The organism is Vibrio penaeicida, from assembly GCF_030689305.1.
Classification (GTDB): Bacteria; Pseudomonadota; Gammaproteobacteria; order Enterobacterales; family Vibrionaceae; genus Vibrio; species Vibrio penaeicida_B.
The window spans coordinates 57672-145320 of the sequence record NZ_JAUYVM010000016.1 but is presented as its reverse complement, the minus strand read 5'-3'; the positions used below and the strand labels follow the sequence as shown (position 1 = coordinate 145320).

Here is an 87649-nt window from a genome sequence, read left to right as displayed (position 1 = left end):
GGTAGACGCACCAGATTTAGGTTCTGGCGCCGCAAGGTGTGAGAGTTCAAGTCTCTCCTTCCGCACCATTATTTAGAAACCCACCTTTTGGTGGGTTTTCTATTTTCTGCATGATCATTTCTGACTCACATCATCAAATCTTTGTTCTGATTCTCATTCTTTCTCTATGAATTCCGCTTTCAGTTGCGTTTCATCCCCAATCATACTGATCATGGCTGCATAAATTAAAGCAGCGAAGGCAACTCAAAATGGCAAATCATCAAAAGATTCTTATCGGTAGCTACACTCAATCCATTGGAGCCATGACGGGGGAAGGAAAAGGTATTTCCTCTGTCCATATGAATTTAGAAACAGGCGCTTTCGACAAACTTGCGCTGATATCTGATGAGCAAAATCCCGCTTATTTGACCTCTCAGGATGGGCGAGTTTTCGCAATTAATGAGTTTGCCAATGGAAAAGGGGCTGGCTTGTCAGTGCACAATATAAAAAACCACCAGCTGAGCCTACTCGATAGTAATCCGGTTGATGGTGATTACCCTTGCCACGTTGCAGTAAACTCAGATCAAACATTGGCGGTGACGTCTAATTATGGCACTGGCAATTTCAGTGTATTCTCGCTCAGCAGTGATCGGCTAGAACACATACACACCATCCAACATGCTGGGAATGGTCCAAATACTGATAGGCAGGAAGGACCTCACGCTCACTTTGCATGTTTTTTTAAACAAACCAATGAATTAGTCACGGTAGACCTCGGTACCGACCGAGTGAGCTTTTATCCTATATCCAATACCCTCATCAACGAATCTGAAGTTCAGCACGTTCAAACACTACCAGGTAGTGGCCCTCGCCACTTGGTTTTCTCACAAGATGAGCTCAAAGCTTATGTACTTTGCGAGTTGTCTGAAGAAGTTTTGGTTCTTAAAAAGAATGAAAACGACATTTGGGAAATAGCATCAACCATTTCCCCATTTGTAAAACACAATGAAGGTGGTGCTGCTGCAGCGATACGTTTATCTCCCGATGAGAAGTTTGTCTATGTTTCAGGCAGACAGCAATCTTCTATCGCCTGCTTAAAGGTGGAAGTCTCCGGTGATTTGACCGTTGTTCAAACCATATCATCAGGTGGGTTAAACCCTCGGGATTTTAACCTGACGCCAAACGGAAAATGGTTAGTTGTCGCAAACCAAGATACGAACAATTTGGTGTCTTATCGCCGCAATGAAGAAAACGGGACATTACAAGAAACGGGGTACAGCATCTCGACTGGTAACCCCGTATGTGTGCAGTTCTTTTAGCCTACGTTTAAGCGTGTGAACATTGCGCTATAAACCGAGTGCATAGCGCAGAACTTGTTGCTTAATAGGACCGGAGTGCTCTGCGAGTTTCAATGCTGCGTTTCGTGCAAATGCGATGGGGGGGAATGTGTCCTTAAAGACTTTGTAAAATACATCCATCCCCGTTTGCATTAGAAGGTTGTCGCGCTTGCGAATCGATTGGTATTGCTCCAAAGCTTGTTCCGTCAAGCCCATAGAATCACTTTGTTCTAGCAGCGCTTTTACATCTTTGAATCCTAAATTAACGCCCTGTCCCGCTAAAGGATTAATAGTGTGGGCAGCGTCTCCCACTAACACACAGCCTTTTTGATGGTAGCGCTGTGCATGACGTCTCGTAAGCGGAAAAGCGCCGGCTTGCCCTACCGTTATTTCGCCGAGTTCAGCTGGGAATTCATCCATGATGGTCGTTGCCAGCTGAGTATGATTCATCGCAAGTAGAGAGCGTATTTTTTGTGGTGAGTCATACCAAACGACCGAACCCTGATGCCCCGGTAGAGGCAAGAACGAACGAGGTCCAGACGAGGTAAATTGCTGCCAAGTAATATCTTGCTGAGGCTTATCTGTTGCGACATTAACCAACATGCAATGCTGGCGGTAATCCCAAGCGGTAACACCTATCTGAGCTATATCTCTCACCTTCGAATTCGCTCCATCGGCTCCAATCACCCATGTCGCTTGATACTCTTCCCCACTGGCTAAACGAATGAACCTAGAATCCAAATTATCTTCTATCGTCTCTAACGTATCTGGGCACTTTAACGTGATGTTACTTAGTTTAGCCATCGCATCCCACAACCCCAACTGCACCATACGGTTCTCTATAATGAAGCCCAGTTGCTCAAGGTTGAGTTCGTCGGAATGAAATCGTGTGCGGCATTCTGGCATATCCCATGTTTCAAGGCGTTTGTATGGGCATACACGTGTGCTTTCGATAGCATTCCAAGCACCAAGTTCTTCGAGAAAGTTCACTGAGGATTGAGAAATTGCAGATACGCGCAAATCCATTGGCTGGTTAGAGTCGTAAGCTTCGGGCTGATGATGTTCAACAACCAATACCTCTTTCCCTTGTTTGGCAAACCCCACCGCCACAGCAGCACCAACCATTCCCCCACCAATCACGGCAATATCAAACTTTTTCATACCTTTCCCAAATAGCCACTTTGTGCCAGAAGCGCTTAGTTTACTGCTCTATTGGACAAGCCGTCCACGATAAGAACAAGTATCAGGTCACTCTTTAAGATCAATTAAGAGCACAAATGATCATTTATGATAATTTTGTAATTTATAGGTGAATAATTTGATCATTTGGATTGATTTATACAGATAATGGTGAATATTGTTAATCCAGTGGATCACTCATTATGAACCAAAGGCTCCGTGAACAAGCTATATTGAACGTGCTAGAGAACCGTAGAAACGTCTCTATTGCGCAGCTTGCTCAGGAGTTTCCACAAGTAGCCAACGTCACTATTCGAAGAGACGTCGCACGGCTGGCAAAAAGTGGAAAACTGGAACGCTCTCATGGCGCTGTTCATGCCGTTAAAAACATAGCGCCTCCTCCACTCCCCCAAGAAAATATCGGGCTTGATGAAGTCGATGCACTGATCCTTCCTCCTATCCATGAACCATGGGGCGATTTGCTCAAGCAACGAGCATTAGCAAACGGGCTTCCTGTCTTGTCTGAATCGGCTCCCGATTCTCAATGCACTTATATTGGTCCGGATAATTTAGAAGCCGGTTATCAACTAGGAAAATTTGCCGCTAGTCAGCTCAATCGTGATGAGGTGAAGTGCGCAAATGTTCTACTCATTAATCATGCACAACTCCCTAACGCACAACAAAGAACAAAAGGGTTTTTACGGGGTTTTAACCAATTTTACTTAGGTGAACTCCAGATGCTATCGATTGATGGGTTTGGGCATTACAGAACCGCACTGCGACAAATACAAGATGCGCTCACAACGCATCCGGATATCAATGTTTTGTTCGGCGTGAATGACCACTCGATTCTTGCAGGGTTAGAAGCCACAAAAGGTCGGCATGATATTTACGCCTATTCGATCGGATTAGAAGGTGATGATTTACTGGACGAACTCACTTACGGCAACCGACTTCACGCATGTGTCGCTTTATATCCAGAATTGGTTGGCTACATGGCGGCACACACGGTTGCCAAGTTGGTTAGCGGCGTTGTTCCCCAGCCAGTATTGACCCCTTTTGATATTTTGACAAGGCAAGATGTGCATACTCATTTTACGCGGCAAAATGATCACTGGGTTTTAAAGCAAAGCCTATCCGAGTTGGCCGGTAGCGACTTTTCTGTAGACAAAAGCAGCTTAACCTCAGCAAGAATCATGTTTGTGCCGCACTTTATCGATCACAACTGGTACCGAAAGCTGGCGAAAAGCTTGGAATCAGAATGCCAATGCTTAGGGCTACAATGTGAAATCCAACCCCCTGAGATCCAATTTCACAAAGAAGTGAATCATGCTCGAGAACGCATTGCCCAAATGGCAGTGAAGGTACTCAAGCGTGAAAGCAAAATATTCATTAATCACGGTGTTTTCGCCATGCCTTTGGCTTCAGCTTTGATTGAGGCAGCTGGCAAACACACCATTGTGACCAACTCTCTGGATGCCTTTGAATTTTTCCAACAATACAAACACGACTTTCGGATCATCTTAACAGGTGGAGAGCTTTTGTCTGGTCAGCGCGCACTGACAGGCTCTGCTTGCTTTTCAACATTAGAACAAATTCGAGTCGACAAAACCTTTCTTTCCGTGGATGGCATTTCATCAAAGTTTGGCATCAGCATGAACGACGAAGCATGCTCAGTTGTAGCCAAAACCGCCATTGCCCGTTCGCATCAAACGCTGGTTTTAGGCGAAGCCAGCCAGATGGGTGCGGAAGAAAATTACCTGATTGCTCCATTGCATGACATTACTGATGTCATGACAGATTTAGGCACCATTCCCGCACAGCGGCTTGAGCTGTCGGCAAATGGTATACGCGTTCACCTTGCCGAAGACTACTTAAAGTCTGAAGACAAGACACAAGCAGTGATGCACAAAAATAAACAAGGAGATAGTTTATGAAGCGTCTCAGTACACGTTTGCGCCGTTTATGCGCCTCTATCAGCTTAGTGCTGATGGTGTCTGCACCCACAGTTCAAGCAGAAGACATAACCATCCGCTTTTGGGATAACCAACAGACTGAATCTGGTTTGAGTGACTACCAAAAAGCGTCTGTCGCTCTATTTGAAAAAGAAAACCCAGGGATCAAAGTGGATGTAACAACCGTGCCCTACCCTGAATATCAACAAAGGCTTCTGACTGCAGTAAGAAGCGGTAATGCCCCCGATATTTCAACGGTCGACCAGATCTGGCTGGCCGCATTTGCAGAAGCGGGAGCGATTATCCCACTCGATAAGAAAATGAATGTGGCTTCAATGAACGCGGGGCAATTCTTTCCTGGCGCTTGGTCTTCAGTTCGATACAAAGACAAAACTTGGGGTGTCCCGTTCAATGTAGACGTGTGGCAATTCAGTTACGTCAACAACGCTTTATTCAAAAAGGCAGGTATCGCGCCCAACTCAATCGTCACTTGGAGTGGGCTAAAGTCCGCCGCAAAAGCACTAACAGACACTTCCAAAGGACAATATGGCGTTGGTTTGTTTGGTCATAAAGGCGAAGATACCGTCGTAGTCGTCAACTCCTTTATCTTCTCCAATGGCGGTCAAGTCTTAGATAGCAGTGGGCAATGTAAGTTAAACGAAAAACCGGCGGTTGAAGCATTAGCGTATCTTCAAGATCTGTCGCAATACGCCCCTAAAGGCATTCTAAATGCTTCCAGTGGAGACATGCGAGAGCTATTCCTTAATGGGTCATTAGCCATTGAATTTTGGCCCGCTTTAGAACAGCCCACATTGAAGAAATCTAGTATTGATTGGGACTTTGTAAACGGTCACGCCCCTGCTGGTAAAACCCCGGTTGGTACTTACGGCGGCTGGAATTTAGTCGTGTACAAAGGTTCCAAACACCAAGAAGCGGCGTGGAAATTTGCCCAATTCCTCACAAGACAAGACATCAATGGAAAAGTCGTCGACCTTCTTCCTGCTAACGTTAACGCAGCGCAAGAGTTTGTTGATGCTAATCGCCACAAACCAGATGCAATCATTGAGCACTTGAATAACGCATCACCTCGACCGTTGTCTTCGCGGTATTTGGAAATTGCCGATATTCAAATGGCAATGATCCAAGATCTCTTTGATGGCTCAGATGCACAAAAAGCAGCGGATTCGGCTTGCATCAAGATCAATCAGTTGTAATTGGAAGTGCTGGTAGCCACATCAGGCTATCAGCGCGAACTAAGAATGGGGGTGGTAATGAAGTACCAGAATAATTTTGGATTTCCTCTGATGATGATCGCGCCTGCCGTCGCGCTTATCGGAATGTTGATGTATTACCCAATGTTTGGCACGTTCATCGAAAGTTTATACGCCACATCATTTATCAACCCCGAGCCAGAATTTGTGGGATTTCAGCTATACAGCAAACTGTTATCACAGGAGCAGTTCTGGCAAATCATTCAAAACTCCGTTGCATGGACGTTTGGTGTGATCGTTTTGCAAAACCTGTTTGGTTTTTTAACGGCACTTTTATTGAATGAGAAAATACCCGGACAAGGGTTAATGCGCTCTCTAGTGTTACTTCCTTGGGTGTTACCGGGAATAGTGGCAGCCATAGTATGGCGATTCATGTATGACCCTCAATTAGGGCTCATCAATTCTATGTTTCTGTCTGGCTCTTTGATTGACGAAGCCATTGCATGGTTGGCCACTCCCGACACCGCCATGTTTGCAGTTGTGATAGCCGCCGTTTGGAAGGGCTTCCCATTTTCAACGGTTGTGTATCTCGCCGCATTACAAAGTGTCGATAAGGAACAAATAGAGGCGGCCATCGTGGATGGGGCAGGGCCATTTCGTCGCCTGATAGAAATCATCATTCCAGCCGTTCGACATGTGGTGGCGATCAACTTACTGCTTACCGCTATTCTAACCTTCAACTACTTCGACATGGTTTGGGTACTTACCCGTGGTGGTCCTAAAGACAGCACTCATATTTTCCCCACAAAGATCTTTGAATTGGGTTTCGGTCAGTTTCGATTCGGAGAAGCGGCAACTTACGGCGTGATGTCGATTCTTATCTTAGTGGTTTTACTCTCGGTTTACTTCTGGTTACAAAAAAGGGAGAGCCGATGAGCCCCAATATGAAAATAAAGCTCAATATGAAGCAGCTAGCGCTACTGACAGGTCAATTACTGCTAGCGTTGATCATTTTGCTGCCAATTTTTTGGATGGTGTCAGTTTCTCTAAAACCGTCCACCGAAGCTTTCGCCATTCCGGCAAAGCTGTGGCCGGACAGCCCAACCTTTGAAAACTACAGTAACGCCTTCCGCCCTGAATTTAGGCAGTATTTCTTCAACAGCGTCATCGTTTCTTTAAGCACTTTGGTCATATCCACTAGCCTCGCTTTAATGGCTGCTTATGCCTTTACACGATTTCAGATAAAAATCATGGCGATTTTCCTTGGCCTGATTCTGGTGTCACAAATGTTTCCTTCCAGTGCCATCATCATTCCCATTTACAAAATGATGGACGACGCCGGTTTACTCAATACAAAGCTTTCTCTCATTATTGCTTACATCACCATAACCCTTCCCGTGGCAACTTGGATGCTTAAAGGGTTTATGGAAAATATCCCTGCCGTGCTCGACGAAGCTGCAGCGATGGATGGCGCCAAGCCAATGCGGATATTTTTCGAAATTGTGCTCCCACTCTGCCGCCCCGGTGTCATCGCCACCAGCGTGTACATTTTAATTGTCACATGGCAGGAGTTCCTATTTGCTCTGTCGTTTACTACCACTCAAGAGATGCGAACGTTGCCTGTCGGGATGAATGACTTTATTGGTCAGTATGGCATTCGATATGGTGAACTCATGGCGAGCTCCGTCATGATTTCATTACCTATTGTGGTGGTGTTTTTCTTCCTACAAAAACACTTTGTTGCAGGTCTCACTGCTGGCTCTGTAAAAGGATGATTCCATGAAACATGATCACTTTACTTTTATCCAACTGACCTACCCAGCCAAACACGTTGCGCTGATCACCTTTAACCGACCGGAAAAGCTCAACGCACTCTCTGAAGACATGCAAAACGAGTTGATTCTGGCGTTAGACAATGTCAATCAAGACGACAATGTTCGAGTTGTGATGTTTACAGGTAGCGACGACAAAGCCTTTGTCGCGGGGGCAGACATTAATGAATACCGCGGTTTGCAAATCAAAAAATTCAACGATTATCAAATCCAAGGAAGAAAAGCATTTGAAACTATAGAGCAATTGCCAAAACCGACCATTGCGCTGGTTAACGGCTATGCGATGGGCGGTGGATTCGAGATAGCCCTAGCCTGCGATTTGATGATAGTGGCGAGCAACGCCCAAATGGGATTACCCGAAGGTTTATTGGGATTGTGCCCCGGAGGTGGAGGCACGCAACGGCTATTAAGAGCGGTAGGAAAAGCCGTCACTCTTGATGTCCTCCTATCGGCTAAACGAATTAAAGCTGATGAAGCGTTGCGTCTTGGTCTCGCATCTCAAATTTGTTCTCTAAACAATCTCATGTCGGAAGGATTGAAAAAAGCCAGTTACTTACTGAAAGTCAGTCCTACGGCTCAGGCCGCGATGAAAAAGTTGGTTCGAAATGGGTTAGATACGCCGCTGGAATCAGGGTTAAGTTGGGAACAAGCCGAACTTTTACAGCTCTATTGCTCCGCCGATGGGCAAGAAGGGGTCTCCGCCTTTTTAGATAAACGAACAGCCTCTTTTGATATGAGCTCTAAAATCATCGCCTCAACAGGAGCTAACAATGAATAAAAACGAGCACATTGGGGGAAATCAGCTAGTGAACCAAGTTGCCGTGGTGACAGGCGGAGCAGAAGGTATTGGGTTAGCGTGCGTTGAAATTTTAGCGACGCATGGCGCAACGGTCATCATTGCAGACATCAATCAGACCCAAGGGGAAGAGATAGCTAATCAACTCAATTTGGATGGGTTGGATGTTCACTATTATTTTACCGATGTTTCCTCCCCTGATTCGGTAAACCAGTTATTCCAGTGGGTGCACCAACAAGATTGGCTGGTCAGTATCATGATCAACAATGCGGCGGTGGCGTTATCCGGTGACGCTGTTGAGATATCAGAAGAGCGGTGGAATCAGGTAATAAACACCAACTTATCTGGTGTATGGCGCGGCATAAAACATTCCGTACCGGACATGAAAAAGCTGGGGAAAGGAGCGATAGTCAATATCAGTTCAGCGCAGGCCTTTGCTGGGTTTCACGGCTGGAGTGCTTATGCTGCCGCAAAGGGAGGCATTAACGCTCTCACTCGTCAGAGCGCCATTGAGTTTGCACCAGATGGCATCCGAGTCAACGCTGTCGCGCCCGGCACCATAATGACCCCCATGAACGAGAAGATTTTTGATGAAGTCGATAATCCAGAAGAACTTCGCCAACGGTGGAATGACAACCACCCCATAGGTCGATTTGGTCAACCGAATGAAGTGGCGCAGGCCGTGCTCTTTCTTGCCACAGAGCAATCGAGCTTCATCACCGGGCAAATACTCATCACCGATGGCGGCATGCTGGTGAAAGGAGATTGAAATGGCAGTGTCACTTCGCAATGAAAATGTGAAATGTGAATTTAAAACCAAAGGTGGGCATTTAGATCACATTCGATTCACCGATGGCAATGCTCGGTTTTCGCCAATGCATCGTGCGCCTTGGGTCGATGAACACCACCCAGATTACCCTGTTATTTTGCAGCAATTGTCGGGGGACTTCTTCTGTGCACCATTCGGCGAAAGCGACATAGAACCCGCTCCACCTCATGGATGGAGTAGTAATGGAAACTGGTTGGTATTAGAGAGTAAAGAAAATCAGCTGGTTGCAGAATTAGATCGCCACATTTATGGAGCAAAACTCACCAAAACAATCACATTACAAAGCGGCTCACCCTTTATCTATCACCTACATGAATTCTCTGGAGGTATTGGGGCGATTCCGATCAGCTACCATGCGATGCTCAAATGCCAATCTCAAGTTCGGTTATCCTTTTCGCATAAAGCTTTCGGTTACACCACTAATGAAGCATTGGAACCAGACCCGACACGCGGACGCTCGCTTCTTGCCTACCCTCAACAGTTCACAAGTATCCAATCCGTCAGACTTGCAGACGGAAACCAAGCGGATCTTTCTGTTTACCCATGGAACGAACGTCATGAAGATATACTTCACCTCGTTTCTCCTACGCAACAAAAATGGGGCTGGACTGCCGCGCTGTGCAAAGAAGAGGGCTGGGTCTACCTTGCCATTAAACCTGAAAAGGTATTGCCACTCACAACGCTTTGGCAAAGTCATGGAGGTCGAAACTACGACCCATTTAACGGTTCACACACGCACGTGCTGGGACTGGAAGAAGGCTGCGCGTATTCCCACTTAGGGCACAAAGCATCAGCTTCCTGTAACCCTATCAATCAACAAGGATATCCCACCGCCCTAGACCTGAATACCAATGGGAAAACGCAAGTGGGGTATGCCTTTGCTGTATTTCGTGCCAACCCAAATTGGCAGAACATTCAACATATGGAAGTTGAACGGTACAAAATCCGCGTGACGGGAGACGATGGAACACATCGTGATATTGCCTTTGACTCCTCTCTTCTCAATTTCTCTGCTTCGAGTAGTGTATAAGGACGGTTTATGGCCTCTGTTGGACTAAAACAACTCTCCAAATCTTGGTCGACAGTGACCAGCGTTGATAACTTAAACTTGAATATTCGAGACCGAGAATTTCTGGTGTTGCTTGGCCCATCTGGTTGTGGAAAAAGCACCACAATGAGAATGATCGCTGGCTTAGAAAAACCCTCACAAGGCGATATCTTGATCGATGGAAAGCGCGTGAACGAATTGCCCCCAAACGAGCGAGATTTGGCCATGGTGTTTCAGAGCTATGCGCTTTATCCACATAAGACCGTGCGCAACAACATCGACTTTCCGCTGAAAGTACAAGGGCTAAGTAAGTCCCAACGCAATAAAATGATCGACGAAGTCGCCAAACGTGTTGAGCTCGACAGCTTACTTGACCGTAAACCAGCACAGTTGTCCGGTGGGCAAAGGCAGCGCGTCGCCTTAGCCCGTGCCATTGTAAGACAACCCAAGTTATTTCTTCTTGATGAACCCCTATCAAACTTAGACGCCAAGCTACGATCCAGTATGCGCGCGGAGTTGAAGAAACTGCAACATGAATTGGCAGTTACCACAATATACGTCACCCATGATCAGGTCGAAGCGATGACCCTTGCTGATCGTATCGTAGTGATCAATCAAGGAAGAATTCAGCAAGTCGGTACACCTGAAGAGATCTACGACAAACCTCAAAATACCTTCGTCGCGACGTTTTTAGGCAATCCACCCATGAATATCATCCCTTGCGACCACATCAATCTTTGCCGTTCACTCGCCGTGCCCGAGGGGGCGGTCACACTTGGAATACGACCTGAAAACATCCAGCTGGTTAACGATCCCAACTCCATCATCCAAGCCACCGTGACGCTAACGGAGTTATTGGGTGACAGCTACTTGTATACCTTATCGCTAAAAAATAGGGTATTGATGGTGAAAACATCGCGGCAAATGCAAGTTAATACTGGCGAAACAATTGGGCTGGGGTTTTCTTCCGAGCACACTCACTGGTTTGATAGTGCTGGAGAGCGCATAGAACCGATATCTATGCGGTTACAATGAGCAGAGGTTGCAATGAATTTGAAAGGGCTAACGTGGGATCACCCAAGAGGCTACCAAGCTCTACAAACCAGCTTAGCGTGGGAACATTGCCCCATAGAGAAATGGGATGTTCAGCCTTTATCTGGATTTGAGGAAACACCTCTGCATGAACTCGCCAGTCATTATGATTTGCTCGTTATAGACCATCCTCATTTAGGGCAAGCCATTGCCTCCGATTGTTTACAACCCCTTGACGCGCTGCTTTCACCCATGTGGCTGGAAGAGTTGAAAGCCCGTTGTATTGGTCAAGCTACCCACAGTTATTGGCTCGACAATCACTGCTGGGCACTGCCTTTGGACGCGTCTTCTCAAATCATGGCGTATCGCTCTGAGAAAAGAGACACCGCATTAGCCATTAATGGTTGGCTCGACCTTTTACGAACTCGATGTCGCTTTCAGCTTTGTTTAGCAGGTCCTCACTCCACATTACAGCTTCTAGCTCTTTCTCTTGCAGTAGGTTCAAGCGGTCCTAGTGAACATCAGTTCATGAGCGTTCATGATGGCGTTGAAGCAGTCGATTTATTGAAATCTTTGTACTTTGCGAGTGTCGCTCCATCTGCCTTCCTCAACCCTATTGAGATATTGGATACGCTGAATGACTCAAGCAAGTTTGACCTGTGCCCGTTTGTCTATGGGTACGTTAACTACAGTCAAGCACCCTCAAGGATCGAAGTATGTGCCCCACCAAGCAACATATCGATATTGGGCGGAACGGGCATAGCTATAACGAAAAAGTGTCCAGTCACCAATGAGTTGCTGCTGTATCTTAAAAAGCTGCTCAGTTCTGATATTCAGAACACCTTCATTCCTGCATACAACGGGCAGCCGAGTTTCAAATCTGCATGGAAAAACACCGATGTAAATCAACGTGTGAATCATTTTTATCACCACGCATATACCACTGTAGATAACGCTTATTTACGCCCTAGATATGCAGGTTACATAGATTTTCAAGATGAAGCCGCACAGCTCATTCGAGAGGGGCTCACTAACCGAACCTCCTCAAAACAATTGGTAAAAGAAATAAATCTTTTGTATTCAAAAACAAGGAGAAATGAGCATGGAACACGCTCTAAGTGATGTCACGATATTGGATTTTTCACAGCTTCTACAAGGACCTTTTGCTACTCAGTTGCTAGGCGATATGGGGGCTAATGTCATCAAGGTGGAAAGACCCGGTGCTGGGGATCTATTCCGCTCTCTCACCTTTAAAAATCAGTGGGTCGGCGGAAAAGAGAGCCCCAACTTCCTTGCGTGGAACCGAAACAAGCGCTCCATTGCTGCCAACCTAAAATCAGAAGAAGCCAAAGCCATTCTCTATCGATTGGTCGAAAGCGCTGATATCGTCATCGAAAATTTTCGACCAGGCGTCATGGATAGACTGGGTTATGGCTACGACGACCTTAAGGCTATCAACCCCAGAATCATTTACTGCTCGGGAACGGGCTACGGAGAATCAGGGCCCTACGTTTCTCGCCCCGGTCAAGATATGTTAGTTCAAGGGCTAACAGGGTTAATGGCCGCGACAGGGCAAGCCGACCACCCACCGACACCTGCGGGTTCTGGCTTTTCAGATCAAGTGGGTGCGATGAATATTGTCTACTCCGTCCTTTCTGCACTTTATTGGCGAGAGCGTTCAGGCAAGGGGCAAAAGATCGTCGTGAACTTACTGGCTGGTATGCTTGCACATCAGGGTCAAGAAATGCTGATGGCGATGAATTTCAATCAGGATTTCCAACGACCAAACTCCGGTATTGGCCATCCTGGGATGGATGCGCCCTTTGGTACTTATCCGAGCTCTGATGGCTGGGTCACTATTGCCATGAGCCCATTTAAGACTCTGGTAAAAGTACTTGGGGATGACAGCCTTTTGCAATTTGACGACCCCGCTATTTTGTTTGATGAACGAGATATGGTTTGGAATGAAATCGCCAAACGAACACAAGCCTTTGATACAAAAACTTTAATGCAAATGATGCTCGAAGAAGACATTTGGTGTGGTGAAGTTAAAACGCACTTAGAAGCTGCTGCTGACCCACAAGTTGAGCACCTTGGGTTAATCCAAAACTACGAACACCCACTCGCTGGGAATGTGAAATGTGTCGGACCTGCTGTCACTATGTCTGAAACACCGCCAAATATTCACAGACCGGCTCCGTTGGTGGGTCAGCACACTCGCGAAGTTTTGCTGGAATTTGGCTTTACAGATGAAGAAATATCCACCGCAATAGATTCTGGGCAAATAGCTTAAAGCTCAAGTGCTAAACGATCTCTGGTCAGTTGGTTTTTAAAGCAGTACAATACGCCGCTCACTACAACAGTGGTGGCTATAATTTGAACAAATACGAACAAAATGACGAGCGTGAGTGCGATGAGTAAGAAACTGCTAATTAAAACTTGGGGCTGCCAGATGAACGAATATGATTCGTCAAAAATGGCCGACCTGCTTAATGCCGCCAACGGATACGAGCTAACAGAGGAACCTGAAGAAGCAGACGTTCTATTACTTAACACCTGTTCAATCCGAGAAAAAGCGCAAGAGAAAGTCTTCCACCAGCTTGGTCGCTGGAAAACACTGAAAGACAAAAAACCCGGCGTAGTTATCGGTGTTGGCGGCTGTGTCGCCACGCAAGAAGGCGACCATATTCGACAACGTGCCCCGTTTGTTGACGTTATTTTTGGTCCACAAACCCTTCACCGTCTACCGGAGATGATCAAATCATCTCACGACAATTCAGCGCCCGTTATGGATATTTCTTTCCCAGAAATAGAGAAATTCGATAACTTACCGGAGCCTCGAGCTGAAGGAGCAACCGCTTTTGTTTCTATTATGGAAGGGTGCTCTAAATACTGTACTTTTTGTGTAGTACCGTATACCCGTGGTGAAGAAGTCAGCCGCCCAATGGACGATGTGTTATTTGAAATCGCCCAATTAGCCGAGCAAGGGGTACGTGAAGTTAACCTGCTGGGTCAAAACGTAAACGCCTACCGTGGTGCAACTTTTGATGATGATATCTGCAGCTTCGCGGAATTATTGCGCCTTGTTGCGTCTATCGATGGGATTGACCGAATTCGATTTACGACCAGCCACCCGCTTGAATTTACTGACGATATCATTGCCGTTTATGAAGATACGCCGGAGTTGGTGAGCTTCCTTCACCTGCCTGTACAAAGTGGTTCCGATCGCATATTGACGATGATGAAGCGTCCGCATACCGCTATCGAATACAAATCCATTATTCGTAAGCTGAGAAAAGCGCGTCCAGAAATTCAAATCAGCTCCGACTTTATCGTGGCGTTTCCTGGAGAATCGAACAAAGATTTCCAAGACACAATGAAGCTGATTAAGCAGGTCGACTTCGACATGAGCTTTAGCTTCATATACTCAGCTCGACCGGGAACACCAGCTGCAGACTATCCGTGTGACGTCAGCAAGCAAACTAAAAAAGAACGCCTTTACGAATTGCAGCAACAAATCAATACTCAAGCAATGCGATACTCTCGTTTGATGATGGGCACTGAACAGCGTATTCTTGTCGAAGGTGTATCTAAGAAAAACATGATGGAACTTCGTGGTCGTACGGAGAACAACCGAGTGGTTAACTTCGAAGGTCCTGCAGAACTCATCGGTCAGTTTGTCGACGTCAATATCGTCGATGTATTCGCGAATTCACTTCGCGGCGAACTGATTCGAACTGAAAAAGAAATGAACCTTCGCGTGGTGACCTCTCCATCGGCAATGATGGAAAAAACCCGCAAGGAAGATGAGCTAGGTGTAGCAACCTTTACACCATAAGCTTACAGATTAAATAACCATGTAGAGCCCGGTCGAAGTCGGGCTTTATTGTCATGGTTTAATGTGAGGCAGCATTGAGTAATAAAATCGTCACTCTAGAAATCGATCTAGAACCTTCAGACAACCGTCGCTTGTCCAGTCTTTGTGGTCCTTTCGACGACAATATCAAACATTTAGAACGCCGACTTGGCGTAGAAATAAACCATCGTAGCAACTTCTTTTCCGTTGTGGGTAAACCCCATACCGCCTCGGCTGCACTGGATATCATCAAATCTTTATATGTTGAGACCGCGCCAGTTAAAGGCCAAGTTACCGACATCGAACCTGAATTGATTCACCTTGCCATCAAAGAATCAGGCGTATTGGAGCAATCCACTGAATCCGCTATCGAGCATGGTAAAGAAGTCTTTATCAAAACCAAAAAAGGCGTGATCAAGCCGCGCACACCCAACCAAGGACAGTACTTGGTTAATATGGTGACTCACGACATCAGCTTCGGCATCGGACCAGCAGGTACGGGTAAAACCTATCTAGCCGTTGCAGCCGCTGTTGATGCTTTGGAGCGACAAGAGATTCGACGAATCCTCCTTACTCGCCCTGCGGTAGAAGCTGGTGAAAAGTTAGGATTTTTGCCCGGTGACTTGAGCCAAAAAGTCGACCCTTACTTACGCCCTCTATACGATGCTTTGTTTGAAATGCTTGGTTTTGAACGCGTTGAAAAACTCATAGAGCGTAACGTTATTGAAGTCGCACCACTTGCCTACATGCGTGGTCGCACACTCAATGATGCCTTTATCATTCTCGATGAAAGCCAAAATACGACTGTTGAACAGATGAAAATGTTCCTGACGCGTATCGGCTTTAACTCACGAGCGGTGATTACGGGTGACGTAACCCAAATTGATTTACCTCGTGGTGCAAAGTCCGGCCTTCGTCATGCTATCGAAGTATTGAGTGAAGTCGATGAAATAAGCTTCAACTTCTTCCTGTCTGATGATGTTGTGCGACACCCAGTTGTTGCTCGTATTGTTAACGCGTATGAGAAGTGGGAAGCCAAAGATCAAAAAGAACGAAAAGAATACGAAAAGCGCAAGCGTGAAGAGCGAGAAGCAAAATTGCTTGAAACCCAAAGCGCCGAGCTTTTGCCACAATCGATTAGCACAGCACAATCGGTAAGCAAATAATGACCATCGAACTTGATCTTCAACTCGCGGTCGAAAATGAAGGTGGACTTCCTTCACAAGAAGACTTTCAAATGTGGCTAGATAAGACCATCCCTCTTTTCCAGCCCCAAGCCGAAGTAACCATTCGCATTGTGGACGTAGAAGAAAGCCAACAGCTTAACCACGAATACCGAGGCAAAGATAAACCAACAAACGTACTTTCATTCCCATTTGAAGTTCCTCCGGGTATCGAGATGGATTTGCTTGGCGACTTGATAATATGCCGACAAGTGGTTGAACTGGAAGCAAAAGAACAAGATAAAAACGCGACCGCACACTGGGCGCATATGGTTGTACATGGTAGCTTGCATCTGTTAGGTTATGATCATATCGAAGACGAGGAAGCGGAAGAAATGGAAGCCCTCGAAACCGAAATTATGCAATCTATGGGCTTCGAAGACCCATATTTAGTAGAAAAGCAGTAGCCTTCAAACTGAACGACAAATAAGGCTGCTTTAAGTGTGCTATCACACATCTGATAGCGTTAACGATTGAGAAATCATGAACGAAGACAATTCGACCTCTTCTACGGAAGGGAAGAAAGAAAAAACTGAAGGTCCGAGTAGAAAGTCCTTCTTTGAACGCCTTGGTCAGCTATTTCAAGGTGAACCGAAAGATCGTCAGGAGCTAGTTGATGTCATTCGGGACTCTGAAATAAACGAACTGATTGACCATGACACGCGAGACATGCTCGAAGGTGTTATGGAAATCGCCGAAACGCGAGTGAGGGACATCATGCTCCCACGTTCGCAAATGGTTACTGTCGAGCGAACTCATGTACTCGATGATTTAGTCGCTCTGATCACTGATGCACAGCACTCCCGCTACCCAGTTATCAGTGAAGACAAAGACCATGTGGAAGGTATTCTGTTAGCGAAGGACTTATTAAAATACTTAGGTTCGGACAGTGCTCCATTCGATATAGAGCAGGTAATACGCCCTGCTGTCGTCGTTCCAGAAAGCAAACGCGTCGATCGACTGCTAAAAGAGTTCCGAGAGGAACGTTATCACATGGCAATTGTCGTAGATGAGTTCGGTGGGGTTTCTGGGCTGGTCACCATTGAAGATATCTTGGAAGAGATCGTTGGCGAAATCGAAGATGAATTCGATGACGAAGAAGAAACCGATATCAAGAAATTGAGTAAACACACCTACGCCGTTAAAGCTTTGACCACCATCGAAGACTTTAATGAAACGTTCGGCACCACCTTCAGCGATGAAGAAGTGGATACGGTCGGCGGCATGGTGATGACCAGCTTCGGACACCTACCTACACGCGGAGAAGTGGTCGAAATTGAGCATTATTTGTTTAAGGTTACCGCTGCAGACAACCGCCGCGTCGTTCAACTTCAGGTTACCGTCCCTGATGAGGAGCCTCTTCCTGCTGAAGAGGATTTAAGTAGCTAACCTGAATTTAGGTTAACCAAGTAGCCAAATGCTACAACGATAATAAGACGAAGATGATAACAATACTAAATCATCGCCTCGTGCGGCCGCTTGCGGCCGCTTTTGTTGGGGCACTGACTACGCTTGCTTTTGCACCTTACCAACTCTGGCCCTTGGCTATTCTTAGCCCACTCCTACTTCTTCTGCTTTTAGAAAAACAAACGACCAAACAAGCGTTAGCTATCGGATTTAGCTGGGGAATTGGGCAGTTTGCCATTGGCATTAGCTGGGTTCACATCAGTATCGATACATTTGGTGGGTTACCCAAATTCGCCAGTTTAGCGTTGATGTTTTTGCTGGTCAGTTACCTCTCGATTTACCCTGCTCTATTTGCTGCCGTACTCAACCGGTGGTTTCCAAACGCTAACCTCGTCCGCTTTTTACTCGCGGCTCCATCTCTATGGCTCATTAATGAATGGCTGAGAGGTTGGGTTATGACTGGTTTTCCGTGGCTATGGCTTGGGTACAGCCAAGTAGACTCCCCACTCAGTGTCTTTGCCCCTATAGGTGGCGTAGACAGCATAAGCTATATAATCTGGCTAATCGCAGGAGCTATCACTCTCGCGCTCACACAGAAACAATGGCATTTCTTAGCCCTTCCTGTTGGGATTTTTGCACTTGCTGGCGCTCTTAGCTTGGTTCAATGGGTGGAAGAAGACAAAGAAAGCACCACCAAGTTTGCATTGATACAAGGGAACATTTCTCAGGAACTCAAATGGCTGCCCAGTCAGCGCTGGCCCACCATTATGAAATACATGGATCTGACTCGTGAAAACTGGGATGCAGATGTCGTCATTTGGCCAGAAGCCGCTATACCCGCATTTGAAAATGAATTGCCTTCTTTCCTTAGCAATTTAGACAGCGCAGGGCGCTTAAACCAAAGTGGCATCATAACGGGTATCGTAACCTCAACCAGCCGAGAAAATTTCTACAATAGCGTGATAGCTATTGGGCAGAATGAGCAAGAACAATACAACCCTAAATCTCAGCCCAAATACCACAAACATCACCTACTTCCTTTTGGTGAATTTGTGCCTTTTGGTGACATTCTTCGCCCTATTGCACCATTTTTTAATTTACCAATGTCGTCATTCAGCCGAGGTGATTTCGTACAGGAAAACATCGAAGCCAATGGTCGTCACTTCGCGCCGGCGCTCTGTTATGAGATCATTTTCAACGAACAAGTTCGTCAGAACATCACGGAAGACACCGACTACATACTCACCCTTTCAAACGACGCTTGGTTTGGTGATTCTATTGGACCTCACCAACATATGGAAATCGCTCAGATGCGAGCGCTCGAACTAGGTCGACCTGTCGTCAGAGCAACCAACAACGGCGTAACAGCGATTACCGATTACAAAGGCAAGATCATTCACCAAGTGCCGCAATTTAAAACACAAGTGTTAACGGCGGAAGTGAGTTCAGCAACTGGCATGACTCCGTATAGAATATTGGGCATTTGGCCACTGTATTTAATTGTGTTGCTTTCTTTGTCAATACCGTACGTACATGCAAGACGTAGCATGAGACGAACATAATCTAGATTGTTGCGAGTACTAAGGCTTCAACGATTGTCGTGTGAAGCCTGTATTACCGCACTTCTTACAAGGTGGAATTAATGTGGCGTGATTAAAGTACGATTTATCACCGCATTCATCGCAAACAAGATACCCAAGCCCGATCACTTCACCTGTTTGATATAACCCTTTGTGGTCCAAATCTAAAAACAATTCTTGCCACTCGACTTTGGTTCTATCGGTAATGTCTAACAGCCCCTCCCAAACGGAATCGGCAATTAATCGGTAAAAAGGGCTTTCGGGGAAGGTTTCTCTACTTTGTTGATAATTTTGAGCAAATTCACTGAGATCCGAACGGACATAAGCGGAGACAAGAGAAAGTTCATCTTTAGTCATATCGCTAGCAGCAGCAACGACATGAGACGATGTTTCCAAGACACGTTCCAACTCATCAGGGCTATGTTTTAACGTATCAGTAACCTCTTCTAGGAACGCTTCATAACGGGCTTTACGCTCAGGCATAAACAACCTCCGTGCATTGACTATTGTTGACTGTCTTTCCTTTATGTATTCTATGCTGATCTATCACCGTCTGATCTAACCGATCTCACAAATTCCAAGATAACCGGATATCATCGATGCAAGAGCAATATAACCCGCAAGATATTGAACAGAAAGTTCAAAAGCACTGGGACGACAACAAGACGTTTGTTGTGAGCGAAGACCCGAATAAAGAAAAGTTTTACTGTCTCTCCATGTTCCCATACCCAAGTGGTCGTCTCCACATGGGTCACGTGCGTAACTACACCATCGGTGATGTGGTTTCTCGTTTTCAGCGCCTCCAAGGTAAAAACGTTATGCAACCAATTGGTTGGGATGCATTTGGTCTACCTGCTGAAAACGCTGCGGTTAAGAACAACACGGCTCCGGCTCCGTGGACATACGAAAACATCGAGTACATGAAAAACCAGCTTAAGCTATTGGGCTTTGGCTACGATTGGAATCGTGAATTCGCAACATGTACTCCTGAATACTACCGTTGGGAACAAGAGTTCTTCACTAAGCTTTACGAAAAAGGACTGGTTTACAAAAAGACCTCTTCTGTTAACTGGTGCCCTAACGACCAAACTGTTTTGGCAAATGAGCAAGTCGAAGACGGCTGTTGCTGGCGTTGTGACACACCTGTTGAGCAAAAAGAAATTCCTCAGTGGTTCATTAAGATCACTGAATACGCACAAGAGCTTCTCGACGACCTAGATAATTTAGACGGTTGGCCTGAAATGGTTAAGACCATGCAGCGTAACTGGATTGGTCGCTCTGAAGGTGTTGAACTTCGCTTCTCACTCAAAGGCAACGAAGATTTGGAAGTGTACACAACACGTCCAGATACGTTAATGGGTGTGACATACGTTGGTATTGCCGCTGGTCACCCTCTTGCCGCGAAAGCAGCAGAAAGCAACGCTGAGCTCGCTGCATTCATTGAAGAATGTAAAAACAACAAAGTTGCCGAAGCTGAAATGGCAACGATGGAAAAGAAAGGCATGGCGACAGGTCTCACCGCCATCCACCCACTGAACGGTCGTGAAGTGCCCATTTACGTCGCTAACTTCGTATTAATGGATTACGGTACAGGTGCCGTCATGGCGGTTCCAGCTCACGACCAACGTGATTATGAGTTCGCAACAAAATACGGTTTGGACATTGTTCCAGTCATTAAGCCCGCTGATGGCAGTGAACTGGATATCTCTGAAGAGGCCTACACAGAGAAAGGCATGCTGTTCGATTCAGGTGAATTTGACGGTCTCGAATTCCAAGCAGCATTCGATGCAATCGCTGCGAAGCTAGAAGCGGAAGGCAAAGGCAACAAAACCGTTAATTTCCGTTTGCGTGACTGGGGCGTATCTCGTCAACGTTACTGGGGAGCACCAATCCCGATGGTCACCACTGAAGACGGTGAAGTTCACCCAGTACCCGCAGACCAACTGCCCGTGATCCTTCCAGAAGAAGTGGTCATGGACGGCGTTACTAGCCCAATCAAAGCAGATAAAGAGTGGGCAAAAACCACGTTTAACGGTGAACCCGCTCTGCGCGAGACAGATACATTCGATACGTTTATGGAATCTTCTTGGTACTACGCACGGTACTGTTCTCCACAAGCTGACGATATCCTCGATCCAGAAAAAGCAAACTACTGGTTGCCTGTGGATCAATACGTCGGTGGTATTGAACATGCGTGTATGCACCTTCTTTACTCTCGTTTCTTCCACAAGTTGCTTCGTGATGCTGGTTATGTCACATCAGATGAACCATTCAAGCAGCTTCTTTGTCAGGGTATGGTACTAGCGGATGCGTTCTACCATACGAATGAGAAAGGCACGAAAGAATGGATTGCGCCGACGGAAGTGAAAGTTGAGCGTGACGGTAAAGGTCGAATCGACTCTGCAACCGATAGCCAAGGTCGTAACGTTGAGCACTCAGGCATGATCAAAATGTCCAAGTCGAAAAACAACGGTATCGATCCACAAGAAATGGTGGATAAATACGGCGCGGACACCGTTCGCTTGTTCATGATGTTCGCCTCTCCAGCCGACATGACTCTCGAATGGCAAGAGTCTGGCGTTGAAGGTGCAAACCGCTTCCTGAAGCGAGTTTGGAAGCTAGTAAACGAGCATACATCAAAAGGCGCTGCTGAAGCCGTTGATGTAAGTGCGTTCAACGCCGATCAAAAAGCACTTCGCCGTGACGTTCATAAAACGATTCAAAAAGTGACTGATGACGTATCTCGTCGCCAGACATTCAACACCGCAATCGCTGCAATCATGGAACTGATGAACAAGCTTGCGAAGGCTCCACAAGAGTCCGTACAAGATCGTGCTATTCTGGATGAAGCGTTGAAAGCAGTCGTTACAATGCTATACCCAATCACTCCACACATCAGTTATGAAATGTGGGAAGCGCTAGGGGAATCTGACGTTGATAGCGCGACTTGGCCGACTTTCGATGAAAAAGCACTGGTTGAAGACGAGAAACTTATCGTTGTTCAAGTTAACGGTAAACTGCGTGCGAAAATGACGGTTGCTGCTGACGCGTCGAAAGAGCAAGTGGAAGAGCTTGGTTTGAACGATGAGAACGTTACTAAGTTCACAGAAGGAAAAACGATCCGTAAAGTCATTTATGTACCGGGTAAACTTCTGAACATTGTGGCAAACTGATTGTCATAAAACCCAACCCATAAAAATACGTAAACAGGGTGAATCATCACCCTGTTTGTTTTTATCGGCGTATTTTGATGAGTACATTGTGCGCATACGCAAACAGTGTTGTCATCAAAGTTAATCCGAATACTAGGAAACGATTTGTGAAGCGTGTTTCTTTTTCTCGCACCTTGCGTGCCTCTATTGTTCTTGTTCTTGCATCGGTTTTGTCTGCTTGCGGTTTTCATTTCCGAGATACGTACTTTCTTCCAGAAGAACTTTCCGAAATATCATTTACCAGCTTTGATTCTTATGGCTCATTAACGCGGTACGTCCGTGCTGAGTTGGATTTGAACGGTGTACAAGCTGTCGCCCCCAGAGAAGACATCCCAAACCTGCATTTAACCAGCGAATCCAATGGTGAGCGTACTCTCTCTTTGTATCAGAACAGCCGTGCAGCAGAATATGAACTTACTTACGCGGCTTCGTACCGAGTGACAGTTCCGGGTGTTGGTAGCCAATCATTTACAACAACAGTCAACCGCAGCTTCTTGGATAACCCATTAACAGCCCTCGCTAAATCGACTGAAAAAGAAATGATCATTGATGAAATGCGTAAACAAGCCGCGAGACAAATCCTTCGTCAAATGGCGCGATTAAAAGCACAGCTTGATAAAAGCCAAAATGACATCAATAGCGAGAACCAAGAAGAAAGTGTGACATTAGATCTCGGTGTGACCCAAACCACGACTACAGAAAAAGCCTCGGCAGAGAACCAGTAATGCGTATTTTTGCCGACAAACTTGCGGACCACTTACCTCGATCTCAGCATGGTATTTTTTTGGTCTTTGGCAATGAACCATTGTTATTGCAAGAAAGCCGAGAAGCGATACAGCGACATGCGCAAAGCCAAGGATTTGAAGAACGCCACCGTTTTGCGGTCGATACTCAACTTGATTGGAACTTGGTGTACGACTGTTGTCAGGCATTGAGCCTCTTCTCAGCTCGTCAGATCATTGAATTAGAGATTCCTGAAACAGGTGTAAATGCGGCAATAGGGAAAGAGCTTATTGGTTTAGCTGATAGGCTTCACCCTGACATTATGCTGGTACTCATTGGGCACAAGCTGACCAAACAACAAGAAAATGCTAAATGGTTTAAAGCACTTTCTGCCAATGGTTGTGTTGTGACCTGCCTAACCCCAGACACCCAACGACTACCTCAATTTGTGCAACAACGCTGTCGTAAACTGAACCTCGTTCCTGATAGCCAAGCGATACAAATGTTGGCACAGTGGCACGAAGGCAATCTATTGGCCCTTTCACAAAGTTTGGAAAAGTTAGCACTTCTCTATCCTGATGGTCAGTTAACGTTGCTGAGAGTCGAAGAAGCATTGAGTCGGCACAATCACTTTACGCCATTCCAATGGAGTGATGCATTGCTTGCCGGTCAGAGTAAACGAGCACAACGGATATTAAGGCAGCTTGAAGCGGAAGGTACCGAAGCCATCATTTTACTTCGTACTCTTCAGAAAGAATTGCTACTGATATTGGAAATGCATAAAGAATCCGCCTCTTTACCATTGGGGAAAGTCTTCGATGCCCGTAGAATTTGGCAAACTAAGCGCCCAATGTATTCCGCCGCACTGCAAAGGCTAGCGCCAACTGATATTCAAAAATTGCTCTCTTTGACAGCTCAAGCCGAGATAAATGCAAAAACACGCTATGACCGCCCAGTTTGGCTACTTCTGGCTCAAATTTCACTTCAATTTTGTGAGCCAAAGGCTACATTCAATATAGCGCTTTAACAACTCAATACCCTAGTTCCACAACACCAAGAACTATTTCATTCAGATGCGAGCATCTTGGAATAACTTGAGTATAATGACGGTTAAATTTTTTCTAAGGTAAAAGACATTGCAAGTACAAGATCTACGTGATTTTTTAGCGGATAAAGCAGACGATATGAAAGCAGAAGACATCGTTACCATTGATGTTCAAGGCAAATCCAGTGTTACAGACTTTATGGTTATCTGCACAGGAAACTCTAAGCGTCACGTAGCCTCTATAGCCGATCACGTCGCCAGTGAAGCTAAAAAAGCAGGGCTAGAACCGTTAGGTGTCGATGGCGAGCAAGAAGGTGAATGGGTCGTTGTCGATATGGGCTCTACAATGGTTCACGTAATGCAAGAAGACCAGCGAGAGCTGTACCAGCTTGAGAAACTCTGGAGCTAATCGTTGAAGATTCAACTTATTGCCGTTGGCACGAAAATGCCAAAGTGGGTGGAAGAAGGGTTTAAAGAATATAAACGTAGATTCCCCCACGACATGCCTTTGGAATTGATTGAAATCTCAGCAGGTAAGCGTGGGAAAAATGCTGATATTGCAAGAATTCTGCAAAAAGAAGGCGAAGCGATGTTGGCGGCAGTGCCAAAAGGCAATCGAATTGTTACTCTGGATATTCCGGGTAAGCGCTGGGATACAGAGCAACTTGCAGGACAATTGGAAGCCTGGAAACTTGATGCACGAGATGTATCGATTCTAATTGGAGGTCCTGAAGGTTTAGCGCCAGCTTGCAAAGCGGCAGCCGAACAAAGCTGGTCTTTATCTCCTCTTACGCTGCCTCACCCATTGGTTCGTGTTGTTATGGCAGAAAGCCTATACCGAGCTTGGAGCATTACCGCTAACCACCCATATCATCGAGAATAACGCTAGATGAGACGTCAGCGCACCCAAATCCGAGATTACACCGCCGAGTCCGCCCTATTCTCGCGACGCGCCTTAGTCGCCTTTATGGGCATTGTGGCGCTTATGGGTGTGCTTCTCGTCAACTTATACAACATTCAAGTCAATCAGTTTCAAGACTACAAAACCCGCTCTAATGACAACCGTATAAAAGTGGTGCCTATCGCCCCTAACCGCGGATTGATCTACGATCGAAACGGTATTCTACTCGCTGAAAACCGCCCCATCTTTAGCCTTGAACTTACGCCTGAAAAAATCAAAGACATTGATGAAACCATTATTCAGTTGAGTACTTTTCTAGAGATCTCTGACGAGCGTATTACTCGCTTCCACAAGGAACGTAAGCGTACTAGGCGCTTTAAATCCGTCCCACTGTTAAACCAGTTAACGGAAGAACAAGTCGCTCTATTTTCTGTGAATCAGCATCGCTTTCCCGGTGTCGAAGTGAACGCTACGCTAAAACGCTATTATCCATACGGAAAGGTACTGACTCATGTATTGGGCTATGTATCTCGAATTAATGACCGTGATTTACAACGCTTAGAGCGCGAAGATAAAGTAGCCAATTATCAAGCAACCCGAGATATTGGTAAGCTTGGTATCGAACGTTTTTATGAAGATTTACTTCACGGTACGGCTGGTTACCAAGAAGTTGAAGTGAACAACCGTGGTCGTATCATTCGCACTTTAAAATACGTACCACCTATTCCCGGGCAAGACATTGTCCTCAACTTAGACATTAAACTTCAGCAGTACTTATATGATTTGCTGGATGGTCGAAGAGGTTCGGCCATTTTGCTCGACCCAACAGATAACGGTGTTTTAGCTATGCTTTCTAGCCCAAGCTACGATCCGAATTCTTTCGTACACGGGATTTCCGGCAAAGACTATCGCGCCTTGCTAGAAGACAAAGACAGGCCTTTAGTTAACCGCGCAACGCTTGGAATTTATCCACCTGCATCTACGGTGAAGCCATTTATCGCCGTCGCAGCACTTCAAGAAAAAGTTATTACGACAAAAACCACACGTAATGATCCGGGGTACTGGCGTATTCCTAACTCGAAAACTCGCCCATTTCGAGATTGGTTACGTTGGGGGCATGGGCGTGTCGATATACTGAAATCTATCGAAGAGTCAGTCGATACTTTTTATTATCAAATTGCCTACGACATGGGTATTGATCGCATCTCCACTTGGATGATGCTATTTGGATTTGGCGACTTTACGGGTATCGATATTCATGAAGAAAGTAAAGCCAACATGCCAACCCGAGAATGGAAAATGGCGCGTCATCGCCAACCTTGGTACCAAGGTGATACGATCCCTGTGGGCATCGGACAAGGCTACTGGACAGCAACCCCCATGCAATTAGCAAAAGCTACCTCAGTATTGGTGAATAAAGGTGAAGTCATCGCTCCTCACTTGCTTAGAGCGACCATTGATAAAACTCAAGAGCCTCATGTGACAACAGCTGCGCCTATTGAATCCTACCCGCCAGTTGAAGGCGTATCTAAACGCTATTGGACTGTTGCCTTAGAAGGAATGCGCTTAGCAAACCACGGTAAAAAAGGAACGGCTCGACGAGCCTTCGCAAAAGCAGAATACATGACTGGTGGTAAATCCGGAACAGCACAGGTGTTTGGGCTCAAAGAAGATGAAGAATACAACGCCGACGAACTCGCTGAACACTTGAGAGACCACGCTTTGTATACGGGTTTTGCTCCGTTCGACGATCCAGAAGTGATTGTGACCGTTGTATTAGAAAACGCCGGGGGCGGCTCTTCAAACGGTGCACCTGTTGCACGAGAGATCTTCGACCACGTTTTAATTGACAGCAAAGATGGGAATAAATAATGCGGTTTGACCCTTCTACCGGAAGAAATCGTTCCTTTTTCGATAAACTCCATATCGACTTACCCATGTTGCTTGGGTTGCTGCTGCTTATGTGCTTTGGGCTAGTGGTTATGTACAGTGCCAGTGGACAAAGCCTCGCGATGATGGACAGGCAAGCGATGAGAATGGGGCTATCTCTTGTCGTAATGTTACTTCTCGCACAGATCCCCCCACGCACCTATGAAACTGCGGCACCATTGCTGTTTGTTGTTGGGATATTTTTATTGTTAGGGGTTTTATTCTTCGGTGAGGCCTCCAAAGGGGCCCAGCGATGGTTAAATCTTGGCTTTGTGCGCTTCCAGCCTTCTGAGTTATTGAAGCTCGCCGTACCACTCATGGTGGCTAGGTATATTGGTAAACGCTCGCTCCCCCCTACATTTAAAACACTGATCGCCTCACTATTGATGGTTTTCATTCCAACAATACTTATTGCCAAGCAACCCGACTTAGGAACTTCTATCCTCATCGCTGCGTCAGGGATTTTTGTTATTTTCCTTGCAGGAATAAGCTGGAAGATCATCACGGCTGCCGCCGTTGCACTCGGTGCGTTCATCCCAATTCTTTGGTTCTTCTTGATGAGAGAGTATCAAAAGGTTCGCGTAAGAACCTTATTTGACCCTGAATCCGATCCATTGGGTGCAGGCTATCACATTATTCAAAGTAAGATTGCCATTGGTTCTGGCGGTTTATCCGGAAAAGGCTGGTTGCAAGGCACTCAGTCGCAACTTGAATTCTTACCAGAGCGTCATACTGACTTCATCTTTGCCGTTGTTGCGGAAGAATGGGGCATGATTGGTGTGGTCGCGCTACTTTGCATCTACCTGTTTATTATTGGGCGAGGTTTGTTTTTAGCTAGTAAAGCGCAAACCGCTTTTGGTCGAATGATGGCAGGCAGCGTTGTTCTTAGCTTTTTTGTTTACGTTTTTGTAAACATAGGTATGGTGAGTGGCATTCTTCCCGTTGTAGGCGTACCACTGCCTTTGATTAGCTATGGAGGCACATCCATGGTAACGCTAATGGCCGGGTTTGGCATTCTGATGTCGATTCACACTCACCGTAAAATGCTCTCTAAGGCGAACTGATGGCTTTTAGAATTTACTCTCTTATCATGATTTTAATACTGGCTTTAACCGGCTGTACAAGCCCAGACAAAGGCAGATACACCATAGATGACGATGTCGCCCCTGAAGTGCCTCTTTCTGTTGAACATATTGAAGATGCTCATCCTGTTTATGAACCCATCAGTTTGGGCGGCAACAAAGACTACAGCTTACTGGGCGGCTCATACAAAATTGTTAAAGAGCCTGAAGGATTTATTCAAGAAGGTAAAGCATCTTGGTATGGTAAAAAGTTTCATGGTCACCTAACGTCTAACGGTGAAATATACGACATGTACTCTATGTCGGCAGCGCATAAAACTTTACCTCTTCCTAGTTACGTCAAGGTACTGAACAAAGACAACGGAAAAACGGCAATTGTCCGCATTAACGACCGAGGCCCATTTCATGAAGGGCGTATTATTGATTTAAGCTACGCAGCGGCATACAAATTAGGCGTCGTTCAGACGGGTACCGCGAATGTAAAAATTGAGTACATATCTGTAAGCCGCGAAAACACATCGCTCGTTGCGCAGAAGAAATTGCCAAGGTTTGTTATTCAAGTTGCCGCGTCAAAAGATGAAGACAAAGCCCGAACTTTAGCGAAATCTTTGGGTCAAAGCCTATCAGTACGCAGTTATACAGAAGGGTCAAAAAAGCTACATCGTATTTTTTTAGGCCCATTTAATGACCAAGAATTAACGCAAAAAACGTTATCTCAAGTACACTCACAAGGCTACCCCACTGCGTTCATTAAACAAGTGAAACAGAATCCTTAGGGACAAACGGGTTAATTTGTGCAACAGTAAGCTTCTGACTTATCAGAATGATTCTGCTAAGATACGAACGTTCAGCATTAAACATTCAGACTAACAACTAATACCAATGAAAAAATCTGTGAAATCTATTAAATCTTTGTTTGTCACTTCAGCAATCGTGTCAGCAACTTTCGCTTCTCCAGCATTCTCGGCTCCTATTGTTGTCCCAGATGCACCTGAAATCGCCGCTAAAGGTTTCGTGCTCATGGACTACCATTCCGGTAAAGTTCTGGCAGAAAAAGAGGCGAACACGCGTTTGTCCCCAGCAAGTCTTACCAAGATGATGACCAGCTATGTCATTGGTCAAGAGCTTGAACGCGGTAACATTTCGCTGTCTGACAAAGTGGTCATTAGTAAGAATGCGTGGGCGAAAAATTTCCCTGATTCTTCAAAAATGTTCATTGAGGTAGGCACTACGGTAACTGTTGATGACCTAAACCGAGGCATCATCATTCAGTCAGGTAACGACGCCTGTGTCGCCATGGCTGAGCATGTTGCAGGGTCTGAAGACGCATTTGTAGACCTTATGAATGCGTGGGCGAAGTCGATTGGTATGGAGAATACCAACTTTGCCAATGTACATGGTTTGGATAACCCAGACCTTTTCTCAACGCCTTACGATATGGCGCTGCTTGGTCAGGCTCTTATTCGTGATGTGCCAGATGAATACCGCATCTACGCCGAAAAGCAATTTACTTACAATGGTATAACCCAATACAACCGTAACGGTTTGCTTTGGGATAAAAGCATGAACGTTGACGGCATCAAAACCGGACACACAAGCAAAGCTGGCTACAGCTTGGTGAGCTCTGCAACCGAAGGCAAAATGCGCCTAGTCGCCGTTGTAATGGGAACGAAAAGTGCTAACGCTCGTAAGGCGGAAAGCAAGAAGCTGCTTAACTACGGATTCCGTTTTTTTGAAACGGTTTCCCCACACAAATCAGGTGAAACTTTCGTTAGCGAAAAAATCTGGATGGGTGACAAAGACTCAGTTGCTCTCGGTGTTGCCGAAGACACCTATGTTACCCTTCCTCGTGGTCAGGCGAAAAACATGACTGCCAACTTTGTATTAGAAAAAGAACTTCAAGCACCAATTCGCAAAGGCGATGTGGTTGGGCGTTTGTTCTACCAAGTTGAAGGCGACGACATTGCTGAATACCCACTTCTAGCGCTAGAAGATGTAGAAGAAGGCGGCTTATTTAGCCGACTAATTGATTACATTGTCTTACTGTTCAAGAGCTGGTTTAGCTAAACTCAGCGTATCTTAGACTTAATTATTGAAAGCCGCGTTAGCGGCTTTTTTGCATCATAATGTGAGGGAGCGCTGATGTAACTTGAGATCCGTTACATTTGGCAGTACTATTTCGCACCGCAATATCGAATACTAAATCGGAGTTCTCGCAATGTTGAATATCAACTCAGACGCAAAACTAAAAGACCTGCTTGAGTTCCCTTGTCAGTTTACTTACAAGGTAATGGGCTATGCAAAACCAGAACTGCCAGAGCTTGTGTTAGAAGTCATTCAACGTCACGCTCCTGGCGACTACAGCCCTACCGTTAAGCCGAGTGGAAAAGGGACATATAACTCCGTCTCTATTACCATCACAGCGACTTCTATCGAGCAAGTAGAGTCACTCTACAAAGAGCTAGGCGATATCGACATCGTACGCATGGTACTTTAGGTAAGCATAGTACTTTAGCCTCTAACTATTTAGCTCGAATTGAAACAGCGACTTATTAGTCGCTGTTTTTCTAGGGCTTATTGCCCTATCCATAGCACCAACTCTCTAATTTCCAGCATGGAATTCTAGCTGAGATGTAAAATCCATGTCGCTTATGTGTAGTTAGATTGGTTAAAGAAGTTTATAATCCGTTTACTTTTATCGTTCTTATTTCAAAGGATCTTTTAGTTTGCTTGAAGTCAAAGACCAGTTAGTCGTTAAAAAGCTAGGTCGACAAGATTACCTACCCGTTTGGCAAGCCATGCATGATTTTACGGATACTCGTGATGAAGAAACGGGCGACCAAGTTTGGCTTGTAGAACACAACCCAGTTTTTACCCAAGGTCAAGCAGGCAAAACAGAGCATCTAATTGATACTGGCGATATCCCAGTGGTACAGAGCGATCGTGGTGGTCAAGTTACCTATCATGGTCCTGGTCAGGTTGTGGCTTATTTCCTATTAAACCTGCGCCGGCGCTCATTGGGAGTAAGAGACTTAGTCACTCATATCGAAAATCTGGTTATAAATACACTGAAGCAATATGATATAGAGTCCGAAGCAAAACCAGATGCTCCGGGCGTTTATGTGAGTGATAAAAAGATTTGTTCGCTGGGGCTACGCATTCGAAAAGGTTGTTCTTTTCACGGACTCGCCTTAAATGTAAATATGGATCTCTCGCCATTTCTGCGTATTAACCCATGTGGCTACCAGGGAATGGAAATGGTCCAAATCAGCGATTTTAACAGTGATACTGAAGTGAGCAGCGTTGAAACAACGCTTATTGAAGAGCTTGTTGCACTGCTGGGCTACAAGCAAGTCGAAATTATTACAGAAAGCAAATCATCATGAGTAAACCAATCCAGATGGAAAAAGGCGTTAAATACCGCGACGCTGACAAAATGGCACTGATTCCAGTTAAGAACATGCCAATTGAACAGAAAGAAGTGTTACGCAAACCTGATTGGATGAAAATCAAGTTACCTTCTGATAGCAAACGTATCCAAGAAATCAAATCCGCTATGCGTAAGAATAATCTTCACTCTGTATGTGAAGAAGCCTCTTGCCCTAACTTAGCGGAATGCTTTAACCACGGTACGGCTACATTCATGATTTTAGGTGCAATCTGTACCCGTCGCTGTCCTTTCTGTGACGTAGCCCATGGTCGTCCAATTACACCGGACAACAACGAGCCACAGCATCTTGCTCAAACAATTAAAGACATGAAGCTCAAGTATGTCGTTATTACTTCTGTTGACCGAGATGATTTACGCGACGGTGGAGCACAGCATTTTGCCGACTGTAACCGTGAAATTCGCGCCATGAACCCAAACATACGCATTGAAACATTGGTTCCTGATTTCCGTGGTCGTATGGATACAGCGTTAGAGCTGCTAAAAGATAACCCGCCAGATGTGTTCAACCATAACCTAGAAACAGCGCCTCGCCTCTACCGTAAGGTTAGACCAGGTGCAAACTACAAGTGGTCACTTGATTTGCTTCGCAAGTTTAAAGAACAACACCCTGATGTTCCAACCAAGTCTGGTGTGATGATGGGCTTAGGCGAAACAAAAGAAGAAATTGTAGAAGTTCTGAAAGATTTACGTGCTCACGGTGTAACAATGCTAACGCTTGGTCAGTACTTAGCACCAAGTCGTCACCACTTAGCGGTTGAACGCTATGTGCCACCTTCAGAGTTTGATGAGCTAAAAGAGATCGCACTAGAGCTGGGGTTCACCCACGCAGCATGTGGTCCATTTGTACGTTCTTCTTACCATGCTGATCTTCAAGCTAAAGGGGTTGAGATTAAGTAGAACTAACTCTTAACCTTCTATTACTATTAAGTTTTTTATAATTCGCCCCGATTTCGAGAAATCGGGGCGTTTTTTATACCGGAATTTTACTCACATCTGGCTTTACGCTAAGATGCTTAAATATTTTTACTTTAAAATCTGTTGTATAGCAGCTAAGCGATTAAATGGCGACGAGCCCAAACACTTCAGCTTGTTATTCAGCATAAAATTAACATCAACCAGTTGGAAACTTCAGATGAAATTATTTGCAGTAGCAGGTCTAATGGCTTTGACGCTGGTAGGTTGTAGCTCTACACCTACCCAACAAGATAACTACATGGACGCATCGTTCGAGCTTTGTAATACCGAAGTAAAAGTATACTCAGTCAGCGATGATGGTCGTGTTCGCATTGTATGTGCAGATGGCTCCAAGTTTGCACTTCGCTCTGAAGTGACACTAGAGACAATGCGCAACATTAACGCTGATTACTGCAGCGGTGAAGGCTTGTCTAAATTTAACGAAAGCCAGCGTTACTACCAGTTCCGTTGTAAGTCTGGTGAAACCATCAGTATCAACAAGTAATCACTCATTTGTTTCAGATATAAAAAAACGACAGCACTGGCTGTCGTTTTTTATGTATCGATTTTACGTTGTTAGCTTGTTAGGTCATCAAAGAACTTCTTAACGCCGTTAAAGAAACCTTCTGACTTAGGGCTATGCTTATTCGCCGCATCTCCGCCACACGTTTCTTCGAAATCACGCAGCAGTTCTTTTTGACGGGAACTCAATTTAACAGGTGTTTCAACAACCAATTTCACGATTAAATCGCCAACACCGCCACCGCGAACACCTTTCACACCTTTACCGCGCATACGGAACATACGACCCGTTTGTGTTTCTTCTGGCACTTTCAGGTTTACACGACCGTCAAGAGTTGGAACTTCAACTTCACCACCCAGCGCAGCCATTGCAAAGCTTACCGGTACTTCACAGTACAAGTTGTTTCCGTCACGCTCGAAGATATTGTGTTCACGAACATGTACTTGTACATACAAATCGCCAGCAGGTGCGCCCATTTCTCCAGCTTCACCTTCACCAGAAAGACGAATGCGATCGCCCGTATCTACACCAGCAGGGATCTTAACATTCAGTGTTTTCGTTTTCTGCTTACGACCCTGACCATGACAAGAGTTACATGGGTCTTTAATGATCTTACCTTTACCGTGACAGGTAGGACATGTTTGCTGAACAGCAAAGAAGCCTTGTCGCATTTGAACTTGGCCATGACCATGACATGTTCCACATGTTTGAGCACCAGAACCTTTCTTAGCACCGCTGCCATCACAGACATCACATTCAACTAGAGTAGGAACTTCAATTTCTTTTTCAACACCGCGAACAGCCTCTTCTAGAGAAAGCTCCATGTTGTAGCGAAGGTCTGCACCGCGTTGGGCACGTGACTGACCACCGCCGCCACGGCGACCACCGCCAAAGATGTCGCCAAAAACGTCACCAAAGATATCGCCAAAGTCAGCGCCGCCTCCACCGAAGCCACCGCCGCCGCCCATTCCACCTTGTTCAAAGGCTGCGTGACCGTATTGGTCATACGCGGCTTTCTTCTGTGGGTCTAAAAGAATTTCGTACGCTTCTTTTACTTCTTTAAACTTTTCCGCAGCCGATTCGTCACCCTGATTCCGATCTGGGTGAAATTTCATAGCAAGGCGCTTATACGCCTTTTTTACATCGCGTTCTGATGCATCACGGCCAACGCCTAATACTTCGTAAAAATCACGTTTTGACATGTTCTTCGTCACCAATTATTTACTGCAAACGGATGGTTCCGCTTGGTGGTTTGTATCAATCTAGATAAGGAGGCTGATCCTAAGGTTATGAAAAAAGCATATGTATGAATAGCGCCACAAGCCAGTGTGCTGAACACCTTAACTATCACAAACTCTTTATCTGGATTGATTCCTTACTTACAAACTTGCGGGCGTAAGAGATAACTCGAACGCCCGCAGCATAGAAGATTTAGACGCTATATCACCCGAAACATTAAGATTTCGAGTGATAACAGCTTAGAGATTATTTCTTCTCGTCTTTCACTTCTTCGAACTCAGCATCAACAACATCGTCGTCTTGCTTAGGTTGTTCGCCAGCTTCCGCGCCTGCTGCTTGTTCAGCTTGAGCTTTCTGCTGTGCAATTTCCATTAGCTTTTGAGATGCCGCCATTAGAGCCTGAACTTTCGCGTCGATAGCTTCTTTATCTTCGCCTTTCTTCGCTTCTTCTAGCTCAGCAATTGCTGCTTCGATCTTTTCTTTGTCTTCAGCAGGAAGAGCGTCACCCGCTTCTTCAATTTGCTTCTGAGTACCGTGGATCATTTGGTCAGCTTGGTTACGAACAGAGGCCAATTCTTCGAACTTCTTGTCCGCTTCTTTGTTTGCTTCTGCTTCTTGTACCATTTTCTCAATTTCGTCGTCGCTTAGACCACCAGATGCTTGGATGGTGATCTTCTGCTCTTTACCTGTCGACTTGTCTTTCGCAGATACGTGCAAGATACCATCCGCATCAAGGTCGAAAGTTACTTCGATTTGAGGCATACCACGAGGTGCAGGCTGAATGCCTTCTAGGTTAAATTGACCTAGAGATTTGTTATGCATCGCTTGCTTGCGCTCACCCTGAAGAACGTGGATAGTTACCGCGTTTTGGTTGTCTTCAGCTGTAGAGAATACTTGGTTTGCTTTCGTCGGTACTGTTGTGTTTTTCTCAACTAGAGCAGTCATTACACCACCCATCGTTTCGATACCTAGAGAAAGAGGCGTTACGTCTAAAAGCAGTACGTCTTTCACTTCACCAGCAAGTACGCCACCTTGAACTGCAGCACCCATTGCTACTGCTTCATCAGGGTTCACGTCTTTACGAGCTTCTTTACCGAAGAACTCAGCAACTTTCGCCTGAACCATAGGCATACGCGTTTGACCACCAACAAGAATTACGTCTGTAATTTCGCTTACTGATAGATCTGAATCTGCTAGAGCAACTTTAAGTGGCTCAAGAGAACGTTGAACTAGGTCTTCAACTAGCGCTTCTAGTTTCGCACGAGTCACTTTAACGTTCATGTGCTTAGGACCAGTTGCATCAGCGGTAACGTAAGGTAGGTTCACGTCAGTTTGTTGTGCAGAAGACAGTTCAATTTTCGCTTTTTCTGCCGCTTCTTTAACACGCTGCATTGCTAGAGGATCAACTTTAAGGTCGATGCCTTGCTCTTTCTTAAACTCGTCTACTAGGTAGTTGATTAGACGGTTATCGAAATCTTCACCACCAAGGTGTGTGTCACCGTTAGTTGCTAGTACTTCGAAAGTTTGCTCGCCATCAACGTTGTCGATTTCGATGATAGAGATATCGAACGTACCACCACCAAGGTCGTATACCGCAATAGTGCGATCGCCTTCTTGCTTGTCTAGACCGTATGCTAGAGCAGCGGCTGTTGGTTCGTTGATAATACGCTTAACATCAAGACCAGCGATACGGCCAGCATCTTTAGTTGCTTGACGCTGAGCATCGTTGAAGTATGCAGGAACAGTCACTACAGCGCCTGTTACTTCTTCACCTAGGAAGTCTTCTGCCGTTTTCTTCATTTTCTTTAGAACTTCAGCAGAAACCTGAGGAGCAGCCATTTTTTGGCCTTTCGCTTCTACCCACGCATCGCCGTTGTCAGCCTTAACAATTTTGTAAGGCATGATTTCGATGTCGCGTTGAACTTCATCATCTTCGAAACGACGACCGATCAAACGCTTGATTGCAAATAGCGTGTTTTCCGGGTTTGTAACTGCTTGACGTTTCGCAGGTTGACCTACCAGCGTTTCACCGTCTGTATAAGCAATAACAGATGCAGTTGTGCGCTCACCCTCAGCGTTCTCGATTACGCGTGGTGCATCGCCGTCCAACACAGCAACACAAGAGTTAGTAGTACCTAAGTCAATACCAATGATTTTACCCATCAGGCTATCTCCGATTAAATCAATTATCTTTTTGCTATATCCCCATAAGTGGGGATGAGGAATGGGGATTCAACCCCTACTCACAAAATATGTGTGCGAACTACTTTGCTTTGTCTATGCCCAATAGATAAGGGCATGGAATACCTTTTCAAGGGGATTCATTAAAAAAAGTAACGTTTTTTTTCTTTTTTCGCTGAACCCTTGTCGTTACAACAAAAAACGGAGCCAAAAGGCTCCGCTTATATAAGCCAATTTTCGTCGTAATTAGCTCACTTGAACAGGTTCAGATTTTTCTTCAACACCTATTTCGTTTTCAGATTTAGCTACGATGGTGTTCACCGCAGTATCACCTACAACGTTTGAAGAGGTACAGAACATATCATTGATACGGTCTACAGCCGCAATAATAGCCAAACCTTCAGGTGGAAGCCCCAATTGGTGCAGTAATACACCAACCATAACTACGCCGCCACCAGGAACACCACCCGCACCGATAGATAGAAGCAGAATCGTTAGGCCAAGAGTAAAGATATCTGCAGAGTTGATCGGCTGACCAAACGCATTGGCTACAAAGATTGTCGCAAGGGCAATATAGATGGATACACCAGACATGTTCATTGTCGCACCAAGTGGTACACCAAAACCGGCAACAGATCGAGAGACGTTTAACTTCTCGGTAAGTGTGCGCATGGTAACTGGGATGGTCGCATTAGAGCTTGCCGTCGAAAGCGAGAACAGAACTTGCTCACGCGTTGCACGCATAAACTGTTTTGGAGAAATACCTGTCGCCAGACCCACCACGGTTGGGTAGAAGAAGAAAATCCAGAACACCAACATAGCGACAACAAGGGCAACATATCCAGCCACTGACGCCAGTGTATTTCCATCTAGAGTCGCGCCGAGTTGAATCATCAACGCGAATACACCGTATGGTGCAAGGCTCATGACCAAACCCACCAACTTCATCATGATCTCGTTTGCCATTTTGAAGGTGCGAATTGCAGGACCACCACGTGAATCCAGAGCTTGAATAGCAAGACCTGTTAGGATTGCCATAAAGATGATTTGTAGCATGTCACCGTTTGCAAACGCCTGTACAGGGTTGCTTGGCACGATGTTCACAACCAGAGAAAAGATGTCTGGCGTTTCTGTTGTCGTTAATTTCACCGCTTCAGAAACCGTACCAGCCAAATTGGCGTCAGCACCCGGCTGAACAATCATTCCGATAGTCAGTGCCGCAGTAATCGCAATGATGGTATTGAAAATGTACAAGGCAAAAGTTTTACCACCAAGACGTCCAAAAGAAGTAATGTCTTTTAACTCAACAATACCGCAGACGATCGACACGTAGACCAATGGCACGACCAAAAGCTTGATAAGTGAAACGAACATTCCACCTGCGCCCTCAGCCGCTCCCAAAACATAAGTATCCATAATGGTGATGCCATTGAATAAGTACTGAATGGCGGTACCTATCATTAGGCCGGCAAATAGACCTATAAAAATTTTTGTTGAAAGCGATTTATTCATCGTTTCACTCCAGTTGTTTATGCTTGCATATAGTATTTTGATAGTTATTTACTGCACTAATAAATGCAGAGGGCAGGAATAATACACACTGAATTCACAAATAAAAGGCACTATTAACAAAAATATCACAATGAACCTCACAAAATTTAATCTGATATTTTCCTTAAAAACCGAAACAAAAAACCAAATACAAACCAGGTCAGTAGGTTAACCCTATTCTCGCTCAAGAAACAAACAACCTGTTTTTCAATAGAAATAAAGTCAATTAACCTTACGATGGAAAGGTCTTTTATATCTTTTCAGGATGAAACACCGAATCATAACTAAAGCCAACCAGAACAATTCACAGCAGAATATAAAATTCGCAAAAATAGATAACTGGCGAGAGTTAAGTTGTTCAAGCATTCTTTGATTTCAAAAAAAAAGCGCAGCCTAATGGCTGCGCTTTTCTATTTCTATGTCTATCGATTAGAGACACACTATGGATATATCTCTGAAAACCAATAGAACGAATTAAAGGGTACTATGCGTAAACAGGTAGACGCTTACAAATCTCAAGCACCTTCGCTTTAGTCGCTTCAACTACGGCTTCATCACCCATGTTGTCTAAGATGTCACACATCCAGCCAGCTAGGTTTTTCGCGTCTTCTTCAGTAAAGCCACGACGAGTAATTGAAGGCGTACCTACACGAACACCAGACGTAACGAACGGGCTACGTGGATCGTTTGGTACTGAGTTTTTATTTACTGTAATGTTTGCCGCGCCAAGTGCAGCATCGGCATCTTTACCCGTGATGTCTTTGTTGATGAGATCAACTAGGAACAAATGGTTTTCTGTTGAGCCCGAAACGATGTCGTAACCGCGCTCTAGAAATTCTGCCACCATTGCTTTTGCATTCGCAACAACGCGTGCTTGGTACTCTTTGAACTCTGGCTCTAGTGCTTCTTTGAACGCTACCGCTTTACCCGCAATAACGTGCATTAGAGGACCACCTTGACCACCAGGGAATACTGCTGAGTTCAGCTTCTTGTAGAAATCTTCACCTTCATTAGAAAGGATAAGACCACCACGTGGACCAGCCAATGTTTTGTGCGTTGTTGTAGTAACAACGTGAGCGTGTGGCACCGGGTTAGGGTAAACACCCGCTGCAATTAGACCAGCAACGTGAGCCATATCAACAAAGAAGTAAGCACCTACTTTGTCTGCGATTTCACGCATTCGCGCCCAATCACAAACTTGGGAATAAGCAGAGAAGCCACCGATGATCATTTTCGGTTTGTGCTCTACTGCTAATGCTTCCATTTCGTCGTAGTTTATCTGACCAGCTTCATCGATACCGTAAGGGATAACGTTGTAGTGTTTACCTGAGAAGTTAACTGGAGATCCGTGAGTTAGGTGACCACCGTGCGCCAGGCTCATACCTAGAACCGTATCGCCTGGGTTAAGAAGCGCCATGTACACAGCACTGTTTGCTTGAGAACCTGAGTGAGGCTGTACATTTGCGTAATCAGCACCAAATAGTTCGCATGCGCGATCAATAGCTAATGCTTCAACTTTGTCTACGAACTCACAACCACCATAGTAACGCTTGCCTGGGTAGCCTTCAGCGTACTTGTTTGTTAGCTGAGAACCTTGCGCTTCCATTACACGTGGGCTGGTGTAGTTTTCTGAAGCGATAAGCTCGATGTGCTCTTCCTGGCGAAGAGTCTCTTCTTGGATTGCTGTAAAAAGGTCCGCATCGTAATCAGCGATGTTCATATCACGCTTAAGCATCTGTATCTCCTGACTCAGATTTACTGAAAGTTTCAAAAAAACCACACAACGACCAAAAGCAAACGTTTTCGTCACCGTATTTGATGGGGTGCATTCTACATAATTTGATCTGCGTCATAAAGTGACTTTTGCAACTTTCTTTATGTAGATATTTCATGTTCCGTTTGAGTGTTCATCATAGTGGTGGTCTATATCGTTTCCCTAAACTATATCACTGTCAACTTAAAGGTTTACACCCTGTAAAATCAAAGATACATAAGTTAGAGGTAGAATTACCATTCAAGCTATCGAAAGTAGCAGTTTTTCACTAGTATTCCGCTCAATTTCGGTAAGTTAACATGTAATTTAATGGAAAAACACACAAGAAAAGAAGATTGGATCGCAATACTGACAGGCACATTTTTAGTCGCGCAGGGCGTATTCTTCTTACAGAATGCGACTTTACTGACGGGTGGAACCACAGGGTTAGCGCTTTTAATTAGCCAATTTGTGCCTTTTAGTTTCGGCGTTCTCTATTTCGCATCAAATATCCCATTCTATATTTTAGGCTGGAAACGCTTTGGCAAAAGATTCGCGCTGACCAGTTTAATTTCTGGTGCGCTTGTGTCTATATTCGCAGATAACCTGCACTGGCTGATTCAGATTGATAGCATTAACCCACTTTACTGCGCGATATCGGGCGGATTATTGATGGGACTGGGCATGCTGATCTTATTCCGACATCACACCAGCCTTGGTGGTTTTAATGTGCTTTGCTTGATTATTCAAGATAAGACTGGGTTCTCAGTTGGAAAAAGCCAGATGATCATTGATTGTGCGATTCTAATTGCATCATTCTTTTTCGTTTCGCTTGAAGTCATCGGCTTGTCTATTCTAGGGGCAATCGCGCTGAACTTAGTATTGGCTATGAACCATAAACCAACGCGATACAGTGTAAGTAAGCGATCAGTTCAACACTAATAAAAAAAACAACGTCAGCAACAAAAAACCGGGCAATCCAATTGCCCGGCTTTTTTTATGCCTTTACTTTAGTGCGAAACACTCTCAATAATAAAAACACGGCTTTCATAGGGTTCAAGAGATTGATTCGAACTCTGAACCAAACTCAACTGCTCAACGGTTTGATAGTTTCCAAGAACACCTTTTGCTTCTTTCATGTTGTACCGACTCGGTAAGCTGATTTCGACCTGTTCTGCGTAGAAGTTATTAATACAAATCAGTGTCTGATAGCCGTTGCTACGAGCGTAGGCAAAAACAGACGGATGATCTGGCATTAAATCTTGGTAATCCCCATCCGTTATCACGGGTAGTTCTTTGCGTAGATGAATGAGTGACTGATAAAAATAGAAGACTGAGCCTTTATCTTCGAACGCTGTCATTGCATTCACATCACGGTAATTTCTAGCAACATCAATCCAAGGAGTCCCTTGTGTAAACCCCGCATTTTCAGAATCATCCCACTGCATAGGCGTTCTAGAGTTATCACGTGACTTGCTCGCTAAAATACGAAGCATGTCGTCGGAGCTCCCCCCTTTCTGATTCACCATGATGTCATACATATTCGTGCTTTCGACATCTCGGTATTGGTCTATTGAATCAAAATGAGGGTTTGTCATACCGATTTCTTCACCTTGATAAATATATGGCGTGCCTTGCATGAAGTGTACGGAAGCGGCGAGCATTTTGGCTGACTCGACTCGGTATTGCTCATCATTACCCAACCGACTCACTATGCGGGGTTGATCGTGATTACACCAAAATAGAGCGCCCCACCCCTTTCCGTTTAGGCCTTGCTGCCAGTGGTTAAATATGGATTTCAATTGAAGAAAATCAAACGGAGCAAGCCCCCACTTCTCACCGTTCGGATAATCCACCTTAAGGTGATGGAAGTTAAACACCATGGATAATTCTTTTCCATCCATCGAAGAGTATTTCTGGCAATGCTCTAGCGTAGTTGAAGACATTTCCCCTACGGTGACGCTGCCATATTTTTGAAATACCGTCTGGCTGATTTCTTGTAGGTATTCATGTACGCGAGGTCCGTCAGTGTAAAATCGACGACCATCTCCCACATCATCAGATGGGAAATCTTGCTGTTTAGAAATGAGATTAATGACATCCAAACGGAACCCATCAACGCCTTTTTCTGCCCAATACTCAATCACCGCGTTGACTTCTTCACGGACTTGAGGGTTTTCCCAATTCAGATCAGCCTGCTCTTTAGCAAATAAATGCAGATAATATTGGTTGGTGGATTCATCAAGCTCCCACGCTGAACCACCAAATTTAGATTCCCAGTTATTAGGAACATCACCATTGAGCGGATCTCGCCAAATATAGTAGTCGCGGTATGGGCTATTATTGTCACCCAAAGCCGATTGGAACCAAGCATGCTCTGTCGACGTATGGTTAACGACGATATCCATGATAAGACGAATCCCTTGGCGATGTGCCGCGGCAATCAATTCATCAAAATCAGTCATAGTGCCGAAATCAGGGTTAATGGCAAAGTAATCCGAAATGTCATAACCATTGTCGACCATCGGAGAACAGTAAACAGGGGTTAACCAGATAGCGTCAATGCCCAGAGCTTTCAAATACTCTAACTTTGAAATAATCCCCTGAATGTCTCCAGTGCCAGAACTTCCACTGTCACAAAAACTTTTAGGATAGATTTGGTAAATAGACGCTTTGCGCCACCAGTCGTTATGAATAGTCATTATTTCGATCTCAGAGTAAAGCGCAGGCAGCCAACAAGGGGGAAGAGAGCAGGCTGCCTGCTGTATGTTATGCGGCTGCTGTTTCTAAATTGCCTTTATGTTGAGCGCGCTTATAGAAGAAGAGAGTCAACATCGCAGGTACAAAAATCGCAACTAGCATGGCGATGCTGAATATAGTCCAGTATTGAGGCTGGATAGAGAGAATACCTGGCAGACCACCGACACCAATACCGTTTGCCATCACCCCCGCACTACCACATATTGCCGCCGCAATAGCGGAACCAGCCATAGCACTTAGCATTGGGAATTTGTATTTGAGGTTGATACCGTACATCGCTGGCTCCGTTACACCAAGGTAGGCGGAAATGGCAGCAGGAACAGAGACATCTCGCTCACCTTCTTTACGGCTGATAATGATGATACCGACGACAGCAGAAGCCTGTGCAATATTAGACAATGCGATTAGTGGCCAAATTGGCGTACCACCCAACTCTTGCATTAACTGTAAATCAACAGCATTGGTTGTGTGGTGAACACCGGTGATCACTAACGGTGCGTAAAGGAATCCAAACACGGTGGCACCAATAATGGCGAAGTCACCCGTCATTGCTGCTTTAGCAGCAAACGCAACACCGTCGCCCAGTAAACGCCCGAAAGGACCGATCAACGAATGGGCAAGGATCACAGACAACAGAATAGACACAAATGGCACCACAACGAGGTACAGGTATCCCGGTACAATTCGCTTGAGGTTTGTCTCTATAAATGCCAGTGCTACACCCGCCAACATTGCAGGTATCACTTGTGCCTGATAACCCACTTTTTCAATCACAAACAATCCAAAGTCCCACACTTCGGGCACTTCTTTACCAATTAAATAAGCGTTCATAAGTTGGGGTGAAACTAATGTCACACCTAATGTAATACCCAGTATTGGCGTACCACCCAGCTTCTTCACCGTAGCCCAACATACGCCGACGGGTAGGAAGAAGAAAATCGCTTCACCAATTAGCCATAGAAACGAATGGACGGTCGCCCAAAACTGACTGATTTGCGTCAGTGTTTGACCATCAAACATCTTGATATCGCCAATAACGTTGCGAAAGCCAAGAATCAAACCACCCGTAATGATCGCCGGTAGAAGGGGAACAAAAATTTCGGCTAGGTGGGAGATGCTGCGCTCTAAAATATTCATGTTCTGACGAGCCGCCAATTTCGAATCGTCTTTGCTAGCGCTGCTTTTCCCTGAAAGTTCAAGTAAAAGCTTATAGACATCGTCCACTTCATTGCCAATCACAACTTGAAATTGACCAGCATTTGTAAAACAACCACGAACAATAGAAATGCTCTCTAGCCCTTTCACATCCGCTGCATCGGTATCATTTAGTACAAAGCGCAATCGAGTTAAACAATGGCTTACACTCGCAATGTTATCGCTTCCCCCTACAAGTTCGAGGATTTTGGCGACATCTTTCTTCGCTACCTTACTCATAACTGTTCACCCTATTTGAATTCACGTTCTATTTTATTTTTTATGGGACCGTTCCCAATTATTATCATTCATATTGACATCACTAATAATAAATCAAAATGGGAACAGTCCCATTAATTGAACATGATCACATTAAAAATGTAGTGATAAATAGAAAAAGAAGTACTGAATTTTTATTCTTATAAAATTACAACGAGTTGGAAAATTGTACGCTAACTGGGAAGAGAAGGGGTTAGAGTGACGTGAGTCACCTCCGATTGATTCTGCAGTTGGTCGACGAGCAGGTTAGCGGCTTTTCTTCCAGCTTCCGCATACCCCGGGTCAATACTCTGTGTGTTTGGAAACAAAAACGAAAGTAAAGCGTTCCCACCGACACCAAATACAGTTACGTCGGTTTTACCGAGCTCTTGAAGCCTTTTATTGACGCCTAATGCAATTGAATCACTGGCACACACAATGGCATCCGTTTTTGTACCCAATACCGTATCGACTAAGTGATAACCGCTTTCATGACTCAGTGCACCCGTCGTGTAATTAGGCGTTAACGCATGGCTTTCACACCACCGAATGTAAGCTTGCGTACGCAAACGGCCCGTTGTCACATCCGTATCATCCACACCAATAAAGGCAATGTGTGTTTTGTTCTGTTGGCTAAGTTGATTCAAGGCCATCTCGATGACGGATTGATTGTTGTAATTCACGGAAGATATTTCAGAAGAATCCGACGCAATGACTACCGCTCTGTGCCCCCAAGATTCCAGCTCGTACATATCGCAATCTGAAAAACCAAACACAATTACACCATCAACATTTCGACGCTTTAAAACAGCAAGGTGCTCATTGGTCTTTTCGCAGTCGAATTGGCTTTCCATGATCACGACATCGTACCCAGCGGCATACAACGTTTTTAAAAGCGGGCTGACGACAAGGTTCTCTGAGGGAGAATCCAAACGAGAAATAATCACTCCGATGACTTTCTGACTGCCTCCTCTCATTGATTGAGCGGACTTAGACGGGACATAACCAGATTCAGAAATGATTTGCTCTACCTTTTTACGGGTATCTGGTTTTACTTTTGGATCGTTCGTTAAAACACGAGAAACCGTCGATTTACCGACCCCTGCTAATCGAGCGATATCCAAAATAGTGAGCTTCTTACTCATAGGGTTTCAAATTTACTTGTCGTAGTGATAAAGGAATATTGCCGAAGTTTGGCATCGAATTGCAATATTCCCTCAAAGAAAGAGTGAGATAAATACTTAAAACAAGGTATTTTTAGACGATAGCGATGTCTTTTTAGGCGTAATTTGATTGCACATTTGCATCGGAACATTAGGCAAAGACAGACTGGCTTGGGTCCCTTTCATCCAGAAAACATACCCCATACGACGATTCTCAAATTTCTCACCAGAAGCACTCGGCACGCGATCCATTAGAAAGCGCTCATTGTTTATTTCCAATTGCAACTCATACTCATTAATGTGGTGTGTCCATATTTCTAAGTCTTCACCACATATATATGCGTTATTAACCGGAGTGCTTGAACTGCAGCCAGTGACCATAAACCCCGTGCTCACCAACAGTGCGCTAACCATTATTAATGTTTTCAACATGGAACAGGCTAGCTCTTAAGGTAGGCAGGGACATCTTTGATACTGTCTAATACGACTGACGCCAAAGATTCTCCTTTCTCGGTTACAGGTTTCCCAGTACGGACAAGCACTCGTGTTCCAACACCCGCTGATTGAGCGGCCATCATATCTTCCGCTTTGTCACCCACCATAACGGAATTTTTCATGTCTATTTTTAAGAAATCACGGGCAGAAATAAACATACCGGGCTTGGGTTTTCGGCATTCACAATCTTGCTTGTAATCCCCGACACCATGTTCAGAGTGATGCGGACAATAATAAAAACCATCAAAATCAACACCATTGTCAACGAAGTTCCAATCCATCCACTGAGTAAGAGAAAGAAAGCGATCTTCGCTAAACATCCCTCGCGCTATTCCAGATTGATTCGTAACAAGTACCAGTAGGTACCCCATGTCTTGAAGTTGCTTTGTTGCTTCAAATACACCATCTATGTATTCAAAACTATGTTCATCATGCACGTAACCGTGGTCTACGTTGATCACACCATCACGGTCAAGAAAAACGGCAGGTTTAGCCAAAATTGAATCCTCAATACACCCTTAATCAGAACAAATTATTACATGCTTTATAGCACTTCGCACTATGCAATTACTTTTTAGCCTCGATGGGGGAATAAGCGGCAAAAATGCTCGCGAGCGTATGCATATCCTTGCTTTAAGTAAAAATCACCCATTATTTGCAAAGCTATATAGACGTCTAGACGTAAAAATATCTATTGACTTAAAAAACAGAAAGCCATAGCATCGACTGAAAATTTAGAGCAAGTTCAAAATATTATTCTGTTCACTCTATTCGCTTTTCAGTTTATTCCGCACGGTTGTTTATATGATTGAAATTAATCAAGTAAATAAGGTTTTCTATCAAGGCAGTAAAGAGATTAACGCCTTAATAGACATCAACCTATCTATTCCCCAAGGCGCAATCTTTGGCGTCATTGGATCTTCCGGTGCAGGGAAAAGCACACTGATTCGTTGCGTTAACATGTTAGAAGCACCAACGTCTGGCGAAGTTATCGTAGATGGTGTCGACTTAACAAAGCTTTCTAAGTCCGAGCTTGGAAAAGCGCGCCGTAACATCGGCATGATATTTCAGCACTTTAATCTACTATCTTCACGTACGGTATTTGAAAATGTCGCTCTTCCACTAGAGCTTGCGAACGCAGACAAATCAAAAATCGAAAGTAAGATAACCGAACTTTTGGCGCTGGTTGGGCTAAGCGACAAACGTGACACCTACCCAGCGAACCTAAGCGGTGGACAAAAGCAGCGTGTTGCGATTGCTCGTGCATTGGCATCGGATCCAAAGGTTTTATTATGTGATGAGGCGACCAGCGCACTAGACCCAGCGACAACTCAGTCGATTCTTGAGCTGCTGAAAAAAATCAACCGACAGCTCAATATCACCATTCTACTGATTACGCATGAAATGGATGTGGTTAAAAGCATCTGTCATGAAGTTGCCATCATTGGAGATGGAAAACTGGTTGAGAAAGGCACCGTTGGCGAAATATTTGCTCACCCTAAAACTGAACTAGCACACAATTTCATTCGCTCCACTTTGGATCTTTCCATTCCTGAAGATTACCAAGTTCGTTTGCAGTCAGAACGTGTTGAAGGTAGCTACCCGTTGGTTCGCTTAGAGTTTACGGGCGCGAGCACCGACGCACCACTGATGACGCAAATCGCTCGAAACTACGGTATTGATGTGAGCATTTTAAGCTCCGACTTGGATTACGCTGGCGGCGTGAAATTCGGAATGATGGTCGCAGAGCTCTTTGGCGACGAAGAAAGCGAAAAAGCAGCGCTCGATTTTATCCGCGAACACAAAGTAAAAGTAGAGGTACTTGGTTATGTCCTTTAAGTCAGTAACAGAGTGGCTAAGCCTAAATGGCGATCTTTTGCTGGGTGCAACGTGGGAAACCCTATACATGGTAGCGGTTGCAGGCATCGTTGGGTTCGCTGTGGGTATCCCCTTAGGTGTTATTTTACACACCACTAAGAAAGGTGGCTTACTGGAAAATATCGCTTTAAATAATGTTCTAGGTGCGATTGTGAACATCGGGCGCTCTGTACCATTTTTGGTTCTAATGGTTGCCATTATCCCTGTCACCAAATTACTTGTTGGCACATTTATCGGCACCACGGCAGCAATTGTGCCGTTAACCATTGGTGCTATCCCATTTGTTGCTCGCCTGATTGAAGGTGCGCTACTCGAAGTACCAAATGGGCTTGTTGAAGCCGCGCAATCTATGGGCGCAACGCCAACTCAAATCATTACGAAAGTACTGCTTCCTGAAGCACTACCTACCATCGTGAACTCTGTAACCATCACTATGGTTACATTAGTGAGCTATTCGGCAATGGCTGGCACAGTTGGAGGCGGCGGTTTAGGGGATGTCGCGATTCGCTACGGCTTCCACCGATACGATGTTGTGATTATGGCCGTTACCGTGGTGATGCTTATCGTACTGGTACAAATCATTCAATCAATCGGTGACGCGCTTGTACGTCGCGTTGACCACAGATAACTCAAGTTTTAACGTTAATAGTTAATAAATAAAGAATTTTTGGATTTAGAATTAAGGAGAATACAATGAAATATAACCTTAAAAGCCTTTTGGCAATCGCAGCAGCAGCGTCTGCATTAGTACTGACTGGCTGTGGCGAGAAAGAAGTCGACACAAGCAAAATCAAAGTTGGCGTAATGGCAGGTGCAGAAGCACAAGTTGCTGAAGTGGCTGCAAAAGTAGCGAAAGAGAAATACAACCTAGATGTAGAGTTAGTGACGTTTACCGATTACGTAACACCAAACGCAGCACTCGATGACCAATCTATCGACATTAACGCATTCCAGCACAAGCCATATCTTGATCAGCAAGTAACGGATCGTGGTTACAAACTGACTATCGCTGGTAACACGTTTGTTTACCCTATCGCAGGTTACTCTAAGCAAGTGACGTCGGTTGATCAGATTCAAGAAGGCGCTCGTATTGCTGTTCCTAATGACCCAACAAACCTTGGTCGCTCTCTACTTCTTCTAGAGCAACAAGGTCTTCTTACTCTACGTGAGGGTGTTGGTCTACTAGCAACTGTACGCGATATCGTTGCTAACCCGAAAAACATCACTATCGTTGAACTGGATGCCGCTCAACTTCCACGCTCTTTGGACGACGTAGCGCTGTCTATCATCAACACAACTTACGCAAGCAGCATCGACCTAACGCCTGAAAAAGACGGTGTATTCGTTGAAGACAAAGACTCTCCATACGTAAACCTGATTGTTGCACGCGAAGAAAACCTAGCTGCAGAAAACGTACAAAACTTTGTTAAAGCATACCAAACAGACGAAGTTTACAACGCGGCAATGGACATCTTCAAAGGTGGTGTAGTGAAAGGCTGGTAATTATACCGTTTCACACATTTCTTTAGATTTATCTCGTTCATTAAAAAGGCTAACTTCGGTTAGCCTTTTTTATTTCCTGATTTTCAGAACATCCAGTTCTTAACCTTAGATACTATCGGACCATAAGTGAACCGGACTATAAGAGAATCAGATCATCAGAGGCATCACCACCTCGGCTGTATCAACAACCGATTCCGCGTATTCTGGGTATTGTTCCAGCAAGGTGTTAACCAAAACATCAACCAACAATAACGCCCCTACTTTAGAAGCAAAGGCTCCACCCGTTAGCGGCCCTTCTGGTCTTGCTGCAATAAGCGATTCTGTCGATATAGATGACAGCGCACTATGCGTAATGTTGGTAAGAGAAATAACGGGCGTATCACGTTGATGTGCTTGCCTAACCGCATGGACAACTTCTTTGGTTGATCCCGAACTCGAAATCGCAAACCAGAGATCGCCTTGAGTACTTCGAACAGCGTTCATTGCCGCTAAATGTGTATCTTCAAACATGGTGACTTTCTTGCCAATTCGCAATAATCTGAACGCCAAATAGCGCCCCACAATGCTTGATGCTCCAACCCCAACGCAACTGATGTATTGGGATTCATGAACCAGATTACACACTCTTTTTAGCGCTTTTCGGTCAATAATTTGGGCGGTATCTTGCAAGCTTGCCACTGCGCTTTGGGCTGAGATATGGCAAATATCGCCTTCCATCTCAACCTGTTTTTCTCGCGGGTTTTGGCTAAGATCGACCGCCAACGCCATCCTAAAGTCTGAATAGCCTTTGTAACCCATATCACGACATAACCTCACCACTGTCGCTTCACTGGTTTGAGAATTACGCGCTAAATCTGTGATGGTTTGAAACTGGACATCATGAGCATTATCCAAAACATAATCGGCTACTAAACGTAGTTTCTTACTCAATGGTTCAGTGTTCGCTCGAAGACGAACGAGTAAATTTTTGGGTAGGCTCACAATACTCTCTTTTTCGTTGGTAACGGCGTGGATAAAGGTATCAGACTCATCTCGTCAAATACAGTAATAGCAGGTCTATACTCGAACAACCTCAATACGAACGCGCCAAACATTCCATAACTCGCGTTTTACGCGCTTTGGATAGAGGTAAAAATGGTTCTCGACACTGACCATAGTCGATTCCCAACTCTCCCATAGCAAACTTGACACTCTGATATAACCCAGCCTCTAACAGCACTTCAGTAACCCGATTAACTTGATGCTGTAAATCCATGGCTTTTTCCGTGTCTCCTTGCTTCATCGCTTCAAAAATCGCCACATACTTCGCGACCATCAAATTATACGTCGTTCCTATGCCACCACTAGCCCCCATTTGTAGACCATTAACCAACATAGAATCTTCACCATGAAAGATGAGGCTATTCGGCTGAAGTTGCCTTAGCCTTTCGATGAAAAACATATCGTGCGTGGTGTGCTTTATGCCAATCACGTTATCCATTGCCGATAGATTCAAAAGCGTCTGATGGGTAAATGTTACCCCAGTGGTTCCCGGGATGTTGTACAGCAATAACGGGACATCTGTGTAATCGAGAATAGATTGATAGTAATAGGTCACTTCTTGGGGGGTGAAGCCGTAATAAAAAGGCGGCGTTGCTGAGATCACTTGATACCCTTCATTTTGCGCGGTATCGATCAGTAAACGTACATCGATTAACGCAATCGCCCCAACATGAGCAATCAACGGCACTCGATTATTGACAATATGTGCTACCGTTTTCAACACTCTTTGTCGTTCTAAAATACTCATCATAAAACACTCAGAAGAACTGCCACCAATGTAAAAACCGTGTACCCCCTGCGAGATATGATGCTCAACCATGCCTTCAAGCTTGTCGTATTCCAATTCCCCTATTGGGCTAAAGGGTGTCATGAGTGGAATAAAGATGCCTTCCATACGTTTGTCCTTCGTCATCTGTTCGCCGTCATTCATACCGCATCCAAAAAGCCAGCATGGCGTAGCTTGAATAGCACATCCTGCTTCTGTGCTTCCGTTAGCGCTCTGATCGGCGAGCGCGGGTTCCCAACATCAATCCCGTGCAGTTGCATGGCAACTTTTCCTGCCGCTACGCCCCCGTATTCCACCAGAACACGAATAACCGCAATCACAGCATCCATTAACCGAGCCACCTCTTGATGATCGCCTTTGTGGAAGGATTCAATGATCTTCAGGTATAACGGCGCCGCATAGTTGTAGGTGCTGCCGACCGCTCCCACCGCACCGACTGCCAACCCCGCCGGTAAAAATTCATCGATGCAAAAAGGCACATCAAACTTCCCATCCGCAACCCGAATGCATCTCTGGTAGTCATAGAGATCGGAATGATTGAATTTTGCACCGGATAGATTGGGGATTCGCTTATTCCCTTCAATGAGAAACTGCTCTAAGTCGACATTCACACCGGACATTCCCGAATGGTAATAATAAAACCCTTTTGATGGTGAAGCGCTCGCCACTTGAGCGCAGTAGTCAACCAACTCATCAACGTTGGCTGGCTTGAAAAAACACGGACCAATCGCAGAAGTGGCGAGCACATCTAACGTGTCGGCATGACGAGTTAGATCAAGTGTATCGACGATGCTCAGCGCACCTGTATGGACAATAATGTCCAATTTGCCGCGGCAAGCCTCAACCCAGCGCTCAGCAATTAGCTTGCGTTCTTCTACTGAACAATGAACCCCTTCTCCTGTTGTGCCGCAGATATATGCCCCTGACACACCTTGCTCTATAAGCAGTTCAGCAATTTGATCGATAACCTCTAGGTTCACCTGATTGTTTAGGTCGAAAGGTGTATGGGGTGCAGCAATCAACCCTGTTAATTTTTTCATTTTGAATGTGTCCTAATTATTGTCCGTAGTTGAGAAACAGTTCTGGAAGGAACAGAGTGATTTGAGGAAAGACCGCCACGAGAATCAGCACAATAAAGAGCGGTACCAGCAAGGGAATAACCCCTCGGGTTAAGGTGTGGAATGGGATATCTCCCACTCGAGATACAACATAAAGCGCCATTCCCATTGGTGGCGTTAATATCCCGATCATCAAATTGAGGATCGCCATTACGCCAAAATGAACGGGATCAATTCCTACCGCACTGGCCACAGGTACCAAAAACGGAACCAGTAGCAGAAGAAGGGCTAACGATTCAATAAACGTACCGAGGAAAAGCAGAAGCAGATTAATCAGAAGCAGCAGAACCAAAGGATTTTCGCTGATGGTAAGGAAGTATTCAGCCAGCATTTGAGGCAATTGCTCCCGCGCCACAATCCAACCAAATACCGTTACCCCCATGACCATCAAAGCAACCACCGCCGTTGTGTTTATGGTGTCTTTTAGTACATCAATAAACCCACTAATGGTGAGCTGCTTGTACACAACCGTACCTAAAAACAGAGCGTATAACGACGAAACAACAGCCGCTTCTGTTGGCGTGAACTTACCGGAAAAAATGCCCCCAATGATGATCACTGGCGTCAGCAAAGACAAAAATGCCTCTTTGAATGAGGTGAGCTGAGCTTTGCGCGAGGCTTTGGGTAACGTCATGTAACCACGCTTTTTACAGATGAAGTAGCTCATCACCATCAGCGCGATACAGCAAAGAAGGCCTGGAATGGCACCAGCCAAAAACAGCGCACCAATTGACGTGTTAGAGACGACACCGTAAATCACTAATGGGATAGAAGGAGGAACTAAAGGACCAATAATGCACGAAGCCGCCGTTAACCCACCAGCAAAGTCATCATCATACTTGGCGTCTCGCATTGACTTTATCTCGAGCTGACCAAGCCCTCCGGCATCAGCAAGCGCAGAACCCGACATGCCTGAGAACAACAAGCTCGCCATAATATTCACATGCCCAAGACTACCCGTTACGTGCCCGACCATGGATTTTGCAAAGTTAAAAATGCGTTCGGTAATGCCTGCGCTGTTCATTAAATGCCCTGTTAGAACAAAAAAAGGCACCGCTAAAAGTGTGAAATTATTAATGCCACCCAGCATTTGCTGCGCCGCAAAATTGATACCTGGGCTACTGGTGACAACCAGAAAAACCAAAGCAACAAAAATGAGTGAAAAACCCACTGGCATCCCTGCAAATAACAGCGCTAACCAGCCAAAAATTGAAGTTGCCATGCTATCTCCTTATATGCTTTCAGTGCTTGCTGAACGGTGAGTGTGGCGAAAATCCGCCACTAGACAGACCATCTTTTGCAGTTGGCGAACGACCATAAACAGTCCCCCTAGGGGCAAGCTGTAATTCATCCATTTGCTTGAGATCTCCAGCGTGATCAATTCAAAAAACGCCGTTCGCTGAACGTGTTGATAACCAAGGTAGATGATGGCAAAAATGGAAAGGAGTACCGCCAACTCAAGAGAAAGCACCAAAATCAAGCGAACCTTCTCGGGCAGTTTGTCTGAAAAGAACGTGATGTTAACGTGGGTGCTGCTTTTAATGGCGATGGCGCAACCAATCAGCGCCATGTACATAAACAGCACTCTCGCCAGTTCTTCGCTCCACAAAGAAGGATCATCCAATAACCAACGCGTCCCGATTTGCCAAGTGAGCACAACCAGTAAAACGAGCATCAGTGGTACCGTGATGATTTCTTCAATATTTCTTGTGATCTTTTGTAGCATTTGAGGCTCCATGGCTGGCAGATACAACGTGCCAGCCAGACTGTCTAAAAACACTTACATCGCAGCAAGTTGCTTCACAATAGGTTGACCTACTTTCTCTTCAAACTCGGCGTACAAAGGTTGCATCGCCTCGCGGAACGGTGAAAGCTCAGGGTAAGTCACGTTCACGCCTTTTGATTCAAAGAAAGAAACCAATTCAGACTCTTGCTTTTTCACGGAAGCGGTATGCGCTTCTCCAGCTTTAGCAACGGCATCCGAAACGATTTTTTGCTGATCGCTAGACAGCTTCTGCCACGTATTTTCAGAAATGATGACCATTTGGTCGTTCACGATATGGTTAGTGAGGGCTAAATTTTCTTGTACCTCATAAAACTTCATCGTCTTAATGGTTGGTAACGGGTTTTCTTGCCCGTCTACTGCGTTGGTTTGCAACGCAAGGTACACTTCGGAAAACGCCATTGGTGTTGGGGAAGCGCCAGACAACTTAGCGTAATTCAGGTTAGGTTTGGCATTCGGCACACGCAGCTTTAAACCTTTGAAATCACTGATCGATTTTAGCGGTCGATTAGAGGTTGTTTGTCGAGTGCCGTTGTACCATGTATCCAGCGCTCGCCATTGGAACTTCGTCAGCATTTCTTGTCGAATTCCCTGACCAAACTCCGAATCAAACATACGACGAAGGTGCTCATAATCTTTTGCTACGTACGGGAGTGTTACTGCTTCCGCTCTTGGTATCCAAAGCCCCATACGGCCAAATTCTGCATAGGTGATGTCCAAGTCACCGAGTGACAATTGCTGTAACATCGCGCGGTCGTCGCCAAGTTGTGCACTTGGGTACAACGTAATCTTCAACTCGCCTTTACTCATTTCTTCGACTGTATCGGCTAAAAGCTTGGCCGATGTGTATTCAACAGACCCAACAGATGCCTGCATTCCCATTTTCAATGTAGTCGCCGCTTGGGCTGATAGAGCACATCCAAGTGCCAGCATTGCCAATGTCAATTTATTGATGGCTTTCATCGCTTTTCCCTTTTGTTTGTGCCGCTGCATTTTCATGCTCACGACATTTTGAAAAAAATCTCTTTTTTAGTTGAAAAAAATATTCACCAAGAATTATTATAACAATGAAGATTATTTTCAAAATGTCATTTATCAAAATGTGAGAGCGAGCAAAATTTCATCAAATCTACTCGTTTCTAACCAAGTTGAATGAATAAGCAACAAGTCACGTTTGAGTATCGCTTCTCAGTTTCATAGCGGCTTTTAACTTGATTTCATGGCAAATTTTATTGAGGTCATTGTGAAGAACATTGAAAAAAGCAATCGCATTCGAGCGCTACTGCAAGGGCAAACCGTCGTCTCTATACAACCTGTGGTGGGAAGCCCAATGGACAATTCCCACATTATTTCCACTATGGCTTTGTCTGTACAACAAGCTGGAGCTAAAGCGCTTCGCATCGAAGGGATAGAGAACGTTGAAGCCGTATCCAAAGTTGTGAGCATTCCTATAATTGGAATAGTGAAAAGAGATTTAACGGATAGCCAGGTGCGTATTACACCATTTTTGTCAGACGTAGAATCATTAGCAGATGCAGGCGCTACCGTCATTGCATTCGATGCGACAAACCGACCTCGCCCCGAAAGCCGGGAAAAGATCTTCGAAGCCATAAAAAATGCGGGCTGTATTGCCATGGCAGATTGCTCATGCTTTGAGGATGGTCTTTGGGCACACAACCACCATGTTGATATCGTGGGAACCACCTTATCGGGGTACGTAGAAGGCGAAGTGCCTAATGAGCCAGATTTGCAACTCGTAAAACAGTTTTCGAAAGCGGGATTCTTTACGATGGCAGAAGGGCGCTATAACACTCCCGAACTTGCCGCAAAGGCGATAGAACACGGTGCAGTCGCCGTAACAGTGGGATCCGCTTTAACCCGATTAGAGGTAGTGACGGGCTGGTTTAATTCCGCCACTCAAGCAGTAGGAGCACAATCATGAAAGTACTGGCCATCGATATTGGAGGAACAAAGATAGCGCTCGGATTGGTCGACCTTTCTACGTCATCCCTGATTGAACGGATACAGATTCCAACACCAGAAGCACAATCCGCAGAACAGTTTGCCCAACATATTCTTCAGCACTGTCAGGGTTGGCTTCCTCAAGTAAAGAAAATAGGTATTTCAACAACAGGGTGGGTAAGCCATGCGGGGATAACCTCAATCAATCCAGATACCCTATCTTTTCCTGCTCCATTTCCTTTGCATCGCGCTCTAGAAGCTTTATGCAATAAACCTGTCTCGATGCTAAATGATGCTCAGGCAGCAGCATGGTACGAGTACTTGCAGTTGGATACTCCCATTCAGAATATTGCTTACGTTACCGTTTCAACAGGGGTGGGCGGAGGCTTGGTCTTGAATGGTAAGCTCCATAAAGGTGCCAACAACTTTGCAGGGCATATCGGTCACACCGTGGTCGACATCAATGGTGCACCTTGCGGGTGTGGTCAAACCGGGTGTGTCGAAGCCATCGCCTCAGGAAAAGCGATTCAGCGCCAAGTAAAAAAAAGCATTCAGCCAGAGCTGGGCAAAGACATCAGTAACGTTGAACTCTTCGAAATCGCACCACAGAACCCACATGCACAAGCCATCATTAACAAAAGTGCGAAAGCAGTGGCGGCTTTGTGTCTCAATCTAAAAGCAAGCTTGGATTTGGATGCCATTGTTATTGGCGGCGGTATTGGGCTCGCGAGTGGTTATCTCGCTGCCGTTGAAAAATATGTTCAACAATCCCCTCCTCCATTTCACGTTCCCCTTTATAGCGCCAAGGGTGATTACGATGCTTGTTTACTGGGTGCTGCATTTCAATTTATGAAGTAAGGATACTTTATGACTCTACAAGCCATTTCAGCAAAACGGATTTTTGATGGTGAACGCTTCCATTTGAACTCAGCCATCCTTTGGCAAAACAATGAAATATTAGGTGTTGTCTCCCAAGAATTCATTCCTAAAGATGCTCAAATCCATGACTATCACAATTGTACACTCACCCCAGGTTTTGTAGATATACAAGTCAATGGTGGGGGTGGTGTCATGTTCAACCAAGATACCGATATAGAAGGCATACAAACCATTTGCCGGGCACACCGAAAACACGGTACCGCCTATCTTCTCCCTACTTTGATCAGTGATAGCAAGGAGAAAATGGAACACGCTCTTATTGCAGCCGAAGCCGCGATTCGAGACAAAATTGCAGGCGTTCTGGGGGTTCACTTAGAGGGTCCTTGGCTCAACCCAGAAAAAAAAGGCGCACACGACGACAAACACTTTTATGCTCCATCGGTCACGGAGCTTGAAGCCATGCCTTGGCTCAGCTCTGGTGCTACCTTGGTTACGCTCGCCCCTGAGATGGTGACCACTGAAGTATTGAGTTGGCTCTCTGAAAAGAAAGTCATCGTTTCTTGTGGTCATAGCAATGCTATTCAAGCCCAGCTACATAGTGAAAAAATTCGCTACGTAAATGGGTTTACGCATTTGTACAACGCCATGTCCCCATTGGAAGGTAGAGAGCCTGGTGTTGTTGGAACGGCACTTCTTAATGACGACACTTGGTGCTCTATTATCACTGATGGTATCCATGTTTCAGAAAACAGCGCGCTATTGGCTCACCGTAGTAAACCAGCTGGAAAGCTCTTTATCGTTACAGATGCCATGGCAACAGTAGGCAGCCAAAAGGACACCTTTGTTCTAAATGATGAAACAGTACGAGTCGTTGATGGAAAACTGGTGAATACTCAAGGCAGTTTAGCGGGCGCGCACATTGGCATGGATCAGTCGGTCGCCAATGTCATCCAATGGGGAATTCAGGAAGAAGAAGCGCTAAAAATGGCATCGACATACCCAGCCAAAGCGATGCATCAAGATACACTTGGATATCTTGCAAAAGGGTTTCGTGCCGCCATCACTATTTTGGATGATGAGTATGCTTGCCAAGGGGTCGTCGTTGACGGAAAACTGTATCCAAAGTAAACCTTGTGTTTCATTAAGCCCCACTATTCCCGAAGACTCTCAAAGGCGCGAATATTGTACTTTTCGCGCCTTTTATATTCGAAATCACGCCATATCGCTACTTAGTGATTACCTTCTTTATAAAAAAGCGATACTATTCTCCTGCGTTGAAACACAAAGACGCATCCCCAAGTAATCTCCAGATTCGACTATCTGTGAGGAAACTAGGGCGTAACAACATTATTCTCAGGGCGGGGCGAAATTCCCCACCGGCGGTATACCAGACATTCTGGTGAGCCCGCGAGCGCTTGCAGTCGCTTGATTGCAAGGTCAGCAGATCTGGTGAAAACCCAGAGCCGACGGTCATAGTCCGGATGGGAGAGGATGATAAAAGCACAGTGAAACCACTTCCTATTGGAGCTGGTGAATACTCTGTGGGTTTTACTTTGGCTTGCATTTAGATCATGGGTAGCTTTTTGCCTACCATGATCCACAAGCCCCCTTCATATATGCCCTGATTCTGGTAAATTTTTTACGGAGTACTACCATGAATCAGAACCAAACTTCATTGCTAGAACAATTTGGCACACCCATTGAGCGTGTAGAAAACGCCCTTGAAGCATTGCGACAAGGACGCGGCATTCTGTTGCTTGATGACGAAGATCGTGAAAACGAAGGCGATCTCATCTATTCAACCGATCATTTAACAAATGAACAAATGGCGCTCATGATTCGCGAATGCAGCGGAATCGTTTGTTTGTGTGTGTCAGATGAACATGCCAATCAATTAGAACTGCCTCCAATGGTGGAAGCTAACGACAGCAAAAACCAAACAGCCTTTACGGTCTCTATTGAAGCAAAAGAAGGCGTAACCACTGGCGTCTCTGCTGCCGACCGCGTCACCACCATAAAAACCGCCGCTCGTTTAAATGCAAAAGCCAGCGATCTTGCAAGACCTGGGCATGTTTTTCCATTACGTGCACGTCAAGGTGGTGTTATGACTCGTCGCGGTCATACAGAAGGTACGATCGATCTGATGCAAATGGCGGGGCTTTCCCCTTTTGGAATTTTGTGTGAAGTCGCAAACCCTGATGGCTCAATGGCAAAAACACCTGAAATCGTGGCGTTTGGTAAATTGCACAATATGCCTGTCCTGACTATTGAAGATATGGTCAGCTATCGCATTATGATGGAAGAAAAATCCGCATAAGAGCTTTTTTTTATAAAAACCTCAATCACAAAAGCTTTGGTTATAAAACCCATAATCATAAGAGCTGTGGTCATAAACCTATGATCTTAAAAAAGGAGCCGAGGCTCCTTTTTCATTTGATCGATGACGAATTAACCTTCAGCCGATTGCTGCGCTTTCATCTCATTCAGCTGCTTTTCAAGCTCAATAATACTTAATTCTGCTTCCAGCTCTGCCGCCCTTCTTTCAGCGTCAGAACGCGTGTCTTGCGATACACCATCTGCCATTACTTGGTTGCGATCAGCACTGCGTGAGTCTTCTAAATCTTTCATCGAACCACTTACACCACCCGCAACGCCACCCGCAATTGCACCTTTTGCCGCTAACTCAGGCGATCCAAGAAGTAAACCGGCCGTTGCACCAAGTAACGCACCGCCAACGGTACCGCGATTACGTGCTGCATTTTCATCGTCGGCACTAAATTCTGGTGACGCACATCCTGTAAGACCAACCAATGTTATTCCGATCAACACAGTTTTTAACGCTTTGATAGATTTCAGTGATGTTTTCATAGGTAAGGCTCTGTAATAACTAAGTCTGGAGACATGATACCTTTACGTTATATTTATGACCTAATACAAGGTTCTTATTTTGTTCATAAGCAATAATTATTATCAGAATTGTTTGCAAATTGAACAAGATCACAAATTCAGCGATTGAAGAAAATCACAGAACAATAACTAATCATTTGATTTTATTTATCTAAATGTAAATCCCCTCGTTTCTCATCTTATCCATGTTTCTTTTTTGTTAATTTTAATCTTGTCAATTACTGGTCTAGTGGTAATGTTTCCATACCAGTAGACCAAGAATTATACAGAACCTAACCGTAAGGAAACTTTATGCCTAGCTCTTTGCCCACTGTTGCTATTTCTTTAGGCGATCCCTCTGGCATTGGTGCTGAACTGATTGCCAAATTATTCAGCCAAAGTGGTGTTACATCACAAGCCAATATCGTACTCATTGGCGATCAATGGCTATGGGATCATGGACAAGAGATCGCTCAAACCGATATCGAGCTAAAAACGATTGAGTCTCTATCAGACGCTCGTCAGTACAGTGGATCAGGTGAGATTCTTTTCGTTCCGGTGCATTCCGTCAGTCAGCAAGAAGTGAAGGTAGGCTTTGCAAGTGCCGCAGGAGGCAGTTCGGTATTAAACATATTAGATCAATGCCTAGAAGCGGTGGTCGCACACCATATTGATGCTATTTGTTTTGCGCCCCTGAATAAACAAGCGATGATTCTCTCTGGAATGCCTTTTGAAGATGAACTCCACTACTTTGCCGACAAGCTAGGTGTCGATTCCTTTTTCTGTGAATTCAATACGCTTGGAAATCTGTGGACTTCAAGAATCTCATCTCATGTGCCACTGAAAGACGTGGTCAGCATTCTGAGTGAAGAACGAATCATCGAGGCCAGCAAGCTCATCTATAAGGCATTAAAAGCCGCAGATATTGAATCCCCCAGAGTCGCGGTTGCAGCACTTAACCCACATGCTGGTGATGGTGGCGTTTGCGGTACAGAAGAAATCGACATCATTCAACCGGCCGTAAACAAACTCAACAGCTTAGGTTACCCCGTTTTAGGTCCTTACCCTGCCGACACCATTTTTCTCAAAGCTCGAGATGGCGAACTTGATGCCATTGTCACCATGTATCACGACCAAGGGCAGATCGCCATCAAGCTTCTCGGGTTTGAAAAAGGCGTAACGGTTCAAGGAGGTTTACCAGTCCCGATCACTACTCCTGCTCATGGCACTGCTTATGACATTGCAGGATCTAACCAAGCCAATGTGAGCGCCACGATTCAAGCCTTCAATATTGCTTGCCGTATGGGCACCAACTATCGCAAACAAGCTCAATAACAGGAGACGTTTCAATGAAAATAACCAAAGTTCAAGCCCGTGTATTTGAGTGGAATGGACACACCGTAGAGCCCCAAAACAACTTTTGCTCCAATGCAATGGGTGAGTTATGGAATCGCGGCGATTCGATGGGGACATTTCGCTTTCACGGATGGACTGTCGTTGAAGTGTTTACTGATGATGGATTGGTAGGTATTGGAAACGTTGCGTTAGCACCAAGAATTGCCAAGCAAATCATCGACCAATATTTAGCACCACTCGTGATAGGGCAAGACCCATTTGATTATGAATATCTCTGGCAAAGAATGTATCGCTCGACACTGGCATGGGGACGTAAAGGCATTGGCATGGCGGCGATTTCAGCCATTGATATCGCGCTTTGGGATTTGATGGGAAAAGCCACAAACAAGCCTGTATTCAAACTGCTTGGTGGGCGCACAAAAGAAACGATCCCTTGTTATGCCTCTAAGCTTTATCGCACGGATCTGGATGAAATGCAGCGCGAAGCGCAATCCTATCTAGACCAAGGATTTTCAGCCATGAAAATGCGATTTGGTTATGGTCCTAAAGATGGACCACAGGGCGTAAGAAAAAACCTCGACAGTGTCGCGGCAATCAGAGAAGTCATCGGTGAAGACATCGACTTAATGCTGGAATGCTACATGGGTTGGAACTTGGAATACGCCAAGCGTATTTTACCTAAATTGGAACAGTACCAGCCACGTTGGCTAGAAGAACCGGTAATCGCCGACGATATTGATGGCTATGCTGAACTCAATCAACTCACCAGTATTCCTATCTCCGGTGGCGAGCACGAGTTTACCAGTTACGGCTTTCGTCAATTACTCGAGAAACGCGCGGTGTCAGTCATTCAATATGATACCAACCGAGTGGGTGGCATCACCGCGGCTCATAAAATCAACGCAATAGCAGAGTCTTTTGGTGTTCCAGTGATCCCTCATGCTGGGCAAATGCATAACTACCACCTCACGATGTCAACCCTTGCCTCTCCAATGTCGGAGTATTTCCCCGTTCATGACGTAGAGATAGGTAACGAGTTGTTTTACTACATCTTTGAAGGGGACCCGTCACCCGTTAATGGTCATATCGATCTTGATGAAAACACACCGGGGTTAGGGCTGAGTATCAGCGAAAAACACCTCAAACAATTCAACGTGATTGAGTGAGGACGCCATGAGAATCATACAGTTTGTACAAAATAGCCAGCTAAAAGTGGCACTCGTCGAATCCTACGATCAGGTTCGTGTATTAAATGTGACCGGCGGTACATACCAACTGGCGATGGAAGCGATTAACACAGGGAAATCTTTAGCTCAGGTTATCGGTGAAAAATACACCAGTGAACAGTTGGAATACCAAACCATCATTGATAACCAAATGCTGCTTCCTCCGATTACCCACGATGATCCTTCTCGTTGGTTAGTCACAGGAACGGGGTTAACCCATCTCGGCAGTGCAGATGCTAGAGCGGAAATGCACGCCAAACTCGCGGGTGACGAAGAGCTCTCAGATTCAATGAAAATGTTTCAACTGGGCGTAGAAGGCGGGAAACCAAACATTGGTGAAGTAGGTGCGCAACCGGAATGGTTTTATAAAGGTGACGGCCAATGTGTCGTTGCCCCTGAACAGCCTATCTCTATGCCGAATTTTGCTGAAGATGGCGGGGAAGAACCAGAGCTCACGGCGTTATATGTCATAGGCAGCGATGGCACCCCTTATCGCGTGGGTTTTGCTATCGGTAACGAGTTTTCTGACCACGTAACCGAGCACTTCAATTATTTATGGCTGGCGCATTCCAAATTGCGTTCGTGCAGTTATGGACCAGAGCTTCTGATAGGCGACTTACCGGAGCACTTAGAAGGCACGAGCGCTATTCGACGTGAAGACAAATTACTGTGGAGTAAGTCTTTCTTAACGGGCGAAGCCAACATGGCACATACCATCAGTAACTTAGAGCACCATCACTTCAAATATGACCAATTCAGGCGTCCTGGAGATTTGCACGTGCACTACATGGGCACAGCCACACTCAGTTTTGCGGATAAGGTGAAAACACAAGTAGGCGATCGATTTGACATAACGATCCCCGCCTTTGGTCGCTCCCTGCGAAATACGTTGGTTCAAGCCTCTCCAGAATCGGTTCAAGTTAAAGCGCTATAGGAATAAATATCATGATATTGACGGGTAAAATGACTATTGGGAGTAAAAAGATCATGGGTGACCAAAAAGTCATTCATGGCATCAACCCAAACACAAACGAAGCGTTAGAACCGCCTTATTTAGGTGCGAACGAAACCCAACTGTCTCAAGCGTGTGAACTCGCAAATCATGCGTTTGCTATTTATCGAAAAACCAGCGCCGAGCGTAAAGCCGATTTTCTGCAGACCATCGGTGAAGAAGTCATGGCGCTGGAACACAGTTTGATTGAACGCGCAATGCAAGAGACCGGGCTACCTCAAGCAAGAATTGAAGGTGAAAGAGGAAGAACAGTCGGTCAATTAAATTTATTTGCTGACAACCTCAGAAAGGGGCTCACTTTCGTACCGAAAATTGACTCAGCTATCCCAGACAGAGCCCCGCTGCCTCGCCCAGATATGCGATTGACGTATTTGCCACTGGGTCCTGTCGCGGTATTTGGCGCTAGCAACTTTCCTCTCGCATTTTCAGTGGTCGGCGGTGATACCGCTTCCGCCTTAGCGGCAGGCTGTCCGGTGATAGTCAAAGCGCATTCAGCTCACCCCGGTACATCCGAGTTGGTCGCCAGCGCGGTGACTCGCGCAGCCAAACGCTGTGATATGCCTGAAGGTGTGTTCTCTATGTTGTTCGGATCCGGTCATTTAATCGGTCAAGGGTTAGTCTCTCACCCTGCAATAAAAGCAGTGGGATTTACTGGCTCAAGAACGGGGGGAATGGCGCTAATGGCTACTGCTCAACAGCGCCCAGAGCCGATTCCTGTGTACGCCGAAATGAGCAGTATTAACCCCGTTATTCTGATGCCAAGTGCACTTCAAAGTAGTAGCGATGCACTCGCCCAAGGTTTTTGCGCCTCTTTGCAAATGGGCGCTGGTCAGTTTTGTACCAACCCCGGTTTAATCCTTGCGATTGATGGTCCTGAACTGGATCAATTCATCGCCAAAAGCGCGGAAATCATCAATAACGCCATCAGCCAAACCATGCTGACTCTAGGAATTCACGCTGCGTATCAGAACGGTGTGGGAACGCTGGTTGAAAACGCGACCATCACTATGGTGAGTGAAGGAGATGTGTCGGGTAATCACAATCAATGCGTTCCATATTTATTCAGTACGCGTGCAGAAGCCTTTCTTCAGCAAGAACAAGCACGAGACGAAGTCTTTGGCAGCAGTTCATTGGTTGTTCGCTGCAAAAGCCTTGATCAACTCCTTGCGGTCATTGATGCACTTGAAGGTCAGCTAACTGGCACCATCCACACGGGTTCCAACGATTCAAACCAAGACCTTCAAGAGGTATTGGATCATCTAGAGCTCAAAGTGGGTCGAGTACTTTTCAATGGATTTCCAACGGGGGTTGAAGTCTCTCATGCCATGGTACACGGCGGTCCTTTCCCCGCAACTTCAGATTCAAGAAGCACGTCGGTGGGTTCCAACGCTATTGAGCGATTCCTTCGTCCTGTTTGCTATCAAAATGTGCCGGAGCCTTTGCTGCCTGAGCCCATTAATGGAGATTGCGCTGGATTAGCGCTAATCGACGGGCACTACCAAAGCAATTGAATGGAATATCAATAAGTTAACTGAAATACCAATAAGTTAACGGGAACGTCGTTAAGTAAACATGGCTCGATGAGGGAATATCATGGCAGCGAATGTATTTGCGTTTGAAAAGCAGCTAAAAAATCAAACTAAGAAAGACATCCTTGCAAGCAAGTTACTGGAAATGATTTTTTCCGGCTTGCTAAGAGATGGCGACACGTTGCCGAGCGAGCGAGAGCTGTGTGCCATGTTTGGCGTAAGCCGAGAAACCGTTAGGGGCGCAATCGGGATGATCGCCGCTTATGGACTGATTAGTGTTTCACACGGCGCAAAAAGCCGAGTCAATCGTAATGATGAGTTGTTGAAACGTTGTATCGAGCTTCTTCCTCAGCTCTCCAATCTCACCATCAACAATTACGACATTGAAGCCGTTTTTCAAAGCAGAAAAGTGGTCGAAGCCGCTATTGCACACGGCGTTGCTATTCACATTGACCAACAAGGCTTGAGTGAACTCAAGGCATTATTAGAACAACAAGAATCGCTTTTTGAAAAGCCAGCTCATTTCCAGATATCGGATCAACGCTTTCACAAGCTGATTTCTGACTACAGCGACAACGCGATTCTGGCGGGCTATGCCGACGAACTCTACGCCTATGGGCTTAACTTTCGACGCAGCGTTTTGGAGCAAGACGGTGCCATTCAAAAAAGTTTTATTGAGCACTACGAAATATACAAAGCACTAGAACAAGGCAATCCAAAATTAGCAGAAAAAGCCATGCTGGATCACCTCAACAGCGTGTACTACACCACGATCTCTGCCATGAGGAATTAGCCAATTAATCAAATAACCATACACGTGCAAACCACAGATTGGTGGGCATGAATTTAGGACACCAACGGTCATTGACGACCATTGAAATTAACGGAGAAACGCAGAAATGAACATCACGACCATGCGCAAAATGTTAATTAGTACCACTGTAGCATCACTGGCATTTGTCGCTCCACACACCTTAGCGAAAGAGCTGATATTTGCCATTGGTGCCGCACAGGGATCGTTACAGTACAAAACCGCAGAAAAATTTGCGAACAATGCAAATGCCGCGTTGAAATCCGCCGGTTCCGACTACTCGATAAGCCTTTTTGGTGATGGACAGTTGGGCAAAGATAAGGAATTGATGCAAAAGCTAAAGCTTGGAACGGTTCATCTTAGCCAACCCTCTTCCATCATGGCGAAAGTCACACCACAGTTTGCTCTCTTTGATATGCCGTTTTTGGTGAAAGACCGAGCGCACCTAGCAAAAATCGAATCCGAAGTTTTCTGGCCAAGCATTGCACCAACAGCCGATAAGAAAGGCTACAAGGTACTCAGCATGTGGGAAAACGGGTTCCGCCATATCACAAACAACGTCAAACCCATCAATACACCAGCTGATTTGAAAGGCATTAAACTGCGAACGCCGAATAGCACGTGGCGTGTGAGTATGTTCCGTAACTGGGGAGGCAATCCAACACCGATGTCTTTCTCTGAAGTGTTTGTTGCATTGCAAACCGGCGTCATCGATGGACAGGAAAACCCGCTCACCAATATTTATGCGGCGAAGTTCAATGAAGTACAGAAATACTTGTCTTTAACCAATCACGTTTACAGTCCTTCCTACCTTGTTGCTGGCAAACGAACTTGGGACAAAATTCCTGCTGATGTTCAAACGATCATCAAAGATTCTGCCAACGCAATCAAACCTTGGATGTATGAACTGTCAGACAGCCAAGAACAAGAACTGCTAGGGAAATTAAAAGAAGGCGGAATACAGGTAAACAAAGCCAGCTATCAAGCTTTTGTCGATGCCAGTAAGCCGATTTATGAACAATTTGCTAAGAAAGTAGATGGCGGTAAAGGCATGCTGGATAAAGTGTTGTCGCTCGCGAACTAACCAACACTGGATATCAATGAGGGCAGTCATGCCCTCTCTCAGGAGGAATCATGATTGCAAGATTGGCATATAGATTAGAGAAAGTACTCGAAGGAATGTCTGTATTTCTCGTGCTGTCGATGACGTTTGTAATTGTGTTTGGCGTCATTATGCGTAAAACCGGTTCATCTCTAATCTGGTATGACGAAGTCGCCTCTTTGCTGCTGGTATGGATAACCTATTACGGTGCCGCGACCGCAGCAATTAAACGAAGTCATCTAGGGTTTAGTGGCTTGTTATACAGTGCAAAAGGCACGCTTCAATCCACCCTATTTTGGGTATCCGAAATCATCGTGATCGGGTTCTTTGCCCTAGTCGCTTTTTATGGCTGGACGGTACTTGAGTATTTTGAAGGTGAGACCCTAATCAGCCTACCTTGGGTTTCGGTACCTTTCGTGCAGTCCGTTATTCCTATTGGTGCCATTTTGTTTATTTTTGCCGAGCTTCTTTCTATTCCACAAGCATTGCAAGACATGTGTGAAGGTCGAGATCACGACCGCGCCGAACTCGAAGAGTACGCAGAGGAATGTGGCATCGATACAGAAGATCTATTCCCCAGCGGTGAGAAAACACATGCACACAAAAAGATGGAGGCTAAATCATGATCTACCTGCTGTTGTTTGGTGGTTTACTTGCATTGGTAATGATCAATGTGCCTATCGCTGTTTCCATTGGCGTGGTTGCCATTAGTGGCATGTTGCTTACCTCTGGTTCTGACGCCATGCTCAATGTGCCACTTACCTTGTATGAAGGTGCGACCAAATTCCCGCTACTCGCCATTCCTTTGTTTGTTCTGGCAGGTGAGTTGATGAATACCTCAAGTATCTCTCGTCGCTTGATTGATCTTGTGTCCGCCATGATTGGCTTTGTGCGTGGTGGCTTAGCGATGGTCAATATTGGGGTTTCCATGTTCTTTGCTGAGATATCAGGATCGGCGGTGGCGGATGTTGCTGCGACCGGAAGCGTGTTGATGCCAGCAATGAAAAAGCGCGGCTACAAGCCAACTTTTGTTGCCGCCATCACTTCGTCTTCCGCCTCTTTAGCCATCATCATTCCCCCCTCTATTTCGATGATCCTATACGGCGCTATTGCGGATACCTCCATCGTAAAGTTGTTCTTAGCCGGTGTTGTACCCGGTGTACTTGGCGGCGTATTAATGATGGCGCTCTCGTATTACTTTGCTATCCGCTACAACCTTCCGCGTGAAGATGCATTTAGCTGGAAAAACTTAAAGCAGAAGTTTAAAGAAGCGATTTGGGCTTTATTTCTTCCCGTCATTATCTTAGGTGGTATTTTTGGTGGTGTGGTTACCGCTACCGAAGGTGCGGGGCTTGCCGTTATCGCAGCGCTTGTCATCGGTTTTATCATCTATCGTGAGCTAACCCTAGCCCACTTATACAAATGTATGGTCCGAGCAAGCGTTCAAACGGCAGCAGTGATGCTCTTGGTGGCGACATCGGCTTTACTTGGCTTGTTTCTGACTGAGGTTCGACTTCCTCAGGAAATGGCCCAAGCGATTCTGGACTTCACAGAAAGCAAGATCGTGGTGCTCATGCTACTGAACGTCTTGTTCTTTATTTTAGGTATGTTTTTGCATGGTGCTGCAGCCATAATTTTAGTCGTCCCTATGGTTTTACCATTGGTGCTTCAGTTTGGCATAGACCCTATTCACTTCGGGCTGATTGTGACCCTTAACCTGGCTATAGGGCAACAAACCCCACCTGTTGCCAGTGTACTCGCGACCGCTTGTTCCATAGCTAAAGTGGATATTTGGTCCACAACCCGTGCAAACTTGCCCTTTATTGGTGTGTTGATTGCACTTCTTCTCCTTGTGACTTACGTACCATTTATCACACTCGGCTTGGTTGATTTGGTGTATGGAAAGTAACCCCGCTTAGGGGAGTAGAAAGATGAGCTTCCACAATACGGCGGACAAGCCTCCCCTCTATCAGCCTAGGCTGAACAAGGCATGTCAGCCATTTGATTCACATAACGTGCCTGTAAAGTTCCACGCCGACACGTTGTTTATGCGAATCCGTCCTTCTACTTCCCGTTTTTCTTACGCTTGCTCTTAAACCGCACCATCTCCATAATCGTGAAAGAATTGTACGCAATGGTATTTCCTTATGACTCGCTCAGCTTTTGCCTTTGAGCAAACCCTGAAAAACAAAACCAAAAAAGACATTCTGGCGGAAAAGATTCTGGAAATGATCGTAACGGGATTATTGCGGGATGGAGACGAGTTACCTAGCGAGCGAGAACTCAGCAGCATGTTTGGGGTGAGCAGAGAAACCGTACGTGGCGCTTTGGGAATTATTCAAGCGTATGGCATGATCCATGTTTCTCATGGTTCCAAAACACGCGTTAATCGAGATGAGCAATTGCTCAAACGCAACGACTGGTTACCGGAGTCTTCCAGTTTACAAATCAACAACCATTCCGTAGATACTGTTTTTGAAAGCCGAAAAGTGATCGAAGCAGCCATCGCTCGTCAAGCTGCGAAAAACATTACTCAATCGCAACTCAACGAGTTAAAAGCGTTGCTGAAACAGCAATCCAAAATGTTCTCAGATCCTGTCCGCTTTCAACTATCCGATCACCAGTTTCATTTGAGCATTGCTGAAATTGCAGCAAACCCAATTTTCATCAATTATTCTGACGAACTCTATTCCTTTGGTTTGAAATTTCGACGCCAAGTCATGAGTAAAAAAGGTTCCATAGAACAAAGCTATTTAGAGCACATGGCTATTTACGAAGCGTTGAGCCAACACGACGCAGATGCCGCTGAACAAGCCATGCTCAATCACCTCACCAGCGTACATCAAACAACCGTTGAAGAAATGGAAGACGCTTGAATTCGAGAAACCATTTCAGCCGTTTGCTTAGACAGCTTTTCGGCTATGCCTTTGTCAAACCTTCCTTCTTGCAGTGACAAGTCCAACGATAACGCCATGTCTTGTAATTCTGTCGCCCCTATCGCCCCTGCGGTTCCCGCAAAATCGTGATAAATACGTTGAAGGTCGAGTGTATTGTCAGGCGACACTTCTGATACATCGTTCAAAAATGACGTGGCCATATTGAAGAAAATCGTCAGCCTATTTTTCACTTTTAGATCGCAATGAGCACATTGATTCAATAAAAATGACATATCAATGCCTTCAATCAACAGTGTCGGTTCCTCAGATGGCCAACGTATCTCTCCCTTGGTGTTGCGTTTCTTATCGCTAGAAATATCAAGGCAATAAGGAGAGAGTAGCTCCAGTAACTGGTCTGCCAGAATCGGTTTTGCAATGCAATCATCGAACACATCAACATGGTAAGACGCCGCTCCAGGACTCGCGCTGGTACAAATGATGGTTAAATCCGATAACTTAGGGTTCTTTCGGATTTCCATTGCGCATTCAATGCCGTCCACTTCTGGCATATGCAGGTCTAGCAACAACACGTGATAATGAAACTTCGACAACGCATCCAGCGCTAGCTGACCATTTTCAACCACATCTACATCCGCGCCAAACATGGCCAGCATATCGCTGATGAACTCCTGATTTAATTTGTTATCGTCAGCCACCAGCACTTTTAGCCCACTGAGTGCGTAGTCCGTATCGGACAGAGTACTTTGTTCATCAACCTCATCCCCGTTCATTTTCCCCACCAGATGAAGAACATCCGACACACGAATAGGCTTACTCAATCGGTGTATATTGCCCTCCACCCCATTCACTTCGTCAATGTTACAAAGCATCGCTACCGGAATTTCCGAAAGGTCGGTGGTTTGAAGAATATCGATGAAAGTTTCTCCCGATATGCCTTCCAATGCTTGGTCCACAAGAATGAGGTCGTAATTACACGTCATCTCTAACGCTTGTGAAGCCGATACCAGATCGCACTCCATGCCTAACCACTTTAACGTAAGCTCCGTGTTTTCTCCGAATAAGGTATTTTCACAGACCAACAAAACATGTGCAGATTCGGATGGTCGTTCGGGTGTGTTAATTAATGGGAAAGACAATTCAAAAGAAAAGAGAGAACCTCGCCCCACTTGACTAAAGCATTCTATTTTCCCGCCCATCAGATGGACGATTTTTTGGCTAATCGATAAGCCAAGCCCCGTACCTTTATGGTGTTCGTCCAACTGTGAGTATGGCTTGAAAAGGCGATCGCGAGATTGCTGGGATATCCCTTGCCCGGAATCCGAGATGTTAAAGGCTAGCACCACTTCATGGCCGGCTTTGCACACAACCGATATTCCCACTCCGACGTAACCGCGATCCGTGTGTTTAATCGCATTGTTGGTCAGGTTGATAATGACTTGTTCTAATCGAACACTGTCACCCATTAAATGAGCAGGAACATCAGGCGAGACTTGAATGTGCATTTGTACTGGTTTTCCAGCCAGAGCGGGGGTGGATACAGAAGTGACGTGATCAACCACGTCGACCAAACTGAAAGGCTCGCATTTCAAGCTCAGTTTTTTCTGTTCGAGCTTAGAAAAATCAAGACTATCGTTTATGATTTTCACCAAATTTGATGACGCTTGCTCAATTTTCTCCAAATAGTCTTGCGTACTCAGCTGCCCTTTCCCCTGTTTAGCCAAATACACAAAACCCAACACCGCATTCATCGGCGTCCGGAGCTCATGACTAATGATCGCTAACGTATTGGCTTTATCTTGAGCAATTTGTCTTTCAATGGACATTCGGGTTTCCGCATCCTGCTTATCTTGTTTCAGCAGTTTAATGCGATTTGCCAAAGCCACGGAGAATAAACAAACCTCAACCACGCCCCCCAAATGCATTAGATAATTGGTGAGAACACTGTCGTGTATTAACCCGATGTTTGCCATAGAATTCATGCTAACACCAGCAAACAAGAGCGACCACGCCACCAAATATAACCCAGAACCTTCAATTCTTTTGTAGAGCGCTGCTACCCCTACCAGCATACCGATAACGCCAGAACCAATGGCAACTGCAAAGCTTAATTGACCCACGGTAGAGTAAGACACAATATAGGTCATCACGATCAAGAGTACTGAGACCGCCTTAGTGATCTCAACAATGATGTTCACCCAGGGCATATTCTTACGAATTTGCAGTAGTTCTTGGCTGAACAGCAACGTACAAAACGTGAGTAGTCCTGTAGTTATAGGTATCGAACGACTTGCCCAATCTGGTGCATTTGGCCACAAATAGTGAAAAGCCAAACCATCCCAACATGCCGCGCTCAATGCGGCACTTATAACAAAGAATAAGTAATAAGCGTATACCTTGTCTCTTAGACGAAAAAAGACAAAAGCGTTGTATACCGCGATTAAAAGCAACCCTCCGTAAAAGAGCCCTAGAAAGAAGTTTTCCTGCCCCAGTGTTTGGGCAAACTCAATATCGGTATAGTACTCCAATGGAAGCTGAAGAATACTTTCACTCTGTACTCTTAGATAAAAAACCGTTGGTTCATTGGAGGAAAAGGTAACGCGAAACGTATTATGCCTGTCGTGGAAGGGACGAACATCAAACGCATAACGATCCCCAGACTGTTGGTGCACAAGGCGCGTACCGTCTATCACTTGGTAAAAATCGAGGTAGTCCAACGGCGTGTAAGAAACCGTCAAGATACAACAATCTTCTTGAGGTTTCATGAAGATCACTTTTAACCAAAAAGCCGATTTGCTGTAGCCAAAGTTATTCACTTCATTTGTAGAGATAGCTTCCCAATCCGATTGCTCTAATGCCAAAACATCATTAATTCTCATGTTCGCACTTTTATCTTCAAATTTGCTCATACTGGCAATTGGAATAGATGTTTTCTTTACATGAGCTGAGCTTTCAAAACTCAACATTGAGCTGAGAATGAATAGAATGGCTACAAAGCTATATTTCATAAATGGGACATTAAAGTGCGACATGGAACATTACAATTGATAGTTTTTAAATTGAGCGAAATATTATAAACTATTTCAATATTTGATGGGTTGTTTCATTTTTTTAGCTGATACTCGTTGTAAATAATTAACAAACAATTTCCAAAACTGCATACCAATCTAGGGTCAGATTAGCTCTCATGCCTCATCGTCGTATTTTAGTAGTTGAAGATCACGCGCCTACGCGTGAATCACTTGTAAAAGCATTACAGTCTCAAGGCTATGATGTCCTCATCAACATTACTGGTGAAGGCGTCTTTCAGCAGGCTGCTAATAGCCACCCGCCCATAGACTTGGTGCTTTGTGATGTTGTGCTGCCTCATGCTGATGGCACCGAGATTGCACATTGTCTTTCTAAGGAAAAATTATGCAAAGTTATATTGGTATCCAGCCGAAAATCGGATGAAGATCGTATCAAGGGGCTGGCTCGTGGTGCGGATGATTATGTTGTGAAGCCACTGAATATGGTGGAAGTGCTACTTAGAGTCCAAGCCGTATTGCGCCGCAATGATGTGCCCTCACACGAGCACGATCAAGAGTCTATCTACATTCATGTTTACCCTGGCATTCGCCTGCATAAAGAAAATAAGTTATTGCTTCATAAAGACGGAACCGAGTTTCGTTTAACGGATGCGGAAAATGAAGCGCTGCTTTTCCTTATTGGCAACGCCGGAAAGGTATGCACCCGCCCTCAATTAGTGAAGATAACGAAAAGCCAGAATTGGTCGCCAACCGACCGCTCCATTGACATGTTAATAAGCCGCTTACGTAAAAAACTCGAAGCAAACAGCTCACATGCCGAGTTGCTGGTAACGATTCGTGGCAAAGGTTACATGCTTGCTACTCAGTAATACTGTCACTTTTTGAACAATACAATTTCGGTTCTGAGCTTTGTAATTTCCACGTTATTTGGGTTATCGACATAGCGTTCGATTCCCATTGGCTTTCGAGTCACTTTTACTTTGTTGTGTCTGGCTGCCATCATGGCCATGGACCATGCGTTGCCAAGAAATTGGTATGCACCAGTGTGTTCCACTACATACGTTTCACTTGCTTTTAGGTAACCACAAATAAACGGTTCAGGGACATTCACAGGCTCGGATATTGGATAACATGTGTGAAAATCAAAGTGCATGGTTGCCATATCCATCCGGTCATACAAGGCAAACATTTCCCCCGATGACTCAATATTTTTTTCCACTAAAAATTCATCCAGTTTAACAATATCCCCTTGCATGGTCGGTCCCATGTCTTGGATGCCTGCACCATTCTTTAGTGCAATGTAATGGGTTGCTGGCAACATGCTATTTCCAACCAGTGTTAACTCCGAATGCACTTCTCCTGTTTCAACCAAGCTTTTGAGCATGAGTAAACCACGATCATAATCCATCCCGATCATCGATTTGAACATGCCTTTAAGAAAAAACAAAAACCACGGGACGCGGCTTTCCATTACCCAACTCAACCGAGTTCCCGAAGCGGTAGGCGACGCCTTGAATTTAACGATAGCGGAGGACTTAAACGGACGTAAAAATGTAAGCGACATTTCCAACTGATCATCCGTTTTGCTCGTTAGCACCATACTTCCCGCTCCGACCAAATTTCCGCTCCATTCATACCCTGACTGAATATTTCCTAGGTCACCGTTGTAGGTCAAAGTGCAATTCCTTTCCATAATTAACCATGGAGACCAATCTGGCCAATGTTTAAAATTGCTAATAAACCCAATGATAAATTCTGGCGTCTTTTCAATTTCAATGTCCCGGCATACTTGATAACTCAGCATGTTCACCTCGCGTCCTTTCTAGCCTTTATTTATATTGGACAATTCACAGTCGCACTTCAACGCCATTTCTTATCATCTACTGGTTTGTGTTAAACCTAATACCCCTATACTCAAGCTTAAGAGAAAACTCAATTAGCTTGATATATCCGATCCTTCTACTAGTTTTTAATATATGGAACATAAAAGTTTCAATTTACTCATTGGCGCACACAAAAATACAGATAAGCCAGTGATGAAAAAGGTAAGTTGGTTATAGGTGTAAGTAGGTATGAAACATAAACAAATCGTCGTCATTGACGACTCACAAGCTATTCTAATGGTCATGAAAACCATGCTTCTCGAGCTCGGCTATACCAACGTAGTGACCTCTTCTAACCCTAAAAAAGCGCTGGAATCAATTCGTAACCAACCTCATAAATACAGTGCGGTTTTTACCGATCTCAACATGCCTGAAATTGATGGTATGGAGGTTATTAAGCAGTTAGGCGCAATGCAGTTTGAAGGTGGGGTCTGTATTATCTCCGATATGGAAAGGCGAATAATAGAACTAGCCGCAGATATCTCTAAACAACACCAAGTTTGCTTACTGGGAAATATTTCTAAGCCAATCGACCTAAACAGCCTGAAAAGAGCACTCGATAAACTAAAACAAATGGAAGAGCGTAACTTTGTACATTACGAGAAAATGTCAAAGGAAGAGCTCATTGAGTGTATCGAAAACCGCTACATTACCCCCTATTACCAACCCAAAGTTGGTGCGCAATCTCATAAGGTTAACGGTGTCGAAGTACTTGCTAGGATTTGTAAACCCGGGATACCTGAAGCGATTCTTCCTGGCCAGTTTATTCCTACCGCAATGCGTTACGAATTGCTTAATGACATTACTCAGCAGATATTAGAAAAATCTCTCGATGATCTACCAACACTTTGCAAAGAGTTTGGTCAAGAATTAAAAGTTAGCGTCAACCTTTCTCCCAGCCAATTGGTCGACCCGACATATCCTGATGTCTTGAATGAAATTGTCACATCTAAGGGAGTCAATAAATCACAAGTTATCTTAGAAATCACCGAAGAATTTGCCTTAAAAAGTACTGAACAATTGGAGTCTTTGAATCGATTTCGTATCCGTGGCTTTGGTTTGTCACTGGATGACTTTGGGACTGGGTTTACCAACTTACATCAGCTTCGCAGCCTTCCGTTTACCGAGGTAAAAATTGACCGTAGCTTAATCACTGACATTCACTGCGATCAATTTAACCAAGTTGTCGTGAATTCTCTCGCCGACATATCTTCAAGGCTGAATGTCACGCTGATTGCTGAAGGGATGGAGACAATTGAAGACTTAAACTACCTCGAAAGTAATTACAAAAGAATGCACATTCAAGGCTTTTTGATTTGCACTCCAAGACCCATCGATAATTTATTGCGCTGGTACCATAGCTGGATAAAAGCCCCAAATTAACGGTGTTAATAAATTATCTTAAAAAACAGTATCTAGAGTATGTGAAATGCGTTAGCGCGCATTCCTCTCATGTCGCATCCATCCTCCATATAGGCAGGCGTAAATACCTCAAAACCTTGCTTTTGATAATAGGGAACAAGATACGACTGAGCAGAGATAAACACTGGTGCAGAAAATTCATGACGCTGCATCGCCGCTATGGAAACTCTCAGCAATTCGTCACCAAGCCCTCTCCCTCGATAAGCCTGATTCACTACAACTCGTCCTATCGCGGTATCGTATTTATTCTCACCTAAATATGGCTTAACTTCTTCTGGATACCCCATTCCTTGTGGTAACAAACGTGAATATGCCACAACCTCATCACCATCTAACCCAAGCACATGCATAACACCTTCAGCACAATCTTTCTCATCCAAGTCGGAATAGGGCGAATTTTGTTCAACAATAAAAACATCCACTCTGAGCTTAAGTAATTGATAAAGTTCAATTTGCGTCAATTTTTCGAACGTGCAAATTTTCCAGCGCATAGATCCTCCTTTAGAAACAGAGGAAATATAAGTCCTACTACGCTTTGGAGCATTAACAAAGGTTAATTAGAGATAACAAACACATACTGGTATTGCTAACGTGTCATTTTCTTAACGAAAACAACAACAAACAGAGCCATAGTAAAACTCCCCAAGAAGGCTTCAAAAGCGGCAATAAACCGCGCTAACCCAATGGGCGATATATCTCCATACCCGAGTGTCGTAAAGGTAACAACGCTAAAATAAAGTGCATTTAGGAACTCTAAAAAGGCCGCCATAGAACCATGCATATTAGGGTAAATAGGATTGGATGCAGTTGTTCCAAGAAAAAAGTAGGCAATTGCGCACATCATGATCAAACACACAGAAAACATAACCACTCGAATTGGGGATTCTCCGTAACCACAGAACAAATCGACGCCTTTTGAAATGATACGTTTGGAACTAAAACGAGGCATCTGATAACGCCTAAAAATCATCTCCTTTTTGAAAAAATGACCAGCAATTTCAAAAAGCCCTTCTTTCTCACACTGCTTTCGAATGCATCGGGCAACTTCTTCAGCCTCTTGGCATAGCTCAACGGATTTCTTTGTCTCTCCTTGTCGAATGGCGTCCATAGCTTTTCTTTCTTGTTGGAGTTCTTCCCCCCATTCAACATTTTCAAGGCGAGCTCTACTCAAATCAGCGCCAAGCAGATTGCAATTTTCAAGATGTGCGCAATGCAGGTTTGACCCAGCCAACGTGCTTTTCATTAAAGAGGAGCCCCTGAGGTCGAGACCAAAGAAATGCGCGTTACGCAAATCTGCTCGATAGAAATCCGCATCACGGCACTTGTACCCTTCTCTGCTTCCTCTATTCACGAGGTTAATGTCTTCCAGTTTGGCTCTAGAAAGTTGGAATCCGTCCAGTGGCTTCCCATCTTTTGCCCATTGCTCAACTTTTGCTTTTACATCATCGTTACTCTTATCCACTTTAGGATCATGCCAATAGCACAACCCCGATTCGCCAGCTGGTTCATTACACTGCCAACCATCGGGATTGCAATATTTACATGTTTTTTTTGTTGTCATAAACACTCGCCCTAAAAAGCTCAGAAAAGGCATCAAACCAATGGCGCCAGATGCAAAATACTTTTTAAGTGTAGGTTGGGATTAAAGCAGTCACAAAACGAGACGTTGATATTTATTCGTTTCCTACTTCTTGTCTTAACCAGTAAACAAATTTATCTATATTCTCACTCTTTTGATGCTGAATAAAAAAATACCCAGCTTCAACTGGTGTTGCCGAAAATGGACTACATAGCCTTTGTGTTTTTATGTCTTCTTCTAGTAAAGATAGCCTTCCCATCGCAACACCAACACCCGCCTCTGCCGCCGCCATGGCCATATCCGCTCGGTTAAAGAAATGCCCTTTTAGCTCACTGGGAAAAATATTATTGAGCTTCATCCACATCTGCCATTCCACGTCCTTTGAGGCGTGTCGCCAAGCCATTCCATCGTGCAGCAATAAGACTTTCTCCCATACGTTGGGATCGTTTTCCCAATCGTACTGCGCCATCACGGAAGGCGACATAACAGGAAGAAGAGATTCTTTAAAAAGTAAACTGGCGCGAGAATCCCGGTATGGAACCACACCGTAATCAATCGCCAAATCAAAGTCGCCACTGTACGCATCGACTATTGCGGCTTCAGCGTAGCTCTGGATTTGAATATCAGGATAAAGGCTATAGAAATTCTGCAACCTAGGAATTAACCATTTATAGGCAAACGATGGGGTGAGCTTAAGGCGAATTTCTTGGTCTGTGTTCGCAGCACTACGTATACCCTCGATGGCATTATGTATAACCGTTAACCCTTGTTGGGTCGATTCAAAAAGAATCCGACCGTTTTCATTAAGCTGAACACCACGGGAATGTCTCTCAAATAAAGGGAAGCCAAGTTGTTTTTCAAGCAGTGATATTTGCTGACTGATTGCCCCCGTTGTTTTGTGAAGAATACGAGAGGCGCCAGTAAAACTGCCTACCCGCGCAGCGACTTCGAATGTCGATAGGTGGCTAACAATGCTGCTTTTCACAATTTCCATTCTCTCACCCAACCTTTGTGTTTAATTTTTCTAAAAGCTAGATGCAATTTTTATCGATTGTTAAACATTTGTAAACACCAGACACTACATACAGATTACCGCTATCGAAATAGACGAATTAAAACGGACAAGTAAAAAATGAAAGCCTTAGTGATTGGAAGTGGTGTTATTGGTTTAACCAGCGCGTGGTATTTAAGACAAGCAGGATTTGATGTCGATGTGATCGATAGGCAAGAATGTAGTGCATTGGAGACCAGCTTTGCCAATGCCGGGCAACTTTCTTATGGCTACTCTGCTCCATGGGCTGCGCCTGGAGTTCCATTCAAAGCCATGAAATGGCTATCTCAAACACATGCGCCACTTAAAATATCTCCACCGTTAGATTCAAACATGATGGGATGGAGCCTAAAAATGCTGGCAAATTGCACTGAGGAAAAATACCAACAAAACAAATCGAGAATGCTTCGATTGGCAAATTACAGCAAATTGAGCATGGCTGAATTACGGCGATCTCTCGACTTAGAATTTGAAGGAAAAGAGCTCGGTACATTGCAGGTATTTCGCAGTGCAGCACAAATAGACGCTGTCGGAAAAGACATGTATCTATTAGAAAAAAGTGGTATTCAACATCACCTGCTCAATGTCGAACAATGTATTGAAAAAGAACCGGGGTTAGCAGCAGTAAAGCATAAACTCACAGGCGGGCTGTATCTGCCTAATGATGAAACTGGCGACTGCTTTTTATTTTGCCAGCAGTTGGAACAGCACTGTAAGAATGCAGGCGTTCAATTTCACTACAATCAAGAAGTAAAAGCGATTCAGCATAACCAAAAAGTGATTACCGGAGTCACAACCACTCAACAAGAATTTCAAGCCGATAAATACATCGTAGCCATGGGTAGTCACTCTGCGCAATGGCTAAAACCTTTAGGAGTAAGTTTACCGGTTTACCCAGTTAAGGGGTATTCCTTAACGGTTCCGGTAGAAAACATAGAGTGCGCACCAAATTCAACCATCATGGATGAAACGTATAAAGTTGCCATTACTCGATTTAAGAACCGGATTCGAGTGGCAGGTACTGCAGAATTGGCTGGGTTCAACCAAACCCTTCCGGCCAAGCGCACTCAAACAATTAATAAAGTGCTCACAGACCTTTTCCCCAAGGCAAGTAGATTATCGGATGCCGAATACTGGACTGGGCTACGCCCTATGACCCCAGACGGAACACCGATCATTGGGCGAACGCCCTTGTCTAATATGTTCACCAATACTGGTCACGGCACACTTGGGTGGACACTCGCTTGCGGGTCCGGGCGATTACTGGCCGATATTGTAGCCAATCAAACACCGGATATTGAGCACGAGGACTTATCCTACTCTCGCTATGCGCGTAAATAACTAAAAAATACGTAACAACAGACCCGCTAATTTTACCATTCAGGGCATAAGATAACTTCAAACAACAGTAGTCATGAAATTTAATTCCAAATAAATCAGTTTTTACGGAATGAAAATTACAGCCAAATGGAAAAATACACAGAATCATAGTCGATATCTTTATTCATTTTGAAAAATAATAATTATACAAACCACCTATACGCACAATTTATAGCCACTATATTGCAAAATATTAGCGATACGTGCTCTAAATCACGATAGCAACAACAGTTAGATAAAAATATTAACAACTTAGTCACATTCAAGATTAATATATCGTTCGATTTTCACACAAATACAACATCAATATAGGGAAAGAGTCATGCAGTCACTCGTCGACTTTCTTAATGGAATAATATGGAGCCCAGTACTTATTTACTTATGCTTGGGCGCTGGCTTGTTCTATTCCATTACCACTCGCTTTGTTCAGGTTCGCCATTTTTCAGAAATGTGGCGTTTGCTTTTATCGGGCAAAAGCTCCTCTAAAGGCATATCTTCATTTCAGGCTCTCGCAGTTTCGCTTTCAGGACGCGTAGGTACGGGTAACATTGCCGGTGTCGCTGCGGCAATCGGATTTGGTGGTCCTGGAGCGGTATTCTGGATGTGGGTAGTGGCTTTCTTAGGTGCCGCAACAGCCTACGCTGAATCAACGTTAGCGCAAATTTACAAAGAAGAAGATGAAGGTCAGTTCCGTGGTGGTCCAGCTTACTACATTGAAAAAGCCATGGGTCAAAAATGGTATGCATGGATTTTTGCTATAGCCACTATATTTGCGTGTGGTGTTCTTCTTCCGGGCGTTCAATCAAACAGTATTGGTAATGCCGTTGAAGCTGCATTTGGTACGGGCATGATGATAGATACAGGTCTAGGTACTTACAGTTTTGCTAAAATCTTTACTGGCACCTTTATTTCCATCATTTTGGCTTTCATCATTTTTGGTGGTGTTAAACGTATTGCTAACTTCACGCAATTCGTCGTTCCTTTCATGGCATTAGCCTACATCGTCATTGCGTTTGTCATCATCCTTCTTAATATTGGTGAAGTTCCACGCATCTTCTCAATGATTATTGGTGATGCCTTCACTCCAATGGCAGGCTTTGGTGCAGCCATCGGTTGGGGCGTTAAACGTGGTGTTTACTCCAACGAAGCGGGTCAAGGTACCGGTCCTCACGCAGCTGCAGCAGCAAGTGTCGACCACCCAGCGCAACAAGGGTTGGTTCAGTCTTTCTCAATCTACATTGATACACTACTCGTTTGTTCCGCTACGGCATTTATGATTCTTATCACTGGTGCTTATAACGTACATGGTGGGGCTGAAGGGCAATTCCTCATTCAAAACCTACCTGCAACAATCGGCGCTAACGGTCCAGTCTTCACCCAAATGGCGATAGAAAGTACGCTACCAGGTGTTGGGAAATTGTTTATTGCGTTTGCTTTATTCTTCTTCTCATTCACCACTATTTTGGCTTACTACTACATTGCCGAAACCAACATCGCTTACATTCGACGTACGTTCAAATTGAGCGGAATGATGTTTGCGCTTAAATTGGTCATTCTGTCTGCAGTATTCTACGGAACAGTAAAAACAGCGAACCTAGCTTGGGCAATGGGTGACGTGGGCGTAGGCGCAATGGCTTGGCTCAACATTATCGGCATTCTGATCATCTTCTTTATGGCAAAACCGGCACTTAAAGCCTTAAAAGATTATGAGCAGCAGCAGAAAGCAGGCGTAACAGAATATACGTTTAACCCAGTAAAGCTTGGTATTAAGGGAGCAACTTACTGGGAAGAAAAATACAAACGAAAAACAGGTAAATCGCCGTCAACCGAAGAATCGGCAGATGGCGTAGAACAACCTTCGGTATAAGCGTTCGTTTTACCCTGACAATACCCAATAGGTAAACAACATAAGGGATAGCGCTTGCTATCCCTTTTTATTACCAATCCGATTTCCGTAACCTTGCGACCATTTTTAAGCAGCAATTTGTTCGGTATTGATTTTTGGTGAAGGCTTTTTCTCACCAATTGGCAAAATGGTTCTGCCATATTCGTTGTTGAGTACTTGAGCCATCGCAAAATAGATGGCACTCGCTCCGCAGAATATCCCCTCAAAACCAGCAATCGAGCCGATAAACTCACTTCCAGTAAAATCTCGAATTGCCAGTAACGCAAAAAGAATGGTCAGCGAGCCAAACACCACTTGCTTTGCGATTGGGTAACACAGTGAACCAATAAACATAAATGCAGTAAAGATTCCCCATAAAGTGAGGTACCACCCCATAAAATGATCAGGGCTTTTTGGTAGCCCTAGATAAGGTAGAACGATACAACCAACTAACGTTAACCAAAACAAGCCATAAGATGTAAACGCAGTGGTACCAAACGTATCCCCACGCTTAAAGCACATCATGCCGACAATCACTTGGCTTAACCCACCATAGAAAATCCCCATTGCAAGAATCATAGAATCAATTGGGAAAAAGCCTGCATTGTGGATATTCAGCAAAATAGTGGTCATTCCAAATCCCATTAATCCCAAAGGGGCGGGGTTGGCTAGCTTAGTCGACATATCTCATAACCTTCAAATTTATTAATAAAAAATACAGGAAAATTTTATAGGGTTTTGAAGCTTATTGTGACACTAGCTTGTGCAAACTAAGTTTGTGGCAATGATCAGATAAAAACTTGGAGAGTCGGAAGCTTGGTGAGCAGAGGTTTGGGTGAACAGAGATTTGAATGAAAAAAAGCTAAAAAAATGCCAGCGCGAAGGCTGGCATTGATATCTAGCGAGAGGAAATTATTCCCACTCAATTGTCGCTGGTGGCTTACCTGAAATATCGTAAACCACGCGGGAGATGCCATCGACTTCGTTAATGATACGGTTAGAAACCTTACCAAGAAAATCGTATGGTAGATGCGCCCAGTGAGCGGTCATGAAGTCGATGGTTTCTACTGCACGTAGTGAAACAACCCAATCGTACTTACGACCATCGCCCATTACACCAACAGAGCGTACTGGTAAGAATACCGTAAACGCCTGAGAAACTTTATGGTACAAGTCTGCAGAATGCAGCTCTTCAATGAAGATAGCGTCAGCACGGCGCAGCAAGTCACAGTATTCTTTCTTGATTTCACCAAGAACGCGAACACCTAAACCCGGACCAGGGAATGGGTGGCGGTAAAGCATGTTGTATGGAAGACCCAGCTCAAGACCAATCTTGCGAACTTCATCTTTGAATAGCTCACGCAATGGCTCAACTAAGCCCATCTCCATGTCATCTGGTAATCCACCAACATTGTGGTGAGATTTGATAACGTGTGCTTTACCGGTCTTAGATGCAGCAGATTCGATAACGTCTGGGTAGATAGTTCCCTGAGCAAGCCACTTCGCATTCTTCAGTTTCTTAGATTCTTCATCGAAGATGTCTACAAATACGTGACCAATGATCTTACGCTTCGCTTCTGGATCAGCTTCGCCTTCAAGTGCATTTAGGAAACGGTCTTCGGCATTCACATGGATGATGTTAAGACCAAACTTGTTGCCGAACATGTCCATAACTTGCTCAGCTTCGTTCAAGCGCAATAAGCCGTTATCAACAAATACACAAGTCAGCTTGTCGCCAATTGCGCGGTGAGCAAGCATTGCCACAACCGAAGAATCAACGCCACCCGACAAGCCGAGGATAACTTCATCGTCTCCTACTTGCTCTTTAATTCGAGCAACGGCATCTTCAATAATGGATTCAGACGTCCATAAACGCTCACAGCCACACACGCCAAGAACGAAATTCTCTAGCATCTGCAGTCCGTTTTTCGTATGTGTTACTTCTGGGTGGAACTGAACGCCGTAGTACTTCTTATCTTCGTTTGCCATAGCAGCATAAGGGCAAGTCTCTGTCTCACCCGCTTTTACGAAGCCTTGTGGGATTTCTACAACTTTATCACCATGACTCATCCAAACGTCTTGAGTAGCTTCAAGATCTTTAAAGATTGAGAATTCACCAGAAACTTCAACAGCAGCGTAACCAAACTCACGCTCGTCAGAAGTTGATACTTTACCACCAAGCTGTTCCGCCATGGTCTGCATGCCGTAGCAAACACCCAATACAGGTACGCCAGAATCGAATACGTATTGCGGAGCTCGAGGAGAATTATCTTCTGTTACGCTTTCAGGGCCACCAGAAAGAATAATGCCGTCTGGGTTGAATTCACGAATGTCCGCTTCTTCAACATCCCAGCTCCACAGCTCACAATAAACACCAATTTCACGGATGCGTCGAGCAACAAGCTGAGTGTATTGAGAACCAAAATCAAGGATCAAAATACGTTGGTCATGAATGTTCTTAGTCATTTTCGTCTCTTAAGATCAAATAGGTTAAGCGATGAAGATGCGCATTGGCACGCATCTTCAAGGTTAATTCTTTAAGGGTAATTACTGGCCAGTACGGTAGTTAGGCGCTTCTTTCGTCATCTGCACATCGTGAACGTGAGATTCTTTCATGCCCGCACCAGAAATACGTACGAATTCAGCTTTAGTGCGCATATCGTTGATTGTTGCGCTGCCAGTTAGGCCCATGCTTGAACGCAAACCACCCATTTGCTGATGAACAATTTCTTTCAAGCGACCTTTATAAGCGATACGACCTTCGATGCCTTCAGGAACAAGCTTGTCGGCAGCGTTATCAGATTGGAAGTAACGGTCAGAAGAACCTTTAGACATAGCACCAAGAGAACCCATACCACGGTATGACTTGTATGCACGACCTTGGTAAAGCTCAACTTCACCCGGTGCTTCTTCTGTACCCGCAAACATAGAACCAACCATCACACAAGATGCGCCAGCAGCAATCGCTTTACAGATGTCACCAGAGTAACGGATACCACCGTCTGCGATTACAGGAATACCGTATTCAGCGGCTGCGTCTGCTGCATCTGAAATCGCTGTGATCTGTGGTACACCAACACCTGTAACAATACGAGTTGTACAGATTGAACCTGGGCCGATACCCACTTTAACCGCGCTAACACCCGCTTCGATTAGGGCTTTCGCACCCGTTGCTGTTGCAACGTTACCGCCGATGATGTCGAGGTCAGGGAACGCAGCGCGAGTTTCGCGGATACGGTTCAATACACCCTCAGAGTGGCCGTGAGATGAGTCGATAAGTAAAATATCTACACCTGCATCAACAAGTGCTTTCACGCGCTCTTCATTACCTGCGCCTGCACCTACTGCAGCACCAACGCGTAAGCGACCTTGCACATCTTTACACGCGTTAGGCTTACGCTCTGCTTTGTGAAAATCTTTTGCGGTGATCATGCCTTTTAGTTGGAACTCTTCGTTCACTACCAAGACTTTCTCTACACGGTGCTCTTGCATCAGCTTTTGTACTTCTTCACGAGAAGCACCTTCTTTCACTGTCGCTAGACGTGCTTTTGGTGTCATGACATCTTCAACTTTCTTGGTCAGGTCAGTAACAAAACGTACATCGCGACCAGTGATGATGCCCACTAATTCATTGTTATCTGCAACAACAGGGTAACCAGCAAAACCGTTTTCTTCAGTTAACGCTTTTACATCTTCAATCGTTGCTGTTGGCTCAACAGTCACAGGAGCAGTAACCACACCTGCTTCGAAGATCTTAACAAGATGCACTTGATGAGCTTGTTGCTCAATCGACATGTTTTTGTGGATAAAGCCAATACCACCTTCTTGCGCCAGCGCAATGGCTAGGCGAGCTTCCGTTACGGTATCCATAGATGCAGAGATCATTGGAATATTCAAAGTGATGTTTTTAGTCAGCTGAGTGCGAAGATCAGCAGTGTTCGGAAGAACAGTGGAGTGTGCCGGGACGAGTAAAACGTCGTCAAAAGTTAAAGCTTCTTTTGCGATTCGTAGCATTTGCAATATCTCACAACAAGGTGTTAATAGGAATAAACCCAAGCTTTATCGTTTCGCATAATAAAGTGATTTGGATTTGATATTGCAGACGGATTATACGCACAGGGCAATCGCTTGACCACACATTTTTTTATTTTTTATTTGCAATCACCCCCTTGATATGTATTATATTGCCGCTAATTTCCATATTCACGCCTTAGAGATTATTTGTGTCTTCTCTGACCAATAATAATATTTTCACTGTATCTCGCTTAAACTCGGAAGTCCGTTTACTGCTCGAAAATGAAATGGGCATTGTATGGCTAGTGGGTGAAATTTCTAATTTCTCAGCCCCCGTTTCCGGCCATTGGTACTTCACACTGAAAGACTCCCGTGCCCAAGTGAAATGTGCGATGTTTCGAGGCAACAACCGCCGAGTAACATTCAAGCCACAAAATGGAAATCAAGTTTTAGTTAAAGCCCGCTTGTCGCTCTATGAACCAAGGGGCGACTACCAACTTATCATTGAAAATATGCAGCCCGAAGGCGACGGACGACTTCAGCAAGAGTTTGATGAGCTGAAAATGAAACTTGCCGCTGAAGGTCTGTTTGCTCAAAGTTCAAAGCAACCTTTACCTGAAAACCCAACTCGTGTTGGTGTTATCACATCCAAGACGGGTGCAGCTCTGCACGATATTCTAGATGTATTGAAACGCCGAGATCACACACTTCCTATCGTTATCTACCCTTCGATCGTTCAAGGAGACACTGCCGCTATCTCAATTGCTCAAGCGATTGGTAGAGCGAACGAACGCAATGAGTGTGACGTGCTTATTGTTGGCCGGGGCGGAGGTTCGTTAGAAGATTTATGGTGTTTTAACAATGAAATCTTGGCACGCACAATTGCCGCAAGCCAGATCCCTATTGTTTCTGCTGTAGGCCATGAGGTAGATGTCACCATTGCTGATTTTGTGGCAGACATGAGAGCACCAACACCTTCAGCAGCAGCAGAGTTAGTCAGTCGAGACAATAATCACAAAGTATTGTCACTGAAACAAAAGCGCCAATACTTACGTCAGGCAATGTTGCAGTACCTTACCGACCACAAATCTTCGCTCAATATGCTGGAAAGAAAGTTGGAAAGAAAGCACCCAAGCTACCAACTTCAGCAGCAAAGCCAGAGATTGGATGATTTAGAACAGCGGCTGCGCGTTGCAATGAACCAAAGGTTATCGGGAAATAGCCGAACAATGGTGAATTTGGATCACCGGCTCGCATTACACAATCCTCAGCGAAAACTCAATCAGCTCCAGAGCGAGCTCTCTAGCAGTAAAGCTAAACTCTTAGATGCCATGGATAGGCAGTTGTTACTGTCTCGACATCAATTGGCTCTAGCCGCCGAGAAACTGGACACCGTAAGCCCACTAGCCACACTAAAACGTGGTTATAGTATTACACAGCTAGAAAATGGCGATGTGGTCACCGATGCTAACGAAATTAAAACGGGTGACGTACTTATCACCCGCCTTGCTGATGGGAATATTCGCTCAACCGTTTCTGACTAGTGCTAGCACACTTCTATTTCTGATTACTAACAAGGTTAGACCTTGGTTTTTCATTTACTTACGGCTTAGGTTTTCTTAAACAAAGAATTTTTTAAGCCACATTCGATTGTTTTTTATAGATAAAAGTAACTCGAGACTTGGATTTTAGTTCATTACAGCTTGGGCAAAAATAACTCGCTGCTCCGCATGCTTGAAGCTTTTCTAGAGATTGCTCGCAGTCTGGGCAGAACGCAAGCTTCTGATAATCTTCGGAGCAGAAATCGCAGTGATATAACCCACCATTCCATCTCAACTCGCTGTCACAGTGTTTGCATACATTATCATTCATATCTTTACCCTCTTTACCACGAAGTACATCCTGATAATGAAGTCATAACTTAATACGTGCTTTGATCTGTATCAGATGTTAATCCGAAC

At 44.9% G+C, this 87649-nt stretch carries 79 protein-coding genes and 1 riboswitch; of the genes, 52 read left to right on the top strand and 27 right to left on the bottom strand.

Annotation, left to right across the window (positions count from 1 at the left end; all coding sequences use genetic code 11):
* The first annotated feature begins 248 nt into the window (after positions 1 to 248).
* A complete protein-coding gene (locus Q8W40_RS21800) occupies positions 249 to 1298 on the top strand; it encodes a lactonase family protein (RefSeq protein ID WP_305400218.1) in 1050 nt (349 codons plus the stop codon).
* Between the two features lie 27 nt (positions 1299 to 1325).
* On the opposite strand, the gene Q8W40_RS21795 is transcribed toward Q8W40_RS21800, so the two are convergent.
* Positions 1326 to 2477 carry a 2-octaprenyl-3-methyl-6-methoxy-1,4-benzoquinol hydroxylase gene (locus tag Q8W40_RS21795; protein ID WP_305400217.1) on the bottom strand — a complete coding sequence of 384 codons (1152 nt, stop codon included), beginning with the start codon at positions 2475 to 2477 and terminating at the stop codon, positions 1326 to 1328.
* 221 nt (positions 2478 to 2698) lie between these two features.
* On the opposite strand from Q8W40_RS21795, the gene Q8W40_RS21790 reads away from it, so the two are divergent.
* The 15 genes from Q8W40_RS21790 (at position 2699) to lnt (ending at position 19246) form a co-directional block, all read left to right on the top strand.
* Positions 2699 to 4432 carry a substrate-binding domain-containing protein gene (locus Q8W40_RS21790; RefSeq protein ID WP_305400216.1) on the top strand — a complete coding sequence of 578 codons (1734 nt, stop codon included), beginning with the start codon at positions 2699 to 2701 and terminating at the stop codon, positions 4430 to 4432.
* Complete coding sequence (locus Q8W40_RS21785; RefSeq protein WP_305400215.1) at positions 4429 to 5664, top strand: ABC transporter substrate-binding protein; 1236 nt, start codon at positions 4429 to 4431, stop codon at positions 5662 to 5664. Before Q8W40_RS21790 ends, Q8W40_RS21785 begins: the two co-directional genes overlap by 4 nt.
* Positions 5665 to 5721: 57 nt before the next feature.
* Positions 5722 to 6597, top strand: a complete 876-nt coding sequence (locus Q8W40_RS21780; protein ID WP_305400213.1) for a carbohydrate ABC transporter permease — start codon at positions 5722 to 5724, stop codon at positions 6595 to 6597.
* Positions 6594 to 7436 (top strand): carbohydrate ABC transporter permease, encoded by an 843-nt coding sequence (locus tag Q8W40_RS21775; RefSeq protein ID WP_305400212.1) that lies wholly within the window; start codon positions 6594 to 6596, stop codon positions 7434 to 7436. The genes Q8W40_RS21780 and Q8W40_RS21775 overlap by 4 nt, the downstream gene beginning before the upstream one ends.
* 4 nt (positions 7437 to 7440) lie before the next feature.
* Positions 7441 to 8271 (top strand): enoyl-CoA hydratase/isomerase family protein, encoded by an 831-nt coding sequence (locus Q8W40_RS21770; protein ID WP_305400210.1) that lies wholly within the window; start codon positions 7441 to 7443, stop codon positions 8269 to 8271.
* On the top strand, positions 8264 to 9058 hold the full coding sequence (locus Q8W40_RS21765; protein ID WP_305400209.1) for an SDR family NAD(P)-dependent oxidoreductase: 795 nt from the start codon (positions 8264 to 8266) through the stop codon (positions 9056 to 9058). The genes Q8W40_RS21770 and Q8W40_RS21765 overlap by 8 nt, the downstream gene beginning before the upstream one ends.
* Before the next feature lies 1 nt (position 9059).
* Positions 9060 to 10148, top strand: a complete 1089-nt coding sequence (locus Q8W40_RS21760) for a hypothetical protein (protein ID WP_305400207.1) — start codon at positions 9060 to 9062, stop codon at positions 10146 to 10148.
* Between the two features lie 9 nt (positions 10149 to 10157).
* Positions 10158 to 11201 carry an ABC transporter ATP-binding protein gene (locus Q8W40_RS21755; protein ID WP_305400205.1) on the top strand — a complete coding sequence of 348 codons (1044 nt, stop codon included), beginning with the start codon at positions 10158 to 10160 and terminating at the stop codon, positions 11199 to 11201.
* 12 nt (positions 11202 to 11213) lie between these two features.
* Positions 11214 to 12320: a hypothetical protein gene (locus tag Q8W40_RS21750; protein ID WP_305400203.1), complete on the top strand. Its 1107-nt coding sequence runs from the start codon at positions 11214 to 11216 to the stop codon at positions 12318 to 12320.
* On the top strand, positions 12301 to 13491 hold the full coding sequence (locus Q8W40_RS21745) for a CaiB/BaiF CoA transferase family protein (RefSeq protein WP_305400201.1): 1191 nt from the start codon (positions 12301 to 12303) through the stop codon (positions 13489 to 13491). Before Q8W40_RS21750 ends, Q8W40_RS21745 begins: the two co-directional genes overlap by 20 nt.
* Before the next feature lie 120 nt (positions 13492 to 13611).
* Entirely contained in the window at positions 13612 to 15036 is a 1425-nt protein-coding gene (gene miaB, locus Q8W40_RS21740; RefSeq protein WP_305400200.1) for a tRNA (N6-isopentenyl adenosine(37)-C2)-methylthiotransferase MiaB, read from the top strand.
* A 74-nt stretch (positions 15037 to 15110) separates the two neighbouring features.
* Positions 15111 to 16220, top strand: a complete 1110-nt coding sequence (locus Q8W40_RS21735) for a PhoH family protein (protein ID WP_305400198.1) — start codon at positions 15111 to 15113, stop codon at positions 16218 to 16220.
* Complete coding sequence (gene ybeY, locus Q8W40_RS21730) at positions 16220 to 16684, top strand: rRNA maturation RNase YbeY (RefSeq protein ID WP_305400196.1); 465 nt, start codon at positions 16220 to 16222, stop codon at positions 16682 to 16684. Before Q8W40_RS21735 ends, ybeY begins: the two co-directional genes overlap by 1 nt.
* A 76-nt stretch (positions 16685 to 16760) precedes the next feature.
* The gene (gene corC / locus Q8W40_RS21725; RefSeq protein WP_101110754.1) at positions 16761 to 17666 is read left to right on the top strand and encodes a CNNM family magnesium/cobalt transport protein CorC; all 906 of its coding nucleotides are present in this window, start codon (positions 16761 to 16763) and stop codon (positions 17664 to 17666) included.
* Between the two features lie 53 nt (positions 17667 to 17719).
* Entirely contained in the window at positions 17720 to 19246 is a 1527-nt protein-coding gene (gene lnt / locus Q8W40_RS21720; RefSeq protein WP_305400195.1) for an apolipoprotein N-acyltransferase, read from the top strand.
* A gap of 18 nt (positions 19247 to 19264) precedes the next feature.
* On the opposite strand, the gene Q8W40_RS21715 is transcribed toward lnt, so the two are convergent.
* Positions 19265 to 19747, bottom strand: a complete 483-nt coding sequence (locus Q8W40_RS21715; RefSeq protein ID WP_305400193.1) for a zinc ribbon-containing protein — start codon at positions 19745 to 19747, stop codon at positions 19265 to 19267.
* A gap of 116 nt (positions 19748 to 19863) precedes the next feature.
* Here Q8W40_RS21715 and leuS point away from each other — a divergent pair, with 116 nt between their 5' ends.
* The 13 genes from leuS (at position 19864) to Q8W40_RS21650 (ending at position 33066) form a co-directional block, all read left to right on the top strand.
* On the top strand, positions 19864 to 22437 hold the full coding sequence (gene leuS, locus Q8W40_RS21710; RefSeq protein WP_305400191.1) for a leucine--tRNA ligase: 2574 nt from the start codon (positions 19864 to 19866) through the stop codon (positions 22435 to 22437).
* Positions 22438 to 22583: 146 nt separating this feature from the next.
* Complete coding sequence (locus Q8W40_RS21705; protein WP_305400189.1) at positions 22584 to 23201, top strand: LPS-assembly lipoprotein LptE; 618 nt, start codon at positions 22584 to 22586, stop codon at positions 23199 to 23201.
* Complete coding sequence (gene holA / locus Q8W40_RS21700) at positions 23201 to 24226, top strand: DNA polymerase III subunit delta (RefSeq protein ID WP_305400187.1); 1026 nt, start codon at positions 23201 to 23203, stop codon at positions 24224 to 24226. The genes Q8W40_RS21705 and holA overlap by 1 nt, the downstream gene beginning before the upstream one ends.
* 109 nt (positions 24227 to 24335) lie before the next feature.
* On the top strand, positions 24336 to 24653 hold the full coding sequence (gene rsfS / locus Q8W40_RS21695; protein WP_101110761.1) for a ribosome silencing factor: 318 nt from the start codon (positions 24336 to 24338) through the stop codon (positions 24651 to 24653).
* Positions 24654 to 24656: 3 nt separating this feature from the next.
* Positions 24657 to 25127: a 23S rRNA (pseudouridine(1915)-N(3))-methyltransferase RlmH gene (rlmH, locus tag Q8W40_RS21690; RefSeq protein WP_104400437.1), complete on the top strand. Its 471-nt coding sequence runs from the start codon at positions 24657 to 24659 to the stop codon at positions 25125 to 25127.
* Positions 25128 to 25133: 6 nt separating this feature from the next.
* On the top strand, positions 25134 to 27017 hold the full coding sequence (gene mrdA, locus Q8W40_RS21685) for a penicillin-binding protein 2 (protein ID WP_305400184.1): 1884 nt from the start codon (positions 25134 to 25136) through the stop codon (positions 27015 to 27017).
* Positions 27017 to 28138, top strand: coding sequence for a rod shape-determining protein RodA (gene rodA, locus Q8W40_RS21680; protein WP_305400182.1), 1122 nt, complete (start codon positions 27017 to 27019; stop codon positions 28136 to 28138). Before mrdA ends, rodA begins: the two co-directional genes overlap by 1 nt.
* Positions 28138 to 28932 carry a septal ring lytic transglycosylase RlpA family protein gene (locus tag Q8W40_RS21675; RefSeq protein WP_305400180.1) on the top strand — a complete coding sequence of 265 codons (795 nt, stop codon included), beginning with the start codon at positions 28138 to 28140 and terminating at the stop codon, positions 28930 to 28932. The genes rodA and Q8W40_RS21675 overlap by 1 nt, the downstream gene beginning before the upstream one ends.
* Before the next feature lie 106 nt (positions 28933 to 29038).
* Complete coding sequence (locus tag Q8W40_RS21670; RefSeq protein ID WP_305400179.1) at positions 29039 to 30223, top strand: serine hydrolase; 1185 nt, start codon at positions 29039 to 29041, stop codon at positions 30221 to 30223.
* 151 nt (positions 30224 to 30374) lie between these two features.
* Complete coding sequence (gene ybeD / locus Q8W40_RS21665; protein ID WP_101110767.1) at positions 30375 to 30653, top strand: DUF493 family protein YbeD; 279 nt, start codon at positions 30375 to 30377, stop codon at positions 30651 to 30653.
* 229 nt (positions 30654 to 30882) lie between these two features.
* Positions 30883 to 31542, top strand: coding sequence for a lipoyl(octanoyl) transferase LipB (gene lipB / locus Q8W40_RS21660; protein ID WP_305400178.1), 660 nt, complete (start codon positions 30883 to 30885; stop codon positions 31540 to 31542).
* Positions 31539 to 32504, top strand: a complete 966-nt coding sequence (gene lipA / locus Q8W40_RS21655) for a lipoyl synthase (protein WP_305400176.1) — start codon at positions 31539 to 31541, stop codon at positions 32502 to 32504. Before lipB ends, lipA begins: the two co-directional genes overlap by 4 nt.
* 235 nt (positions 32505 to 32739) lie before the next feature.
* Complete coding sequence (locus tag Q8W40_RS21650; RefSeq protein ID WP_101110770.1) at positions 32740 to 33066, top strand: hypothetical protein; 327 nt, start codon at positions 32740 to 32742, stop codon at positions 33064 to 33066.
* Positions 33067 to 33137: 71 nt separating this feature from the next.
* Here Q8W40_RS21650 and dnaJ read toward each other — a convergent pair whose 3' ends face one another.
* From dnaJ to glyA, 4 genes are all read right to left on the bottom strand, one after another.
* On the bottom strand, positions 33138 to 34286 hold the full coding sequence (dnaJ, locus tag Q8W40_RS21645; RefSeq protein WP_305400174.1) for a molecular chaperone DnaJ: 1149 nt from the start codon (positions 34284 to 34286) through the stop codon (positions 33138 to 33140).
* 283 nt (positions 34287 to 34569) lie between these two features.
* On the bottom strand, positions 34570 to 36486 hold the full coding sequence (gene dnaK, locus Q8W40_RS21640; protein WP_305400172.1) for a molecular chaperone DnaK: 1917 nt from the start codon (positions 36484 to 36486) through the stop codon (positions 34570 to 34572).
* Between the two features lie 264 nt (positions 36487 to 36750).
* Positions 36751 to 38016 carry a dicarboxylate/amino acid:cation symporter gene (locus Q8W40_RS21635; protein WP_101110773.1) on the bottom strand — a complete coding sequence of 422 codons (1266 nt, stop codon included), beginning with the start codon at positions 38014 to 38016 and terminating at the stop codon, positions 36751 to 36753.
* Positions 38017 to 38539: 523 nt separating this feature from the next.
* Positions 38540 to 39790, bottom strand: coding sequence for a serine hydroxymethyltransferase (gene glyA / locus Q8W40_RS21630; RefSeq protein WP_305400170.1), 1251 nt, complete (start codon positions 39788 to 39790; stop codon positions 38540 to 38542).
* 348 nt (positions 39791 to 40138) lie between these two features.
* Here glyA and Q8W40_RS21625 point away from each other — a divergent pair, with 348 nt between their 5' ends.
* Positions 40139 to 40750: a YitT family protein gene (locus Q8W40_RS21625; protein ID WP_101110775.1), complete on the top strand. Its 612-nt coding sequence runs from the start codon at positions 40139 to 40141 to the stop codon at positions 40748 to 40750.
* A gap of 68 nt (positions 40751 to 40818) precedes the next feature.
* Here Q8W40_RS21625 and treC read toward each other — a convergent pair whose 3' ends face one another.
* The 5 genes from treC to gmhB all read right to left on the bottom strand — a co-directional run bounded on the left by treC (position 40819) and on the right by gmhB (position 46175).
* A complete protein-coding gene (gene treC, locus Q8W40_RS21620; protein WP_305400168.1) occupies positions 40819 to 42510 on the bottom strand; it encodes an alpha,alpha-phosphotrehalase in 1692 nt (563 codons plus the stop codon).
* A gap of 67 nt (positions 42511 to 42577) precedes the next feature.
* Positions 42578 to 44002 carry a PTS trehalose transporter subunit IIBC gene (gene treB, locus Q8W40_RS21615; RefSeq protein ID WP_305400166.1) on the bottom strand — a complete coding sequence of 475 codons (1425 nt, stop codon included), beginning with the start codon at positions 44000 to 44002 and terminating at the stop codon, positions 42578 to 42580.
* A 212-nt stretch (positions 44003 to 44214) separates the two neighbouring features.
* Positions 44215 to 45165: a trehalose operon repressor TreR gene (gene treR / locus Q8W40_RS21610; protein WP_305400165.1), complete on the bottom strand. Its 951-nt coding sequence runs from the start codon at positions 45163 to 45165 to the stop codon at positions 44215 to 44217.
* A 96-nt stretch (positions 45166 to 45261) separates the two neighbouring features.
* Positions 45262 to 45615, bottom strand: coding sequence for an MliC family protein (locus Q8W40_RS21605; protein WP_305400164.1), 354 nt, complete (start codon positions 45613 to 45615; stop codon positions 45262 to 45264).
* A gap of 8 nt (positions 45616 to 45623) precedes the next feature.
* Positions 45624 to 46175 (bottom strand): D-glycero-beta-D-manno-heptose 1,7-bisphosphate 7-phosphatase, encoded by a 552-nt coding sequence (gmhB, locus tag Q8W40_RS21600; RefSeq protein WP_305400162.1) that lies wholly within the window; start codon positions 46173 to 46175, stop codon positions 45624 to 45626.
* Positions 46176 to 46482: 307 nt separating this feature from the next.
* On the opposite strand from gmhB, the gene metN reads away from it, so the two are divergent.
* The 3 genes from metN to metQ all read left to right on the top strand — a co-directional run bounded on the left by metN (position 46483) and on the right by metQ (position 49059).
* On the top strand, positions 46483 to 47517 hold the full coding sequence (gene metN, locus Q8W40_RS21595) for a methionine ABC transporter ATP-binding protein MetN (RefSeq protein ID WP_305400161.1): 1035 nt from the start codon (positions 46483 to 46485) through the stop codon (positions 47515 to 47517).
* Complete coding sequence (locus Q8W40_RS21590; RefSeq protein WP_305400159.1) at positions 47507 to 48184, top strand: methionine ABC transporter permease; 678 nt, start codon at positions 47507 to 47509, stop codon at positions 48182 to 48184. Before metN ends, Q8W40_RS21590 begins: the two co-directional genes overlap by 11 nt.
* A 65-nt stretch (positions 48185 to 48249) precedes the next feature.
* A complete protein-coding gene (gene metQ, locus Q8W40_RS21585) occupies positions 48250 to 49059 on the top strand; it encodes a methionine ABC transporter substrate-binding lipoprotein MetQ (RefSeq protein WP_101110783.1) in 810 nt (269 codons plus the stop codon).
* A gap of 147 nt (positions 49060 to 49206) precedes the next feature.
* Here the strand turns inward: metQ and Q8W40_RS21580 are convergent, their stop codons facing one another.
* The 6 genes from Q8W40_RS21580 to Q8W40_RS21555 all read right to left on the bottom strand — a co-directional run bounded on the left by Q8W40_RS21580 (position 49207) and on the right by Q8W40_RS21555 (position 54751).
* The gene (locus Q8W40_RS21580) at positions 49207 to 50040 is read right to left on the bottom strand and encodes a MurR/RpiR family transcriptional regulator (protein ID WP_126605943.1); all 834 of its coding nucleotides are present in this window, start codon (positions 50038 to 50040) and stop codon (positions 49207 to 49209) included.
* 91 nt (positions 50041 to 50131) lie between these two features.
* Complete coding sequence (locus Q8W40_RS21575; protein ID WP_305400158.1) at positions 50132 to 51031, bottom strand: N-acetylneuraminate lyase; 900 nt, start codon at positions 51029 to 51031, stop codon at positions 50132 to 50134.
* The gene (locus tag Q8W40_RS21570; protein ID WP_305400157.1) at positions 51028 to 51927 is read right to left on the bottom strand and encodes a dihydrodipicolinate synthase family protein; all 900 of its coding nucleotides are present in this window, start codon (positions 51925 to 51927) and stop codon (positions 51028 to 51030) included. The genes Q8W40_RS21575 and Q8W40_RS21570 overlap by 4 nt, the downstream gene beginning before the upstream one ends.
* Positions 51928 to 51943: 16 nt before the next feature.
* Positions 51944 to 53227 (bottom strand): TRAP transporter large permease, encoded by a 1284-nt coding sequence (locus Q8W40_RS21565; RefSeq protein ID WP_101110786.1) that lies wholly within the window; start codon positions 53225 to 53227, stop codon positions 51944 to 51946.
* Between the two features lie 9 nt (positions 53228 to 53236).
* Positions 53237 to 53731, bottom strand: a complete 495-nt coding sequence (locus Q8W40_RS21560) for a TRAP transporter small permease (RefSeq protein WP_305400155.1) — start codon at positions 53729 to 53731, stop codon at positions 53237 to 53239.
* Positions 53732 to 53785: 54 nt separating this feature from the next.
* Positions 53786 to 54751: a sialic acid TRAP transporter substrate-binding protein SiaP gene (locus Q8W40_RS21555; RefSeq protein ID WP_305400154.1), complete on the bottom strand. Its 966-nt coding sequence runs from the start codon at positions 54749 to 54751 to the stop codon at positions 53786 to 53788.
* A 280-nt stretch (positions 54752 to 55031) separates the two neighbouring features.
* On the opposite strand from Q8W40_RS21555, the gene Q8W40_RS21550 reads away from it, so the two are divergent.
* The 4 genes from Q8W40_RS21550 to ribB all read left to right on the top strand — a co-directional run bounded on the left by Q8W40_RS21550 (position 55032) and on the right by ribB (position 58946).
* Positions 55032 to 55730 carry a putative N-acetylmannosamine-6-phosphate 2-epimerase gene (locus Q8W40_RS21550; RefSeq protein WP_370693417.1) on the top strand — a complete coding sequence of 233 codons (699 nt, stop codon included), beginning with the start codon at positions 55032 to 55034 and terminating at the stop codon, positions 55728 to 55730.
* Positions 55727 to 56608 carry an N-acetylmannosamine kinase gene (locus tag Q8W40_RS21545; RefSeq protein ID WP_305400151.1) on the top strand — a complete coding sequence of 294 codons (882 nt, stop codon included), beginning with the start codon at positions 55727 to 55729 and terminating at the stop codon, positions 56606 to 56608. The genes Q8W40_RS21550 and Q8W40_RS21545 overlap by 4 nt, the downstream gene beginning before the upstream one ends.
* Positions 56609 to 56617: 9 nt before the next feature.
* Positions 56618 to 57757 (top strand): N-acetylglucosamine-6-phosphate deacetylase, encoded by a 1140-nt coding sequence (gene nagA / locus Q8W40_RS21540; RefSeq protein WP_305400149.1) that lies wholly within the window; start codon positions 56618 to 56620, stop codon positions 57755 to 57757.
* A gap of 217 nt (positions 57758 to 57974) precedes the next feature.
* Positions 57975 to 58126: riboswitch (FMN riboswitch) on the top strand.
* 157 nt (positions 58127 to 58283) lie between these two features.
* Positions 58284 to 58946, top strand: a complete 663-nt coding sequence (ribB, locus tag Q8W40_RS21535; RefSeq protein WP_305400148.1) for a 3,4-dihydroxy-2-butanone-4-phosphate synthase — start codon at positions 58284 to 58286, stop codon at positions 58944 to 58946.
* A 131-nt stretch (positions 58947 to 59077) separates the two neighbouring features.
* Here the strand turns inward: ribB and Q8W40_RS21530 are convergent, their stop codons facing one another.
* Complete coding sequence (locus Q8W40_RS21530; RefSeq protein ID WP_305400146.1) at positions 59078 to 59497, bottom strand: glycine zipper family protein; 420 nt, start codon at positions 59495 to 59497, stop codon at positions 59078 to 59080.
* Between the two features lie 330 nt (positions 59498 to 59827).
* On the opposite strand from Q8W40_RS21530, the gene Q8W40_RS21525 reads away from it, so the two are divergent.
* From Q8W40_RS21525 to Q8W40_RS21480, 10 genes are all read left to right on the top strand, one after another.
* A complete protein-coding gene (locus Q8W40_RS21525) occupies positions 59828 to 60850 on the top strand; it encodes a 4-hydroxythreonine-4-phosphate dehydrogenase PdxA (RefSeq protein WP_305400144.1) in 1023 nt (340 codons plus the stop codon).
* A 14-nt stretch (positions 60851 to 60864) separates the two neighbouring features.
* A complete protein-coding gene (locus Q8W40_RS21520) occupies positions 60865 to 62037 on the top strand; it encodes an L-rhamnonate dehydratase (protein ID WP_305400142.1) in 1173 nt (390 codons plus the stop codon).
* 7 nt (positions 62038 to 62044) lie between these two features.
* Positions 62045 to 63031, top strand: a complete 987-nt coding sequence (gene araD1, locus Q8W40_RS21515; RefSeq protein WP_305400141.1) for an AraD1 family protein — start codon at positions 62045 to 62047, stop codon at positions 63029 to 63031.
* Between the two features lie 53 nt (positions 63032 to 63084).
* On the top strand, positions 63085 to 64620 hold the full coding sequence (locus Q8W40_RS21510) for an aldehyde dehydrogenase (NADP(+)) (protein WP_305400140.1): 1536 nt from the start codon (positions 63085 to 63087) through the stop codon (positions 64618 to 64620).
* Between the two features lie 82 nt (positions 64621 to 64702).
* Positions 64703 to 65431 carry a FadR/GntR family transcriptional regulator gene (locus Q8W40_RS21505; protein WP_305400138.1) on the top strand — a complete coding sequence of 243 codons (729 nt, stop codon included), beginning with the start codon at positions 64703 to 64705 and terminating at the stop codon, positions 65429 to 65431.
* Positions 65432 to 65537: 106 nt separating this feature from the next.
* Positions 65538 to 66533 (top strand): TRAP transporter substrate-binding protein, encoded by a 996-nt coding sequence (locus Q8W40_RS21500; protein WP_305400137.1) that lies wholly within the window; start codon positions 65538 to 65540, stop codon positions 66531 to 66533.
* 50 nt (positions 66534 to 66583) lie between these two features.
* Positions 66584 to 67177 (top strand): TRAP transporter small permease, encoded by a 594-nt coding sequence (locus tag Q8W40_RS21495; RefSeq protein ID WP_305400135.1) that lies wholly within the window; start codon positions 66584 to 66586, stop codon positions 67175 to 67177.
* Positions 67174 to 68460 (top strand): TRAP transporter large permease, encoded by a 1287-nt coding sequence (locus Q8W40_RS21490; RefSeq protein ID WP_305400134.1) that lies wholly within the window; start codon positions 67174 to 67176, stop codon positions 68458 to 68460. The genes Q8W40_RS21495 and Q8W40_RS21490 overlap by 4 nt, the downstream gene beginning before the upstream one ends.
* A gap of 22 nt (positions 68461 to 68482) precedes the next feature.
* Positions 68483 to 68647 carry a hypothetical protein gene (locus Q8W40_RS21485; protein ID WP_305400132.1) on the top strand — a complete coding sequence of 55 codons (165 nt, stop codon included), beginning with the start codon at positions 68483 to 68485 and terminating at the stop codon, positions 68645 to 68647.
* 51 nt (positions 68648 to 68698) lie between these two features.
* Positions 68699 to 69427 carry a FadR/GntR family transcriptional regulator gene (locus Q8W40_RS21480; RefSeq protein ID WP_101110802.1) on the top strand — a complete coding sequence of 243 codons (729 nt, stop codon included), beginning with the start codon at positions 68699 to 68701 and terminating at the stop codon, positions 69425 to 69427.
* Here Q8W40_RS21480 and Q8W40_RS21475 read toward each other — a convergent pair.
* The gene (locus Q8W40_RS21475; RefSeq protein ID WP_305400131.1) at positions 69394 to 72453 is read right to left on the bottom strand and encodes a 7TM diverse intracellular signaling domain-containing protein; all 3060 of its coding nucleotides are present in this window, start codon (positions 72451 to 72453) and stop codon (positions 69394 to 69396) included. The genes Q8W40_RS21480 and Q8W40_RS21475 overlap by 34 nt on opposite strands.
* A gap of 179 nt (positions 72454 to 72632) precedes the next feature.
* Between Q8W40_RS21475 and Q8W40_RS21470 the strand changes: the two genes are divergently transcribed.
* Positions 72633 to 73343, top strand: a complete 711-nt coding sequence (locus Q8W40_RS21470) for a response regulator transcription factor (RefSeq protein WP_305400130.1) — start codon at positions 72633 to 72635, stop codon at positions 73341 to 73343.
* A gap of 5 nt (positions 73344 to 73348) precedes the next feature.
* Here Q8W40_RS21470 and Q8W40_RS21465 read toward each other — a convergent pair whose 3' ends face one another.
* A complete protein-coding gene (locus Q8W40_RS21465; protein ID WP_305400129.1) occupies positions 73349 to 74278 on the bottom strand; it encodes an SRPBCC family protein in 930 nt (309 codons plus the stop codon).
* A gap of 268 nt (positions 74279 to 74546) precedes the next feature.
* Between Q8W40_RS21465 and Q8W40_RS21460 the strand changes: the two genes are divergently transcribed.
* Positions 74547 to 75740, top strand: a complete 1194-nt coding sequence (locus Q8W40_RS21460) for an EAL domain-containing response regulator (RefSeq protein ID WP_305400127.1) — start codon at positions 74547 to 74549, stop codon at positions 75738 to 75740.
* Between the two features lie 32 nt (positions 75741 to 75772).
* Here the strand turns inward: Q8W40_RS21460 and Q8W40_RS21455 are convergent, their stop codons facing one another.
* From Q8W40_RS21455 to Q8W40_RS21445, 3 genes are all read right to left on the bottom strand, one after another.
* Complete coding sequence (locus tag Q8W40_RS21455) at positions 75773 to 76270, bottom strand: GNAT family N-acetyltransferase (protein WP_305400126.1); 498 nt, start codon at positions 76268 to 76270, stop codon at positions 75773 to 75775.
* 95 nt (positions 76271 to 76365) lie between these two features.
* Positions 76366 to 77340: an ion channel gene (locus Q8W40_RS21450; protein WP_305400125.1), complete on the bottom strand. Its 975-nt coding sequence runs from the start codon at positions 77338 to 77340 to the stop codon at positions 76366 to 76368.
* 112 nt (positions 77341 to 77452) lie between these two features.
* Complete coding sequence (locus tag Q8W40_RS21445) at positions 77453 to 78352, bottom strand: LysR family transcriptional regulator (protein WP_305400124.1); 900 nt, start codon at positions 78350 to 78352, stop codon at positions 77453 to 77455.
* Positions 78353 to 78490: 138 nt separating this feature from the next.
* On the opposite strand from Q8W40_RS21445, the gene Q8W40_RS21440 reads away from it, so the two are divergent.
* Entirely contained in the window at positions 78491 to 79750 is a 1260-nt protein-coding gene (locus Q8W40_RS21440) for a D-amino acid dehydrogenase (protein WP_305400123.1), read from the top strand.
* Between the two features lie 361 nt (positions 79751 to 80111).
* On the top strand, positions 80112 to 81656 hold the full coding sequence (locus Q8W40_RS21435) for an alanine/glycine:cation symporter family protein (protein ID WP_305400121.1): 1545 nt from the start codon (positions 80112 to 80114) through the stop codon (positions 81654 to 81656).
* 105 nt (positions 81657 to 81761) lie between these two features.
* On the opposite strand, the gene Q8W40_RS21430 is transcribed toward Q8W40_RS21435, so the two are convergent.
* The 3 genes from Q8W40_RS21430 to guaB form a co-directional block, all read right to left on the bottom strand.
* The gene (locus tag Q8W40_RS21430) at positions 81762 to 82358 is read right to left on the bottom strand and encodes an acetate uptake transporter (RefSeq protein WP_305400119.1); all 597 of its coding nucleotides are present in this window, start codon (positions 82356 to 82358) and stop codon (positions 81762 to 81764) included.
* A gap of 228 nt (positions 82359 to 82586) precedes the next feature.
* On the bottom strand, positions 82587 to 84140 hold the full coding sequence (guaA, locus tag Q8W40_RS21425; RefSeq protein ID WP_305400117.1) for a glutamine-hydrolyzing GMP synthase: 1554 nt from the start codon (positions 84138 to 84140) through the stop codon (positions 82587 to 82589).
* A gap of 81 nt (positions 84141 to 84221) precedes the next feature.
* Entirely contained in the window at positions 84222 to 85688 is a 1467-nt protein-coding gene (gene guaB, locus Q8W40_RS21420) for an IMP dehydrogenase (protein ID WP_305400116.1), read from the bottom strand.
* 287 nt (positions 85689 to 85975) lie between these two features.
* Here guaB and xseA point away from each other — a divergent pair, with 287 nt between their 5' ends.
* Positions 85976 to 87232, top strand: coding sequence for an exodeoxyribonuclease VII large subunit (gene xseA, locus Q8W40_RS21415; RefSeq protein ID WP_370693418.1), 1257 nt, complete (start codon positions 85976 to 85978; stop codon positions 87230 to 87232).
* A gap of 91 nt (positions 87233 to 87323) precedes the next feature.
* Here xseA and Q8W40_RS21410 read toward each other — a convergent pair whose 3' ends face one another.
* On the bottom strand, positions 87324 to 87560 hold the full coding sequence (locus tag Q8W40_RS21410; protein ID WP_305400114.1) for a zinc ribbon domain-containing protein: 237 nt from the start codon (positions 87558 to 87560) through the stop codon (positions 87324 to 87326).
* Positions 87561 to 87649 lie beyond the last annotated feature (89 nt).

Bases quoted from the DNA above. Each gene is read 5' to 3' on its own strand.
- Q8W40_RS21800 (WP_305400218.1), top strand. From the start codon at position 249: ATGGCAAATCATCAAAAGATTCTTATCGGTAGCTACACTCAATCCATT.
- Q8W40_RS21795 (WP_305400217.1), bottom strand. From the start codon at position 2,477: ATGAAAAAGTTTGATATTGCCGTGATTGGTGGGGGAATGGTTGGTGCT.
- Q8W40_RS21790 (WP_305400216.1), top strand. From the start codon at position 2,699: ATGAACCAAAGGCTCCGTGAACAAGCTATATTGAACGTGCTAGAGAAC.
- Q8W40_RS21785 (WP_305400215.1), top strand. From the start codon at position 4,429: ATGAAGCGTCTCAGTACACGTTTGCGCCGTTTATGCGCCTCTATCAGC.
- Q8W40_RS21780 (WP_305400213.1), top strand. From the start codon at position 5,722: ATGAAGTACCAGAATAATTTTGGATTTCCTCTGATGATGATCGCGCCT.
- Q8W40_RS21775 (WP_305400212.1), top strand. From the start codon at position 6,594: ATGAGCCCCAATATGAAAATAAAGCTCAATATGAAGCAGCTAGCGCTA.
- Q8W40_RS21770 (WP_305400210.1), top strand. From the start codon at position 7,441: ATGAAACATGATCACTTTACTTTTATCCAACTGACCTACCCAGCCAAA.
- Q8W40_RS21765 (WP_305400209.1), top strand. From the start codon at position 8,264: ATGAATAAAAACGAGCACATTGGGGGAAATCAGCTAGTGAACCAAGTT.
- Q8W40_RS21760 (WP_305400207.1), top strand. From the start codon at position 9,060: ATGGCAGTGTCACTTCGCAATGAAAATGTGAAATGTGAATTTAAAACC.
- Q8W40_RS21755 (WP_305400205.1), top strand. From the start codon at position 10,158: ATGGCCTCTGTTGGACTAAAACAACTCTCCAAATCTTGGTCGACAGTG.
- Q8W40_RS21750 (WP_305400203.1), top strand. From the start codon at position 11,214: ATGAATTTGAAAGGGCTAACGTGGGATCACCCAAGAGGCTACCAAGCT.
- Q8W40_RS21745 (WP_305400201.1), top strand. From the start codon at position 12,301: ATGGAACACGCTCTAAGTGATGTCACGATATTGGATTTTTCACAGCTT.
- miaB (WP_305400200.1), top strand. From the start codon at position 13,612: ATGAGTAAGAAACTGCTAATTAAAACTTGGGGCTGCCAGATGAACGAA.
- ybeY (WP_305400196.1), top strand. From the start codon at position 16,220: ATGACCATCGAACTTGATCTTCAACTCGCGGTCGAAAATGAAGGTGGA.
- corC (WP_101110754.1), top strand. From the start codon at position 16,761: ATGAACGAAGACAATTCGACCTCTTCTACGGAAGGGAAGAAAGAAAAA.
- lnt (WP_305400195.1), top strand. From the start codon at position 17,720: ATGATAACAATACTAAATCATCGCCTCGTGCGGCCGCTTGCGGCCGCT.
- Q8W40_RS21715 (WP_305400193.1), bottom strand. From the start codon at position 19,747: ATGCCTGAGCGTAAAGCCCGTTATGAAGCGTTCCTAGAAGAGGTTACT.
- leuS (WP_305400191.1), top strand. From the start codon at position 19,864: ATGCAAGAGCAATATAACCCGCAAGATATTGAACAGAAAGTTCAAAAG.
- holA (WP_305400187.1), top strand. From the start codon at position 23,201: ATGCGTATTTTTGCCGACAAACTTGCGGACCACTTACCTCGATCTCAG.
- mrdA (WP_305400184.1), top strand. From the start codon at position 25,134: ATGAGACGTCAGCGCACCCAAATCCGAGATTACACCGCCGAGTCCGCC.
- rodA (WP_305400182.1), top strand. From the start codon at position 27,017: ATGCGGTTTGACCCTTCTACCGGAAGAAATCGTTCCTTTTTCGATAAA.
- Q8W40_RS21675 (WP_305400180.1), top strand. From the start codon at position 28,138: ATGGCTTTTAGAATTTACTCTCTTATCATGATTTTAATACTGGCTTTA.
- Q8W40_RS21670 (WP_305400179.1), top strand. From the start codon at position 29,039: ATGAAAAAATCTGTGAAATCTATTAAATCTTTGTTTGTCACTTCAGCA.
- ybeD (WP_101110767.1), top strand. From the start codon at position 30,375: ATGTTGAATATCAACTCAGACGCAAAACTAAAAGACCTGCTTGAGTTC.
- lipA (WP_305400176.1), top strand. From the start codon at position 31,539: ATGAGTAAACCAATCCAGATGGAAAAAGGCGTTAAATACCGCGACGCT.
- Q8W40_RS21650 (WP_101110770.1), top strand. From the start codon at position 32,740: ATGAAATTATTTGCAGTAGCAGGTCTAATGGCTTTGACGCTGGTAGGT.
- dnaJ (WP_305400174.1), bottom strand. From the start codon at position 34,286: ATGTCAAAACGTGATTTTTACGAAGTATTAGGCGTTGGCCGTGATGCA.
- dnaK (WP_305400172.1), bottom strand. From the start codon at position 36,486: ATGGGTAAAATCATTGGTATTGACTTAGGTACTACTAACTCTTGTGTT.
- Q8W40_RS21635 (WP_101110773.1), bottom strand. From the start codon at position 38,016: ATGAATAAATCGCTTTCAACAAAAATTTTTATAGGTCTATTTGCCGGC.
- glyA (WP_305400170.1), bottom strand. From the start codon at position 39,790: ATGCTTAAGCGTGATATGAACATCGCTGATTACGATGCGGACCTTTTT.
- Q8W40_RS21625 (WP_101110775.1), top strand. From the start codon at position 40,139: ATGGAAAAACACACAAGAAAAGAAGATTGGATCGCAATACTGACAGGC.
- treC (WP_305400168.1), bottom strand. From the start codon at position 42,510: ATGACTATTCATAACGACTGGTGGCGCAAAGCGTCTATTTACCAAATC.
- treB (WP_305400166.1), bottom strand. From the start codon at position 44,002: ATGAGTAAGGTAGCGAAGAAAGATGTCGCCAAAATCCTCGAACTTGTA.
- treR (WP_305400165.1), bottom strand. From the start codon at position 45,165: ATGAGTAAGAAGCTCACTATTTTGGATATCGCTCGATTAGCAGGGGTC.
- Q8W40_RS21605 (WP_305400164.1), bottom strand. From the start codon at position 45,615: ATGTTGAAAACATTAATAATGGTTAGCGCACTGTTGGTGAGCACGGGG.
- metN (WP_305400161.1), top strand. From the start codon at position 46,483: ATGATTGAAATTAATCAAGTAAATAAGGTTTTCTATCAAGGCAGTAAA.
- Q8W40_RS21590 (WP_305400159.1), top strand. From the start codon at position 47,507: ATGTCCTTTAAGTCAGTAACAGAGTGGCTAAGCCTAAATGGCGATCTT.
- metQ (WP_101110783.1), top strand. From the start codon at position 48,250: ATGAAATATAACCTTAAAAGCCTTTTGGCAATCGCAGCAGCAGCGTCT.
- Q8W40_RS21575 (WP_305400158.1), bottom strand. From the start codon at position 51,031: ATGAATGACGGCGAACAGATGACGAAGGACAAACGTATGGAAGGCATC.
- Q8W40_RS21570 (WP_305400157.1), bottom strand. From the start codon at position 51,927: ATGAAAAAATTAACAGGGTTGATTGCTGCACCCCATACACCTTTCGAC.
- Q8W40_RS21565 (WP_101110786.1), bottom strand. From the start codon at position 53,227: ATGGCAACTTCAATTTTTGGCTGGTTAGCGCTGTTATTTGCAGGGATG.
- Q8W40_RS21560 (WP_305400155.1), bottom strand. From the start codon at position 53,731: ATGCTACAAAAGATCACAAGAAATATTGAAGAAATCATCACGGTACCA.
- Q8W40_RS21555 (WP_305400154.1), bottom strand. From the start codon at position 54,751: ATGAAAGCCATCAATAAATTGACATTGGCAATGCTGGCACTTGGATGT.
- Q8W40_RS21545 (WP_305400151.1), top strand. From the start codon at position 55,727: ATGAAAGTACTGGCCATCGATATTGGAGGAACAAAGATAGCGCTCGGA.
- nagA (WP_305400149.1), top strand. From the start codon at position 56,618: ATGACTCTACAAGCCATTTCAGCAAAACGGATTTTTGATGGTGAACGC.
- ribB (WP_305400148.1), top strand. From the start codon at position 58,284: ATGAATCAGAACCAAACTTCATTGCTAGAACAATTTGGCACACCCATT.
- Q8W40_RS21530 (WP_305400146.1), bottom strand. From the start codon at position 59,497: ATGAAAACATCACTGAAATCTATCAAAGCGTTAAAAACTGTGTTGATC.
- Q8W40_RS21525 (WP_305400144.1), top strand. From the start codon at position 59,828: ATGCCTAGCTCTTTGCCCACTGTTGCTATTTCTTTAGGCGATCCCTCT.
- Q8W40_RS21520 (WP_305400142.1), top strand. From the start codon at position 60,865: ATGAAAATAACCAAAGTTCAAGCCCGTGTATTTGAGTGGAATGGACAC.
- araD1 (WP_305400141.1), top strand. From the start codon at position 62,045: ATGAGAATCATACAGTTTGTACAAAATAGCCAGCTAAAAGTGGCACTC.
- Q8W40_RS21510 (WP_305400140.1), top strand. From the start codon at position 63,085: ATGGGTGACCAAAAAGTCATTCATGGCATCAACCCAAACACAAACGAA.
- Q8W40_RS21505 (WP_305400138.1), top strand. From the start codon at position 64,703: ATGGCAGCGAATGTATTTGCGTTTGAAAAGCAGCTAAAAAATCAAACT.
- Q8W40_RS21500 (WP_305400137.1), top strand. From the start codon at position 65,538: ATGAACATCACGACCATGCGCAAAATGTTAATTAGTACCACTGTAGCA.
- Q8W40_RS21495 (WP_305400135.1), top strand. From the start codon at position 66,584: ATGATTGCAAGATTGGCATATAGATTAGAGAAAGTACTCGAAGGAATG.
- Q8W40_RS21490 (WP_305400134.1), top strand. From the start codon at position 67,174: ATGATCTACCTGCTGTTGTTTGGTGGTTTACTTGCATTGGTAATGATC.
- Q8W40_RS21485 (WP_305400132.1), top strand. From the start codon at position 68,483: ATGAGCTTCCACAATACGGCGGACAAGCCTCCCCTCTATCAGCCTAGG.
- Q8W40_RS21480 (WP_101110802.1), top strand. From the start codon at position 68,699: ATGACTCGCTCAGCTTTTGCCTTTGAGCAAACCCTGAAAAACAAAACC.
- Q8W40_RS21475 (WP_305400131.1), bottom strand. From the start codon at position 72,453: ATGAAATATAGCTTTGTAGCCATTCTATTCATTCTCAGCTCAATGTTG.
- Q8W40_RS21470 (WP_305400130.1), top strand. From the start codon at position 72,633: ATGCCTCATCGTCGTATTTTAGTAGTTGAAGATCACGCGCCTACGCGT.
- Q8W40_RS21465 (WP_305400129.1), bottom strand. From the start codon at position 74,278: ATGCTGAGTTATCAAGTATGCCGGGACATTGAAATTGAAAAGACGCCA.
- Q8W40_RS21460 (WP_305400127.1), top strand. From the start codon at position 74,547: ATGAAACATAAACAAATCGTCGTCATTGACGACTCACAAGCTATTCTA.
- Q8W40_RS21455 (WP_305400126.1), bottom strand. From the start codon at position 76,270: ATGCGCTGGAAAATTTGCACGTTCGAAAAATTGACGCAAATTGAACTT.
- Q8W40_RS21450 (WP_305400125.1), bottom strand. From the start codon at position 77,340: ATGACAACAAAAAAAACATGTAAATATTGCAATCCCGATGGTTGGCAG.
- Q8W40_RS21445 (WP_305400124.1), bottom strand. From the start codon at position 78,352: ATGGAAATTGTGAAAAGCAGCATTGTTAGCCACCTATCGACATTCGAA.
- Q8W40_RS21440 (WP_305400123.1), top strand. From the start codon at position 78,491: ATGAAAGCCTTAGTGATTGGAAGTGGTGTTATTGGTTTAACCAGCGCG.
- Q8W40_RS21435 (WP_305400121.1), top strand. From the start codon at position 80,112: ATGCAGTCACTCGTCGACTTTCTTAATGGAATAATATGGAGCCCAGTA.
- Q8W40_RS21430 (WP_305400119.1), bottom strand. From the start codon at position 82,358: ATGTCGACTAAGCTAGCCAACCCCGCCCCTTTGGGATTAATGGGATTT.
- guaA (WP_305400117.1), bottom strand. From the start codon at position 84,140: ATGACTAAGAACATTCATGACCAACGTATTTTGATCCTTGATTTTGGT.
- guaB (WP_305400116.1), bottom strand. From the start codon at position 85,688: ATGCTACGAATCGCAAAAGAAGCTTTAACTTTTGACGACGTTTTACTC.
- xseA (WP_370693418.1), top strand. From the start codon at position 85,976: ATGGGCATTGTATGGCTAGTGGGTGAAATTTCTAATTTCTCAGCCCCC.
- Q8W40_RS21410 (WP_305400114.1), bottom strand. From the start codon at position 87,560: ATGAATGATAATGTATGCAAACACTGTGACAGCGAGTTGAGATGGAAT.